This window comes from Pseudogulbenkiania sp. MAI-1 (assembly GCF_000527175.1).
Classification (GTDB): domain Bacteria; phylum Pseudomonadota; class Gammaproteobacteria; order Burkholderiales; family Chromobacteriaceae; genus Pseudogulbenkiania.
This window is the reverse complement of the sequence record NZ_AZUR01000001.1, coordinates 337,661-447,830: the sequence shown is the minus strand read 5'-3', so window position 1 is coordinate 447,830 and position 110,170 is coordinate 337,661. Positions and strand designations below refer to the sequence as shown.

115 protein-coding genes, 9 tRNA genes and 1 pseudogene (1 of these 125 only partly in view) are annotated in these 110,170 nt (G+C 64.1%); 33 read left to right on the top strand and 92 right to left on the bottom strand.

What is annotated here, in order from left to right; translation table 11 throughout:
• Positions 1-17 precede the first annotated feature (17 nt).
• Positions 18-212, bottom strand: coding sequence for an aldo/keto reductase (locus PSEMAI1_RS21065; protein WP_232219817.1), 195 nt, complete (start codon positions 210-212; stop codon positions 18-20).
• Between the two features lie 123 nt (positions 213-335).
• On the opposite strand from PSEMAI1_RS21065, the gene PSEMAI1_RS0102095 reads away from it, so the two are divergent.
• Positions 336-1,541 carry a diguanylate cyclase gene (locus tag PSEMAI1_RS0102095; RefSeq protein ID WP_024301272.1) on the top strand — a complete coding sequence of 402 codons (1,206 nt, stop codon included), beginning with the start codon at positions 336-338 and terminating at the stop codon, positions 1,539-1,541.
• Between the two features lie 86 nt (positions 1,542-1,627).
• Here the strand turns inward: PSEMAI1_RS0102095 and PSEMAI1_RS20410 are convergent, their stop codons facing one another.
• The 19 genes from PSEMAI1_RS20410 to PSEMAI1_RS0102000 form a co-directional block, all read right to left on the bottom strand.
• Complete coding sequence (locus PSEMAI1_RS20410) at positions 1,628-2,032, bottom strand: DUF1294 domain-containing protein (protein WP_024301271.1); 405 nt, start codon at positions 2,030-2,032, stop codon at positions 1,628-1,630.
• Complete coding sequence (locus PSEMAI1_RS0102085; RefSeq protein WP_024301270.1) at positions 2,022-3,926, bottom strand: nucleoside-diphosphate sugar epimerase/dehydratase; 1,905 nt, start codon at positions 3,924-3,926, stop codon at positions 2,022-2,024. The genes PSEMAI1_RS20410 and PSEMAI1_RS0102085 overlap by 11 nt, the downstream gene beginning before the upstream one ends.
• 2 nt (positions 3,927-3,928) lie before the next feature.
• Complete coding sequence (locus PSEMAI1_RS0102080; protein WP_036986166.1) at positions 3,929-4,567, bottom strand: sugar transferase; 639 nt, start codon at positions 4,565-4,567, stop codon at positions 3,929-3,931.
• The gene (locus tag PSEMAI1_RS0102075) at positions 4,564-5,724 is read right to left on the bottom strand and encodes a DegT/DnrJ/EryC1/StrS aminotransferase family protein (RefSeq protein ID WP_024301268.1); all 1,161 of its coding nucleotides are present in this window, start codon (positions 5,722-5,724) and stop codon (positions 4,564-4,566) included. The genes PSEMAI1_RS0102080 and PSEMAI1_RS0102075 overlap by 4 nt, the downstream gene beginning before the upstream one ends.
• A 75-nt stretch (positions 5,725-5,799) precedes the next feature.
• A complete protein-coding gene (locus tag PSEMAI1_RS0102070) occupies positions 5,800-6,444 on the bottom strand; it encodes an alanyl-tRNA editing protein (protein WP_024301267.1) in 645 nt (214 codons plus the stop codon).
• A gap of 150 nt (positions 6,445-6,594) precedes the next feature.
• Complete coding sequence (locus tag PSEMAI1_RS0102065; RefSeq protein WP_024301266.1) at positions 6,595-7,653, bottom strand: acyltransferase; 1,059 nt, start codon at positions 7,651-7,653, stop codon at positions 6,595-6,597.
• 8 nt (positions 7,654-7,661) lie between these two features.
• Positions 7,662-8,888 carry a glycosyltransferase family 4 protein gene (locus tag PSEMAI1_RS0102060; RefSeq protein ID WP_024301265.1) on the bottom strand — a complete coding sequence of 409 codons (1,227 nt, stop codon included), beginning with the start codon at positions 8,886-8,888 and terminating at the stop codon, positions 7,662-7,664.
• 8 nt (positions 8,889-8,896) lie between these two features.
• A complete protein-coding gene (locus PSEMAI1_RS0102055; protein ID WP_024301264.1) occupies positions 8,897-9,364 on the bottom strand; it encodes a hypothetical protein in 468 nt (155 codons plus the stop codon).
• Positions 9,361-10,470: a glycosyltransferase family 4 protein gene (locus PSEMAI1_RS0102050; protein ID WP_024301263.1), complete on the bottom strand. Its 1,110-nt coding sequence runs from the start codon at positions 10,468-10,470 to the stop codon at positions 9,361-9,363. The genes PSEMAI1_RS0102055 and PSEMAI1_RS0102050 overlap by 4 nt, the downstream gene beginning before the upstream one ends.
• A complete protein-coding gene (locus tag PSEMAI1_RS0102045) occupies positions 10,467-11,531 on the bottom strand; it encodes a glycosyltransferase (RefSeq protein WP_024301262.1) in 1,065 nt (354 codons plus the stop codon). Before PSEMAI1_RS0102045 ends, PSEMAI1_RS0102050 begins: the two co-directional genes overlap by 4 nt.
• Positions 11,528-12,733 (bottom strand): DegT/DnrJ/EryC1/StrS family aminotransferase, encoded by a 1,206-nt coding sequence (locus PSEMAI1_RS0102040; protein WP_232219816.1) that lies wholly within the window; start codon positions 12,731-12,733, stop codon positions 11,528-11,530. The genes PSEMAI1_RS0102045 and PSEMAI1_RS0102040 overlap by 4 nt, the downstream gene beginning before the upstream one ends.
• 23 nt (positions 12,734-12,756) lie before the next feature.
• The gene (locus PSEMAI1_RS0102035) at positions 12,757-13,284 is read right to left on the bottom strand and encodes a DapH/DapD/GlmU-related protein (RefSeq protein ID WP_024301260.1); all 528 of its coding nucleotides are present in this window, start codon (positions 13,282-13,284) and stop codon (positions 12,757-12,759) included.
• Positions 13,277-14,566 (bottom strand): lipopolysaccharide biosynthesis protein, encoded by a 1,290-nt coding sequence (locus PSEMAI1_RS0102030; RefSeq protein WP_024301259.1) that lies wholly within the window; start codon positions 14,564-14,566, stop codon positions 13,277-13,279. The genes PSEMAI1_RS0102035 and PSEMAI1_RS0102030 overlap by 8 nt, the downstream gene beginning before the upstream one ends.
• Positions 14,567-15,664, bottom strand: coding sequence for a DegT/DnrJ/EryC1/StrS aminotransferase family protein (locus tag PSEMAI1_RS0102025; protein ID WP_024301258.1), 1,098 nt, complete (start codon positions 15,662-15,664; stop codon positions 14,567-14,569).
• A 57-nt stretch (positions 15,665-15,721) separates the two neighbouring features.
• On the bottom strand, positions 15,722-16,288 hold the full coding sequence (locus tag PSEMAI1_RS0102020; protein ID WP_024301257.1) for an acyltransferase: 567 nt from the start codon (positions 16,286-16,288) through the stop codon (positions 15,722-15,724).
• 27 nt (positions 16,289-16,315) lie between these two features.
• Entirely contained in the window at positions 16,316-17,380 is a 1,065-nt protein-coding gene (locus PSEMAI1_RS0102015) for a Gfo/Idh/MocA family protein (RefSeq protein WP_024301256.1), read from the bottom strand.
• Positions 17,381-17,500: 120 nt separating this feature from the next.
• The gene (locus PSEMAI1_RS0102010) at positions 17,501-18,244 is read right to left on the bottom strand and encodes a polyamine aminopropyltransferase (RefSeq protein WP_051460253.1); all 744 of its coding nucleotides are present in this window, start codon (positions 18,242-18,244) and stop codon (positions 17,501-17,503) included.
• Between the two features lie 46 nt (positions 18,245-18,290).
• On the bottom strand, positions 18,291-19,253 hold the full coding sequence (gene ttcA, locus PSEMAI1_RS0102005; protein WP_024301254.1) for a tRNA 2-thiocytidine(32) synthetase TtcA: 963 nt from the start codon (positions 19,251-19,253) through the stop codon (positions 18,291-18,293).
• Positions 19,254-19,460: 207 nt separating this feature from the next.
• Positions 19,461-20,204, bottom strand: coding sequence for a pteridine reductase (locus PSEMAI1_RS0102000; protein WP_024301253.1), 744 nt, complete (start codon positions 20,202-20,204; stop codon positions 19,461-19,463).
• A 99-nt stretch (positions 20,205-20,303) separates the two neighbouring features.
• Here PSEMAI1_RS0102000 and PSEMAI1_RS0101995 point away from each other — a divergent pair, with 99 nt between their 5' ends.
• On the top strand, positions 20,304-21,455 hold the full coding sequence (locus PSEMAI1_RS0101995; protein WP_024301252.1) for a class I SAM-dependent methyltransferase: 1,152 nt from the start codon (positions 20,304-20,306) through the stop codon (positions 21,453-21,455).
• 95 nt (positions 21,456-21,550) lie between these two features.
• Positions 21,551-21,627 (top strand) — tRNA-Met (locus PSEMAI1_RS0101990).
• A gap of 160 nt (positions 21,628-21,787) precedes the next feature.
• Here PSEMAI1_RS0101990 and PSEMAI1_RS0101985 read toward each other — a convergent pair.
• Positions 21,788-24,451 (bottom strand): EAL domain-containing protein, encoded by a 2,664-nt coding sequence (locus PSEMAI1_RS0101985; protein ID WP_024301251.1) that lies wholly within the window; start codon positions 24,449-24,451, stop codon positions 21,788-21,790.
• Positions 24,452-24,747: 296 nt separating this feature from the next.
• On the opposite strand from PSEMAI1_RS0101985, the gene PSEMAI1_RS0101980 reads away from it, so the two are divergent.
• The 6 genes from PSEMAI1_RS0101980 (at position 24,748) to lnt (ending at position 30,362) form a co-directional block, all read left to right on the top strand.
• A complete protein-coding gene (locus tag PSEMAI1_RS0101980) occupies positions 24,748-25,113 on the top strand; it encodes a hypothetical protein (RefSeq protein WP_024301250.1) in 366 nt (121 codons plus the stop codon).
• Positions 25,114-25,136: 23 nt separating this feature from the next.
• A complete protein-coding gene (gene miaB / locus PSEMAI1_RS0101975) occupies positions 25,137-26,471 on the top strand; it encodes a tRNA (N6-isopentenyl adenosine(37)-C2)-methylthiotransferase MiaB (protein WP_024301249.1) in 1,335 nt (444 codons plus the stop codon).
• 72 nt (positions 26,472-26,543) lie between these two features.
• On the top strand, positions 26,544-27,515 hold the full coding sequence (locus tag PSEMAI1_RS0101970; RefSeq protein ID WP_024301248.1) for a PhoH family protein: 972 nt from the start codon (positions 26,544-26,546) through the stop codon (positions 27,513-27,515).
• Positions 27,502-28,008: an rRNA maturation RNase YbeY gene (gene ybeY, locus PSEMAI1_RS0101965; RefSeq protein ID WP_024301247.1), complete on the top strand. Its 507-nt coding sequence runs from the start codon at positions 27,502-27,504 to the stop codon at positions 28,006-28,008. Before PSEMAI1_RS0101970 ends, ybeY begins: the two co-directional genes overlap by 14 nt.
• Positions 28,009-28,012: 4 nt before the next feature.
• Entirely contained in the window at positions 28,013-28,864 is an 852-nt protein-coding gene (locus PSEMAI1_RS0101960; RefSeq protein WP_024301246.1) for an HlyC/CorC family transporter, read from the top strand.
• A gap of 4 nt (positions 28,865-28,868) precedes the next feature.
• On the top strand, positions 28,869-30,362 hold the full coding sequence (gene lnt / locus PSEMAI1_RS0101955; RefSeq protein WP_024301245.1) for an apolipoprotein N-acyltransferase: 1,494 nt from the start codon (positions 28,869-28,871) through the stop codon (positions 30,360-30,362).
• Between the two features lie 46 nt (positions 30,363-30,408).
• Here lnt and PSEMAI1_RS0101950 read toward each other — a convergent pair whose 3' ends face one another.
• Positions 30,409-32,052, bottom strand: a complete 1,644-nt coding sequence (locus tag PSEMAI1_RS0101950; RefSeq protein ID WP_024301244.1) for a methyl-accepting chemotaxis protein — start codon at positions 32,050-32,052, stop codon at positions 30,409-30,411.
• A gap of 337 nt (positions 32,053-32,389) precedes the next feature.
• Here PSEMAI1_RS0101950 and istA point away from each other — a divergent pair, with 337 nt between their 5' ends.
• The 4 genes and pseudogenes from istA (at position 32,390) to PSEMAI1_RS0101930 (ending at position 36,494) form a co-directional block, all read left to right on the top strand.
• Entirely contained in the window at positions 32,390-33,607 is a 1,218-nt protein-coding gene (istA, locus tag PSEMAI1_RS0101945; RefSeq protein ID WP_029770442.1) for an IS21 family transposase, read from the top strand.
• A pseudogene (gene istB / locus PSEMAI1_RS20405) lies at positions 33,607-34,392 on the top strand (IS21-like element helper ATPase IstB). The gene istA and the pseudogene istB overlap by 1 nt, the downstream one beginning before the upstream one ends.
• A 312-nt stretch (positions 34,393-34,704) precedes the next feature.
• Positions 34,705-35,502 carry an MOSC domain-containing protein gene (locus tag PSEMAI1_RS0101935; protein WP_024301242.1) on the top strand — a complete coding sequence of 266 codons (798 nt, stop codon included), beginning with the start codon at positions 34,705-34,707 and terminating at the stop codon, positions 35,500-35,502.
• 77 nt (positions 35,503-35,579) lie between these two features.
• On the top strand, positions 35,580-36,494 hold the full coding sequence (locus PSEMAI1_RS0101930) for a glutaminase (RefSeq protein WP_024301241.1): 915 nt from the start codon (positions 35,580-35,582) through the stop codon (positions 36,492-36,494).
• 64 nt (positions 36,495-36,558) lie between these two features.
• On the opposite strand, the gene rplQ is transcribed toward PSEMAI1_RS0101930, so the two are convergent.
• The 51 genes from rplQ to PSEMAI1_RS0101680 all read right to left on the bottom strand — a co-directional run bounded on the left by rplQ (position 36,559) and on the right by PSEMAI1_RS0101680 (position 72,609).
• Positions 36,559-36,951 (bottom strand): 50S ribosomal protein L17, encoded by a 393-nt coding sequence (rplQ, locus tag PSEMAI1_RS0101925; protein ID WP_024301240.1) that lies wholly within the window; start codon positions 36,949-36,951, stop codon positions 36,559-36,561.
• Between the two features lie 25 nt (positions 36,952-36,976).
• Positions 36,977-37,960, bottom strand: coding sequence for a DNA-directed RNA polymerase subunit alpha (gene rpoA / locus PSEMAI1_RS0101920; RefSeq protein ID WP_024301239.1), 984 nt, complete (start codon positions 37,958-37,960; stop codon positions 36,977-36,979).
• Between the two features lie 23 nt (positions 37,961-37,983).
• Entirely contained in the window at positions 37,984-38,604 is a 621-nt protein-coding gene (rpsD, locus tag PSEMAI1_RS0101915; RefSeq protein ID WP_024301238.1) for a 30S ribosomal protein S4, read from the bottom strand.
• Between the two features lie 18 nt (positions 38,605-38,622).
• Positions 38,623-39,018: a 30S ribosomal protein S11 gene (gene rpsK / locus PSEMAI1_RS0101910; RefSeq protein WP_008955659.1), complete on the bottom strand. Its 396-nt coding sequence runs from the start codon at positions 39,016-39,018 to the stop codon at positions 38,623-38,625.
• 18 nt (positions 39,019-39,036) lie between these two features.
• Positions 39,037-39,399 carry a 30S ribosomal protein S13 gene (gene rpsM / locus PSEMAI1_RS0101905; RefSeq protein WP_024301237.1) on the bottom strand — a complete coding sequence of 121 codons (363 nt, stop codon included), beginning with the start codon at positions 39,397-39,399 and terminating at the stop codon, positions 39,037-39,039.
• Positions 39,400-39,469: 70 nt separating this feature from the next.
• Positions 39,470-39,583, bottom strand: a complete 114-nt coding sequence (gene rpmJ / locus PSEMAI1_RS21060) for a 50S ribosomal protein L36 (protein ID WP_011137711.1) — start codon at positions 39,581-39,583, stop codon at positions 39,470-39,472.
• 36 nt (positions 39,584-39,619) lie between these two features.
• Complete coding sequence (gene infA / locus PSEMAI1_RS0101900; protein WP_024301236.1) at positions 39,620-39,838, bottom strand: translation initiation factor IF-1; 219 nt, start codon at positions 39,836-39,838, stop codon at positions 39,620-39,622.
• A 22-nt stretch (positions 39,839-39,860) separates the two neighbouring features.
• Positions 39,861-41,180: a preprotein translocase subunit SecY gene (gene secY / locus PSEMAI1_RS0101895; protein ID WP_024301235.1), complete on the bottom strand. Its 1,320-nt coding sequence runs from the start codon at positions 41,178-41,180 to the stop codon at positions 39,861-39,863.
• An 11-nt stretch (positions 41,181-41,191) separates the two neighbouring features.
• Positions 41,192-41,626, bottom strand: a complete 435-nt coding sequence (gene rplO, locus PSEMAI1_RS0101890) for a 50S ribosomal protein L15 (RefSeq protein ID WP_024301234.1) — start codon at positions 41,624-41,626, stop codon at positions 41,192-41,194.
• A 3-nt stretch (positions 41,627-41,629) separates the two neighbouring features.
• Entirely contained in the window at positions 41,630-41,815 is a 186-nt protein-coding gene (gene rpmD / locus PSEMAI1_RS0101885; protein WP_008955654.1) for a 50S ribosomal protein L30, read from the bottom strand.
• Complete coding sequence (gene rpsE / locus PSEMAI1_RS0101880) at positions 41,808-42,326, bottom strand: 30S ribosomal protein S5 (RefSeq protein ID WP_024301233.1); 519 nt, start codon at positions 42,324-42,326, stop codon at positions 41,808-41,810. Before rpsE ends, rpmD begins: the two co-directional genes overlap by 8 nt.
• Before the next feature lie 13 nt (positions 42,327-42,339).
• Positions 42,340-42,693, bottom strand: coding sequence for a 50S ribosomal protein L18 (rplR, locus tag PSEMAI1_RS0101875; RefSeq protein ID WP_024301232.1), 354 nt, complete (start codon positions 42,691-42,693; stop codon positions 42,340-42,342).
• Positions 42,694-42,706: 13 nt separating this feature from the next.
• Entirely contained in the window at positions 42,707-43,240 is a 534-nt protein-coding gene (gene rplF, locus PSEMAI1_RS0101870) for a 50S ribosomal protein L6 (protein ID WP_024301231.1), read from the bottom strand.
• Between the two features lie 12 nt (positions 43,241-43,252).
• Positions 43,253-43,648 (bottom strand): 30S ribosomal protein S8, encoded by a 396-nt coding sequence (gene rpsH / locus PSEMAI1_RS0101865; protein WP_008955650.1) that lies wholly within the window; start codon positions 43,646-43,648, stop codon positions 43,253-43,255.
• 13 nt (positions 43,649-43,661) lie between these two features.
• A complete protein-coding gene (rpsN, locus tag PSEMAI1_RS0101860; protein WP_008955649.1) occupies positions 43,662-43,967 on the bottom strand; it encodes a 30S ribosomal protein S14 in 306 nt (101 codons plus the stop codon).
• Positions 43,968-43,971: 4 nt separating this feature from the next.
• Positions 43,972-44,511 carry a 50S ribosomal protein L5 gene (gene rplE / locus PSEMAI1_RS0101855; RefSeq protein WP_024301230.1) on the bottom strand — a complete coding sequence of 180 codons (540 nt, stop codon included), beginning with the start codon at positions 44,509-44,511 and terminating at the stop codon, positions 43,972-43,974.
• Positions 44,512-44,520: 9 nt separating this feature from the next.
• On the bottom strand, positions 44,521-44,835 hold the full coding sequence (rplX, locus tag PSEMAI1_RS0101850) for a 50S ribosomal protein L24 (RefSeq protein WP_024301229.1): 315 nt from the start codon (positions 44,833-44,835) through the stop codon (positions 44,521-44,523).
• A gap of 9 nt (positions 44,836-44,844) precedes the next feature.
• A complete protein-coding gene (gene rplN, locus PSEMAI1_RS0101845; RefSeq protein ID WP_024301228.1) occupies positions 44,845-45,213 on the bottom strand; it encodes a 50S ribosomal protein L14 in 369 nt (122 codons plus the stop codon).
• A gap of 196 nt (positions 45,214-45,409) precedes the next feature.
• A complete protein-coding gene (rpsQ, locus tag PSEMAI1_RS0101840; protein WP_024301227.1) occupies positions 45,410-45,673 on the bottom strand; it encodes a 30S ribosomal protein S17 in 264 nt (87 codons plus the stop codon).
• Positions 45,674-45,675: 2 nt separating this feature from the next.
• Complete coding sequence (gene rpmC, locus PSEMAI1_RS0101835; RefSeq protein ID WP_024301226.1) at positions 45,676-45,864, bottom strand: 50S ribosomal protein L29; 189 nt, start codon at positions 45,862-45,864, stop codon at positions 45,676-45,678.
• Positions 45,864-46,280: a 50S ribosomal protein L16 gene (gene rplP / locus PSEMAI1_RS0101830; protein ID WP_024301225.1), complete on the bottom strand. Its 417-nt coding sequence runs from the start codon at positions 46,278-46,280 to the stop codon at positions 45,864-45,866. The genes rpmC and rplP overlap by 1 nt, the downstream gene beginning before the upstream one ends.
• Positions 46,264-46,965, bottom strand: coding sequence for a 30S ribosomal protein S3 (rpsC, locus tag PSEMAI1_RS0101825; RefSeq protein ID WP_024301224.1), 702 nt, complete (start codon positions 46,963-46,965; stop codon positions 46,264-46,266). The genes rplP and rpsC overlap by 17 nt, the downstream gene beginning before the upstream one ends.
• Positions 46,966-46,975: 10 nt before the next feature.
• Positions 46,976-47,305, bottom strand: coding sequence for a 50S ribosomal protein L22 (rplV, locus tag PSEMAI1_RS0101820; RefSeq protein ID WP_024301223.1), 330 nt, complete (start codon positions 47,303-47,305; stop codon positions 46,976-46,978).
• Positions 47,306-47,314: 9 nt separating this feature from the next.
• A complete protein-coding gene (gene rpsS, locus PSEMAI1_RS0101815; protein WP_024301222.1) occupies positions 47,315-47,593 on the bottom strand; it encodes a 30S ribosomal protein S19 in 279 nt (92 codons plus the stop codon).
• Positions 47,594-47,600: 7 nt separating this feature from the next.
• On the bottom strand, positions 47,601-48,434 hold the full coding sequence (rplB, locus tag PSEMAI1_RS0101810; RefSeq protein WP_024301221.1) for a 50S ribosomal protein L2: 834 nt from the start codon (positions 48,432-48,434) through the stop codon (positions 47,601-47,603).
• 11 nt (positions 48,435-48,445) lie between these two features.
• Positions 48,446-48,748 carry a 50S ribosomal protein L23 gene (rplW, locus tag PSEMAI1_RS0101805; protein ID WP_024301220.1) on the bottom strand — a complete coding sequence of 101 codons (303 nt, stop codon included), beginning with the start codon at positions 48,746-48,748 and terminating at the stop codon, positions 48,446-48,448.
• Positions 48,745-49,365, bottom strand: coding sequence for a 50S ribosomal protein L4 (gene rplD / locus PSEMAI1_RS0101800; RefSeq protein ID WP_024301219.1), 621 nt, complete (start codon positions 49,363-49,365; stop codon positions 48,745-48,747). The genes rplW and rplD overlap by 4 nt, the downstream gene beginning before the upstream one ends.
• Positions 49,365-50,009, bottom strand: coding sequence for a 50S ribosomal protein L3 (gene rplC, locus PSEMAI1_RS0101795; protein ID WP_029770440.1), 645 nt, complete (start codon positions 50,007-50,009; stop codon positions 49,365-49,367). The genes rplD and rplC overlap by 1 nt, the downstream gene beginning before the upstream one ends.
• Positions 50,010-50,153: 144 nt before the next feature.
• The gene (gene rpsJ, locus PSEMAI1_RS0101790) at positions 50,154-50,465 is read right to left on the bottom strand and encodes a 30S ribosomal protein S10 (protein ID WP_008955635.1); all 312 of its coding nucleotides are present in this window, start codon (positions 50,463-50,465) and stop codon (positions 50,154-50,156) included.
• Between the two features lie 14 nt (positions 50,466-50,479).
• On the bottom strand, positions 50,480-51,670 hold the full coding sequence (gene tuf, locus PSEMAI1_RS0101785) for an elongation factor Tu (RefSeq protein ID WP_024301207.1): 1,191 nt from the start codon (positions 51,668-51,670) through the stop codon (positions 50,480-50,482).
• A gap of 73 nt (positions 51,671-51,743) precedes the next feature.
• On the bottom strand, positions 51,744-53,843 hold the full coding sequence (gene fusA, locus PSEMAI1_RS0101780) for an elongation factor G (protein ID WP_024301218.1): 2,100 nt from the start codon (positions 53,841-53,843) through the stop codon (positions 51,744-51,746).
• Between the two features lie 27 nt (positions 53,844-53,870).
• Positions 53,871-54,341 carry a 30S ribosomal protein S7 gene (rpsG, locus tag PSEMAI1_RS0101775; RefSeq protein WP_024301217.1) on the bottom strand — a complete coding sequence of 157 codons (471 nt, stop codon included), beginning with the start codon at positions 54,339-54,341 and terminating at the stop codon, positions 53,871-53,873.
• A 107-nt stretch (positions 54,342-54,448) separates the two neighbouring features.
• A complete protein-coding gene (gene rpsL / locus PSEMAI1_RS0101770; protein ID WP_024301216.1) occupies positions 54,449-54,820 on the bottom strand; it encodes a 30S ribosomal protein S12 in 372 nt (123 codons plus the stop codon).
• A gap of 162 nt (positions 54,821-54,982) precedes the next feature.
• Positions 54,983-59,176 carry a DNA-directed RNA polymerase subunit beta' gene (gene rpoC, locus PSEMAI1_RS0101765; RefSeq protein ID WP_024301215.1) on the bottom strand — a complete coding sequence of 1,398 codons (4,194 nt, stop codon included), beginning with the start codon at positions 59,174-59,176 and terminating at the stop codon, positions 54,983-54,985.
• Between the two features lie 60 nt (positions 59,177-59,236).
• Complete coding sequence (gene rpoB / locus PSEMAI1_RS0101760) at positions 59,237-63,412, bottom strand: DNA-directed RNA polymerase subunit beta (protein ID WP_024301214.1); 4,176 nt, start codon at positions 63,410-63,412, stop codon at positions 59,237-59,239.
• A 157-nt stretch (positions 63,413-63,569) separates the two neighbouring features.
• Positions 63,570-63,941, bottom strand: coding sequence for a 50S ribosomal protein L7/L12 (gene rplL, locus PSEMAI1_RS0101755; RefSeq protein WP_024301213.1), 372 nt, complete (start codon positions 63,939-63,941; stop codon positions 63,570-63,572).
• A gap of 36 nt (positions 63,942-63,977) precedes the next feature.
• Positions 63,978-64,475, bottom strand: coding sequence for a 50S ribosomal protein L10 (gene rplJ, locus PSEMAI1_RS0101750; protein ID WP_024301212.1), 498 nt, complete (start codon positions 64,473-64,475; stop codon positions 63,978-63,980).
• 86 nt (positions 64,476-64,561) lie between these two features.
• Positions 64,562-64,636: transfer RNA gene (locus PSEMAI1_RS0101745), tRNA-Thr, on the bottom strand.
• Positions 64,637-64,797: 161 nt separating this feature from the next.
• Complete coding sequence (gene rplA, locus PSEMAI1_RS0101740) at positions 64,798-65,493, bottom strand: 50S ribosomal protein L1 (RefSeq protein WP_024301211.1); 696 nt, start codon at positions 65,491-65,493, stop codon at positions 64,798-64,800.
• Complete coding sequence (rplK, locus tag PSEMAI1_RS0101735; RefSeq protein WP_024301210.1) at positions 65,493-65,924, bottom strand: 50S ribosomal protein L11; 432 nt, start codon at positions 65,922-65,924, stop codon at positions 65,493-65,495. Before rplK ends, rplA begins: the two co-directional genes overlap by 1 nt.
• A gap of 100 nt (positions 65,925-66,024) precedes the next feature.
• Positions 66,025-66,558: a transcription termination/antitermination protein NusG gene (gene nusG / locus PSEMAI1_RS0101730; RefSeq protein WP_024301209.1), complete on the bottom strand. Its 534-nt coding sequence runs from the start codon at positions 66,556-66,558 to the stop codon at positions 66,025-66,027.
• Positions 66,559-66,560: 2 nt separating this feature from the next.
• Positions 66,561-66,914 (bottom strand): preprotein translocase subunit SecE, encoded by a 354-nt coding sequence (gene secE, locus PSEMAI1_RS0101725; RefSeq protein ID WP_084612606.1) that lies wholly within the window; start codon positions 66,912-66,914, stop codon positions 66,561-66,563.
• 68 nt (positions 66,915-66,982) lie between these two features.
• Positions 66,983-67,058 (bottom strand) — tRNA-Trp (locus PSEMAI1_RS0101720).
• Positions 67,059-67,072: 14 nt separating this feature from the next.
• The gene (gene tuf, locus PSEMAI1_RS0101715; RefSeq protein ID WP_024301207.1) at positions 67,073-68,263 is read right to left on the bottom strand and encodes an elongation factor Tu; all 1,191 of its coding nucleotides are present in this window, start codon (positions 68,261-68,263) and stop codon (positions 67,073-67,075) included.
• 34 nt (positions 68,264-68,297) lie between these two features.
• Positions 68,298-68,372 (bottom strand) — tRNA-Thr (locus tag PSEMAI1_RS0101710).
• A gap of 22 nt (positions 68,373-68,394) precedes the next feature.
• Positions 68,395-68,468 (bottom strand) — tRNA-Gly (locus tag PSEMAI1_RS0101705).
• 57 nt (positions 68,469-68,525) lie between these two features.
• Positions 68,526-68,610: transfer RNA gene (locus PSEMAI1_RS0101700), tRNA-Tyr, on the bottom strand.
• A gap of 153 nt (positions 68,611-68,763) precedes the next feature.
• Positions 68,764-69,015 (bottom strand): YfhL family 4Fe-4S dicluster ferredoxin, encoded by a 252-nt coding sequence (locus PSEMAI1_RS0101695; RefSeq protein WP_024301206.1) that lies wholly within the window; start codon positions 69,013-69,015, stop codon positions 68,764-68,766.
• Between the two features lie 103 nt (positions 69,016-69,118).
• Complete coding sequence (gene rsmD, locus PSEMAI1_RS0101690) at positions 69,119-69,679, bottom strand: 16S rRNA (guanine(966)-N(2))-methyltransferase RsmD (RefSeq protein ID WP_024301205.1); 561 nt, start codon at positions 69,677-69,679, stop codon at positions 69,119-69,121.
• A gap of 247 nt (positions 69,680-69,926) precedes the next feature.
• Positions 69,927-71,249, bottom strand: a complete 1,323-nt coding sequence (locus PSEMAI1_RS0101685) for a pitrilysin family protein (RefSeq protein WP_024301204.1) — start codon at positions 71,247-71,249, stop codon at positions 69,927-69,929.
• A complete protein-coding gene (locus PSEMAI1_RS0101680; protein WP_036986164.1) occupies positions 71,239-72,609 on the bottom strand; it encodes a pitrilysin family protein in 1,371 nt (456 codons plus the stop codon). The genes PSEMAI1_RS0101685 and PSEMAI1_RS0101680 overlap by 11 nt, the downstream gene beginning before the upstream one ends.
• Positions 72,610-72,681: 72 nt before the next feature.
• On the opposite strand from PSEMAI1_RS0101680, the gene ftsY reads away from it, so the two are divergent.
• The 4 genes from ftsY (at position 72,682) to rpoH (ending at position 76,339) form a co-directional block, all read left to right on the top strand.
• Positions 72,682-73,764: a signal recognition particle-docking protein FtsY gene (gene ftsY / locus PSEMAI1_RS0101675; RefSeq protein ID WP_024301202.1), complete on the top strand. Its 1,083-nt coding sequence runs from the start codon at positions 72,682-72,684 to the stop codon at positions 73,762-73,764.
• Positions 73,765-73,781: 17 nt separating this feature from the next.
• A complete protein-coding gene (gene ftsE / locus PSEMAI1_RS0101670; RefSeq protein ID WP_024301201.1) occupies positions 73,782-74,435 on the top strand; it encodes a cell division ATP-binding protein FtsE in 654 nt (217 codons plus the stop codon).
• The gene (gene ftsX, locus PSEMAI1_RS0101665; protein WP_024301200.1) at positions 74,432-75,340 is read left to right on the top strand and encodes a permease-like cell division protein FtsX; all 909 of its coding nucleotides are present in this window, start codon (positions 74,432-74,434) and stop codon (positions 75,338-75,340) included. The genes ftsE and ftsX overlap by 4 nt, the downstream gene beginning before the upstream one ends.
• 135 nt (positions 75,341-75,475) lie before the next feature.
• Positions 75,476-76,339 carry an RNA polymerase sigma factor RpoH gene (gene rpoH / locus PSEMAI1_RS0101660; RefSeq protein WP_024301199.1) on the top strand — a complete coding sequence of 288 codons (864 nt, stop codon included), beginning with the start codon at positions 75,476-75,478 and terminating at the stop codon, positions 76,337-76,339.
• 233 nt (positions 76,340-76,572) lie between these two features.
• Here the strand turns inward: rpoH and PSEMAI1_RS0101655 are convergent, their stop codons facing one another.
• The 3 genes from PSEMAI1_RS0101655 to PSEMAI1_RS22110 all read right to left on the bottom strand — a co-directional run bounded on the left by PSEMAI1_RS0101655 (position 76,573) and on the right by PSEMAI1_RS22110 (position 80,885).
• Positions 76,573-78,354 carry a PglL family O-oligosaccharyltransferase gene (locus PSEMAI1_RS0101655; protein ID WP_024301198.1) on the bottom strand — a complete coding sequence of 594 codons (1,782 nt, stop codon included), beginning with the start codon at positions 78,352-78,354 and terminating at the stop codon, positions 76,573-76,575.
• Positions 78,355-78,459: 105 nt separating this feature from the next.
• A complete protein-coding gene (locus PSEMAI1_RS0101650) occupies positions 78,460-80,307 on the bottom strand; it encodes a PglL family O-oligosaccharyltransferase (protein ID WP_156943072.1) in 1,848 nt (615 codons plus the stop codon).
• 152 nt (positions 80,308-80,459) lie between these two features.
• Complete coding sequence (locus PSEMAI1_RS22110) at positions 80,460-80,885, bottom strand: pilin (RefSeq protein ID WP_024301196.1); 426 nt, start codon at positions 80,883-80,885, stop codon at positions 80,460-80,462.
• A gap of 292 nt (positions 80,886-81,177) precedes the next feature.
• Between PSEMAI1_RS22110 and PSEMAI1_RS0101635 the strand changes: the two genes are divergently transcribed.
• From PSEMAI1_RS0101635 to proB, 3 genes are all read left to right on the top strand, one after another.
• Positions 81,178-82,527 carry an adenosylmethionine--8-amino-7-oxononanoate transaminase gene (locus PSEMAI1_RS0101635; protein WP_024301195.1) on the top strand — a complete coding sequence of 450 codons (1,350 nt, stop codon included), beginning with the start codon at positions 81,178-81,180 and terminating at the stop codon, positions 82,525-82,527.
• A gap of 73 nt (positions 82,528-82,600) precedes the next feature.
• Positions 82,601-84,130, top strand: a complete 1,530-nt coding sequence (locus PSEMAI1_RS0101630) for a hypothetical protein (RefSeq protein ID WP_024301194.1) — start codon at positions 82,601-82,603, stop codon at positions 84,128-84,130.
• 93 nt (positions 84,131-84,223) lie between these two features.
• Complete coding sequence (proB, locus tag PSEMAI1_RS0101625; RefSeq protein WP_024301193.1) at positions 84,224-85,342, top strand: glutamate 5-kinase; 1,119 nt, start codon at positions 84,224-84,226, stop codon at positions 85,340-85,342.
• A 318-nt stretch (positions 85,343-85,660) separates the two neighbouring features.
• Here proB and PSEMAI1_RS0101620 read toward each other — a convergent pair whose 3' ends face one another.
• The 7 genes from PSEMAI1_RS0101620 to amgK form a co-directional block, all read right to left on the bottom strand.
• Positions 85,661-86,053, bottom strand: coding sequence for a hypothetical protein (locus tag PSEMAI1_RS0101620; protein WP_024301192.1), 393 nt, complete (start codon positions 86,051-86,053; stop codon positions 85,661-85,663).
• A gap of 239 nt (positions 86,054-86,292) precedes the next feature.
• Positions 86,293-87,327: a Holliday junction branch migration DNA helicase RuvB gene (gene ruvB / locus PSEMAI1_RS0101615; RefSeq protein ID WP_024301191.1), complete on the bottom strand. Its 1,035-nt coding sequence runs from the start codon at positions 87,325-87,327 to the stop codon at positions 86,293-86,295.
• Positions 87,328-87,479: 152 nt separating this feature from the next.
• Positions 87,480-88,259, bottom strand: coding sequence for an NYN domain-containing protein (locus PSEMAI1_RS0101610; RefSeq protein ID WP_024301190.1), 780 nt, complete (start codon positions 88,257-88,259; stop codon positions 87,480-87,482).
• A gap of 3 nt (positions 88,260-88,262) precedes the next feature.
• A complete protein-coding gene (ruvA, locus tag PSEMAI1_RS0101605) occupies positions 88,263-88,856 on the bottom strand; it encodes a Holliday junction branch migration protein RuvA (RefSeq protein ID WP_024301189.1) in 594 nt (197 codons plus the stop codon).
• An 88-nt stretch (positions 88,857-88,944) separates the two neighbouring features.
• Complete coding sequence (ruvC, locus tag PSEMAI1_RS0101600) at positions 88,945-89,475, bottom strand: crossover junction endodeoxyribonuclease RuvC (protein ID WP_024301188.1); 531 nt, start codon at positions 89,473-89,475, stop codon at positions 88,945-88,947.
• Positions 89,472-90,173 (bottom strand): N-acetylmuramate alpha-1-phosphate uridylyltransferase MurU, encoded by a 702-nt coding sequence (gene murU, locus PSEMAI1_RS0101595; RefSeq protein WP_024301187.1) that lies wholly within the window; start codon positions 90,171-90,173, stop codon positions 89,472-89,474. Before murU ends, ruvC begins: the two co-directional genes overlap by 4 nt.
• On the bottom strand, positions 90,170-91,210 hold the full coding sequence (amgK, locus tag PSEMAI1_RS0101590) for an N-acetylmuramate/N-acetylglucosamine kinase AmgK (RefSeq protein WP_024301186.1): 1,041 nt from the start codon (positions 91,208-91,210) through the stop codon (positions 90,170-90,172). Before amgK ends, murU begins: the two co-directional genes overlap by 4 nt.
• 73 nt (positions 91,211-91,283) lie before the next feature.
• Here amgK and PSEMAI1_RS0101585 point away from each other — a divergent pair, with 73 nt between their 5' ends.
• The 8 genes from PSEMAI1_RS0101585 (at position 91,284) to PSEMAI1_RS0101550 (ending at position 103,561) form a co-directional block, all read left to right on the top strand.
• On the top strand, positions 91,284-93,488 hold the full coding sequence (locus PSEMAI1_RS0101585; RefSeq protein ID WP_024301185.1) for an LPS-assembly protein LptD: 2,205 nt from the start codon (positions 91,284-91,286) through the stop codon (positions 93,486-93,488).
• Positions 93,485-94,771: a peptidylprolyl isomerase gene (locus PSEMAI1_RS0101580; RefSeq protein WP_036986163.1), complete on the top strand. Its 1,287-nt coding sequence runs from the start codon at positions 93,485-93,487 to the stop codon at positions 94,769-94,771. Before PSEMAI1_RS0101585 ends, PSEMAI1_RS0101580 begins: the two co-directional genes overlap by 4 nt.
• Positions 94,768-95,751, top strand: coding sequence for a 4-hydroxythreonine-4-phosphate dehydrogenase PdxA (pdxA, locus tag PSEMAI1_RS0101575; RefSeq protein WP_024301183.1), 984 nt, complete (start codon positions 94,768-94,770; stop codon positions 95,749-95,751). The genes PSEMAI1_RS0101580 and pdxA overlap by 4 nt, the downstream gene beginning before the upstream one ends.
• 179 nt (positions 95,752-95,930) lie before the next feature.
• The gene (locus PSEMAI1_RS0101570) at positions 95,931-99,782 is read left to right on the top strand and encodes an FAD/FMN-binding oxidoreductase (protein WP_024301182.1); all 3,852 of its coding nucleotides are present in this window, start codon (positions 95,931-95,933) and stop codon (positions 99,780-99,782) included.
• A gap of 147 nt (positions 99,783-99,929) precedes the next feature.
• On the top strand, positions 99,930-100,292 hold the full coding sequence (locus PSEMAI1_RS0101565; protein WP_024301181.1) for a 5-carboxymethyl-2-hydroxymuconate Delta-isomerase: 363 nt from the start codon (positions 99,930-99,932) through the stop codon (positions 100,290-100,292).
• A 149-nt stretch (positions 100,293-100,441) separates the two neighbouring features.
• Positions 100,442-102,055, top strand: a complete 1,614-nt coding sequence (locus PSEMAI1_RS0101560; protein ID WP_024301180.1) for a methyl-accepting chemotaxis protein — start codon at positions 100,442-100,444, stop codon at positions 102,053-102,055.
• A 114-nt stretch (positions 102,056-102,169) separates the two neighbouring features.
• The gene (locus PSEMAI1_RS0101555; protein ID WP_024301179.1) at positions 102,170-102,574 is read left to right on the top strand and encodes an HIT family protein; all 405 of its coding nucleotides are present in this window, start codon (positions 102,170-102,172) and stop codon (positions 102,572-102,574) included.
• 147 nt (positions 102,575-102,721) lie between these two features.
• On the top strand, positions 102,722-103,561 hold the full coding sequence (locus PSEMAI1_RS0101550) for a sulfurtransferase (RefSeq protein WP_024301178.1): 840 nt from the start codon (positions 102,722-102,724) through the stop codon (positions 103,559-103,561).
• A 152-nt stretch (positions 103,562-103,713) separates the two neighbouring features.
• Here the strand turns inward: PSEMAI1_RS0101550 and PSEMAI1_RS0101545 are convergent, their stop codons facing one another.
• On the bottom strand, positions 103,714-104,310 hold the full coding sequence (locus tag PSEMAI1_RS0101545; RefSeq protein WP_024301177.1) for an alpha/beta hydrolase: 597 nt from the start codon (positions 104,308-104,310) through the stop codon (positions 103,714-103,716).
• Positions 104,311-105,087, bottom strand: a complete 777-nt coding sequence (locus PSEMAI1_RS0101540) for an exodeoxyribonuclease III (RefSeq protein WP_024301176.1) — start codon at positions 105,085-105,087, stop codon at positions 104,311-104,313.
• Positions 105,088-105,160: 73 nt separating this feature from the next.
• Between PSEMAI1_RS0101540 and pyrE the strand changes: the two genes are divergently transcribed.
• On the top strand, positions 105,161-105,805 hold the full coding sequence (gene pyrE, locus PSEMAI1_RS0101535; RefSeq protein ID WP_024301175.1) for an orotate phosphoribosyltransferase: 645 nt from the start codon (positions 105,161-105,163) through the stop codon (positions 105,803-105,805).
• A 2-nt stretch (positions 105,806-105,807) separates the two neighbouring features.
• Positions 105,808-106,401: a DUF4124 domain-containing protein gene (locus PSEMAI1_RS0101530; RefSeq protein WP_024301174.1), complete on the top strand. Its 594-nt coding sequence runs from the start codon at positions 105,808-105,810 to the stop codon at positions 106,399-106,401.
• A gap of 45 nt (positions 106,402-106,446) precedes the next feature.
• Here the strand turns inward: PSEMAI1_RS0101530 and PSEMAI1_RS0101525 are convergent, their stop codons facing one another.
• The 6 genes from PSEMAI1_RS0101525 to cutA all read right to left on the bottom strand — a co-directional run bounded on the left by PSEMAI1_RS0101525 (position 106,447) and on the right by cutA (position 108,368).
• A complete protein-coding gene (locus PSEMAI1_RS0101525; protein ID WP_024301173.1) occupies positions 106,447-106,770 on the bottom strand; it encodes a hypothetical protein in 324 nt (107 codons plus the stop codon).
• A 201-nt stretch (positions 106,771-106,971) separates the two neighbouring features.
• The gene (locus tag PSEMAI1_RS0101520) at positions 106,972-107,472 is read right to left on the bottom strand and encodes a DUF3016 domain-containing protein (protein WP_024301172.1); all 501 of its coding nucleotides are present in this window, start codon (positions 107,470-107,472) and stop codon (positions 106,972-106,974) included.
• A 170-nt stretch (positions 107,473-107,642) separates the two neighbouring features.
• Positions 107,643-107,718: transfer RNA gene (locus PSEMAI1_RS0101515), tRNA-Lys, on the bottom strand.
• 11 nt (positions 107,719-107,729) lie between these two features.
• Positions 107,730-107,805: transfer RNA gene (locus PSEMAI1_RS0101510), tRNA-Lys, on the bottom strand.
• Between the two features lie 12 nt (positions 107,806-107,817).
• Positions 107,818-107,893, bottom strand: a tRNA-Lys gene (locus PSEMAI1_RS0101505).
• 133 nt (positions 107,894-108,026) lie between these two features.
• Positions 108,027-108,368 (bottom strand): divalent-cation tolerance protein CutA, encoded by a 342-nt coding sequence (gene cutA, locus PSEMAI1_RS0101500; RefSeq protein WP_024301171.1) that lies wholly within the window; start codon positions 108,366-108,368, stop codon positions 108,027-108,029.
• A 12-nt stretch (positions 108,369-108,380) separates the two neighbouring features.
• On the opposite strand from cutA, the gene PSEMAI1_RS0101495 reads away from it, so the two are divergent.
• Positions 108,381-108,803: an FxsA family protein gene (locus PSEMAI1_RS0101495; protein ID WP_024301170.1), complete on the top strand. Its 423-nt coding sequence runs from the start codon at positions 108,381-108,383 to the stop codon at positions 108,801-108,803.
• Here the strand turns inward: PSEMAI1_RS0101495 and PSEMAI1_RS0101490 are convergent.
• Positions 108,800-109,093: a DUF167 domain-containing protein gene (locus PSEMAI1_RS0101490; RefSeq protein WP_024301169.1), complete on the bottom strand. Its 294-nt coding sequence runs from the start codon at positions 109,091-109,093 to the stop codon at positions 108,800-108,802. The two genes, PSEMAI1_RS0101495 and PSEMAI1_RS0101490, sit on opposite strands and share 4 nt — an antisense overlap.
• Before the next feature lie 47 nt (positions 109,094-109,140).
• Here PSEMAI1_RS0101490 and PSEMAI1_RS0101485 point away from each other — a divergent pair, with 47 nt between their 5' ends.
• Together PSEMAI1_RS0101485 and PSEMAI1_RS0101480 are read left to right on the top strand one after the other, a co-directional pair.
• Complete coding sequence (locus tag PSEMAI1_RS0101485) at positions 109,141-109,605, top strand: Dps family protein (RefSeq protein ID WP_024301168.1); 465 nt, start codon at positions 109,141-109,143, stop codon at positions 109,603-109,605.
• 92 nt (positions 109,606-109,697) lie between these two features.
• Positions 109,698-110,170: the 5' portion of an energy transducer TonB gene (locus PSEMAI1_RS0101480; protein WP_024301167.1), read on the top strand. Its footprint extends 412 nt past the window's final position; the window shows 473 of its 885 coding nt (coding positions 1-473); its start codon is at positions 109,698-109,700; the stop codon falls past the right edge of the window.

Below are 110,170 nucleotides of genomic sequence, written 5' to 3'. Positions count from 1 at the left end.
TTGTTTTTGCGTCACCGTTACGGCGCCGGGTTGGGGTAGCGCTCGTGGATCGCCTCGATGCCGGCCAGCACCTCGTCGGCCAGGGTCAGCGTCACGCTGGCGACGTTCTCTTCCAGCTGCGCCAGCGCGGTGGTGGCGATCAGGTTGCTGGCGACGAAGGGGCGCGAGTTGACGTAGGCCAGCGCCATCTGGGCCGGGGACAGGGACGTCACCGGAGGCGAAACGCCAGCCGGACACCGAAACGGACACCCATCGCCTATCGCTTGACCTATGACAAACAGCAATCCGGCCAACGCGCCCTAGAATGGCCGATCCCCACCCTTGGGCCCTCGACCATGAAGCTCACCCTCACCTTGTGGCAGCGTCTGTTGGGGCTGCTCCCCGGCGAACTGACCGCCCATGAAACGGCATGGCTGATCAGCCCGCAGCAGCACATGCCGCTGATGGCGCAACGCCGCGCCGTGATCATCATCAATCGGGCACGTCTGTTCGCCATGCTGTTCGCCCTACTGACACCGCTGTGGATCGCGATCGACGTGGTCGCGCTGCCCATGGAGCTGGCGGCCCAGCTGGCCGGGATGCGCCTGATGGCCACCGCCGCCTTCGCCTGGCTGGTCTTCGGCCACCACAGCGACGGCACGCTGCGCCACGCCTACCGTGCGATGGCGACGTTGTTCGCCATCCCGACGCTGTTCTACATCGCCTCGCACCTGCTGCTGACGCGCTACCAACTGCAGGGGCTGTCGGCGGCGATCGGCACCGGCTACGCCTTCCTGCCGTTCGTGCTGCTGGCCGGCTTCGCCATCTTTCCGCTGACGCTGCTGGAAAGCGCCACCTTCGCCTCGCCGATCCTGATCGCCGACGGTCTGGCCTGGCTGCTGCGCTGGCAGGTGATCGACTGGCCGTCGTTCAGCGGCGCCTTCTGGCTGCTGACGCTGATCACCGGGGTGGCGACGCTGGCCTCGATGAGCCAGCTCGCCTTCATGATCGCGCTGGTCAACCAGGCGGTACGCGACCCGCTGACCGGCTGTTTCTCGCGCCGCAGCGCCGAGGAGATGCTCGACCTGCAGTTCACCCTGGCACGCCGTGCGCGCCGGCCCTTGTCGGTGGCCTTCATCGACCTCGACCACTTCAAGAGCATCAACGACCAGTACGGCCACGAGGCCGGCGACCACGCCTTGCAGCATCTGACGCGGGCTATCAACGACACGCTGCGCCACGGCGACATCCTGACGCGCTGGGGAGGCGAGGAGTTCCTGCTGCTGATGCCGGAAACCGACCGGTCACAGGCGTTGCAAGCGCTGGCGCGGCTGCGCCGGCATGGCCTGGGACTGCGCCCGGACGGCTCGCCGCTGACCGCCAGCATCGGGCTGGCCGAGAACCAGGCGGACCTGGCGGCGAGCTGGCAGCGCCTGGTGGAGATCGCCGACGCGCGCATGTACCGCGCCAAGCAGGAGGGGCGGGACCGTGTCGTCGCCGACGATGCCTGCGTGCCGGAGCCGGCCGAGGTGGCCGCGCGGATGGCGGCGCAACCGGCGTAGCAGACCGCCCGGGCCGAGGACGAGAAAGCTTGGCCGAAGCCGGTCAATGCCAGGCTTCGGTCATTGTCGTTATCCTGAAACGGGTCTCAACCCGGTAGCAGCGTCGCCAGCGTCGGCCCTTTCGCCAGCCACCAGCCCAGACCGGCCAGGTTGAGCCCCACCGTGAGCCAGTACACGCGGCGGAACGATGCCTTGCTGGACTTGTGACGGAAGGCACGCTGGGCGACCAGCGCGCCGGGCCAGCCGCCGAGCAGGGCCAGCCAGTGCAGCTGGATTTCCGGAGTACGCCACTGCCCACGCTGCGCCGCCGTCTTGTCGTGCCAGTACAGCAGGAAGCTCGCCAGACTGGCGCCGGCATACAGCGCCACTAGCCAGAACGGCAGCCGCCCGGCCAGAAGCGCCAGCCACAGCCCAAGGAAAAACAACAGCACCGCGGCCGTGGCGATGCCATCGGTGCGCCGCGCTGGCCGTCGACGGGCGTCATTGCCCATAGGCGTCGCCGGCGGAAGCGTACTCCACCAGCCAGTCTCGCGTGCGCGCGGCAGCCTGGAACTCGTGCACCGCTTGTTGCAGCAGCAGGAAGGCGGCGTCGGCGTCGTGGCGCGTGCAGGCGTCGCGCAGGCGCTGCAGCAGGCTGGCCAGCACCTCCTCGCCGAGGTGGTATTCCTGCGCGCGCAGGATGCGCGGGTGGTCGGTCGGCAGCACGTTGTCGCCGATCAGCAGCTCCTCGTACAGCTTCTCGCCGGGGCGCAGCCCGCTGAAGCGGATTTCGATATCGCCGCCGGGGTGGGCTTCGTCCTTCACTTCCAGCCCGGAGAGGTGGATCATACGCCGCGCTAGGTCGGCGATCTTGACCGGTTCGCCCATGTCGAGCACGAACACGTCGCCGCCTTCGCCCATGGCGCCGGCCTGGATCACCAGCTGCGCCGCCTCGGGGATGGTCATGAAGTAGCGCGTGATCTCGGGATGGGTAACGGTGACCGGGCCGCCATCGGCGATCTGCTTCTTGAACAGCGGCACCACCGAACCCGAGCTGCCCAGCACGTTGCCGAAGCGCACCATGACGAAGCGCGTGCCGCTGCCGCGCGCGTGGCGCGTCTGCAGGCAGAGTTCGGCCAGGCGCTTGGTGGCGCCCATGACGTTGGTCGGGCGCACCGCCTTGTCGGTGGAAATCAGCACGAAGGTGTCGACGCCGCCGTCCTCGGCCGCCTGGGCGCAGACGTCGGTGCCGAAGGCATTGTTGCGGATGCCGGCGAGCGGGTTGTGCTCGACCAGCGGCACGTGCTTGTAGGCGGCGGCGTGGAACACCGTCTGCACGCCGAAGCTGTCGATGATGCGGCGCAGCCGCTCGTAGTCGGTGACCGAGCCCAGCAGCGGCACGCATTCCAGCTGCGGCGCCAGGGTTTTGAGCTCTTGATCGATGGCGTAGAGCGCGTATTCGGACAGCTCGAACAGGACCAGCCGCGCCGGGTTCTGGCGTGCGATCTGGCGGCACAGCTCGGAGCCGATTGAGCCGCCGGCGCCGGTGACCATCACCACGCGGCCGTCGATGTTGCGCGCCAGGAGTTCGGGGCGCGGCGGCACCGGGTCGCGCCCGAGCAGGTCCTCGATGTCGACCCGCTTCAGTTCTTCCACCCGCACCTCGCCCGACACCAGCTCGGCCAGACCCGGCAGGCGCTTGATCGGCACGTGCAGCGATTCCAGCTTTTCCAGGATTTCGCGCTGGCGCGCGCGGCTGACCGAGGGCAGCGCGAGCAGGATGGCCTTGGCCTCGGTGTCGGCGAGCAGGGACGGCAGTTCGGCTGGAGCGTGTACCGCCAGACCGCGGAAGGTGTGGCGCCATAGCTGCGGGTTGTCGTCGACGAAGGCCATCGGCCGGTATTCGCGCCCGGCCTGAAGGGCCAGCATCAACTGGATGCCGGCACGGCCGGCGCCGTAGATGACGACGTGCTCGCGCGGGCTGTCCACCGCGTCGATGCGCCGCACCAGGCCGCGCAGCAGGAAGCGGCTGCCGCCGATGTAGGCCATGGCGAACACCCAGAAGATGATGACAGAAGAGCGCGGAAACGGCCCGATGCGCGCCATCACGATCACCGCCGCCAGCACCAGCACCGCCAGGCTGACGCCGTAGAACACGGTGTAGACGATCTTGTCGTCGAGGTACTTCAGGACGGCGCGGTAGAGCCCGAGCTTGATGAAGATCGGGATCACCCACAGCGGCGGCACCACGAAGATCCACAGATAGGGGGTGAGCTTGGGGTCCCACACCCCGCCCAGGCGCAGTACCACCGCGCTGTAGAGCGCCAGGGGCAGCAGCAGCGCGTCCATCAGCATCAGGAGCGCCATCTTGTGGTGGCGCGAGAAGGAAAGCAGCTTGTCGATCATGGTCAGCGCAGGACGATCTTCTTCAGGGTGGCGAGGATGATGCACACGTCGCCGGCCAGCGTGTGGCTTTGCGCGTAGCGCACGTAGTAATCGAGCTTCTGCGGCAGCACCTCGTCAAGGTAGGCCCGTTCCGGGTCGGCGGCGGCGCCGAGGATGTCGTTTTCGTCGATCATGCGGATCGACGCCCAGTCGGTGATGCCGGGGCGCACCGACAGCACCAGCGCCTTGATCTCGCGCGGATAGTGCGCGACGTAGCGCGGTACTTCGGGGCGCGGGCCGACCAGGCTCATGTCGCCCAGCAGCACGTCGATCAGTTGCGGCAGCTCGTCGAGCTTGGATTTGCGCAGAAAGGCGCCGGCGCGCGTGACGCGGTGATCCCTACCCACCGTGAGCTGGCCGTGGCGCTCGGCATCGACGCGCATGGTGCGGAACTTGTGGATGCGGAAAGGCTGGCCGAAGCGCCCCACCCGCTCCTGGCGGAAGAACACCGGGCCCTTGGAATCGAGCTTGATCCACAGCGCGATCGCCAGCAATAGCGGCGACAGCAATAACAAGCCGACGCCGGCGGCAATCAGATCGAACAGCCGCTTGGCCCCCATCGAACCGGGGCGGCCGGCGGCCGGCAGGACAGATCCGCTCATGCGCCGAGAATCTCCCTGACCGCCGCAATCACGCGCGTCTGGTCGGCATCTGTCATGCGGGTATAGAGCGGCAGCGTCACCTCGGCCTCGAAGGCGGCGTCGGCCACCGGGAAGTCGGCGTTCTTGAGCTGGTAGCCGTCGCGCCACACCGGCTGGCGGTGCAGCGGGATGAAGTGCACCGAGCAGCCGATGCCCTTCTCCGCCATGCGCACGATGAAGTCGTCGCGGTTCACGCCAGCATCAGGTTTGATCCGCACCGGGTAGAGGTGCCAGGCGTGCTGATCGGACGCCTGCGCCGGTCGCGACGGCAGGATCAGCGGCAAGCCGGCCAGTTCGGCATCGTAGCGCGCCGCCATCGCCTCGCGCTGCTGATGGAAACGGCCGATTTTCTTCAACTGGTGGATGCCGAGCGCGGCGGCGATGTCCGGCATGTTGTACTTGAAGCCGGGCGCGATCACCTCGTAGTACCAGGCCGGGGTCTTGGACACGTAGCGGTCGAAGGCATCGCGGCTGATGCCGTGCAGGCGCATCACCTTGCAGCGTGCGATCAGGTCCTTGTCCTTCGACACCACCATGCCGCCCTCGCCGGTGGTCATGGTCTTGTTGGCGTAGAAGCTGAACACCGTGGCGTCGGAGCCCAGCGTGCCGATCAACTGGCCCTTGTACGTCGTCGGCAGCGCGTGCGCGGCGTCCTCGATCACCTTGAGCTTGTGCTCGCGCGCGATGGCGAGGATGGCGTCCATGTCGCAGGCCAGCCCGGCGAAGTGCACCGGCATGATCGCCTTGGTCTTGGCGGTGATGGCGGTACGGATGGCGTCCGGGCGGATATTGAAGGTGACCGGGTCGACATCGACTACCACCGGGTGCGCGCCGAGGTAGCGCACCACCTCGGCGGTGGCGGTGAAGGTGTAGCTGGGCACGATCACTTCGTCGCCGGGACCGATGCCGACCGCCTCCAGCGCCAGGTGCAGGCCGGCAGTGGCGGAATTGACCGCGATCGCTTCGACCTCGCCGCCGAGGAATTGCGCGAAGTCGGCCTCGAACTGCTTGGTCTTGGGGCCGGTGGTGACCCAGCCGGAACGCAGCGCGTCGACCACTTCGTTGATTTCTTCTTCGCCGATGTCGGGCAGGGCGAAGGGGAGGAATTTTTCCGTCATGTCTCTAGCCTTGTTTCTCTCCGGCGGCCCGCCCCTCGCGGAGGCCGCCTGCTGTCATGTCTTGCGTCGGCGCCGTCACCGCGGCGTCGCGTAAATGTCGATCCGTTCCTTGCCGCGGCCGATGTTCTTGCGCGCGAGGCGCAGCACACCGACCTCGCCGGTACGCTTCAGATGGGTGCCGCCACACGGCACGCGGCCGAAGCCTTCGACCTCCCAGTAGCGGCGCTCGGCCACCTCGTCGGAAAACGCGCTGACGATGGGCGCATCGGCGTCGATCAGGGCCTGCGCCTCGCGCGTGAGCTCGGGCAACAGCGGCGTCAGCGGCTCGTGCCAGGCGAAATCGATGCGCGCCTTGTGTTCGCTGATGCGCGCACCGATCTTGCCGATGGCGGGCAGGTGCCGCTTCACCAGTTCCAGCACGATCTCGGCGGCGAAGTGCAGCCGCATCAGGGCGTAACGACGCGGCCAGTCGATCTCCACCGTTACCGTATCGCCCTCTTCCAGCACGTGTGCCGGCGGCAGGGTATAGACCAGGTCCCGGCCCTGCCAGCGCGCCGCCAGCACCCGATAGCCGCCGATGGTGCCGGTGTCGCTCTCCTGGCCGCCCGAATCGGCGAAGTACAGCGTCGACTCAAGCACCACGTCGAGCCCCTCGACGCGCGAGACGCGGGTGATCAGCGTCGTGCGGTAGGGATCCCGCCAGAACACCTTGTCAGTCATCGTCGCCTCCTTCCCGGCCGTGGTCCGGGCTGCTCGCGCCCGGCTCAGGCCGCCGCACGGGTGCGCGCGTTTCCGCCATGACCCGGCCATGCCGTCGAGCAAGCAGGGCGATGGGTTACGCTACGCGTCACCCATCCTACCCGACTACCGCTACCAACGTTCCGCCAGCCGCTTGCCCCAGCGCTGCGTCGGCAGCTCGACCCAGCGGTTGATCGCCACCGCCAGCCACCAGGTGGCGAACAGCGCCACCAGCACCAGCAGCCACCACGGCAAGCCCAACCGCGCCAGCGCCGTCATCAACACGTAGCCGGCGATCGAGTGGCACACGTACCAGGCATAGCTGACCGCGCCGACGCGCGCCAGCAGCCGGCTCCGCCACCATGCCGGCCACAACACTCCGAGCGCGAACAGGACGACGCCGACGCCGTAGCTCAGGTAGAGCGCGAGCGAGGGCCAGCCGGTGAACCAGACGAACAGCGCCAGCATCACGCCGACGGCAAGCACGGTCTCGCGGCGCGTGGCCTGCCCGGTGAGCCAGAAATAGCACCAGCTGCCCGCGAACATCAGCGGAAAGTAGCACACCACCGGAGCCAGATAATACTGCGCGGCGGGCCATGCCGTCCCCCATGCCGGCCCCCGGCACAGCAGCGCCACCACAAGCAGCAGCAGCCCGATCGCCGCCTTGAGGCGGCGGCGCGTCAGCGCGAACGCCGCGCCCAGGAGCGCGTAGAACCACAGCTCGACCTTGAGCGTCCACATCACCGGGTCGATGTTGCGCCCGCCCAGCATGTCCTGGAAGGCGATGCTGAGGTGGCCCGCCACGTCGCGCACGCTCACCGCGAATGGCGTGCCGCCCAGCCGGCTCGCCAGCCACAGCGCCAGCACGGTGACGGCGAGCCCGGCCCAGTAGGTCGGGTAGATGCGCGTCAGCCGTGTCACGGCGAAGCGCATCGCGCCCTGCCGGCCCAGCGACAACGGGATCAGCAACCCCGAGATCAACAGGAACAGCCCGACGCCGACCGCACCCAGGTTGACCGGCAGCGCCAGCGAGGCGCCGGGATAGCCTCCGAGCGGCGCGAGGTAGAGGATCTGGCCGACGCGCTCGCGGCTGAACCAGAAGATCTGGGTGTAATGGAACAGCACCACGCACAGCATCGCCAGCCCTCTCAGGCCGTCGGCGAAATCGAAGCGGATGTGCGGCTGGCTCATGGCGGACCTCAGCGGCAGGCGGCGAGGAAACGCCGCGCCAGCACGGCGTAATCGTGATGGGCCAGCACGTGCGCCCGGCCCGCCTCGCCCATGCGCTCGCGCTCGGCCGACGGCAGCGTCATCATGCGCCGCACCGCTTCGGCGATGGCCGCCGGGTCTTCGGCGCCGACGCTGAGCCCGGCACCGGCCTCACGCACCAGATCGTTGCCGGCCTCGACCGAGTGGATCACCGGCTTGCCGGCCATCAGGTAGTCGAACAGCTTGTTGGGGTTGATGCCGAAGCGGTAGATCGGCAGCTTGCGCCAGCCGATGAACAGCGCATCGCAATGGGCCAAAAAGGCCGGCACTGCGCGCTTCGGAATCGCCGGCAGGAAGCTGACGTTGGCCAGCCCCAACTCGGCCGCCCGGGCCTGCAGAGCCGCCTTGTCCGGGCCGTCGCCGACCAGCACGAAGCTGACCTTGTCCTGTTGCAGCAATGACGCCGCCTCGAGCAGGAAATCGAGCGCGTTGGCCAGGCCGTGGCCGCCGGCGTAGCCGACCACGAAGCGGTCTTGGGCTTTGAGATCGGCCAGCGCCTGGACATGCTCGGCCGGCAGCGGGGCGGCCTCACCCTGCCACTCGGCGACATCGACACCGTTGGGCACCACCGCGTACTTGGCCGGGTCCATGCCATGCTCGACCATGTACTCCCTGGCGCACGGCAGCATCGAGACCACGGTGTCGGCCTTCTGGTAGCCGAAGTCCTCGGCCCATTGCAGCAGGCGGATGAAGGGATGCTTGGGCGACATGCCGCCGACCTCGACCGGGGTCAGCGGCCACAGATCGTGCACCTCGTACGCCAGGCGCGCGCCGGTCTTGTGGGCGATCCACGCTGCCGGCACGGTGTCGAGCGGGTAGGTCGACGAGGCGATGACGATGTCCGGCTTCCAGTCCTTCAGATAACGCTTGCTCAGGCCCATCAACCGGCCCAGGAAACGGAAGATGTTGATCACGCGCTTGAGGCTGTTGCCCTGGTAAGGCGGGGTCTTGCACCAGGTGTAGCGGATGCCGTCGATATCCTCGTCGCGGTAGTTCTCGGCCAGGGTCGGATTGTGCTGGCGCAAGTGCGAATAATCCGCCGCGACCAGGTTGACCTCGTGCCCGGCGCGGACCCATTCGCGCGCCAGATAGTAGGGGCGGAATTCCATGCCGTGCTTCGGGCTGCCGGCGTAGTGGTTGATGTAGAGAATGCGCACGGTCGGTTTCAGTCAGTTGGATGTTGGCGACGGAAGGCACGCTCCATGGCGTTCCAGTCCATGCTGGTGAACACCACGCCGGCCACACCCCAACTCACCAGGTTGAACAGCACGTCGGCCGGCGTCGGCAGCGTGCCGTGGCCCAGCATCAGCATGGTCAGGCTGAACAGGGCCAGCGGCAGGCCGCGCCAGACCAGGCCCTGACGGATGGCGAAGCCCCACTTGCCACGGACACGTTCGTGCCGCCAGCCGGCGAAATCGTCAGCCATCCAGGCGGCGAGCTTGTGGCGGAACAGCCACATCGGCGCAATCAGCATCAGCATCGCCGCCAGACAGTAGGCCACCCACAGCAGCGGGCGGAAGGCGTGCTGCTGCAATCCGTAGAGCAGGCTGCCCAAGGGCAGGCCGAACAGCAGCAGGGTCGGCACTAGGCCCAGGGCGTGCAGCCGGTCCAGCAACTGGCGATAGCGCTTCATGCCCGCCCCCCAGCCAGTTCGCGATAGAGCGCCACCAGCTTGTCGCCCTCCGCCGCCCAGCTGTAGCGCGCCAGCACCGCCGCCTTGCCGGCCTCGCCCATGGCGCGGGCGCGCTCGTCGTTGGACAGCAGCGCGGTGATGGCCGTGGCGATGGCGGCCGGGTCGGCCGGATCGACCAGCAGGCCGCAGCCGGCGCCGTCGACGATGTCGCGCCAGAGCGGGAAGTCGCTGGCGATCACCGGCAGGCCGGCAGCCATGTACTCGAACAGCTTGATCGGCAACGACTCGACGTAGCTCGGCGTCGGCAACAGCGTCACCAGGCCGATCTTGCTCGCCGCCAGCACCTCGGCCACGCCGGCGCGGTCGAGCACGCCCAGGTCGTTGACCCGTGCCCAGCCCGGCTGCTGTTGCAATTCGGCCTTGAGCTCGGGTTCGCTCCACAGCCCGGCCAGGTTGAGGCGGGTGGCGGTGGAGGGCAGCGCGGCGACGATAGGCGCGATGCCGCGCGTGCGGCTGATGCCGCCCAGGTAGCACACCTCGTTGCGGCGCGCCTCCCACGGGGTGTTGCGCACCAGCTCTTCCAGGATCGGGTAGTTGCAGACGTCGATGGCGCGCGCGCCGAGCGCGGCGAAGCGGCGGCGGATCACCGGCGTGGCGGCGACGATGGCGTCGAAGCGGCGCGCGGCGTAGTGCTCCAGCACCTCCACTCCCTTCGACACCAAGGGCCGCGCCGCGCCGGGAATCCAGTGCTTGGCCAGCACCTGGCGCGGCACGTCCTCGTGCACGTCGTACACCACCTTGATGCCGGCGCGGTGCAGCTTGAGCGCGGCCGGGATCAGTTCGGGGTCGTGGAAGTGCGCCACCTCGGGCCGGAGCGCCAGCGCGGCGCGGTAGATGCGCTCGACGGTGCCGGTCATGCGCGAGAGGCGCCCGCCGGTTTTCGGGCCGACGTCGTGGATGCGCACGCCGTCGCGGATTTCCTCGCCCTGGCCGTCGGCCACGATCAGCGTGACGTCGTGGCCGGCGCGCGCCAGCGTGGCGCACTCCTTGACGAAGATGCGGATGTCGTAGCGCGGGTGGGCGCTGGTGAGATGGCAGACTCTCATCGGGTTCCCAGCAAATCGTGATAGATCGCCGCAAAGCGGCGCATGTTTTCCTGATGCAGGCCCTTGGCGGCGATCAGGCGACGGTTGAGCACGGCCGCCTCCGCCAGCGCGGCGTCGTCGCCGGCGCGGCGCAGCGTGGCCTTCAGGGCGTCGCCCAGGCGCGCGATATCCTCGGCGATGACGCCGTTGACGCCGTCGAGCACCCATTCCAGGTTGGCCGGCAGGTTGGAGAGCAGCGGCAGGCAGCCGTGGCCCATCGCCTCGAGCAGGCTGATGCTGGTGGCGTCCGATTCCGGCACGCTGACGAACACGCGTGCCTCGCGGTAGAGCCCGGCCAGCACCGGCGCCGGCACGAAGCCGGTGAAGCGGACGCGGCGCAGGCCGAGGCGGTCGGCCAAGGCTTTCAGGCCGTCGCTCTCCTCGCCGCTGGCGGCGACGGTCAGCGTCCAGTCGGCGAACACCGGGTCGGCCTCGACCTCGGCCCAGCCCTGGAGGATGGCGTCCACGCGATAGAGCTTCTTGTGCAGCCGGCACGACAACACGTTTTTCGGCTTCGCTGCCAGATCGGGCGCCTCCGGCAGCGCGTCCATGCCGAAGTTCAGCACGTCGAGCCGCTTGACCCGCGCCAGCGTGCGGATCACCGCCGCCATGTGCAGCGAGTCGGAGGTCACCGCATCCGCCGCCGCCAGGTTGGCCGCCACCATCTGCCGCATCAGCCGGTTCTGGCGCGGCAACAACAGCACGTCCGAGCCCCAGGTGGTCAGCACCGAGGGAATGTCTTTGCCGGCCAGCGCGCGGCGCGCGTGCCAGGCCACGCTGTTGGCCTGATGCACGTGCACGAGGTCGGGCCGCAGCTCGTCGATCAGCGCGGCGATACGCCGCGCGGTGGCCAGCGCCTTGAGGCTGAAGTCCACACTCAGCACCCGGCCCAGGTTGGCCGGGCGGTAGCACTCCGGCAGCTCTCCGCTGGTGACGAGGTGTACCTCGCTCACGTGCGGGGCGATGCCGGCCAGGTAGCGGAAGGTGTGCACCGAGGCCGAGCCGATCAAGAGCAGCTTCATGCGGCGGTTTCCTTCAAGTAAGCAGTGAGCGCCGCCGTCAACCGTGCCAAGCGGGCGTCGAGCCGGGCATCGCAGGCGACGGCGACGTTCATCGGCAGGTTCAGCACCGTGGCGGCCAGACGCTCGCCCTCGGGCGCGCTGCCTATGACGTAGCCGTGGCGGAACGAACCAGCCGGATGGATCACGTCGTCGAACCACACGCCGACGGCGAGACCCGAGGCCGCACTCAGCCGCCGCGCCAGCGCCGCCTTGTCGGCCACCGGCTGCGGCAAGGCGAACGGATAGCGCACCCAGTGCGTGCCGGCCGCCCCCGGCCACTGCCGGATGCCCGGCACGGCGGACAGCGCGGCGCGGTAGCGTTCCGCCAGGCGCTGCTTGTGGCGCAGCACGGCCGGCAGCGCCGCCAACTGCGGCAGCAGCAAGGCCGCGGCCAGCGTGGGCAGCGCGCGCGGCGGGTGCGCCACGCCGCCGGCCACCTCGGCGTCGGACGAGCGGTAGATCAGCCCGACCCGGCGCGCCAGCGCCAGCCAGACGCGCCCGGCCTGGGCGCAGCGCGCTGCCAAGAGGTGGCCGGTGAGCGTCGCCAGCAGGCGCAGTTGGTCGAGCACGCCGACCTCGGCCGACGGTTCGTCCACCGCCAGCCCCTCCGGCAACAGTACGAAGCCGCCGATGCCGCCGCTCAGGTTCTTGGAGTATTCGAAGCTGAAGAAGGCGCCGTCGTGGTAGGTGCCGAGCCATTGCCCGTCGTGTTGCGAGGCGAAACCGTGCGCGGCGTCGTCGAGAAAGACCACCTGCGGGTGGCGCGCACGCAAGGCATCCGGCACGCGGCAGGCTGGGCCGAAATTGTGCGGAATGATCACCGCACGCGTGGCCGGCACCGCGCGCGTGGCCGGGCCGATGGCGGCGTCGAGCAGGTTCCAGTCGAAGCCCAGCGTGTCGGCCGACACATCGAGCCAGCGCACCGAGGCGCCCAGCGCCGGAATCTGGTTCGGCACCACCACGCAGGTATAGGCCGGCACGATCACCTCGTCGCCCGCTCCGACGCCGTGCGCGCGCAGCAGCAGCGTCAGCGCGGTGCGGCCGGTGTCGGTCAGCACGATGCGCCGCGCATCGACGCCGAACAGCCGCGCCAGCGCGTCGCGCAAACGCCGGCGCAGCGCGGCGCGGCCGGCAACCAGACGCGGCAAGGCAGATAACAGCATGGGAAAAGTCAGGGAATTGGCGGTCAGCACAACTGGCGCACCTTCCTCGCCGGCGACCCGGCGTAGAGCCAACCGGACTCGAGCCGGCCCTTGGCCACCGAGCCCGCCGCCAGCACCACGTTGTCGCCGATCTCGCAGCCGGGCAGCACGATGCAGCCGGCGCCGATGAACACGTTGTCGCCGACGCGGATGTCGCCGTCGACGTGGCACTCGGTGAACGGCGTGACCGGGACGTCGGCCGGAATGCCGTTGGAGTGGCAGAAGAACAGGCTGCGCGGCCCGACCGCGACGTTGTGGCCGAAGCTCAGCTGGCGGTCGCCGACCAGCAGGTAGAAGTACGGCGCCAGGTGGCTGTCCGCCCCCAGCGTCAAACGGCCGCGCGAGCCGATCAGCGCATCGCCGCGCCAGTACAGCAAGGCGTTCTCGCCCAGCGTCAGCGCCTGCCAGCGCGTCACCCGCGTGCTCGGATGCACGCGCGCACGCGGCCCCAGCCGTGCCCCGCGCAGCAGCGGCCACAGTCGGTACAGACGCAACACGAGTCGTTCAAGCACCTTGAGTCTCCAGACGGCGCAACAGCTGGAAAATCCACGCCACGTAGGCCGCGAAATACAGCGTCATCACGCCGGACATCACCTTGAACGCCAGCAGGGCATCGCGGCTGGTGACGAACACCGCGGCGAACACCGCCATGTTCACCGCCACGCCAACCAGCACGAACAGGAACGAGGCGCGCTGGCGGCCGATCACCATCGGCACCATGAAGCACGGCCCGGCCACGAAAGCCGCCGCGAGATAAGGCACCAGCGTGGCGGCGATCACCCCGGCCTCGCGCCAGCCCGCCCCGAACACCCAGCCGAACAAGGGCTCGCCGGCCACCAGCAACAGGCCGAACGGCAGCAGCGCGGCGGCGGCCAACACCGCCAGCGCGCGCGCCAGCAGCGGCATCATGGCGCGGCCGTGGGCGTGCGCCTCGGCCAGGTCGCGGAAGATCACCTGCGACACAGCCTGTCCCAGCAGCGCCGCCGGCAGCTTCAGCACGCGCAGCACCAGGGCGTACTGGCCGACCACGGCGTGTCCGGCCAGCGACGCCAGCAAGGCCAGCATCAGCGAATCCTGGAACGCCACCACGAAGGCATGCGGCGTGTTGACCTTGGGGAATTCGGCGTAACAGCGCGCCACCGTGGCGAGCTCGGCGCGGCGGTGGCCGCGCAGCCACGCCAGCCGCGCAGCGAGATCGGCACGCGCCTGGGCCCACAGCGCCAGCGCCTGGCCGGCCAGCGAACCGGCGATCAGCCCGGCGAAGCCCCAGCCGGCCCAGCCGGTCCCGACTTGCGCCAGCGTCACGCCGAGCGATTGCGCCACCCGCCCTTGGGCGTTGGCGGCGTAGCGGCGCTGGCGGTTGTTCCAGCTGGTCCAGGCCTGCAGGCTGCCCGCCAGCCACACCCCGGCCGGCAACACCAACAGCCACGGCGCCAGCGCCGGCGCGCCGAGCGTGGCGGCGATCCAACCGTACGCCGGCAGCAGCAGCGCGGTGAGCACGGTGAACAGCGCCAGGTTGATCGCCAGTGCCAGCGTCATCAGCCGCTCGGCGTCGCGCTCCTCCTTGGGCAGCACGATGGCCATGTCGTAGCGCGCGGTGGCGATCACCGCCAGGTTGGACAGCCAGGCGGAAAACACCGCCAGCAGGCCAAAGTCGTCCGGGGAGTAAAGCCGCGTCAACAGCGGCGCGAACAGCAGCGGCAGCAGCTGCGCCAGCGCCGCGCCGCCGGTCAGCGTCGCCACGTTGCGGGCAAAACCGCCCGCTGCCAGCCGTTGCACGGCGGTTTTCAGCACTTAGCCCAGCGCCTTCCTGACGGCGGCGACGACGGCGTCCTGCGTGGCTTCGTCGAGGAACGGATGCATCGGCAGGCTCAGCACGCGCTGCCCGGCCGCTTCGGCCAACGGAAAGCTGCCCACGCCCTGACCGAGCTGGGCGAACGCCGGCTGCAGGTGCAGCGGAATCGGGTAATGCACCGCGGTCGGCACGCCCAGCTCCTTGAGCCGCGCCGCCACGGCGTCGCGTTCGTCCACCTCGATGGTGTACTGGGCGTGCACACTGCTGCAGCCCTCGGCCAGGCGCGGCACGCGCGCCACGTCGGCGAGCAGCGCCGAATAGCGCGCGCCAATGCGTTCGCGCGCGGCGACCTCGTCGGCGAAGCTCGGCAGCTTGGCCAGCAGCACCGCGGCCTGGATCGTATCGAGCCGGCCATTGAGGCCGATGACGGGATGGTGATAGCGGCGGTCCTGGCCGTGCACGCGAATCTCGCGCATTGCCTTGGCCAGCGCGTCGTCGTCGGTGAAGCAGGCGCCGCCGTCGCCGTAGCAGCCCAAGGGCTTGGACGGGAAGAAGCTGGTGCAGCCGATGGTCGACAAGGCACCCGACTTCTTGCCCTTGTAGCTCGCGCCGAAGCTCTGCGCGCCGTCCTCGATCACCGGGAGATTATGTTTGGCGGCGATGGCATTGATGGCGTCGAAGTCGGCGCACTGGCCGTACAGGCTCACCGGCATGATGGCGCGCGTCTTCGGCGTGATCGCCGCCTCGATCCTGGCCGGATCGAGGTTGTAGCTGTCCGGGTCGATGTCGACGAACACCGGCTTGGCGCCCAACAGCGCGATCATCTCGCCGGTGGCGATGAAGGTGAACGGCGTGGTGATCACCTCGTCGCCGGGCTGAATGCCCAGCGCCATCAGCGCGATCAAGAGCGCGGTGGTGCCGTCGGCTACGCCGACGCAATGCTTGACACCGACGTAGGCCGCGAGCTCGCGCTCCAGCTCGGCCACCTCCGGCCCCATGATGTACTGGCCGTGGTCGAGCACGGCGTGGATGCGCGCGTCGATGTCGGCCTTGAGGTGCTGGTATTGCGCTTTCAGGTCAATGAACGGAATGCTCATGCGGAATCGTTCCTGCCGCCCCGGCCAAGCATGGCCGAGGCAGGCGATGGGAGAAGGTCAGAGCGGCGTGCAGTGGTTGCCGCCGATGTCGTACAGGGTGCCGCAGGCCGGGCAGGCGTGCTCGCCGATCATGTCGGACAGCCGCTCGCCGCAGGCGCACATCCAGCCCATGCGATGCGCCGGGGAACCGACCATCAGCGCATAGGGCGGCACGTCGCGCGTCACCACCGCGCCCGCGCCGATGAAGGCGTATTCGCCGATGGTGTGGCCGCAGACGACGGTCGCATTGGCGCCAATGGTGGCCCCCTTCTTCACCAGGGTACGGCGGTATTCGTGCTTGCGGCTGACGTGGCTGCGCGGGTTGTTGACGTTGGTGAACACCATCGAAGGACCGCAGAACACGTCGTCCTCCAGCGTCACCGCGTCGTAGATCGACACGTTGTTCTGCACCTTGACGTTGTCGCCGATGATCACGTCGTTGCCGACGTAGACGTTCTGGCCGAACGAGCAGCGCTCGCCGATCACTGCGCCGGCGCAGATGTGGGCCCAGTGCCAGATACGGGTGCCGGCGCCGATCTTGGCGCCGTCGTCGACGATGGACGTGGGATGAACGAGATAGGTCATATGCGCCTCCCTAAGGCGTGATCCGGTTCAGTAATCCAGCGGCAGGCTGACGCGGCGGCCATCGCGCGCCGACAGATACATCGCGATCAACAGCTCCAGCGACTTCAGCCCCTCGCGGCCGTCGGTCTCCGGCTGGGCCTTGCCCTGCATCACGTTGATCACGTTGTCGTAGTAGAGCGGGTGGCCGAAGCCGTACACGCTGGTGGTGGCGTAGCTGGCATGGCGGATGTCGTCGTCCATGGCGTGCGGCTCGGCGAACTCCCAGTGCTGGATCTCGTTCACCGCCACGCCGCCGACGCGCACCGTGCCCTTCTCGCCGATGATGGTGATCGAGCCCTCCAGGTTCTTGGGGTAGGTCAGCATGGTCACGTTCATGCTGCCCAGCGCGCCGGAGCGCCACTTGACGCTGACGGTGCCGGTGTCTTCCACCTCGATGTTGCGCGCCAGCGTCGCGGTGTAGGCCTGCACGCTCTCCACCGGGCCGATCAGCCAGTCCAGCAGGTCGACGTAGTGGCTGGCCTGGTTCATGAAGGCGCCGCCATCGAACTCCCAGGTACCGCGCCAGGCGGCCGAATCGTAATACTCCTGCGGACGGGTCCAGAACACGTTGACGTTGACCATGTAGAGGCGGCCGAAGCGCTTCTCTTCCATCGCCTGTTTCAGCAGTTGCAAGGTCGCGTTGCGGCGGTTCTGCTTCACCACGAACAGGCGGCGTCCGGCGCGGTCAGCCGCCTTCACCATCGCCAGGCCGTCCTCCCAGCGCGTCGCCATCGGCTTCTCGGTCATCACGTGGAAGCCGGCCTCGGAGCACTCGATGCTCTGTGCCGGATGCAGGCCAGACGGACTGGTCAGGATCACGATATCGGCCTGGGTCTCGGCCAGCATCGCGGTCAGGCTGGCATGGCCGCGCGCGCCGGTGCGCGCCACCGCGGCCGCGAGCGCTACCGGGTCGATGTCGCAGACGTCGGTCAACTCGGCGCGCTCGGCGTGCTTCTCCAGCGCGGCGAAGTGGTTCTGGGCGATACGGCCGCAGCCGACCAGCGCGAAGCGGATCTTGCGGTCGGTAATCGGGGCCTGATGGGCAGCTTGCATGGTGTTCTGGTCTTTCTCAAACGGCAAAGGGCGGCCGTGTCAGCCGCCCGCTTCTATCCGGGATTGCCGGGCCGGGAACGCTCGCCCCGCCACGCCGGCGTCATTATACGCCAGCCGGCGTCATATCAGCAGGCGGTTGTCGCTATGCTGATTGGTCGACCTGAGCCGGCTGACGAACTCGGGAAATTCCAGCCCGAAGCGTGTCTCCAGTTCCTCGGCTCGCTTCTTCAGGCCATCGAAACGGGTCAGCGCCGGCGAGCCGGCGAACGCCATCACCGCCACGTTGCCGTGGCTGGCCGACGGCAGCTCCAGCACCCGCCCCTCGAACACCCCGAGCAATCGTTCGATGAACTGGTGGTAGCGCTTGTCGCCGCTCCACCAGTTGGTGACGAACACGCCGTCCGGCGCCAGCGCGCGCTTGCAGTCCGCGAAGAAATCCTCGGTGGTCAGCGCATCGACGATCTGCAGGCCGTCGAAGCCGTCCACCAGGATGGCGTCGGTCGAGCCGCGGAAGATCTTGACGTAGTCGGCACCATCGGCCTCGACGATCTCGAAGCGCTCGCCCTCCTCCGGCAACTCGAAGAAGGCGCGCGCCACGTTGATCACCTGCGGGTTGATGTCCACCGCCACGCTCTTGGTGTCGCGCAGGTAGAAGTCGATGTAGCGCGCGAACGAACCGCCGCCGAGGCCGATCTGCAGGATGTGGCGCGGCTCCGGATTGAATAGCAGGAAGCCCATCATGGCGCGGCTGTACGACAGTACCAGCCGCACCGGATCGTCCACGTCCATCGAACTTTGCACCGTCTCCGAGCCCAGGTGCAGCGAACGGATGCCGTCCACCTCGGAGATCTCCACCTCTGGCATGGCGTCCACGCCGTCACGCACGCGGCGGCGGAACGGATGACGTGCCCTACCCGCCACAGGACGTCTCCTTCGGACGGGAATCGAGAATGCTGATGGTGCGGCGCGGCGCTTCGGCCTGCTCGTCGTCCACCGGCGGCAGCGGGTCGCGGAACTCCTCCTTGTCGAAGGCGGTGTCGCCGTCGGCGAACGGCGCGTCACCGGTCTTGAGCCCGGCGAAGTCGAACAGCCCGGTGTCGGCCAGATGCGACGGCACCACGTTCTGCAGCGCGCGGAACATGGTCTCCAGCCGGCCAGGGAAGCGCTTGTCCCAGTCGTTGACCATCTCCTTCACCACCTGGCGCTGCAGGTTCGGCTGCGAGCCGCACAGATTGCACGGGATGATCGGAAATTCACGCAGCTTGGCGTAACGCTCCAGATCCTTCTCGCGGCAGTAAGCCAGCGGGCGGATCACCATGTGTTTGCCGTCGTCGCTCACCAGCTTGGGCGGCATCGACTTCAGCTTGCCGCCGTAGAACATGTTGAGGAACAAGGTATGCAGCATGTCGTCGCGGTGGTGGCCCAGCGCGATCTTGGTCGCCCCCAGCTCGTCGGCCACGCGGTACAGGATGCCGCGGCGCAGGCGCGAGCACAGGCTGCAGGTGGTCTTGCCCTCGGGAATCACGCGCTTGACGATGGAGTAGGTATCCTCCTCGACGATGCGGTACTCGACGCCGATCGACGACAGGTACTCCGGCAACACGTGCTCGGGAAAGCCCGGCTGCTTCTGGTCGAGGTTGACGGCGACGATGGAGAAGTCGATCGGCGCCGACTTCTGCAGGCCGAGCAGGATGTCCAAGAGGCCGAAACTGTCCTTGCCGCCGGACAGGCAGACCATGACGCGGTCGCCCTGTTCGATCATGTTGAAATCGTTGATGGCGTCGCCGACGTGGTGGCGCAACCGCTTGGCCAGCTTGTTGGCCTCGAACAGCGCCTTCTGCGCCTTGGCGTCGAGGGTTTGGGTATCGGACATGGGGAACAGCTAAGAAATTGAAAAACAGGCGATTTTAGCGCGAATCGGGACGGCCTGTCATGGTCGTCTCGTACCCCGGAGTATTCCACAAAGCATTTAGAAGTGAGAACGCGAAGGCAAGCGAGCAGGGCCGCAGACAGTACAAGCAGTACGGCAAGGCCCGCACAGCGCCGCCGACAAAGTTATCGCTTCTAAGGCGCAGTGGAATTACAACACCACGCTCCGGCCGCCATCCACCGCCAACACCTGCCCGGTGATGTAACTGGCATCGAACAGCAGGAATTTCACCGCGCGCGCAATATCCTCCGGCGTGCCGATGCGTGCCAGCGGAATGCTGGCCTCGATGCGGCGCTTGTACTCCTCGTCGAAGAACGACTCGCCCTCCGGCCACACGTTGCTGCCCGGCGCCACGCCGTTGACGCGCACCTCGGGCGCCAGCTCGATCGCCAGGCTGCGGATCAGCTGGGCATGGCCGGCCTTGGCCAGGTTGTACACCACGTGCGACTTCATCGGCCGCTCGGCATGGATGTCGACGATGCCGACCACGGCGCCACCGCTCTGCTTCAGATACGGTGCGGCGGCCTGCGCCAGGAACAGCGGCGCCTTCAGATTGCTGCCCATCAGATCGTGCCAGACCGCCTCGTCGATATGGCCGATGCCGGAAGGAAAGAAGCTGGAAGCGTTGTTGACCAGCCCGTCGAGCCGGCCGAACGCATCGAGCGCGGTCTCGACGAGGCGCGGCAGGCCGTCGATATCGTGCAGATCGGCCTGCACCAGCACCACCGACCCGCGCCGCACGCCGTTCAGCTCCAGGGCCAGGCTCTCCGCCTCGGCGCGCGAACCGCGATAATGCAACACCAGCCGCATGCCGCAAGCGTGCAGATGACGGGCGATGCCCGCCCCCACCCGGCGCGCGGCGCCGGTAATCAGCACGACCTTGCCCTCGCTCATGCTTTCTCCTCGTCTGTGGTGGCGACAGCGGCCGTTCCGCCCCTTTCCGGCACGGCGGAATTGGCCGACAATTCCCCCCATTCTACCGCAAGCCATGCCATGACCCAGTTACCCGCACCCGACGCCGCCGCGCTGGCCGTCAGCCAAGAACTCTCCCGCCACATCGCCGCCGAGATTGCCGCCCACGACGGCTGGATTCCCTTCTCGCGCTACATGGAACTGGCGCTGTACGCCCCCGGCCTCGGCTACTACAGTGCCGGCAGCCGCAAGTTCGGCGCCGCCGGCGACTTCGTCACCGCCCCCGAACTCTCGCCCTATTTCGGCCGCACGCTGGCACGCCAACTGGCCGAACTGCTACCGCAGACCGGCGGCACCATCTACGAATTCGGCGCCGGCACCGGCCGCCTCGCCGTCGACATCCTCGGCGAACTGGAAACCCTTGGCCAACTGCCCGAGCGCTACGCCATCATCGACCTCTCCGCCGACCTGATCGAACGCCAGCGTCAGACCATCGCCGACGCCCTGCCGCACTTGGCCGCCCGTGTCGAATGGCTGAGCGAACTGCCGGAACAGTTCGACGGCATCATCATCGGCAACGAAGTGCTCGACGCCATGCCCTGCGAGCTGGTGCACTGGACCCCCGCCCCGCTGCAGCGCGGCGTCACCGTGCGCGACGGCGCCTTCGCCTGGGAAGACCGACCGATCGCTGATCCCCAACTCGCCAGCGTTGCCGCGATGCTGCCGCCCGAAGCCGCCGGCTACCTATCGGAAATCAGCCTGGCCAACCGCGCCTTCATCGCCACGCTGGCGTCCCGCCTCGTATGCGGCGCCATCCTGCTGATCGACTACGGCTTCCCCGAACGCGAGTACTACCACCCGCAGCGCCACATGGGCACGCTGATCGGCCACTACCGCCACCACACCGTGGACGACCCGTTCTACCTACCGGGCCTGATGGATATCACCACCCACGTCGACTTCACCGCCGTGGCGCTGGCCGGCACCGAAGCCGGGCTCGACCTGATCGGCTACACCACCCAGGCTCAGTTCCTGGTCAATGCCGGCATCACCACGCTGCTGCAACAGCTCGATCCGGACGACGTCGCCCACTACGCCCCGCGCGTCGCCGCCGTGCAAAAGCTGCTCTCCCCCAACGAAATGGGCGAGCTGTTCAAGGTAATCGGCTTCGGCAAGGGAGTGAGCATCGACTGGATCGGCCTCACCGAGGGCGACCGCTGCCACACTCTGTAAGGATTTCGACAAGAAACCGGCCCAAGGTGTTGACAGCCCCAAATAGCCCAGGTATAGTTCGCCCCACTTCGACGCAACAAGCAACGAAGCAGCGTGGCGAATTAGCTCAGTCGGTTAGAGCGACGGAATCATAATCCGCAGGTCCGGGGTTCGAGTCCCTGATTCGCCACCACCCCGATACCGAAAAACCCAGATGCTACGGCAGCTGGGTTTTTTGCATTTTCCCCTGGAAAATCAAGCCCTTGGCGAAGACAAAAACCCGACGGCTACCCTCCAGACTGCTACAAACCCGCGCGTAGCCGGCCAGAACGTTCCGGAGACCAGGTCGCCGCTCACGCCAACGTCGCTACGAGCCCCCGCCGCTCCCTCAGCCAGCCCTCGAACTCCGCCACCGCCAACGGCCGGCTGAACAGATAGCCCTGGCAGCTGTCGCAGCCCTGTTGCTGCAGGAAGGCCAGCTGCTGGCGCGTTTCCACCCCTTCGGCCAACACTTCCAGCTTCAGGTTGCGCACCATGGCGATGATGGTGGTGACAATCTCGACGTCGCTGCTGTCGTCCGGCAGGTCGCGCACGAAGCTGCGGTCGATCTTGAGCTTGTCCAGTGGGAAGCGCTTGAGGTAGGCGAGCGAGGAATAACCGGTACCGAAATCGTCGATGGCGAGGCGCACACCGAGCCGCTTGAGCGCGGTCAGCGTCTGCACCGCCTGCTCGGCCTGTTCCATCAGCGCGCCCTCGGTCAGCTCCAGCTCGAGATGGTGCGGCGGCAGCCCGGTCGTTTCCAGCACCCTCCGCACCTGGCTGACGATGTCATGGCGCAGGAACTGCCGCGGCGAGAGGTTGACGGCCATCACCAGCGGCAGGCCGGCATCCAGCCACGCCTTGCCCTGGCGGCAGGCGGCATGCAGCACCCATTCCCCCAGCGGCACGATCAGGCCGGTCTCCTCCGCCAGGGTGATGAAGCGGGACGGCGCCACCAGGGCCTCGCCCGGCGGTTGCCAGCGCACCAGCGCTTCGACCCCGGTTACGAGCCCGCTCGCCAGGTCGATCAGCGGCTGGTAGTGCAGGATGAACTCTTCCCGCTTCAGTGCCTGGCGCAGACTGGTTTCCATGCTGAGGCGCTCGTTGGCGGCATGGGTCAGCGATTCGGTATAGAAACGGAAGGTATTCCTGCCCTGCGACTTGGCCAGGTACATGGCGGCATCGGCGTTGCGGATCAGCTCGGTGGTGCTAACCCCGTCGCCGGGATACAGGCTGATGCCGATGCTGGCGCCGACGTAGGCCTCGCGCCCGTCGGCGAGTATGAAGGGGTGATCGATCAGGCTCAGCAGCGAGCGGGCGATCACGGCCACCTTGTCCTCGGACTCCATCGCCTCGATCGCGACCAGGAACTCGTCGCCCCCCAACCTTGCCAGCGTGTCCTCCTGTCTCAGCCGTTGCCGCAGGCGCTGGGCGATCGACACCAGCAACTCGTCTCCGACCTGATGCCCCAGGCTGTCGTTGATGGTCTTGAAGCGATCGAGATCGATGAACATCACCGCCAGCTGCGTGCCGTGCCGCTTGGCCAGCTCCAGCGCATGCTCCAGCCGCGCCAGGGCCAGATGGCGGTTGGGCAGCTCGGTCAGCGGGTCGTAGTGCGCCAGACGCTCGAGCTGCTCCTGGCTTTGCTTGAGCTGGCTGATGTCGTTGAACACGAACACATACTGGCGCGGCCTGCCGCGCGCGTCGCGCACACAGCTGATCGACAACCACAGCGGAAACACCGTCCCGTCCTTCTTGCGGTACCACAGCTCGCCTTCCCACCGTCCGCTCTTCTGCAGCAGGCGCCAGAGTCGCAGGTAGAACGCCGTGTCCTGCGCCGCCGTGTACCATAGCGGCGGCGGCTGGCCGATCACTTCGTTGGCCGGGTACAGGCTGATGTCGCTGAACGCCGGGTTGACGGCCAGGATGCGCCGCCGGCGGTCGGCGATCATCACCCCTTCGTGCGAGCTGTCGAACACCGTCGCCGCTAGTTGCAGGGCGTCTTCGGACTGTTTGCGCGCGGAAATGTCTTCCACCACCGAAATGAAGTATTCGGGCTGCTCATGGCGATCCCGCATCAGGGCCGCGGTCAGGTTGGTCCACACCAGGTGCCCGGCCTTGTGCAGATAGCGCTTCTCGATGGTGAAACTGGGAATCTCGCCCTTGACCAGGCGCTCGGTCAGTTCCAGGTCGGCATCCAGGTCGGCGGGAAAGGTGATGTCCTGAAAAGTGAGCTGCAACAGCTCCTCGCGCGGGTAACCGAGAATGTCGCACAGCCTCTGGTTGACGCGAATCCAGTGGCCGTCCAGATCGAGGTGGGCGATGCCGACCGCGGCCTGTTCGAAGGTGGCGCGGAACAGCAGCTCGCGCTCGCGCAAGGCGGCATCTTGCGCCTTCTGCGCGCTGATGTCCTGCAGGGCCCCGATCACCAGTCCCGGAACCTCGTCATCATGATGCGCCTTGTAATGCAGCCGCAGCCAGACCGGCGTGCCGGCCTGATTCCGGCGGAACTCGATGCAGCCATCCGCTTCGGCCTGCATGCGGTCGAGCACCTGGATCAGGGGCTCGCGGTCGTCCATGGCGACGCCCTCCAGCAGCGCCTCACGCGTGGTCTGCGCTTCGTCGGCATCGAGCCCGAGCAACTGCTGCGCCGCCCCGCTCCAACTGAACAACCCCGTTCCGACGTCATACTCCCAGCTGCCCAGATGCGCGCTCATTTGTGCCTCCTGGAGCAGCGCCTCGTTACGCCGCAACTGGCTCAGCAAGCGGGATTGCGACTTCAGGGCCTGGCTGACCAGGTAATAGAGCAACAGCGTCGTACAGGAGATGAAACCCAGCCCCTTGTAGGTCTGCAGCGTCGTCAGTGTTTGCGTGGTCAGTGGCAGCGAGACTAGAAAACGGTCGCTGAGAAAGATCCATAGGGCGCTGAAGAGGCCAAAAACCCCCACTACTCGCAGCGACTGGCGCTTGTAAGTCATGTTCCTCCGATCCCACCGGCGTGTTCGTGCGGCGGCATGCCACCCACCGGATTTGGCGTGGCTTTACCCCTTGCCCTCGGCGGGCAGGCCGATAACCCAATGCCATTCAACTAAAATTATAATACTGACGACGACAACATGATGCCGGCGGCGTCCGGGCTCTGTCTCAAATCATTCGTGCCGTTCAACCGCCACCGGGCAGCTCCGGGAGGACACGGAAAAGCCTTGCCTAACGGCGGACCAGCGCCTACCTCTAGAAAGTCTATGGTAGACTCACGCAACATGTTCATTTGCCTATGAAAACACGACTCTTCGTCCTCCTCGTCCTCCTGATCTGCACCCGGACTGCCTTGGCCGGCCGTGTGCTGCCCGCCTCCCTGCAGATTGGCGAAATCAGCGCCGCCGACAGCTCGCAGATCAGTTTCGCGGCCGCCGACCGCTCCTGGCTGCAGGCGCTGGCCGGACTGTTCATTCCGTCCGGCACCGCCTACCGGCTGGCGCCCGGCGTGCGCATCCTCGACGAGAACAACCGCTTCCTGCTGACCGGCCAGTTGCCGGGCCTGGTGGGCAAGCCGGTGGGCGTGACGGTCGACGTTTCAGGTGCCATCAACCGGATCTGGGTGCTGACGGATGACGATCTGCGCGCCCTGGGCCGGCAATAACCCTAGCAGGAATCGCTGTTGTCATGAAGAAGGTATATATCAAGACCTTCGGCTGCCAGATGAACGAGTACGACTCCGACAAGATGGTCGACGTGCTCGGCGACGCCGAAGGCATGGTCAAGACGGACAACCCCGAAGAGGCCGACGTCATCCTGTTCAACACCTGTAGCGTGCGCGAGAAAGCGCAGGAAAAGGTGTTCTCCGATCTCGGCCGCATCCGCCCGCTGAAGGAGGCCAACCCGAACCTGGTGATCGGCGTCGGCGGCTGCGTGGCGTCGCAGGAAGGCGAGACCATCGTCAAGCGCGCGCCCTATGTCGACGTCGTCTTCGGCCCGCAGACCTTACACCGCCTGCCGGAGCTGATCCGCGCCAAGCAGGACAGCGGCACCGCCCAGGTCGACATCTCCTTCCCCGAGATCGAGAAATTCGACCACATCCCGCCCGCCAAGGTCGACGGCGGCGCCGCCTTCGTCTCGATCATGGAAGGCTGCTCCAAGTACTGCTCGTTCTGCGTGGTGCCGTACACCCGCGGCGAGGAAGTCTCGCGTCCGTTCGAGGACGTGCTGGTCGAGATCGCCGGCCTGGCCGCCCAGGGCGTCAAGGAAGTCACCCTGCTGGGCCAGAACGTCAACGCCTACCGTGGGCTGATGGCCGACGGCGAGATCGCGGACTTCGCCCTGCTGCTGGAATACGTACACGAAATCCCCGGCATCGAGCGCATCCGCTTCACCACCAGCCACCCGCGCGAATTCAGCCAGCGCATCATCGACTGCTACGGCAAGCTGCCCAAGCTCGTGTCGCACCTGCACTTGCCGGTGCAGTCCGGCTCCGACCGCGTGCTGATGGCGATGAAGCGCGGCTACACCGGGCTGGAATACAAGTCGATCATCCGCAAGCTGCGCGCGCTGCGCCCCGACCTGTGCCTGTCGTCGGACTTCATCGTCGGCTTCCCCGGCGAGACCGAGGCCGACTTCGAAGCCACGCTCAAGTTGGTGAAGGACTGCGAATTCGACTTCAGCTTCGTGTTCATCTACAGCCCGCGCCCCGGCACCCCGGCCGCCAACCTGCCGGACGACACCCCGCACGCCGAGAAAGTGCGCCGCCTCGAAGCCTTGAATGAAGTGATCGAAGCCAAGGGCTTCGCCATCAACCAGGGCATGGTCGGCACCGTGCAGCGCGTGCTGGTCGAGGGTGTCTCGAAGAAGGACCCGTCCATGCTCGCCGCGCGCACCATGAACAACCGCGTGGTCAACTTCGTCGGTCAACCGCGCCTGATCAAGCAGATGATCGACGTCGTCATCACCGAGGCCTACCCGCACTCGCTGGCGGGCGAAATCGTCACCGCCGAGACCGTCTGAGGAGTTTCGCCCGGCCCGCGCCGGGCGTATCCTTGGCATGTCACCCACGCAACGCCGCGGAGCCGATCCCCCTTGCAAACCGAACAGCTCAGCTTCAACCCCATCGACAACGAACGGCTGGCCCGCCTGTGCGGCCCGCTCGACGAAAACCTCAAGCAGATCGAAACCGGGCTGGACGTGATCATCCAGCGCCGCGGCGAGGGCTTCCGCATCCGCGGGGCGCGCGCCGCCGACGCCGCCAGCGCGCTGACCCGCTTCTACCTGCTGGCCGAGAAGCAGGACCTGTCGATCGACGACATCCAGCTCGGCCTGGTCGAGGTGCGCCAGCACGCCACCACGCCAGACGACGAAGCGCCGATACTGGCCACGCGCCGTGGCGACCTCAGGGGCCGCACCCCGCGCCAGAACGGCTACATCAAGGCCATCCAGCAGCACGACATCACCTTCGGCATCGGCCCGGCCGGCACCGGCAAGACCTATCTCGCCGTCGCCTGCGCGGTGGATGCCATGGAACGCGACGCGATCAAGCGCATCGTGCTGGTGCGCCCGGCGGTCGAGGCTGGCGAGAAGCTGGGCTTCCTGCCCGGCGACCTGGCGCAGAAGGTCGACCCCTACCTGCGCCCGCTCTACGACGCGCTCTACGACCTGATGGGCTTCGACAAGGTCACCCGGCTGTTCGAGAAAAACCTGATCGAGATCGCCCCGCTCGCCTACATGCGCGGCCGCACGCTCAACAGCGCCTTCATCATCCTCGACGAGGCGCAGAACACCACCCCGGAACAGATGAAGATGTTCCTGACCCGCATCGGCTTCGGCTCCAAGGCGGTGATCACCGGCGACATCACCCAGATCGACCTGGCGCGCCACCAGAAAAGCGGCCTGGTCGAGGTCGAACGCATCCTCGAGCACGTGCGCGGCATCCATTTCCACCACTTCCAGAGCGACGACGTGGTACGCCATCCACTGGTGCAGAAGATCGTCGACGCCTACGACGCCCATCAACTGAAAGAACTGACGCAAAACAAGTCCGATGAAAAGAGCTAAGCGCACCCCGCTACGACAACGATTGGCCGACAGGCTGGAACTGACGCTCGACCTACGCAGCGACGCGGCCAACCTGCCCAGCGCCGCCCAACTGCAACGCTGGGCGCGCGCCGCCCTGCAAGCCGACGTCCGCTCGGCCCAGGTCAGCCTGCTGCTGGTCGAAGACGAGGAAGGCCGCGCCCTGAACCGCGACTACCGCGGCAAGGACTACGCCACCAACGTGCTGAGCTTCGCCCTCAACGAAGGCGAAACGGTGGAAGGCATGCCGCTGTTCGGCGACCTGGTGCTGTGCGTGCCGGTGGTGGAGCGGGAAGCCGCCGAACAGGGCACGCCGCTCTTGGCCCACTATGCCCACCTCACCGTGCACGGCATGCTGCACCTGCAAGGCTACGACCACGAAGAAGACGACGAGGCCGAGGTCATGGAGGCGCTTGAAACGGCCATTCTGGCCAAGCTAGGATATCCAGACCCGTACGCGGCGGAGAAAACCTGACACCATGGACGATTCCAGTAAGAACAGGCACGGTTGGTTGGAACGCCTGTCGGCCCTGCTGTTACGCGAGCCGGAAGACCGCAAGGAACTGGTCGAACTGCTGCACTCCGCCTTCGAGCGCGACCTGCTCGACGCCGAAGCGCTCGGCATGATCGAAGGCGTGCTGTCGGTCAGCGAGCTGACGGTACGCGACGTGATGGTGTCGCGCAGCCTGATGGACGTCATCAAGGTTGACGAACCGGTCGAAAACCTGCTGCCCTTCGTTGTCGAGACCGCCCACTCGCGCTTCCCGGTGATCGGTGACGACAAGGACGACGTGGTCGGCATCTTCCTCGCCAAGGACCTGCTGCGCTACTTCCACCAGCCCGCCACCTTCAACCTGCGCGACACCCTGCGCCCGGCCGTGTTCGTACCGGAATCCAAACCCCTCAACGTGCTGCTGCGCGACTTCCGCACCACCCGCAACCACATGGCCATCGTGGTCGACGAATACGGCGGCGTCTGCGGCCTCGTCACCATCGAAGATGTCATCGAACAGATCGTCGGCGACATCGAAGACGAGTACGACAACGACGACAGCGCCGACAACATCATCCCGGTGCGCGGCCAGCGCTACCGCGTCAAGGCGCTGACCGAGATCGCCGACTTCAACCATTACTTCGACACCGGCTTCTCCGACAACGACGTCGACACCATCGGCGGCCTGGTCATCTCGCTGTTCGGTCACCTGCCCAAGCGCGGCGAAACGGTGGAAAGCAGCGACCTGCGCTTCACCGTGATCCGCACCGACAGCCGCCGCCTGCACACCCTGCTGGTCGAACGCCTGCAACCACAGGACCAGCCGCTCCCCCACTGACCCCATGCGCACCTTCCTGTTCCTGCTGCTGGCGGCCCTCGCCGGCACCGCCACGCTGTTCGCCTTCGCCCCCTACCGCCTGTTCTGGCTGATGCCGCTCGCCCTCGCGGCACTGGCCGAACTGGCCCAGCGCCAGCCCCATCGCGCCTTCTGGCTCGGCTACGCCTGGGGCATTGCCGCCTACACCGCCAACTTCCACTGGATCTACAACAGCCTGCACGACATCGCCGGCATGCCGTTCTGGCTCGCCGCCCCGATGACCGCGCTGCTGCCGGCCTACCTCGCGCTCTACCCCGGCCTCGCGCTGTGGCTCTCCACGCGCATCGACCGCCGTCCGGCCATGCGCTGGCTGGTGCTGTTCCCGGCGCTGTGGACGCTGGGGGAATGGCTGCGCGGCTGGATGCTCACCGGCTTTCCGTGGGGCGCCGCCGGCTACTCGCAGATCACCGAAAGCCCACTGGCCGGCTACGCTGCGGTGTCCGGCATCTACGGCGTCACCCTGCTGGTTGCCGTCAGCGCCGGTTCCCTGGTCGTGCTGCCGCGGCTCGCCAACCGCTGGCGAGTGCTGCTGCTGGCGGCGCTGGCCGCCCTGTGGGCCGGCGGCGAACAGCTCAAGGCCATCCCGTGGACCGAACCCGCCGGCAAGCCGGTACGCGTGGCACTAGCGCAGGGCAACATCCCGCAAAGCCTCAAGTGGGAGCCGACGCTCTACGAATACACGCTGGCCAGCTATTACCGCCAGGTCGCCACCACCCGTGCCGACCTGATGATCCTGCCGGAAACCGCGTTGCCGGCCTTCCTCGACGAACTGCCGCCCGGCTTCGTCGGTCTCCTGGCCGCCACCGCCGAGCGCAACCGGATGGCGCTGGCCTTCGGCGTGCCGCGCCGCACCGACGACGGCCGCGGCTACCTCAACGCCGTGATCGCACCGACCACACCCGGCCAGCCGTTCTACGCCAAGGACCATCTGGTGCCATTCGGCGAGTTCATCCCGCTCCCCGGCGTCACCAGCTGGATCTACCGCTTCATGAACATGCCGCTGTCCGGCTTCAGCCGCGGCGGTGCCAATCAGGCCCCTATCGCCATGGCCGGCCAGCAAGTGGCATTCAACGTCTGCTATGAAGACAGCTTCGGCGAGGAACTGATCGGCCCGGCCGCCAGGGCCACGCTGCTGGCCAACGTCAGCAACCTGGCCTGGTTCGGCCAGAGCGACGCCGCCAGCCAGCACCTGCAACTGTCACAAGCGCGCGCGCTGGAAACCGGCCGCCCGATGCTGCGCTCCACCAACACCGGCATGACCGCCATCATCCGTGCCGACGGCGAGATCGCCGCCGTGGCGGCACCGTTCACCCGCCAGGTGTTGTCCGGCATGGTACAAGGCCGGCAAGGCCTGACCCCCTACATGCAGTACGGCAACCGGCCGGTGCTGCTGCTCTCCGCCATGCTGCTGGGGCTCGCCGCCCTGCTCGGGCGCCGGCATCGGCCGCAGCGGGCGTGAAAAAGGCCCGGGGAGCCCCGGGCCTCGTGCTGGCTACACGCGATCGCTAACAGCGGAAACGGGCTACCTGCCCACGCAAGGTATCGGCCAGCACGTGCAGTTCCTCGATCGCACGTGACGCTGCCAGCGAAGCATCGGCGTTGACCGCCGCACTCTGCGCGATATCGTCGACATGGCGGGCAATGCCCTGGCTCGCCTCGCTCTGCTCACGCAGCGAGTGCGAGATGTCGTTGACCACCTGCACCACCTGCTGGGCGCTGGTGCTGATGCGCGCGATCGCCCCCCCGCCCTGCTCCGCCAGTTGCAAACCGTTCTTCACCCGCTGTACCGCTTCCGCCATCGTGCTGTGCGAGGCGTCCGAAGTCAGGCGGATCTCCTCGATCATGCCGGCGATCTCCTGGGTAGCCAGCGCGGTGCGCTCAGACAACTTCCTCACCTCGTCGGCGACCACGGCAAAACCGCGCCCGCTCTCCCCGGCACGCGCGGCCTCGATCGCGGCGTTGAGCGCCAAGAGATTGGTCTGGTCGGCAATATCCTTGATCACCTGCATGATGCTGGAAATGGCCTGCGTCTTCTGCGCCAGCTCGCCGATGCTCGACGCCGCCTGATCCACCGACTCGTTGATCCGGTGCATTTCGCCGACCGCACTGGCGATCACCTCGCCTCCTTCGCGCGACAACTCGCCGGAAGCTTGCGAAAGCTGGCGCGCGTCCTGGGCATGCTCGGCGATCTGGTTGATGCTGACCGTCATCTGCTGTACCGAGGCCGCCATCGACGTGGCCGCGCCGCTCTGCTGACCGGAAGACTGCGCCACCGCCTCGGCGTTGCCGGCAATCTGCGAACTCATCCCGGACATGGCGTTGGCCCCCTCCGCAATGCGCTGCACCAGCTGGCGCAACTGCGACTGCATGTCGGCCACCGCCGCCATCAGGCTATCGCTGTCCCCCTCCCGCACCGGAACGGCCACGTCGAGCTGGCCGTCCGCAATGCGGCGCACGATGGCGGCGGTCGCCGCCGGCTCGCCCCCCAGTTGCCGCAGCACGCCACGCACCAGCAGGTAGCCGACCGCGAGCAATAGGGCCAGCAGCAGGCCGCCTCGCAGCAACAAGGCCAGCAGCGCATGGCGGAACGCCGCGTCGACATCGTCCAGATAGATCCCGGTACCGATCACCCAATGCCAGCCCGGCGTGGTAGCCAGGTACGACAGCTTGGGCTGCGGCTGATCGAACCCCGGCTTGTCCCAGACGTAGGACGCGAAACCCTTGCCCTGACCGTCGGCCAGCGTCTTGTCGAACTGAGCACCCAGATCGACCCCCTCCGGCGTCTTGATGCCATGCAGGTTCTTGCCGATCAGCGCCGGCTTGACACCGTGCCCGACGTAAACCAGGTTCTGGTCGAAAGCGAAAAAGTACTCCTTGCCGTCGTAACGGATCGCACTGACCGCCGCCGCCGCCAAGGCCTTGGCCTCTGCCTCGCTCATCGCCCCACTCGCCGCCTTGTGCTCGTAATCGGTCACGATCGCCGCCACCGTCTCGACCAGGTTGCGGATCTTGTCCTGGCGATCCCGCAGCATGCTGTCCCGCTCGCTGAACAACCCCAGCCCACCTTCCACACAGATCAGCACCACCACCACGGCCAGCAATCCCAGCAACCGTGCCCGGATACCCCACCCCTGATTTGGCTGCTTCATCAGCTCTCCCCCCTTTTGTTATATCGACGAGACATGCAGACGCCATGCACCTCGCAAATTGTCGCGCTCGCCTAGCATAAACCATCACCCGTCAGAATAACCCTAGACCTTAGTCACAGGCGCTCAGGAAAAACCCTAGTAGCCGGATCGGCCGTGCACAGACAGAAAATGGCGGGCACCGCGGCCGGCCAGGAACCAACGGGGTGTCAGGCGACATCGTAAATTGACCCCCTAGCGACACGAAGAACTGACCCCCTTGTTTGCAAGGAGGCAGTCGTTGGAAACGCAGTATTCAGCGAGTCATCCTGTACCCCGTGAGGTTTGTGGAGTACGGGAGATGTTGGAGCCGGAAGCAGTAACGGCAATCGTTCGACTGGGGCAATCCGGCTGGGGGGCGAAGCGGATTGCCAAGACGCTGGGAATCGCCCGAAATACCGTGCGGCACTATTTGCGTGCCGGCGGCCCGGTGCCATACCAGCAGCCGCAACGCAGCGGCGTGCTCACCGGGCACGAGGCCTGGCTACGTGAGCAGTTTCTAACGCACAAGGGCAACTGCGACGTGGTGCGTCAGCTGCTGGCTAAGGAACACGGTATTGCCACCAGCCTGCGCACCGTTGAACGCGCCTGCCGGCCATATCGGCAGGAGCTTGAAGCCAGCCGGCGAGCGACGATCCGGTTCGAGACTGCTCCTGGCGAGCAGATGCAGATCGACTTCGGCCAAGTGCGCATCCAGATCGGTGGCGAACTGGTGCGTGTGTACCTGTTCGTGGCGACGCTTGGCTACTCGCGCCGTGGCTTTGTTTGCCCATTCCGTCACGAACGGCAGAGTGCTTGGTTTGGCGGTATCGAAGCGGCGTTCGAGCACTTCGGTGGACGGGTGCAGACTCTGCTGATCGATAACGCCAAGGCCCTCGTGGTCGAGCACGACATGCAGACCCGGCAGGTCCGCTTCAATAGCCGCTTCGAGGCGTTCTGCCGGCATTGGGATGTGCGCGTGAAGGCCTGCGCGCCGTTCCGTGCGCGCACCAAGGGCAAGACCGAGAACGGCGTTGGCTATGTGAAGAAGAATGCTATCGCCGGTTACACATTCGAGAGCTGGGCCGCATTGGAGGCTCACTTGACCCGCTGGCAGCGGGAGGTGGCCGATACCCGCATCCACGGGACGACCGGCATGGCGCCCAAGGAGCGGTTCGACGGCGAACGTCCGCATCTGCGTCCTGTTGCCGGCATCGTGCCGTTCCTGCAAGTGCGGGAGCTGATCCGTCGCGTCAATGCCGAAGGCTGTGTCGAGCTCGATACTAATGCCTACAGCGTGCCCTGGCGGCTGATCGGCGAGATGGTCACGGTCGTTGTACGAGCAGGCACGGTGACGGTCCATTACGCCGGCCAGGAAGTAGCGCATCACGCCGAGTTGGCCGGCAGTCGCGGACGGCAAATTGACCGCGCCCATCTGCTTGGGGTCGTGCCGCCGCTATCCGAGCCGGTCCCGCCACACGGCGGCGCTTTGCTGCGCCCGCTGGCAGAGTATGAGGAATTGGTCGGAGGGGGCTGGTGATGATCGAACCCGACCGACTGGAAGAACTGTTGACCCGGCTGCACTTGACGGCGATCCGGGATCAGCTGGATAGCCTGCTGGACGAAGCGAGCCGTGCCCAAATGACACTTCGCGAAGCGCTGCTGTTCCTGGCCGAGCGAGAGGTGGCCCGGCGCGATACGCGACGCATCCAGATGGGGATGAAGCTGGCTCGATTCCCCTGTGTACGCACGCTGGAGGGCTTCGACTTCGATGCGCAGCCGTCGATTGATCCCGGCCAGGTCCGGGATTTGGCCACCGGGCGCTGGATTGGCCACGGTCAAGCGTTGTTGCTGCTGGGACCGCCCGGAGTCGGCAAGACGCATTTGGCGGTAGCACTCGGGCGTGAGGCGGTAGAGCGGGGTTACACGGTGCTGTTCAGTTCTGCTGCGTCGCTGATGACTGGACTGACGAAGGCGCATGCCGATGGGCGCTTGTAGGAGAAGCTGTTGCAGCTATCGAAACCCAAGCTGCTGATCGTCGATGAATTGGGCTACCTGCCGCTGGAGCCGGCGGCAGCGCACCTGTTCTTCCAACTGGTCTCGCGGCGCTATGAGCGGGCAAGCCTACTGATCACCAGCAACCGCCCGGTGGGGGAATGGGGCCAAGTGTTTGGTGACGCAGTGGCGGCAACGGCCATCCTGGATCGGCTGCTGCATCACAGCCAGGTGGTCACGATCCGGGGAGATAGTTACCGGCTACGCGACAAACGACGGAGCGGCCTGCTGCAGAAGGCGGCGGCCGAACCGATTACATCAACTAGTTGATTAACCCTGGGGGTCAATTCCAGATGTCGCCAGGGGGTCAAATCCTCGTGTCGCTTGACACGGGGATACACCGGGGAGGGTAAAATCGGACAAGGCGCACCAGCCCATGCCGAGAATGCGCACCTGAAAGCGCATTACCGTAGTTCAGAACACTTCACTGCGGAGGACTTTTCTCGCCACCGGCAACGCCCCCGCTACCCCATTCGAGCACGGCCTGCTAACCTCCCAGGTCATCCCGGACAAACCATCGCGCCGCCATCGCGAAGACGAATCGACGATATTCCGGACAACCCCAACCCAAGGAGCAGATCCGTGCAATTGGCCAGCATGTTCGTCCATCCCCTCAAATCCGCCCGCGGCATCGCTTACGAGCGGGCATACGCCTCGTGGCAGGGCCTGCTGCACGATCGAGAATGGCTGCTGACCGATGAAAGCGGGGGGTTCATCACGGCACGCGACTATCCTCAGCTCGTCAATGTCCGGTGTTCACTGATCCCGGGAGGCATCCTGTTTCAGGCTCCCGGCCACCCCCTCGTGACCGCACTGGCGACCGAGTTCGACTCCCCGACCCCTGCCAGCGTCTGGAAGGACCACTTCACCGCCTACCACGGCTCTGCCAGGGCCGACGACTGGTTCAGCCGCTATCTGGGTATTCCCTGCCGCCTGCTCTGGCTGGGGCGGCACTCCCAGCGCCAGCAGAAAACCAACGATCAGGCGCTATCCTTCGCCGACGGCTACCCGTATCTGCTGGTCAACGAGGGTTCGCTGAACGAACTCAACGGCCAACTGACACAACCGGTCACGACGCGCCACTTCCGACCCAATCTCGTCGTCAGCGGCCCCTTGCCCTACGAAGAAGATGACTGGCAGGTGGTTCGCATTGGATCGGTCGTCTTCGATGTGGCCAAGCCGTGCACCCGCTGCACGCTGACCACGGTCAACCCGGACACCGGCACCCCGTCGGCCGACGGAGAGCCCATGGCCACCCTGATCAAGACGCGCCAGTTGCCGGAAGGCATCTGCTTCGGCGTCAACCTCGTGCCACGCAACGAAGGCATCCTGCAGCTCGGGGATTCGCTCGAGGTCCTGGAGCTCCGCTATACTTTCTGAGGCGCCAGCCAACCCGACAAAACTCAGAGCCCGTTACAGGGCCGATCACGACAACACACCCTTACCACACCACAGACATGGACTATCAAGCTCTCCTCGATGAAATAGCCCAGGACATCGTTCCCTATTTCGGACTGGGCAAGGTGGCGAACTACATCCCCGCCCTGGCCAAGATCAACCCGCAACAATTCGCCATCAGCGTCGCCACGCTCGACGGCCGGCAATACGCCACCGGTGGTGCCGATACCCGCTTCTCCATCCAGAGCCTGTCCAAGGTCTTCATGCTCTCGCTGGTGCTCGGCCGTCTGGGCGACAACCTGTGGACCCGCGTCGGCAAGGAACCGTCGGGCAACCCGTTCAACTCGCTGGTACAGCTGGAGAACGAGAACGGCATCCCGCGCAACCCCTTCATCAACGCCGGCGCGCTGGTCGTAACCGACCTCGCCAATTCGCTGTATGGGGATGCCAAGGCCGTGCTGCTCGATTTGCTGCGTCAGGAAAGCGGCACCGACGACCTGACATTCGACCTCGAGGTCGCTCAGTCAGAAAAGCAGCACGGTGATCGCAACGCCGCGCTGGCGCACTTCATGAAAAGCTACGGCAACATGGTCAACCCGGTAGAGCAAACGCTGGAGAGCTATTTCCACAGCTGCAGCATCACCATGAGCTGCGCCGAGCTGGCGCGCGCCGGCCTCTACCTGGCCAACCATGGACTCTCGCCGGTCAGCGGCGAGCCGCGGCTGACCCGGAGCCAGGCCAAGCAGGTCAATGCCATCATGCTGACTTGCGGCACCTACGATGCCGCCGGCGAATTCGCCTACCGGGTGGGCCTGCCCTGCAAGAGTGGGGTGGGGGGAGGGATTCTGGCCATCATCCCGGGCAAGATGAGCATCGCCGTCTGGAGCCCGGCGCTCGACAGCCAGGGCAACTCGCTGATCGGGCTGGAGGCGCTGGACCGCTTCACGACCCGGACCGGCCTGTCGATTTTCTAAGCGACAGCATCGGAAAATAAAAAAGCCAGCGTACGCTGGCTTTTTTATTCAGAGCACCCGAAGGTTACTCGGCTTCTTCTTCCACTGCTACCGCATCTTCCGGACGGTCCAGCAGCTCGACCAGAGCCATCGGAGCGTTGTCGCCGTTGCGGAAGCCGTACTTCAGGATACGAACATAGCCGCCGTTGCGAGCGGTGTAGCGCGGGCCCAGTACGTCGAAGAGTTTAACCACGATCTCGCGATCACGGGTGCGGTCGAAAGCCAGGCGGCGATTAGCCAGCGACGGCTTCTTACCCAGCGTGATCAGCGGCTCGGCCACACGGCGCAGTTCCTTGGCCTTCGGCAGCGTGGTCACGATCACTTCGTGGCGCAGCAGCGAGTTAGCCATGTTGCGCAGCATAGCCAGACGGTGGCTAGTCGTGCGGTTCAGTTTACGATTGCTATAACGATGACGCATTGTTAATGTCCTTTAATCTCAAACCTTACGGTTTTTCCAGCCCTGCCGGCGGCCAGTTTTCCAGCTTCATGCCGAGAGTCAGGCCTTTGGACGCGAGAACTTCCTTGATCTCATTCAGGGACTTGCGACCGAGGTTCGGAGTCTTCAGAAGCTCGGTCTCGGTACGCTGAATCAGGTCACCGATGTAATAAATGTTCTCGGCCTTCAGGCAGTTAGCCGAACGAACCGTCAGTTCAAGATCGTCGACCGGACGCAGCAGGATCGGATCGATCGGCGGCGCCTTTTCAACGACTTCTTCAACCGCAGTGCCTTGCAGATCAGCAAAGATCGACAGCTGATCCATCAGGATGCGCGCGGCGTTACGCACGGCTTGCTCAGGTTCGATCACCCCATTGGTCTCGATATCGAGCACCAGGCGATCCAGGTCGGTACGCTGCTCGACGCGGGCGCTTTCCACGCCAAAGCTCACCCGGCGGACCGGAGAGAACGAAGCATCCAGCTGAATAGTACCGATGGCACGGTTTTCGTCCTGATTGGCGCGAACGCTAACCGGCTGATAGCCGCGACCTTTTTCGACCTTCACTTCCAGATCGATCTTGCCGCCTGCGGCCAGATGGCAGATGACGTGATCCGGATTGATCACCTCAACATCATGCGGCAACTCGATATCGCCAGCCAGAACAGCGCCCTCGCCCTCTTTCTTGAGGGTGAGTACGACGCTGTCACGACCATGCAGCTTAAGCACCACGCCCTTGAGGTTCAGGAGGATGTCGACGACATCCTCGCGAACGCCATCAAGAGCGGAATACTCATGCAAAACGCCAGCGATAGTGACTTCGGTCGGAGCAAAACCCGGCATCGAGGACAGCAGAATGCGACGCAGTGCGTTACCCAGGGTATGGGCATAACCACGTTCAAACGGCTCCATCGATACGCGCGCGTGAGTAGCCGAAACCGGCTGCACGTCAATGAGTCGCGGTTTAAGAAATTCCGAAGCGCTGTTTTGCATAGTCAGTCCCTAAGAGCTAGCGATTACTTGGAGTAGAATTCCACAACGAGCTGTTCGTTGATATCGCCAGCCAGTTCGGAACGCTCCGGAGCCGACTTGAAAACACCTTCCATCTTCTTGGAGTCAACCGACACCCAGGAAGGGAAACCACCCTGTTCGGCCAGAGCCAGACCTTCGACGATACGGGCCTGCTTCTTGGCTTTTTCGCGGATGGCGACGACATCGCCGGCCTTCACCTGGAAGGACGGGATGTTCACGACTTGACCGTTCACCACGATAGCCTTGTGGCTCACCAGCTGGCGCGCTTCGGCGCGGGTGGAGCCAAAGCCCATGCGGTATACGACGTTGTCGAGGCGGGATTCCAGCAGCTTCAGCAGGTTTTCGCCGGTCGAGCCCTTCAGGCGCGAGGCTTCGGCGAAGTAGTTGCGGAACTGGCGCTCGAGCACGCCGTAGATGCGGCGGATCTTCTGCTTTTCACGCAGTTGGACGCCGTAGTCAGACAGACGGCTCTTGCGAGCGCCATGCTGACCGGGAATGCTGTCCAGTTTGCACTTGGAATCCAGTGCACGACGCGCGCTCTTCAGGAACAGGTCGGTACCTTCGCGACGCGCGAGTTTACATTTCGGGCCAATATAACGTGCCATGTTCTCACACTCTCCGAATTAAATACGACGTTTCTTGGGCGGACGGCAGCCGTTGTGCGGCACCGGCGTCACGTCGGAGATGCTGGTGATCTTGAAACCCAGCGCGTTGAGAGCGCGAACGGCAGATTCACGACCCGGACCCGGGCCTTTGATACGAACTTCGAGGTTCTTCACACCGTATTCTTGGGCAACTTTACCAGCATGCTCTGCCGCTACCTGAGCAGCAAAGGGTGTACTCTTGCGCGAGCCCTTAAAACCAGCGCCGCCAGAGGTAGCCCAAGACAAAGCATTGCCTTGACGGTCGGTGATAGTGATGATGGTGTTGTTGAACGAAGCGTGCACGTGCACGATACCTTCGCTAACAGACTTGCGCACTTTTTTGCGTACACGGACAGCTGTGTTTGCTTTAGCCATTATCTGTGTTCCTTAAGATTACTTCTTGCCGGCGATCGCCTTGCGCGGACCCTTGCGAGTGCGAGCATTGGTGCGAGTACGCTGGCCGCGGCACGGCAGGCCGCGACGATGGCGCATGCCACGGTAAGAGCCCATGTCCATCAGACGCTTGATGCTCATGGTAATTTCGCGGCGCAGGTCACCTTCTACGGTGAATTTGCCTACTTCTTCACGCAGTTTGTCCATTTCGGCGTCGGTCAGATCCTTCACTTTCGTGGAAGGAACAACACCTGCTGCAGCGCAGATCTGCTGAGCACGAGTTTGACCGATGCCGTAAATAGCCTGCAGGCCGATAACGGCATGCGCATGGTTGGGGATGTTTACCCCTGCAATACGGGCCATACTCTTTCCTTAAGCCTTAAGACCATGAAAAGCTTGCGATTGTATCACGCAAGATCAGGGCTAACAAATATTAGCCTTGCTTTTGCTTGTGACGGGGATCCGTGCAGATCACGCGAACAACACGGTTGCGACGGATAATTTTGCAGTTACGGCAAATTTTCTTTACCGAAGGCTGAACTCGCATGTCAGTTCCTTTCAATCTCTAAAAAGAGCGAGTGCATTATTTTGCACGGAACACGATTCGGGCACGGGACAAGTCATAGGGAGTCATCTCCACCGTGACCTTATCGCCGGGAAGAATGCGGATGTAATGCATCCGCATCTTTCCGGAAATATGCCCGAGCACTACGTGTCCATTCTCAAGCTGGACCCTGAAGGTTGCGTTCGGCAACGTCTCCAGGACCTCGCCCTGCATCTGAATGGTATCTTCCTTAGCCATATAACCCAGTGTGAACTCGTAATCAGCGGGTAAGAGCGTTGCCTTTGAAGTTGGCCTTCTTCAGCAAGCTCTCATACTGGTGCGACAAAATGTACGACTGCACCTGCGCCATGAAGTCCATCGTCACCACGACGATGATCAACAGCGAGGTCCCGCCAAAGTAGAACGGCACGTTCCACTTCAGGATCAGGAACTCCGGCAACAGGCAAACCAGCGTGATGTAAATCGCACCGATCAGCGTCAGCCGCAGAATGATCTTCTCGATATAACGCGAAGTCTGCTCACCTGGACGAATCCCCGGGATGAAGGCACCACTCTTCTTCAGGTTATCCGCGGTCTCCTTCGGGTTGAACACCAGGGCCGTGTAGAAATAACAGAAGAAAATGATCGCCGTTGCATACAGCAGGACATAGATCGGCTGACCCGGATGCAGTTTGTCTGCAACCGCTTTCAGCCAGCCCATGCCTTCCGTGTTGCCGAACCAGCCGAGAACGGTGGCCGGAAACAGGATGATGCTGGAAGCAAAGATCGGCGGAATCACCCCCGCCATGTTGAGCTTGAGCGGCATATGCGTGCTCTGGCCCTGCATGACGCGATTGCCAACCTGGCGCTTGGCATAGTTCACCAGCACCTTGCGCTGACCGCGTTCGGCGAACACGACCAGATAGGTAACCAGGATCACCGATGCAAACAGCACGATGGCAAACAGGATAGGCAACGAACCCTGACTAGTCAGGGTCAGCGTTTTACCGATCGCGGAGGGTACGCCGGCGGCGATACCGGCACAGATAATCAGGGAAATACCGTTGCCGATACCCCGTTCGGTTATCTGTTCACCAAGCCACATCAGGAACATGGTGCCGGTCACCAGCGTAACCACAGTCGTCAGGTAAAACTCCCACTGAGGAGTCACCACCAGGTTAGGCTGCTTATAAAGCATCACTGCAATGCCGAAACTCTGGAAAGTCGCCAGCAAAACAGTCGCGTAACGTGTGTACTGGGTTATCTTACGACGTCCAGCGTCGCCCTCTTTCTTCAGCTCCTTGAGCGTCGGGATGATTTCCGAGCCCAACTGCAGAATGATGGAGGCCGAGATGTACGGCATGATGCCGATGGCAAATACCGTAAATCTGGAAAGGGCCCCGCCCGAGAACATGTTGAACATGTCGAGGAGGCCCGTCTGCGACGAGTGGAACAACTTCGCTAGTTCGGCAGGGTTGATACCGGGTACAGGTATATGCGCACCAATGCGGTAAACGATCAGTGCACCGATCAGGAACAGCACACGCCGCTTCAGATCGGCAAACTTGTTGCCATTAGAGACTAGAGAAGTATTCGCCACGTACGTGCGCCTTATTCAACGATACTGCCGCCAGCGGCTTCGATAGCAGCGCGGGCACCGGCCGTAACGGCCACGCCACGCAGCTTCAGAGCACGCTCAACCTTGCCAGACAGCACCACCTTGGCCACCAGGGCCTGGGCGGCAACGATGCCGGCTTGCTTGAGGGCGAGCAAATCAATTTCATCAACCGGCAGCTGATTCAGTTCGGACAGGCGAACTTCGGCAGTCTTGCCAGCGGACAGGGACTTGAAGCCACGCTTCGGCAGGCGGCGCTGCAGCGGCATCTGACCGCCTTCGAAACCGACCTTGTGGAAGCCACCGGCACGGCTCTTCTGGCCCTTGTGACCACGGCCAGCAGTCTTGCCCAGACCGCTGCCGATGCCACGGCCAACGCGACGCTTGGCGTGCTTGGCGCCAGCGCCCGGCTTAATGGTATTCAGCAACATCGCTTAGCCCTCGCTTTTCAACAAGTAGCTGATCTTGTTGATCATGCCACGGTTTTCAGGCGTATCGAGCACTTCGACGGTCTGGTTGATCTTTTTCAGACCGAGACCGCGAGCGCAGGCCTTATGGGATTCCAGGCGACCGATCAGGCTCTTCACCAGAGTCACCTTGACAGTCTTGGCGTTACTCATGCTCCACCCCCAGGATTTCCTCGACAGTCAGGCCACGCTTGGCGGCGATCTGCGAAGGAACGAAGATCTTGTTCAGACCGTCCAGGGTTGCACGCACGACGTTGTACGGGTTGGTCGAACCGTGCACCTTGGCGGACACGTTGCGAACACCCATTGCGTCAAAGATGGCGCGCATCGGGCCACCGGCCTTCACACCGGTACCTTCTTTGGCGGGCTGCATGAACACGGTGGTAGCACCGTGCTTGCCGATCACGGTGTGATGCAGGGTACCGTTTTTCAGCGGGATCTTGACCATGTTGCGGCGTGCCGATTCCATTGCCTTCTGCACAGCAACCGGCACTTCCTTGGAACGGCCCTTACCCATGCCGATACCGCCGTCGCCATCACCTACTACGGTGAGAGCGGAGAAAGCCATGATACGGCCACCCTTCACCACTTTGGTGACGCGGTTGACACCGATCATTTTCTCGATCAGACCGTCGCCACGATCTTCGATTTCGTGCTTAGCCATTCTTCACTCCGAATTAGAATACGAGGCCGCTTTCGCGAGCCGCATCGGCCAGCGCCTTGATACGGCCGTGGTATTGGAAACCCGAACGATCAAAAGCGACTTTTTCGATGCCAGCTGCCTTGGCTTTCTCGGCAATCCGCTTGCCGACTACGGCTGCAGCGGCCTGGTTGCCACCATTGGCAAGATCAGAGCGCACTTCGGCTTCCAGGGAGGAAGCGCTGGCCAGCACACGACTACCAGTCTCATCAATGATCTGAGCGTAAATGTGGCAGTTGGTGCGGTGTACGGAAAGGCGCACCATCTTGAGCTCCGCAATCCGAGCACGGGTTTTGCGTGCACGGCGGAGTCGAGCTTGTTTCTTGTCCATGTCAGGGCCTCAATTACTTCTTCTTGGTCTCTTTCAGAACCACGACCTCGTCGGCATAGCGTACGCCCTTGCCCTTGTACGGCTCCGGGGAGCGGTAGGCACGGATTTCGGCAGCGACTTGACCAACGAGCTGCTTGTCAGCGCCCTTGATCAGGATCTCGGTCTGAGTCGGGGTTTCCACTTTCACGCCGGCCGGCATCTTGTGCGAAACCGGGTGGGAGAAACCAAGAGACAGGTTCACGGCATCGCCCTGGGCCTGGGCACGATAGCCCACGCCGACCAGGGTCAGCTTCTTCTCGAAGCCTTTGCTGACGCCAGTAACCATGTTGTTGAGCAGGGCACGCAGCGTACCGGACATGGCACGAGCGAACTTGCTGTCGTTCTTGGCGGCGAAGGTCAGCTGGTTGTCGTCCAGTTTCACTTCAACCTCATCGCACAGAGCGGTGGTGAGGGTGCCAAGAGCGCCCTTGACGCTCACCTCGGTAGCGTTGAACTTGACTTCAACGCCGGCCGGGATCGCTACGGGATTCTTTGCTACGCGAGACATTCAACCCTCTCCTTATGCCACGATGCAGAGAAGCTCGCCGCCGATACCGGCTGCGCGGGCCTTGCGATCAGTCATCAGACCTTTGGAGGTGGATACAATTGCCACACCCAGACCGTTCATTACTTTCGGGATCTCGGTGGAGCCTTTGTAAACACGCAGGCCGGGACGGGATACGCGCTCAATGCGATCGATGACCGGACGACCGGCATAGTACTTGAGCTGGATATCCAGGACGGGCTTCTTCTCTTCGCCGGCTACGGCAAAGTCTTCGATATAACCTTCATCCTTCAGCACCTGGGCCAGTGCAACCTTCAGCTTGGAGCAAGGCATGGATACGGCAGCCTTGGAAGCACGCTGAGCGTTGCGGATGCGGGTCAACATATCGGAAATAGGATCATGCATGCTCATTCTGTATCTCCTATTACCAGCTGGCCTTCACAACGCCCGGGATCTCGCCTTTCATGGCGATTTCACGAAGTTTGTTGCGACCCAGACCGAATTTACGGAACACGCCACGCGGACGACCGGTCACGGCGCAGCGACGACGCTGGCGCACCGGGCTGGCATTGCGCGGCAGTTGCTGAAGTTTCAGGCGTGCGGCGAAACGCTCTTCTTCCGAGAGGCTCTGGTTATTGATGATTTCGAGGAGCTGTTCACGCTTGCTGGCGAATTTGGCGACCAGCTTCGCGCGCTTCTCTTCACGGTTAATCAGTGCAAGTGTTGCCATGTGCTTAACCCTTGAACGGGAACTTGAACGCAGCCAGCAGTGCGCGGGCTTCTTCGTCAGTCTTCGCCGTGGTGGTAATGGTGATGTTCATCCCACGCAGCGCATCGATCTTGTCGTACTCGATTTCCGGGAAGATGATCTGTTCGCGAACACCCATGTTGTAGTTGCCGCGGCCATCGAAGGACTTGGCGGACACGCCACGGAAGTCACGCACGCGCGGCAGCGCGATGGTCACCAGGCGATCAAGGAATTCGTACATGCGCTCGCGGCGCAGCGTGACCTTGCAGCCGATCGGGTATTGATCACGAATCTTGAAGCCGGCGATCGACTTGCGTGCCGTGGTCACTACAGGCTTCTGACCAGCGATTTTCTCGAGGTCGCCTACAGCGTGTTCCATTACCTTCTTGTCGGCCACCGCTTCGCCCACACCCATGTTCAGGGTGATTTTCTCGATGCGGGGAACCTCCATGATCGACTTGTAGCCGAACTGTTTTACCAGCTCCGGCACTACGCTTTCTTTGTAAAAATCGTAGAAACGTGCCATGTTGACTCCTTAGGCCCCGATAACTTCGCCATTGGACTTGAATACGCGCACCTTGCGGCCGTCTTCAAGAGTCTTGAAGCCTACGCGATCAGCCTTCTGGCTAGCCGGGTTAAAGATGGCCACATTGGACACATCGACCGGCATGGTCTTTTCAACGATGCCACCAGCAACACCACGAACCGGATTCGGCTTCTGGTGCTTCTTAGCAACATTCACACCTTCGACAACGACCTTGTCGTCCAGAACACGGAGAACGGTGCCGCGCTTACCCTTGTCCTTGCCGGTGATTACTACGACTTCATCACCCTTACGAATTTTGCGCATGCGTCCCCCTTACAGCACTTCTGGAGCGAGCGAAACGATCTTCATGAAGCGCTCGGTACGCAGTTCACGCGTTACCGGCCCGAAGATACGAGTGCCGATCGGCTCGAGTTTGTTGTTCAGCAGTACGGCGGCGTTGCCATCGAACTTGATCAGCGAGCCGTCCGGACGGCGTACACCCTTTGCCGTGCGAACCACGACAGCGTTGTACACATCGCCTTTCTTGACGCGACCACGCGGAGCAGCATCCTTGATGCTCACCTTGATGATATCGCCAACACTTGCATAGCGACGCTTGGAACCGCCCAGCACCTTGATGCACATAACCGAACGCGCACCGGTGTTGTCTGCGACCTCAAGCATGGTCTGCATTTGGATCATTTGATTACCTTTCTATCCAACTTAACCCGTCACTTTCGTCCACCTTCCGCCAGTTTCAGGCATTCAGTTAGACGAAACGCCACAGAGAATTCTGCGGCGTATCAAACGGCCAGTTTTGGACCCCGCAAAGGGCGAACCCTGCCCGAATGGACAGGGAAGTGGCCATTATACAGAGGGGCGAGCCCCTCTGCAAGTTTTACACTTGACGAGCTTTCTCGACCAGTGCAGTCACAACCCACGACTTGGTCTTCGAGAGCGGGCGGGATTCGCTGATGACAACGGTATCGCCAGCACGGAACTCGTTGTTCTCGTCGTGTGCGTGGAACTTCTTGGAACGACGGATAATCTTGCCGTAGATCGGGTGCTTAACTTTGCGCTCGACCAGCACGGTAACAGTCTTATCCATCTTGTCGCTGACCACCTTGCCGGTCAGCGTACGTACGACTTTGGTTTCGCTCATAATCAAGCCACCTTTTCTTTCAGAACGGTGCGCACGCGAGCGATGTCGCGACGCACTTTCTTCAGCTCACTGGTCTTGGCGAGCTGCTGGGTGGCATGCTGCATGCGCAGCGCGAACTGTGCCTTCAGCAGGCTCAGCAGTTCCACCTTCAGCTCGGCATCAGTCTTTGCTCTCAGTTCGGACGCTTTCATTACTGACCTACCTGTCTAGTCACAAACACAGTCGGGATCGGCAACTTGGCTGCGGCCAAACGGAAGGCTTCGCGAGCAAGCTCCTCAGCCACACCATCCATTTCGTACAGCATTTTGCCGGGCTGGATTTCCGCCACGTAGTATTCCGGGCTACCTTTACCGTTACCCATACGCACTTCAGCAGGCTTCGAGCTGATCGGCTTGTCCGGGAAAATACGGATCCAGATGCGGCCACCACGCTTGATGTGGCGGGTCATCGCACGACGAGCCGCCTCGATCTGGCGCGCGGTCAGGCGGCCACGGCCTACGGCCTTGAGGCCGAAATCGCCGAAGCTGACCTTGTTGCCACGGGTAGCGATACCGGTGTTACGGCCTTTCTGCTGTTTGCGGTACTTGAGTCTAGTTGGCTGCAGCATTGCGCGGACCCTTTCTCGTTTTCTTCTCGGTGGCAACCGGAGCGGCCTGAACCTGACCCGGCTTCAGCTCACCTTTGTATACCCATACCTTGATACCGATCACACCGTAGGTGGTGTTGGCTTCGGAAGTCGCGTAGTCGACGTCGGCACGCAGGGTATGCAGCGGCACGCGGCCTTCGCGATACCATTCGGTACGGGCGATTTCGATGCCGTTCAGACGGCCCGAGCTCATGATTTTGATGCCCTGGGCGCCCATGCGCATGGCGTTCTGCATGGCGCGCTTCATGGCACGGCGGAACATCACGCGCTTTTCCAGCTGCGATGCAATACCGTCGGCGATGATCTGAGCGTCGATTTCCGGCTTGCGAACTTCTTCGATGTTCACATGAACCGGCACGCCCAGGCGCTTCTGCAGTTCTTTCTTCAGAACTTCGATGTCCTCGCCCTTCTTGCCGATCACGACGCCAGGACGGGCGCTGTGAATGGTGATGCGGGCGGACTTGGCCGGGCGCTCGATGGTGACACGACCCACGGATGCGTTAGCAAGACGCTTCTTCAGGAATTCGCGAACGTCGATATCCTGCTTGAGCATACCGGCGAAGTCATGCGAGTTCGCGAACCACTTGGAAGACCAGTTCTTGTTAACGGCAAGACGGAAACCCGTCGGATGAATCTTCTGACCCATTGCTTACCCCTTAGTTGCCCACGGTCAACGTGATATGGCAAGTCTGCTTTTCGATACGGTTGCCACGACCCTTCGCACGGGCAGTGAAACGCTTCAGACTCGGACCTTTGTCAACGAAGATGGCAGCCACCTTCAGGGTGTCGATGTCGGCACCCTCGTTGTGCTCGGCGTTGGCGATAGCCGACTCCAGCACTTTCTTGACAATCACGGCGCCTTTTTTCGGGCTGAACGCCAGGATGTTCAGGGCCTGATCGACGGACTTGCCGCGGATCAGATCGGCCACCAGGCGGCACTTCTGTGCCGACAGGCGGACGGTGTTCAAATGTGCAGATACTCTCATCGCTTCACCTTACCTCTTCTTCGCCTTCTTGTCGGCAGCGTGGCCCTTGAAGGTACGAGTCAGGGAGAATTCGCCCAGTTTATGACCGACCATGTTTTCGGAAACATAAACCGGCACATGGGTGCGACCGTTGTGTACAGCGATAGTCAGGCCAATGAAGTCCGGCAGGACGGTCGAACGACGCGACCAGGTCTTGATCGGACGCTTGTCATTGGTCGCACGCGCCGCGTCCACCTTCTTCAGAAGGTGCAGATCAACAAACGGGCCTTTTTTCTGCGAACGTGCCATATGTCAATTACCCTTTAGTGGAATAGCGACGGCGTACGATCATGTTGTCGGTACGCTTGTTGCGACGGGTACGGAAGCCCTTGGTCGGCGTGCCCCACGGGCTAACCGGCACACGGCCTTCACCCGTACGACCTTCACCACCACCATGCGGGTGATCGATCGGGTTCATGGCAGTACCACGAACGGTCGGACGAATACCACGCCAACGGGTCGCACCGGCCTTGCCGAGCTTGCGCAGGCTGTGCTCTTCGTTACCCACTTCACCCACGGTGGCACGGCAATCGACATGCACCTTGCGGATTTCGCCGGAGCGCAGACGCAGCTGGGCGTAAACGCCCTCGCGCGCCAGCAGCATGGCGGAAGCGCCAGCGGAACGCACCATCTGGGCACCCTTACCCGGCTGCAGTTCTACGCAGTGGATGGTGGTACCAACCGGAATGTTGCGAATCGGCAGGCAGTTACCGGCCTTGATCGGGGCTTCGGCACCGGACAGCAGAACGGCACCGGCCTTCACACCGCGCGGGGCGATGATGTAGCGGCGCTCGCCGTCGGCGTAGCACAACAGGGCGATGTGAGCGGTACGGTTCGGGTCGTATTCGATACGCTCGACCTTGGCCGGAATGCCGTCCTTGTTGCGACGGAAGTCGACGATACGGTAGTGCTGCTTGTGGCCACCGCCGCGATGACGCACGGTGATGTGGCCGTTGTTGTTGCGGCCGGAGGTCGAGTTCTTCTTCTCGACCAGAGCGGCGTGCGGAGCACCTTTGTGCAGGTCAGGGTGAACCACCTTGACTACGGCACGGCGACCCGCGGAAGTCGGTTTTACTTTAACGATAGGCATGCTCTATCTCCTCACTCAGCTGCAGTCGCGGTCAGGTCGATTTCCTGACCAGCCGCCAGGCTGACGTAAGCCTTTTTCCAGTCCTTGCGACGGCCGAAAGTACGGCCAAAGCGCTTAACCTTGCCCTTGACGTTCACGGTGGAAACGCCGTCAACCTTCACGTTGAACAGCATCTCGACAGCCGCCTTGATCTCCGGCTTGGTAGCATCGCTAGCGACGCGGAACACGACTTGCTGGTTTTTCTCGGAGACGAGAGTGCTCTTCTCGGAAACAACCGGAGCAAGGATTACTTGCAACAAACGTTCCTGATTCATGCCCACTGCTCCTCGAGTTGCTTCACGGCGTCGCGAGTGATCACGATTTTCTTGAAACGCAGCAGGCTGTACGGATCCACTTGCTGAGTCTCGATCACCAGCACATTCGGCAGGTTGCGCGACGACAGATAGAGGTTTTCGTCCATTTCGTTGGTGATGAACAGACCCTGTTCGATCCCCATGGACTTGACCAGGCCGACGAATTCCTTCGTTTTCGGCGTTTCAACCGCGAGGTTGTCGACAACGACCAGACGCTCGTCACGCACCAGTTGCGACAGGATCGCAGCCATGCCGGCGCGGAACATCTTGCGGTTGACCTTGTGCGAGAAGTTTTCGTCCGGGCTGTTCGGGAAGGCGCGACCACCACCACGCCACAGCGGCGAGGAAGTCATACCGGCACGGGCACGGCCGGTGCCCTTTTGGCGGAACGGCTTCTTGGTGGAGTGCTTCACTTCGGCACGGGTCTTCTGGGCACGGTTGGCGCTACGGGCGTTAGCCAGGAACGCGGTGACCACCTGATGGACCAGAGCTTCATTGTATTCGCGACCGAACAGCACTTCGGAAGCCTGCAGGCCTTCTACGGCCTGACCTTGTACATTGATAACCTTCAATTCCATCACGCACCCGCCTTCACACTAGGACGAACGACGACATCACCGTTCTTGGCACCCGGAACTGCACCCTTGACCAGAATCAGTTGACGTTCGGTATCGATGCGGACGATTTCCAGGCACTGCACGGTGCTCTGTACGTTACCGTACTGACCGGCCATGCGCTTACCCGGCAGCACGCGACCCGGATCCTGGGCTTGACCGATGGAACCCGGAGTATTGTGCGAACGGGAGTTACCGTGGGAAGCACGGTTGGAAGAGAAGTTGTGACGCTTGATCACACCGGAGAAACCCTTACCCTTGGAGGTACCGGTAACGTCAACGAGTTGACCTACCTGGAAGATTTCGACGGTGATGGAGTCACCCGGCTTGAACTGAGACAACTGCTCAGCGCTCAGAGTGAATTCACCCAGACCGCGGCCGGCTTCAACGCCCGCCTTGGCGAAATGACCAGCTTCAGCCTTGTTGACGCGGTTGGCTTTGCAGGAACCGTAGGCAACCTGAACAGCTTCGTAGCCATCAACTTCGGCAGTTTTGATTTGCGTGACGCGATTGGCAGCCATGTCCAGCACAGTTACCGGGATGGAAGCACCATCTTCGGCAAAAATGCGGGTCATGCCGACTTTGCGACCGACAAGACCTAAACTCATGTTTATTTCCTTTTGCAGGGCCGATTACGATTGACCGGCTCATAAAAACAAAAGCGGACCCGCCAAAATGGCGAGTCCGCTAATGTATCACAGAAAATTCAACTATCGCAAGCACTTAGGCCTGCGCAGCAGAATTCCTCGTGCTTACTGCAGCTTGATTTCCACATCGACACCGGCCGGCAGATCGAGCTTCATCAGCGCGTCCACGGTTTTGTCGGTCGGATCGACGATGTCCATCAGGCGCAGGTGAGTGCGGATTTCCAGCTGGTCGCGGGAAGTCTTGTTCACGTGCGGCGAGCGCAGGATGTTGAAACGCTCGATCTTGGTCGGCAGCGGAACCGGACCCTTGACCACGGCGCCGGTGCGCTTGGCGGTTTCAACGATTTCCTGCGCGGAGCGGTCGATCAGGTTGTAATCGAAAGCTTTCAGGCGAATGCGGATTTTTTGGCTTTGCATCTTCAGCTTTCCGATTAGGCGATGATCTTGGAAACAACGCCGGCGCCGACGGTACGGCCACCTTCGCGGATGGCGAAGCGCAGACCTTCTTCCATGGCGATCGGAGCGATCAGTTCCACGGAGAACTCCACGTTGTCACCCGGCATAACCATTTCCACACCCTCTTTCAGGGTGATGGCACCGGTCACGTCGGTGGTACGGAAGTAGAACTGCGGGCGGTAGTTGGCGAAGAACGGGGTGTGACGGCCACCTTCGTCTTTCGACAGCACGTACACCGAAGCTTCGAACTTGGTGTGCGGGGTGATCGAGCCCGGCTTGGCCAGCACCTGACCACGCTCCACTTCTTCACGCTTGGTGCCGCGCAGCAGCACGCCAACGTTGTCGCCAGCCTGACCCTGGTCCAGCAGCTTGCGGAACATTTCCACGCCGGTGCAGGTAGTCTTGGCGGTCGGCTTCAGGCCCACGATTTCGATTTCTTCGCCAACCTTGACGATGCCGCGCTCAACGCGACCGGTCACCACGGTGCCACGGCCCGAGATCGAGAACACGTCTTCGATCGGCAGCAGGAACGGCTTGTCGATGGCGCGTTCCGGAGTCGGGATGTAGCTGTCCAGCGCGTCGGCCAGACGGAAGATCGACGGCTCGCCGTATTCGGACTGGTCGCCTTCCAGCGCCAGACGGGCAGAACCGATGATGATCGGGGTGTCGTCGCCCGGGAAGTCGTAGGACGACAGCAGGTCGCGCACTTCCATTTCCACCAGTTCCAGCAGTTCGGCGTCGTCCACCAGGTCGGCCTTGTTCAGGTAGACGATGATGTACGGAACGCCAACCTGACGGGACAGCAGGATGTGTTCGCGGGTTTGCGGCATCGGACCGTCAGCGGCCGAGCACACCAGGATCGCGCCGTCCATCTGGGCGGCGCCGGTGATCATGTTCTTCACGTAGTCGGCGTGACCCGGGCAGTCTACGTGAGCGTAGTGACGGGTAGCGGTTTCGTATTCTACGTGAGCGGTATTAATGGTAATACCGCGAGCCTTTTCTTCCGGCGCGCTGTCGATCTGGGAGTAGTCTTTGGCTTCGCCACCGTATTTCTTCGACAGAATGGTGGTGATAGCGGCGGTCAGCGTGGTTTTACCATGGTCAACGTGACCGATGGTGCCGACGTTTACGTGCGGTTTAGTCCGCTCAAACTTTTCTTTTGCCATTTTGCAAAATTCCTTGATTAAAGAACATACAGATCAGGTTGGCCGAAGTAGCTTCGGCCAACCTCAGCGCGCATTACTTCTTGGCGTTCATCACGGCGTCAGCGACGTGCTTCGGCGCCTCGGAGTAGTGCTTGAACTCCATGGAGTAGGTCGCACGACCCTGGGTTGCCGAACGCAGGTCGGTGGAGTAGCCGAACATCTCGGCCAGCGGTACTTCGGCCTTGATCTTCTTGCCACCCAGACCGTCGTCGTCCATGCCCTGCACGATGCCACGGCGACGGTTCAGGTCGCCCATCACATCGCCCATGTACTCTTCCGGCGTTTCCACTTCCACGGCCATCATCGGCTCGAGGATGCACGGACCCGCACGACGCATGGCTTCCTTGAAGGCCAGCGAGCCGGCCAGTTCGAAGGCGATCTGCGAGGAGTCGACGTCGTGGTAGGAACCGAAGGTCAGACGCACGGTCACGTCCACCACCGGGAAGCCGGCGAGAATACCGTTGGCCAGGGTGTTCTGGATACCCTTGTCCACGGACGGGATGAATTCACGCGGAATCACGCCACCCTTGATCTCGTCGAAGAACTTGTAGCCGTTGCCTTCGCCGGACGGTTCCAGCGTGATCACGGCGTGACCGTACTGACCCTTACCGCCGGACTGCTTGACGTGCTTGCCTTCCACGTCGGTCACGGTCTTGGTGATGGTCTCGCGGTAAGCCACTTGCGGAGCGCCGACGTTGGCTTCCACGCCGAATTCGCGCTTCATGCGGTCGACCAGAATTTCCAGGTGCAGTTCGCCCATACCGGAAATGATGGTCTGGCCGGATTCTTCGTCGGTGCGTACACGGAACGACGGGTCTTCCTTGGCCAGGCGGTTCAGGGCGACGCCCATCTTTTCCTGGTCGGCCTTGGTCTTCGGCTCGACGGCAACGTGAATCACCGGCTCCGGGAATTCCATGCGCTCGAGGATCAGCGGCGCATCGGTGGAACACAGGGTTTCACCGGTGGTCACTTCCTTCAGACCGATGGCGGCGGCGATGTCGCCGGCGCGCACTTCTTCGATCTCTTTACGGTCGTTGGCGTGCATCTGCACGATACGGCCGATACGCTCTTTCTTGCCCTTGACGGTGTTCAGTACGGTGTCGCCCGACTTCACCACGCCGGAGTAGACGCGGAAGAAGGTCAGCTGACCCACGTACGGGTCGTTCATCAGCTTGAACGCCAGAGCGGAGAAGTGCTCGTCGTCGGAAGCCTGACGGGTGGTCGGGGTACCATCGTCCAGTTCGCCCGGCACCGGCGGCACGTCCAGCGGGCTCGGCAGCAGTTCGACGACGGCGTCCAGCATGCGCTGCACACCCTTGTTCTTGAAGGCGGAACCGCACAGCATCGGCTGGATTTCGCACTTCAGGGTACGGTCGCGCAGGCCCTTGATGATTTCCTCTTCGGAGAGCTCGCCCTCTTCGAGGTATTTGTTCATCATCTCTTCGCTGGATTCAGCGGCCGCTTCGACCATCTTTTCGCGCCATTCTTCGGCAACGGAAACCAGGTCGGCCGGGATGTCGCCGTACTCGAACTTCATGCCCTGGGAGGCTTCATCCCAGATGATGGCCTTCATCTTCAAGAGGTCAACCACGCCGGTGAAGCCGTCTTCGGCACCGATAGGCACCACGATGGGCACCGGGTTGCCACGCAGACGAGTCTTTACCTGGTCCACGGCACGGAAGAAGTTGGCACCCTGACGGTCCATCTTGTTCACGAAGGCGATACGCGGAACCTGGTACTTGTTGGCCTGACGCCATACGGTTTCCGACTGCGGCTGCACGCCACCCACGGCGCAGTACACCATCACGGCACCGTCCAGCACGCGCATGGAACGCTCCACCTCGATGGTGAAGTCCACGTGCCCCGGGGTATCGATGATGTTGAAACGGTGCTCGGGGAACTGCATCCCCATGCCTTTCCAGAACGTGGTGGTGGCAGCGGAGGTAATGGTGATACCACGCTCCTGCTCTTGCTCCATCCAGTCCATGGTGGCGGCGCCGTCGTGAACTTCACCAATCTTGTGGTTCACCCCGGTGTAAAACAGAATACGCTCGGTAGTAGTGGTCTTACCGGCGTCGATGTGAGCGCTGATACCGATGTTGCGGTAGCGCTCGATAGGAGTTTTCCTAGCCACGGCCAAAACCTTCTCGGTGGGTTTAACTTAGAAACGGAAGTGCGAGAACGCCTTGTTGGCTTCGGCCATGCGGTGAACTTCTTCACGCTTCTTCATGGCGCCGCCACGGCCTTCGGCCGCGTCGATCAGTTCCCCGGCCAGACGCAGGTCCATGGATTTTTCACCGCGCTTGCGGGCTGCATCGCGCAGCCAACGCATAGCGAGCGCCATACGGCGTGCCGGACGCACCTCAACTGGAACCTGATAGTTTGCACCACCTACACGGCGGCTCTTCACTTCGACAACCGGCTTGGCGTTGGCGAGGGCAGTGTTGAACACTTCCAGCGCGTTCTTGCCGGTTTTCTTTTCAATTTGGTCCAGCGCGCCGTAGATAATGCGCTCTGCAACGGATTTCTTGCCGTCGATCATCACGACGTTCATGAATTTGGAGAGATCCTGGCTACCGAACTTCGGATCCGGCAGGATTTCGCGCTTGGGGACTTCTCTGCGTCTTGGCATGGTAATTCCTTAATTCAATTCAGTTGAGCTTGCCGCTCATGGCCGCCCAGTGGAGCAACCACTTACTCGACGGTGCAGCACCGCCGTTTACGTTCCGGGCGGGCGTCTTACTTAGGACGCTTGGCGCCGTACTTGGAACGAGCCTGCTTACGGTCTTTCACGCCAGCGGTATCCAGCGAGCCGCGCACGGTGTGGTAACGCACACCCGGCAAGTCCTTCACACGACCACCACGGATCAGCACCACGGAGTGTTCCTGCAGGTTGTGGCCTTCACCGCCGATGTACGAAATCACTTCGAAACCGTTGGTCAGACGAACCTTGCACACTTTACGCAGGGCGGAGTTCGGCTTTTTCGGGGTCGTGGTGTAAACGCGGGTGCACACGCCACGCTTCTGCGGGCAGGCCTCCAGCGCCGGCACCTTGCTCTTCGTCTGCTCGGCCAGGCGGCCTTTGCGCACGAGTTGGTTGATGGTTGGCATTACTATCAGTTCCTAGTTGAGTCGTGGACGGCAACATGCCGCCCAGAAGGACGGAGGATTATATTTTAGGCAACTACGGAGCGTCAATGAAAAAGACGCTGCCTCCCAACGTTAACCGTTGAAAGGACAGCGTTTTTTCAACACTTCAGCAACAGCAGGCGCTTATTCGTTGCCTTCGAAGCTCTCCATCTGCGGTTCCAGCAGCTGCTGTTCCGGTCCGCCCTCGCCGCCCGGCGCCTGGCGGCGACGGTTGCGGTGGTAAGCGAGGCCGGTACCGGCCGGAATCAGGCGGCCGACGATGACGTTTTCCTTCAGGCCGCGCAGGTCGTCCTTCTTGCCCATGATCGCGGCTTCGGTCAGCACGCGCGTGGTTTCCTGGAACGAGGCCGCGGAGATGAAGGAGTCGGTCGACAGCGAGGCCTTGGTGATACCCAGGAGCACGTTGTCGTAGTGCGCCGGCTCCTTGCCTTCGGCCAGCATCTCGTCGTTCTTCGCCAGTACTTCGGCGCGCTCGACCTGTTCACCCTGGATGAAGTCGGTATCGCCGGCATCGGTGATGACCACGCGCCGCAGCATCTGGCGGATGATCACCTCGATGTGCTTGTCGTTAATCTTCACGCCCTGCAGACGGTACACTTCCTGCACTTCCTGGACGATGTAGCGCGCCAGTGCCTCGATACCCTGCAGGCGCAGGATGTCGTGCGGGTCGACGGCGCCGTCGACGATCAGTTCGCCGCGGTTCACCACCTGACCGTCGTGCACCAGCACGTGCTTGTCCTTCGGAATCAGGCTTTCATAGCCGTTGCCGTCCAGATCGGTGATGATCAGACGCTGCTTGCCCTTGGTGTCCTTGCCGAACGACACGGTACCGGTGACTTCGGCCAGCATGCCGGCGTCTTTCGGCGAACGCGCTTCGAACAGTTCGGCCACGCGCGGCAGACCACCGGTAATGTCGCGGGTCTTGGTCGATTCCTGCGGGATACGGGCCAGCACTTCACCCTTGCCCACTTCCTGTCCGTCGCGCACGGTGATGATGGCGCCGACCTGGAAGGTGATCGACACCGAGGACTCGGAACCGGCCAGCTTCACTTCGTTGCCGAACTCGTCGAGCAGCTTCACCAGAGGACGCAGCATCTTGGACTGCGAACCGGCGCGGCGCTTCGGATCGATCACCACCAGGGTGGACAGACCGGTCACTTCGTCGGTCTGCTTGGCCACGGTGTTGCCTTCTTCCACGTTCTCGAACTTCACGCGGCCGGCGTACTCGGTGATGATCGGACGGGTGTGCGGGTCCCACGTGGCCAGCACGGCGCCAGCCTTGATCTGCATACCGTCGTTGACCAGCAGCGTGGCGCCGTACGGCACCTTGTGACGCTCGCGCTCGCGGCCGATGTCGTCGTGGATCACCACTTCGCCGGAGCGGGTGATGACGATCAGCTCGCCCTTGTTGTTGGCCACGTAGCGCATCTGGCTGGAGAAACGCACGGTACCGTTGGACTTACCTTCCACCTGGCTGGCGGCAGCCGAACGGGAGGCGGCACCACCGATGTGGAAGGTACGCATGGTCAGCTGGGTACCCGGTTCACCGATCGACTGGGCGGCGATCACGCCCACGGCTTCGCCGGCGTTGACGCGCTTGCCGCGAGCCAGGTCACGGCCGTAGCACTTGGCGCACAGGCCGTAGCGGGTTTCGCAGGTGATGGCAGTACGCACCTTCACTTCGTCGATACCCAGGTTGTCGATCATGTCGACCAGATGCTCGTCCAGCAGCGTGCCGGCTTCGATCACGGTTTCGCTGGTGGACGGGTCCACCACGTCGGTCGCGGTCACACGGCCGAGGATACGGTCGCGCAGCGGTTCGATCACGTCACCGCCTTGCAGCACGGCCTTCATCACGAAGCCATTGCTGGTACCGCAATCGTCCTCGATCACCACCAGATCCTGGGTCACGTCGACCAGACGACGGGTCAGGTAACCGGAGTTGGCGGTCTTCAGGGCGGTATCCGCCAGACCCTTACGGGCACCGTGGGTCGAGATGAAGTACTGCAGTACCGTCAGACCTTCGCGGAAGTTCGAGGTAATCGGCGTCTCGATAATCGAGCCGTCCGGCTTGGCCATCAGGCCCCGCATACCGGCCAACTGCTTGATCTGGGCGACGGAACCCCGGGCGCCGGAGTCGGCCATCATGTAAATCGAGTTGAACGACTCCTGGTCGACTTCCTTGCCTTCGCGATCCAGCACCTTCTGCTTGGACAGTTCGTCCATCATCGCCTTGGCGACCTTGTCGCCGGTGCGGCCCCAGATGTCCACCACCTTGTTGTAGCGTTCGCCCTGAGTCACCAGACCTTGACGGTACTGTTCCTCGATCTCCTTGACTTCCTTGTTGGCCTCGGCCAGCAGTTCGATCTTCTTGGTCGGAACCAGCATGTCGTCGACGCAGATCGAGATGCCGCCGCGGGTGGAGAAGGCGAAACCGGTGTACATCAGTTGGTCGGCGAAGATCACCGTGTCGCGGATGCCGCAACGGCGGAACGAGGCGTTGATCAGCTTGGAGATTTCCTTCTTCTTCAGCGCCTTGTTGATGTGCTCGAACGGCAGGCCCTTCGGCAGGATGTCCGACAGCAGCGCGCGGCCGACGGTGGTGTCGTAGCGCTTCATCACCGGCTGGAACTCGCCCTGCTCGTCCTTTTCCCACTCTTTCAGACGTACGGTGATGCGCGTGGCCAGTTCGACCTGACGGGTTTCGTAGGCACGATGCACTTCCTTGGTGTCGGCGAACACCATGCCTTCGCCCTTGCCATTCACCTTGTCGCGGGTCATGTAGTACAGACCCAGCACGATATCCTGCGACGGCACGATGATCGGCTCGCCGTTGGCGGGCGACAGCACGTTGTTGGTGGCCAGCATCAGGGTGCGGGCTTCCATCTGCGCTTCCAGCGACAGCGGCACGTGGACGGCCATCTGGTCACCGTCGAAGTCGGCGTTGAACGCCGCGCAGACCAGCGGGTGCAGCTGGATCGCCTTGCCTTCGATCAGCACCGGCTCGAACGCCTGGATGCCCAGACGGTGCAGGGTCGGCGCACGGTTCAGCAGTACCGGATGCTCGCGGATGACGTCTTCCAGGATGTCCCATACTTCCGGCACTTCCTGCTCGACCAGCTTCTTGGCGGCCTTGATGGTGGAGGCCAGGCCCAGCACTTCCAGCTTGTGGAAGATGAACGGCTTGAACAGTTCCAGTGCCATCTTCTTCGGCAGGCCGCACTGATGCAGGCGCAGGGTCGGGCCCACGGTGATCACGGAACGGCCGGAGTAGTCGACGCGCTTACCCAGCAGGTTCTGACGGAAGCGGCCGCCCTTACCCTTGATCATGTCGGCCAGCGACTTGAGCGGGCGCTTGTTGGCGCCGGTCATGGCCTTGCCGCGGCGGCCGTTGTCGAGCAGCGAGTCGACCGATTCCTGCAGCATGCGCTTTTCGTTGCGCACGATGATGTCCGGCGCACGCAGCTCCAAAAGCCGTTTGAGGCGGTTGTTGCGGTTGATGACGCGGCGGTACAGGTCGTTCAGGTCGGAGGTGGCGAAGCGGCCGCCGTCCAGCGGCACCAGCGGGCGCAGTTCCGGCGGCAGCACCGGCAGCACTTCCAGGATCATCCATTCCGGCTTCATGCCCGAGCGCAGGAAGGCTTCCAGCACCTTCAGGCGCTTGGCGATCTTCTTGATCTTGGTGTCGGAATTGGTGGACTCGAGTTCGCGACGCAGGGTCTCGATCTCGTTGTTCAGGTCCAGGCTGCGCAGCAGTTCGCGCACGGCCTCGGCACCCATCATGGCCTTGAAGTCGTCGCCGTACTGGTCTTCCTTGTCGAGGAAGTCTTCTTCGGTCAGCAACTGGCCGCGCTGCAGCGGGGTCATGCCCGGATCGGTCACGACGTAGCCTTCGAAGTACAGCACCCGTTCGATGTCGCGCAGGGTCATGTCGAGCACCATGCCCAGACGGGACGGCAGGCTCTTCAGGAACCAGATGTGCGCGGTCGGGCTGGCCAGTTCGATGTGGCCCATGCGCTCGCGGCGCACCTTGGACAGGGTGACTTCGACGCCGCACTTCTCGCAGATCACGCCGCGATGCTTGAGGCGCTTGTACTTGCCGCACAGGCACTCGTAGTCCTTCACCGGCCCGAAGATGCGGGCGCAGAACAGGCCGTCGCGTTCCGGCTTGAAGGTACGATAGTTGATGGTTTCGGGCTTCTTGACCTCACCGTAGGACCAGGAACGGATCTTGTCCGGTGAAGCGATGCCGATCTTAATCGCATCAAACTCTTCTTCTTGCGTAACTTGCTTAAAGAGGTCGAGCAGAGCTTTCATTGCGTCTCCAGTCAGGAGACCGCGCCTCGGCCAAGATTGGCCGAGGCGCGGCATTCCTAATTAATAACGTTCCAGGTCGATGTCGAGGCCGAGGGAGCGGATTTCCTTCACCAGCACGTTGAAGGACTCCGGCATGCCGGCGTCGATCTTGTGCTCGCCCTTGACGATGTTTTCGTACACCTTGGTACGACCGGTCACGTCGTCGGACTTCACGGTCAGCATTTCCTGCAGGGTGTAGGCGGCACCGTAGGCTTCCAGCGCCCATACTTCCATCTCACCGAAACGCTGGCCACCGAACTGCGCCTTACCACCCAGCGGCTGCTGCGTCACCAAGCTGTACGGACCGGTGGAACGGGCGTGCATCTTGTCGTCGACCAGGTGGTGCAGCTTCAGGTAGTGCATCACGCCGACCGTGACCTTGCGGTCGAAGGCTTCGCCGGAGCGGCCGTCGTACAGCGTCATCTGGGTCTTCGAGTCGTTGAAGTCGAGCAGCCCGGTGTGCGGATCCTCGTCCGGGTAGGCCAGGTCCAGCATCATCTTGATCTCGGACTCCTTGGCACCGTCGAACACCGGGGTGGCGAACGGCATGCCCTTGGCCAGGTTGCCGGCCAGGTCGAGGATCTCCTCGTCGCTCATCGCAGCGATCTCTTCCGGCTTGCCGGTCTGGTTGTAGACACGCTCCAGGTAGCTGCGGATGTCGGCCACGGCACGCTGCGACTGCAGCATGCGGTTGACCTGCTCGCCGATACCCTTGCCGGCCCAACCCAGGTGCACCTCGAGAATCTGACCGATGTTCATACGCGACGGTACGCCCAGCGGGTTCAGCACGATGTCGACCGGACGGCCGTCGCCCATGTACGGCATGTCTTCCACCGGCAGGATGCGCGATACCACGCCCTTGTTACCGTGACGGCCGGCCATCTTGTCGCCGGCCTGCAGGCGGCGCTTCACCGCCAGGTACACCTTGACCATCTTCTGCACGCCCGGCGGCAGCTCGTCGCCCTGGGTCAGCTTGCGCTTCTTGTCCTCGAACTTGAGGTCGAACTCCTCACGCTTTTGAGCCAGGCTTTCCTTGATCAGTTCGAGCTGCTTGGCGATATCTTCGTCGGCCATGCGGATGTCGAACCAATCGTGCTTGGACGGCAGGCTTTCCAAGTATTCGCGGTCGATCGCGGTACCCTTGGCCAGGCGCTTCGGGCCGCCGTTGGCGACCTTGCCCATGATCAGGCGTTCGATACGGCTGAAGGCGTCGTTGTCGAAGATACGCAGCTGGTCGTTCAGGTCGAGGCGGTAGCGCTTCAGTTCGGCGTCGATGATCGACTGGGCACGCTTGTCGCGCTCGATGCCTTCGCGGGTGAACACCTGCACGTCGATCACGGTGCCGGTCATGCCGGTCGGCACGCGCAGCGAGGTGTCCTTCACGTCGGACGCCTTCTCGCCGAAGATCGCGCGCAGCAGCTTCTCTTCCGGCGTCAGCTGGGTTTCGCCCTTCGGCGTCACCTTGCCCACCAGCACGTCGCCGGCTTCCACTTCGGCGCCGATGTAGACGATGCCGGAGTCGTCGAGACGGCCGGCCATGCGCTCGGACAGGTTGGGGATGTCGCGGGTGATTTCTTCCGGCCCCAGCTTGGTGTCGCGCGCCACCACCGACAGTTCTTCGATGTGGATCGAGGTGTAGCGGTCTTCGGCCACCACCTTCTCCGAGATCAGGATCGAGTCCTCGAAGTTATAGCCGTTCCACGGCATGAAGGCGATGGTCATGTTCTGACCCAGCGCCAGTTCGCCCAGGTCGGTCGAAGCGCCGTCCGCCACCACGTCGCCGCGGGCGATCTTGTCGCCCATCTTCACCACCGGACGCTGGTTGATGTTGGTGTTCTGGTTGGAGCGGGTGAACTTGGTCAGGTTGTAGATATCCACACCGACTTCGCCGGCCAGCGCCTCTTCGTCGTTGACGCGCACCACGATACGGTTGGCATCGACGTAGTCGACCACGCCGCCGCGACGCGCCACCACGGTGGTGCCGGAGTCGACGGCTACCGAACGCTCGATGCCGGTACCGACGAACGGCTTTTCCGGACGCAGGCACGGTACGGCCTGACGCTGCATGTTGGCGCCCATCAGCGCACGGTTGGCGTCATCGTGTTCGAGGAACGGAATCAGCGAGGCGGCGACGGACACCACCTGGCCGGTGGCCACGTCCATGTACTGCACGCGATCCGGCGTCGCCAGGATGGTTTCGCCCTTCTCGCGGCAGGTCACCAGCTCGTCGATCAGCGTGCCGTCGGCATCCAGCTCGGCGTTGGCCTGGGCGATGACGTAACGGCCTTCCTCGATCGCGGACAGGTAATCGATCTCCATCGTCACCTTGCCGTCGATCACCTTGCGGTACGGCGTCTCCAGGAAGCCGAACTCGTTGGTGCGGGCATACACCGACAGCGAGTTGATCAGACCGATGTTCGGACCTTCCGGCGTTTCGATCGGGCACACGCGGCCGTAATGGGTCGGGTGCACGTCGCGCACTTCGAAGCCGGCGCGCTCGCGCGTCAGACCGCCCGGACCCAGGGCCGAGACACGGCGCTTGTGGGTGATTTCCGACAGCGGGTTGGTCTGGTCCATGAACTGCGACAGCTGGCTGGAGCCGAAGAATTCCTTGATGGCGGCGCTGACCGGCTTGGCGTTGATCAGGTCGTGCGGCATCAGGTTGTCGGACTCGGCCTGGTTCAGGCGCTCCTTGACCGCGCGCTCGACACGCACCAGGCCGGCGCGGAACTGGTTCTCGGCCAGTTCGCCCACCGAACGCACGCGGCGGTTGCCGAGGTGGTCGATATCGTCCACTTCGCCACGGCCGTTCTTCAGTTCGCACAGGATGGCGATCACGGAGACGATGTCTTCGGTGCTCAGCGTGCCGTCGGTGATGTCGCGACGCTCGGCGAACTTCTCGCCGATCAGGGTCTTGAACCACTCCGGGGTCTTGTCGTCGAACTTGTACTGGTAGGTGCGGGTGTTGAACTTCATGCGGCCTACGCGCGACAGATCGTAGGTATCCGCGCTGAAGAACAGGCGCTGGAACAGCTGCTCGACGGCTTCTTCGGTCGGCGGCTCACCCGGGCGCATCATGCGGTAGATCGCCACGCGCGCCTGCAGCTGGTCCTGGATGTCGTCCACGCGCAGTGTCTGGGCGATGTAGGAACCCTGATCCAGATCGTTGGTGAACAGCACGTCGATCTGCGGAATCTCGGCCAGCGCCAGCTTGGCCAGGATTTCCTCGCTGATTTCCTCGTTGGCACGGGCGATCACTTCGCCGCTGTCGGTATTCACCACGGCGCGCGCCAGCACCTTGCCCAGCAGCGCGTCGGACGGCACCTCGATGCGGTCGAGATTGGCCGCCACGATGTCGCGGATGTGCTTGGCGGTGATGCGCTTGTCCTTGGCGACGATCAGCTTGCCGTCCGGAGCGACGATATCGAACTTGGCCACCTCGCCCTTCAGGCGCTCGGCCACCACCTTCATGTGGACGCCGTCGTTACCCAGGTAGAAGGTATCGGTGTTGTAGAACTCGGACAGGATCTGTTCTTCGTTGTAACCCAGCGCCTTGAGCAGGATGGTAACCGGCATCTTGCGGCGACGGTCGATACGGAAGTACAGGTGGTCCTTCGGATCGAATTCGAAGTCGAGCCAGGAGCCGCGGTAGGGGATCACGCGCGCCGAGAACAGCAGCTTGCCCGAGGAATGGGTCTTGCCGCGGTCGTGCTCGAAGAACACGCCCGGGGAACGGTGCAGCTGGGACACGATGACCCGCTCGGTACCGTTGATGATGAAAGAACCGTTGGTGGTCATGAGCGGGATTTCGCCCATGTAGACTTCATTCTCGCGCACCTCCTTGACCACCGGTTTGGAGGACTCCTTGTCCAGGATGGTCAGGCGGATACGCGCACGCAGCGGCGAGGCGTAGGTAATACCGCGCAGCTGGCACTCCTGAACATCGAACGGGGGCTCACCAAGAATATAGTGTGCAAAATCCAGGCGAGCATAGCCGTTGTGGCTTATGATCGGGAAAATCGAATTGAATGCCGCCTGCAACCCAACATCCTTGCGCTGGTCGATCGGTACGCCCAGCTGGAGGAATTCGGTATACGAATCGATCTGGGTCGCCAACAGGAATGGGACATCGAGAACACTGTCGCGTTTCGCAAAGCTCTTACGAATACGCTTTTTCTCAGTAAACGAATAACTCATAGAGTCTCCATCGAGGTGGGGTGGCGCAAGAAACCAAAAGTCAGCAGCCACGCACGCATTGATTGCTGGCTTTTACTTTCTTCGTGTCGGCCAATCACAAGCGCAATAAGGCTGGCGGATTTCTCCGCCAGCCTCACTCATCTTCCGGTCCGGAAGATTACTTCACTTCAGCCTTAGCACCGGCTTCGGTCAGCTGCTTCAGGATGTCGTCGGCTTCAGCCTTGGACACGCCTTCCTTCACGGCCTTCGGAGCGCCGTCTACCAGGTCCTTGGCTTCTTTCAGGCCCAGACCGGTGATAGCACGTACGACCTTGATCACGTTGACCTTGTTGTCGCCAGCGGCGGACAGGATCACGTCGAACTCGGTCTTCTCTTCAACGGCAGCAGCGCCACCAGCGGCCGGGCCGGCAACGGCAACGGCAGCAGCGGATACGCCGAACTTCTCTTCGAACGCCTTAACCAGGTCGTTCAGTTCCATAACGGTCAGGGCACCAACTGCCTCGAGGATGTCTTCTTTGGTAATTGCCATGTGAAATTCTCCTGAATTCGGAATAAGTCAGATTGATTAAGCCGCCTCGGCTTGCTTCTTCTCGGCAAGGGCTGCCAGGCCGCGGGCGAAGCCGGCCATCGGAGCTTGCATAACGTAGAGAAGCTTGCTGAGCAGTTCTTCGCGGCTCGGGATCGAGGCCAGCTCAGCAACCTGAGCGGCATCCAGCACTTTGCCGTCGTAAGAACCTGCTTTGATGACGATCTTGTCATCTTGCTTGGCGAACTGTTGCAGCACTTTGGCAGCAGCAACCGGGTCAGCCGAAATGCCGTATACGAGCGGACCGACCATCTGGTCAGCCAGGCCCGCAAAGGCGGTGTCGGCCACGGCGCGGCGCACCAGCGTGTTCTTCAGAACGCGCAGGTACACGCCGTTCTCACGTGCTTTTGCACGGAGTTGGGTCATGCTGCCAACCTCGATGCCGCGATATTCGGCGATAACGAGGGTCTGAGCGCCTGCCAGTTGAGCAGACACTTCGGCCACTACCGCCTTTTTATCTTCAAGATTGAGACTCAAGGTCTAGCTCCTAGTCTGAAATGAAGCGGCGAACCGCTCCGCTTTGCAGCGGCGACCTGTTCAGGAGACATAGCAGAACCATCTGATGGTGCCCATGGGCGGAATTGAACCGCCGACCTCTCCCTTACCAAGGGAGTGCTCTACCCCTGAGCTACATGGGCCCGTAAGACGTTTTGACAGCCTTCTATTCGGGCACACCGTCTGCGTAGGATATCTGACGACGATTAAGCCTTGCGGCTCCTACGGTCTTTGACAATCCGGCGAGCGAAACGCTCGCCGGCCCAAAGTCATGACAAGCCCAAGGGCTTGCCGCACTATCAACTTAGGCGTTGACGGTGCTGGTATCTACGCGCACACCGATACCCATGGTGCTGGATACGGCGATCTTCCGCAGGTACAGACCCTTGGAAGCAGCCGGCTTGGCCTTCACCAGAGCGTCAACCAGCGCGGACAGGTTCTCACGCAGGGCTTCGGCTTCGAAGGAGGCACGGCCAATGGTGGCGTGAATGATACCGGCCTTGTCGGTACGATACTGAACCTGACCGGCCTTGGCGTTCTTCACGGCGTCGGCCACGTTCGGGGTCACGGTACCCACTTTCGGGTTCGGCATCAGACCGCGCGGACCGAGGATCTGGCCCAGCTGACCCACCACGCGCATGGCGTCCGGGGAAGCGATCACGATGTCGAAGTCCAGCTGACCAGCCTTGACCTGCTCGGCCAGATCGTCGAAACCGACGATGTCGGCACCGGCGGCCTTGGCGGCTTCAGCAGCGGCGCCCTGGGCGAACACGGCAACGCGGACGGTCTTGCCGGTGCCGCGCGGCAGCACGACGGAGCCACGTACGACCTGATCGGATTTACGCGGGTCCACACCCAGGTTCACGGCGATGTCGATCGACTCGTCGAACTTGGCGGTAGCCGCTTCTTTCACGAGCGCCAGCGCTTCGTCAACGGCGTACAGCTTGTTGGCGTCGACCTTGGCATTCAGAGCCTTCAGGCGCTTGGAAACCTTAGCCATTACACACCCTCCACTTTCAGACCCATGGAACGAGCGGAACCGGCGATGGTACGCACGGCTGCGTCCAGATCGGCGGCGGTCAAGTCCGGGGACTTGGTCTTGGCGATCTCTTCCAGCTGAGCGCGGGTAACGGTACCCACCTTGTCGGTATGCGGCTTCGAGCTACCCTTCTGGATACCAGCAGCCTTCTTCAGCAGGATGGTAGCCGGCGGGGTCTTCATCACGAAGGTGAAGGACTTGTCCGCATAGGCGGTGATCACCACCGGAATCGGCAGACCCGGCTCGACGCCCTGGGTCTGGGCGTTGAACGCCTTGCAGAATTCCATGATGTTCAGACCGCGCTGACCCAGCGCCGGGCCGATCGGCGGCGACGGGTTGGCTTTACCAGCGGGCACTTGCAGCTTGATGTAGCCGACAATCTTCTTTGCCACGATTTAGCTCCTAAAACGGGTAGTAACGCAGGCGAGACGCCCGCTTCCCAGACGAAAGGGCATGATTATACATGCCCCACAAACAACTGCCAAGCAGAAGTTACAGCTTTTCTACCTGGTTGAAATCAAGCTCGACCGGCGTTTCGCGACCGAAGATCTGCACCGAGACGCGAATCTTGTTGCGCTCGTAATTGACCTCATCCACCGAACCGTTGAAGTCGTTGAACGGACCATCGATCACGCGCACCTTCTCGCCCACCTCGAACAGCACCTTCGGCTTCGGCTTCTCGACGCCCTCCTGCATCTGCTGCATGATGGATTCGACTTCCTTCTTGGAAATCGGCGCGGGCCGGTTGGCCGTGCCGCCGACGAAGCCGGTCACTTTCGGCGTGCTCTTCACCAGGTGCCAGGTCTCGTCGGTCATTTCCATTTCGACCAGCACGTAGCCCGGGAAGAATTTGCGCTCGGAAATCGACTTGCGGCCGTTCTTCACGTCAACCACTTCCTCGACCGGCACCAGCACCTGACCGAACAGGTCCGCCACTTCGGAACGCTCGATGCGCTCGCGCAAGGCTTTCTGCACGCTCTTTTCAAAACCGGAATAGGCATGCACCACATACCAACGTTTAGCCATCATTAACCTCGACCGAGAAGCACGTCATAGAACAGCCAGGACAACCCCGAGTCGACCAGCCACATGAACAACGCCAGAATCATTACGAACAGGAATACCAGACCCGTCATCTGCAGCGCTTCCTTGCGCGTGGGCCATACCACTTTGCGACCTTCGGCCACCGACTCTTGCGCATAGCTAACGAAGGACTTGCCCGTCGCCGAAGTCCACACCACAGCAGCCGCGGCCGCCAGACTGACCACGAAGGCCAGCACACGCAACACGCCCTGGGTTTCGGGAATCATGTAAAAGCCAGCGATGCCGACAGCGACGATCAGCCCTGCCAGCGCCAGCTTGATTTTGTCTTGCATTTCCATGTGCGGGATTTTCTCTGCGTGAATGCGACAAAAGACCAACCGGCGCGCAAGCGCCGGCTGGTCTTAATTGGCAGGCCAGGAGGGTCTCGAACCCCCAACCCTCGGTTTTGGAGACCGATACTCTACCAATTGAGCTACTGGCCTAAAACCTTTTCAGATCAAGCGATGATCTTGGAAACAACGCCGGCGCCGACGGTACGACCACCTTCGCGGATGGCGAAGCGCAGACCTTCTTCCATGGCGATCGGAGCGATCAGTTCCACGGAGAACTCCACGTTGTCACCCGGCATAACCATTTCCACACCCTCTTTCAGGGTGATGGCACCGGTCACGTCGGTGGTACGGAAGTAGAACTGCGGGCGGTAGTTGGCGAAGAACGGGGTGTGACGGCCACCTTCGTCTTTCGACAGCACGTACACCGAAGCTTCGAACTTGGTGTGCGGGGTGATCGAGCCCGGCTTGGCCAGCACCTGACCACGCTCCACTTCTTCACGCTTGGTGCCGCGCAGCAGCACGCCAACGTTGTCGCCAGCCTGACCCTGGTCCAGCAGCTTGCGGAACATTTCCACGCCGGTGCAGGTAGTCTTGGCGGTCGGCTTCAGGCCCACGATTTCGATTTCTTCGCCAACCTTGACGATGCCGCGCTCAACGCGACCGGTCACCACGGTGCCACGGCCCGAGATCGAGAACACGTCTTCGATCGGCAGCAGGAACGGCTTGTCGATGGCGCGTTCCGGAGTCGGGATGTAGCTGTCCAGCGCGTCGGCCAGACGGAAGATCGACGGCTCGCCGTATTCGGACTGGTCGCCTTCCAGCGCCAGACGGGCGGAACCGATGATGATCGGGGTGTCGTCGCCCGGGAAGTCGTAGGACGACAACAGGTCGCGCACTTCCATTTCCACCAGTTCCAGCAGTTCGGCGTCGTCCACCAGGTCGGCCTTGTTCAGGTAGACGATGATGTACGGAACGCCAACCTGACGGGACAGCAGGATGTGTTCGCGGGTTTGCGGCATCGGACCGTCAGCGGCCGAGCACACCAGGATCGCGCCGTCCATCTGGGCGGCGCCGGTGATCATGTTCTTCACGTAGTCGGCGTGACCCGGGCAGTCTACGTGAGCGTAGTGACGGGTAGCGGTTTCGTATTCTACGTGAGCGGTATTAATGGTAATACCGCGAGCCTTTTCTTCCGGCGCGCTGTCGATCTGGGAGTAGTCTTTGGCTTCGCCACCGTATTTCTTCGACAGAATGGTGGTGATAGCGGCGGTCAGCGTGGTTTTACCATGGTCAACGTGACCGATGGTGCCGACGTTTACGTGCGGTTTTGTCCGCTCGAACTTTTCCTTAGCCATGGCAAAATTTCCTGAATCCGAATAAATTAAGTGATGGTGCCCATGGGCAGAATTGAACTGCCGACCTCTCCCTTACCAAGGGAGTGCTCTACCCCTGAGCTACATGGGCCCTAAAACTGGCACTTAACGCCTGGAGCGGGTGAAGGGAATCGAACCCTCGTCGTAAGCTTGGAAGGCTTCTGCTCTACCATTGAGCTACACCCGCCCGTCACGATCACGGACGACCTTACTACACGCCGCCAAGACGTTTATAAAAGTATTCTGGTGGAGGGAGAAGGATTCGAACCTTCGAAGGCAGAGCCGTCAGATTTACAGTCTGATCCCTTTGACCGCTCGGGAATCCCTCCTGAAAGAGACCCGAATATTATAGACAGCCCCGAAGGTCGTCAACATCTTTTTTGAAAAAAACCGCATTTTCTTGGAAAGAAAAAGCGGAAGGGCCAGGCTGCACCATGGACAGCCGGGCCCTTCTCCTTTTGCATCAACCGCTTAGTGCCGCCTCAGGCCTTGCCGCTGATGGCCAGGTATTTCTGGTACAGCTCTTCCTGGGTCTCCTGATGGTTCGGGTCCAGCGGGATACAGTCGACCGGACAGACTTGCTGGCATTGCGGTTCGTCGTAGTGGCCGACGCACTGGGTGCACAGGTTAGGGTCGATCTCGTAGATTTCTTCGCCCTGCGAGATGGCGTTGTTCGGGCACTCCGGTTCACAGACGTCGCAGTTGATGCACTCGTCAGTAATCATCAAAGACATAGTATTTTCCTCAAGTATTTCATGTTTGAATTCTGTCACCCGTCTTGCCGGCCCGCAAGTCCACCCCGTTATATGGTTATAGCGGGGCCCGGCAGACAGCAGGCTACAGGCTTGCGTCTGGCCGGCCCTGGCCGAGCAGTCCGTAATGGACCAGGCCGGCGCGGCCTTCCTTGATCCGCTGCCAGCCCTCGAGGTCGGGCCAACTGGCGGCCTCGACGTAGACGCGGGCGTCGTCGGCCAGCACTGCCGGCAGCAGCGGCAGGATTTGCTCGAGCAGCGTGGAGCGGTAGGGCGGATCGAGGAACACCAGGTCGAAGCGTTCGCGACAGCTTTTCAGGTAGTGCACGGCGTCCATGACCACCACCTCGACGGCCTGGGCTGCGAGCAGCTGGCGGTTGGCCTTGAGGCCCTCGGCCACCTTGCGCGACTTTTCCACCATCACCACACGCCGCGCCCGGCGCGACGCGGCCTCGAAGCCCAGCGCGCCGCTGCCGGCGAACAGATCGAGGCACACGAGTCCGTCCAGATCCTGCCCCAGCCAGTTGAACACCGTCTCGCGCACGCGGTCGGGAGTGGGCCGCAGGCCCTCGGCATCGGGGAAGGGTAATTGCCGGCGGCGATAGTCGCCACCGATGATCCGGACGTGGTTTCTGGCTTGACTCATGGTAAAGCGGCAAAAAAATCAAGGCGCAGAGTTTACCGTGATCCGCTGCTCGGCGCCTTAATTTTAATCAGTTCGCTCTCGAGACTTACGCGAAATCGCGCTCTTCGTCCATGAATGGGACGCATTTGCAGCCCGGCACGCCCAAAGCCTTACGGCGATCCGCCAGCCAAGCCACCTTACACAAACGCATTGGGCATCGCGAGGCTCATCGCCCTGCCGAGGAGCTCTCGCGACAGGACACGATGTCTCAGGAACGGGGCCCGACGATGACCGTCGCCATCTGCTGCGGCCGGACCCGGCGCCGCCAGGCGTCTCGCACCTGGGCCGGCGTGACCGCGGCGACATGCTTGGTGTAGTCGTCGAGGAAGGTCAGGGGCAGGCGGTACAGTCCGATCACGCCGAGATAGCCGAGCAGTTTGCGGTTGCTGTCGAAGCGCAACGGAAAGCCGCCGATGATATTGGCCTTGGCCTGCTCCAGTTCGGCGTCGGTCGGTCCGCGCTCGATGAACTCCCTCAGCGTATCGCGGGTCACCTTGAGCGCGGTGGCGGCCTGGTCGTTGCGTGTCGATAGCCCGATGCTGAATTCGCCGGCGCGCTGGTAGGGGCTGAAGGCGCTGCTGACGCCATAGGTCAGGCCGCGCTTGTCGCGCACTTCCTTCATCAGCCGGGCGTCGAAGCCGCCACCGCCCAGCACGTAGTTGCCGACCAGCAGCGGGAAGTAGTCCGGATCGTCGCGGGTAATGACCGGCATGCCGAGCGCCAGGTGGGTCTGCGTACCGGGGTGCGGCAGCGTGACCGTCTGCCCCTCTTTTCCCACCGGCACCGGCGGAATCGCCGGCAAGGCTCCCGCCTGGTTTTTCAGGCCGGCAAGCAGGTCTTCGGCCAGCTTTTCCGCCTGCGCTCGGGTCAGGTCGCCGACGATGGAGACGACGGCGTAGCGCGGCTGGTAATGCTTGCGCCAGAATGCCAGCAGATCGGCGCGGGTGATTTTCTTCAACGACTCGGCCGACACCCGTGCGTTGATGCCGTAAGGATGGCTGGGATACATCAGCCGGGTCAGCTCGCGCTGGGCCAGGAATCCGGCGTCGTTCTCTTCCTGGCGCAGGTTTTCGATGCTGCGGGCCTTTTCCCGCTCGAGGATGGCCGGCGGAAAGGCGGGGCGGGCCAGCACGTCCGCCGCCAGCGCCACGGCCTGCTCACGCACCGCGGGGCGGGCCAGCGTACGCAGTGAGATGCCGGCGCTTTCCAGCTCGGCGAATGACGACAGCGACGAGGCCGTGTCGGCCAGCGCTTCGCGCAGCTGCTCTTCGTTACGGCTGGCGGTGCCGGCGTCGAGCAGGCTGGCGGTCATGTCGCTGACGCCGGGCTTGGCCGGGTCTTCGCGACGGTTACCGGCATCGAACTCGACGCGCACGTCGACGATGGGGTTGGCATGCGCCTCGACGAAATAGACGCGGGCGCCGTTGGCGCCGCTCCAGTGCTGGATGGTCACGGCCTGCACCATACCGCTCAGCAGCAGCGCGACGCCCCCCAGCCAGCTGATCGCTCGCTTGAACTGTTTAACGGACATGGCTCTGATCTCCCTGCGGCATGGCCGGCATGCGCGGCTTGGCACCCTGCTGGGGCAGCAGAGTGACCACGGTCAGCCGGTCGTCGACCAGCGTACGCGCCGCCTGCTGCACCTGCTTTGCGTTGACTTTGGCGAGGTTGGCGTCGATGGCGTCGTCGTCGCGCCAGGAGAAACCGATGCTTTCCAGATTGCCGATGCGCATGGCCTGGGCGAACATCGAGTCCTTCTCGTAGATGCGTCCGGCCTGCAGTTGCAGCCGCACGCGCTCGAGCTCGCGCTCGCTGACGCCGTCGCGGGCGATGCGAGCGATCTCCTGGCGCAGGGCCTGTTCCAGTTGCGCCAGCGTCTTGCCCTGCGCCGGCACGCCGGTGAGGCTGAACAGCGCCCCGCCGCGTCCGAGCATGTCGTAGCTAGCCGAGACGTCGGTGGCGACGCGCTGCTCGCGCACCAATCGGCGCGGCAACCGCGAGGCGGCCTGACCGTCGAGAATGGCCGACAACATATATAAGGCGTACGGCGGCTGCTCGTCGACCTTCTCCAGCCGCGGCACCTTCCACGCCAGCGTCAGGTAAGGCAGCGGCGAGACCGCCTTGACGCTGACCCGGCGGATGCCCTTCTGTTCCGGCTCGAGCTGCGGCCGACGCTCGGGCAGGGCAACCGGCTTGAGCGGGCCGAACTGGCGGCGCGCCTCGGCGATCACCGCCTGCGGGTCGACGTCGCCGACCACCACCAGCGTGGCGTTGTTCGGGCCGTACCAGTGGCGATACCACTGGCGCAGATCGTCCGGCTGCATGTGGTCGAGGTCGTCCATCCAGCCGATGATCGGGTAGCGCACCGGGTTGGCGACGAAGGCATTGGCGAACAGCGTTTCGGCCATGATGCCGGCAGGCTGGTCGTCGGTGCGCATGCGCCGTTCCTCCTTGACGACCTGCAGTTCGCTAGCGAAATCGCTGTCCTTGAACGACAGATTGGCCATGCGGTCGGCCTCCAGCTTCAGCGCCAGCGGCAGCTTGTCGGCCGCCAGCTGCTGGAAATAGACGGTGTAGTCGCGCGAGGTGAAGGCGTTGTCCTTGCCTCCGGCCTGGGCGATCAGCCGGCTGAATTCGCCGGCCGGCACCGTCGGCGTGCCCTTGAACATCATGTGCTCCAGCAGGTGCGACAGGCCGGTGCGGCCGTTAACCTCGTCCACGCTGCCGACGCGGTACCACAGCTGCGACACCGCCACCGGCGCGCGTTCGTCGCGCTGCACCACGATTTTCATGCCGTTATCGAGCACGGCCTCGACCGGTGCGGCCGAAACCGCGCCGCACACCCCAAGAAACACCACACCCGCAACAGTCGAGAGGGTCCTGGAAATCACGGAGTCTGCCCTATGGTTGATTTGAGGATACAATTTGGCCATCTAATGCCCATAAGTTGACTACAGCCCAGCATGTTTAGTTTCTTCAAGAAGAAGTCTGCGCCGCCGGCCACCCCGGCCAGCAGCGAAACGTCCGCCCCCGACACCGTCAGCGCCACCGAGCTTATCCCCGATGCCTCCCTGCCCCCGGAGATTCCGTCCGCCCCGGCCATCGCCCCGGTTCCGGCCGAGCCCGCCCCGCCCAAGAAGCTGAGCTGGACCGAACGGCTCAAGGCCGGCCTGTCGAAGACCCGCGACAAGCTCGGCAAGTCGCTGGCCGGCCTGTTCGGCGGTGGCAAGATCGACGAGGACCTGTACGACGAACTGGAGACGGTGCTGTTGACCGCCGACATGGGGGTCGACGCCACCCTGCACCTGCTCAAGGACGTGCGCGAGCGCGTGTCGCTCAAGGGCCTGAAAGACGCCGCCGAGCTGAAGGGGGCGCTGAAGGATTCGCTGAACGACCTGATCGGCCCATTGGAGCAGCCGCTCGACACCGCCGGACGCAAACCCTATGTCATCATGATGGCCGGCGTCAACGGCGCCGGCAAGACCACCAGCATCGGCAAGCTGGCCAAGTATTTCCAGTCACAGGGCAAGTCGGTGCTGCTGGCCGCCGGCGACACCTTCCGCGCCGCCGCACGCGAACAGTTGATCGCCTGGGGCGAGCGCAACAACGTCACCGTCATCGCCCAGCAGAGCGGCGATTCGGCAGCGGTCTGCTTCGATGCCATCAAGGCCGCCCAGGCGCGCGGCATCGACATCGTGCTGGCCGATACCGCCGGACGCCTGCCGACCCAGTTGCACCTGATGGAAGAGATCAAGAAGGTGAAGCGGGTGATCCAGAAGGCGCTGCCGGAGGCGCCGCATGAGGTGATGCTGGTACTGGACGCCAACATCGGCCAGAACGCCATCAACCAGGTCAAGGTGTTCGACGAGGCGCTGGGGCTGACCGGCCTGATCCTGACCAAGCTCGACGGCACCGCCAAGGGCGGGGTGATCGCCGCCATCGCCAAGCAGAACCCGGTGCCGCTGCGTTTCGTCGGCGTCGGCGAAGGCATCGACGACCTGCGTCCGTTCAATGCGAGAGACTACGTCGACGCGCTGTTCGACTGAGAAGGGGACCCATCCGCATGATCCAGTTCGACCAGGTGACCAAGCGCTACCCCGGGGGTAACGAGGCCCTGAAGAATCTCTCGTTTGCCATCGACAGCGGCGAAATGGTGTTCCTGGCCGGCCATTCCGGCGCCGGCAAGTCGACGCTGCTCAAGCTGATCGCCGGCATCGAGCGCGCCACCAGCGGCGGCGTGCTGGTCAACGGCCAGAACCTCTCCAAGCTGCGTCCGGGCCAGCTGCCCTACGTGCGCCAGCACATCGGCCTGGTGTTCCAGGATCACAAGATCCTGTTCGACCGCCCGGTGTTCGACAACGTCATGCTGCCGCTCAACATCATCGGCTTCGAGCGGCGCGACGCCGCCCGCCGCGTGCGCGCCGCGCTCGACAAGGTCGGCCTGCTCGGCAAGGAGAAGGCCATGCCGATCCACCTCTCCGGCGGCGAACAGCAGCGGCTGTGCATCGCCCGCGCCGTGGTGCACCGGCCGGCCATCCTGCTCGCCGACGAACCGTCGGCCAACCTCGATCGCGCCTACGCGCTGGACATCATGGAGCTGTTCAAGTCGTTCCACCAGGTCGGGGTCACGGTGGTGATCTCGGCGCACGACGAGACGCTGATGGAAGACTACGGCCGCCGCATCATCCGCCTGAGGGAAGGACAGTTCGCCGCATGAAGCACTTTCTCTACCTGCACGCGCTGAGTGCCCGCCAGGCGCTGGTCAAGATCCTGCGCCAGCCGTTCGGCAGCCTGCTCAGCCTGTTGATGCTGTCGGTGGCGCTGGCGCTGCCGATCGCGCTCTACCTGGCCGTCGAGAGTACCCAGGCCTGGGTCGGCAAGCTCACTGCGACGCCGCAGATCTCGCTGTTCATGGAGCTGTCGGCCGAAGACGCCGACCTCGCGGCGGTGAAGAGCTCGCTGGCCAGCCATCCCAAGGTGAAGTTGTTCACCTTCGTCGACAAGGCCGAGGCCCTGGCCGGACTGGAAAAGCGCAACGGCCTCGACGGCCTGGCCGAGGGACTGGACAGCAATCCGCTGCCGGACGCTTTCGTGATCACCCCGAAGACGCTCGAGCCTGGCGAACTGGAGATGCTGCAGAAGGAGCTGTCCGGCCTGCCAATGGTCGAATCCGCCCAGTTCGACGCCAACTGGGCCAAGCGCCTGTTCGGCATGGTCGAGCTGACGCGCCACCTGACGCTGTTCCTCGGCGCGGCACTCGGCCTCGCGCTGGTGCTGGTGACGCACAACACCATCCGCATGCAGATCCTGGCGCATCGCGACGAGATCGAGGTGTCCAAGCTGATCGGCGCCACCGACAATTTCATCCGCCGCCCCTTCCTCTACCACGCGCTGTGGCAAGGGGTGCTGGCCGGGCTGATCGCCTGGGGATTGACCGGCTGGCTGGTGGCGTCGGCCAACCCGGCAGTACGCGAATTCGCCCGGCTCTACAACGAGCAGTTGGAGCTGCGCACGCTGGCCCCGCTGGAACTGCTGGCGATGCTCGCTGCTACCGGCGCGCTGGCCATGCTCGGCGCGCGGCTGGCGGCGAATCACCACTTACGCCAGATCGAGCCGCGCTGAGCCTGGGCTTCCGTATTTGAAGAAACCGGCTATCGGGCCGATTGAAAAATACATCTGAATCGGAACTTTTTCTGGCTAGCACTCGACCAATCCGAGTGCTAGCATTGCACTACCCATCAAGGAGGTAGTTAATCCATGACCGCAACGTTTGCCTTGCCCGTCCCCTCATCCAGCGGCAGTCTGGAGCAGTACATCCAGATCGTGAACAGCGTGCCACTGCTGAGCGCAGAAGAAGAGAACGAGCTGGCCAACCGCCTGCATGCCCAGAACGACCTGGAGGCGGCCAAGAAACTGGTGCTGTCGCATCTGCGCGTGGTGGTATCGATTGCCCGCGGCTATGCCGGTTACGGCCTGCCGCAAGCCGACCTGATCCAGGAAGGCAATATCGGCCTGATGAAGGCGGTGAAGCGCTTCGAGCCGAACCGCGGCGTACGCCTGTTCTCCTTCGCCGTGCACTGGATCAAGGCGGAGATTCACGAATTCATCCTGCGCAACTGGCGCCTGGTGCGTGTCGCCACCACCAAGCCGCAGCGCAAGCTGTTCTTCAACCTGCGCAGCATGAAGAAGAGCTTTGCCGCGCTGACCGACAGCGAGGCGCGCGTCATCGCCGACGACCTGGGTGTCAAGCCGGAAGAAGTGCTGGAAATGGAAACCCGCATGAGCGGCCAGGACGTGGCGCTGCTGGCCGACGACAGCGATGAGGAGGGCTTCGCCCCGATCGACTGGCTGGCCGACTCCGACCACGAGCCGACGCGCCAGCTGGAGAAGAAGGCCTTCGATCACCTGCAGACCGCCGGCCTGGAGCAGGCGCTGGCGTCGCTCGACGCGCGCAGCCGCCGCATCATCGAAGCGCGCTGGCTGGCCGACGACAGCGGTTCCACGCTGCACGAACTGGCGGCCGAGTTCGGCGTGTCGGCCGAGCGCATCCGCCAGATCGAGGCCAAGGCGCTGACTAAGATGAAAACCGCACTGAGCGAACGGGACGTGATCGACGCCTGATCGCGCCACACGCCTCATCCCGTACAGGACAACGCCCCGCTCTCGAATGCGGGGCGTTGTCCTTTTGAGCCCTGTCAGGATGGGGGAAGGCGTTTATGCCGTAACCCATCAAACCATGCCAAACCATGCGATGAGGTGATGGGTTACGCTACGCTCCACCCATCCTACGCCTGACCTGGCACAACCAGGGGGGACATGGCCAACGCTCTTGATGCCCCCGCAAAATCCCCGGCTCAACGGTACTGCGGCGGCAGCTTTTGACGGGCATCCTCCGCCACGCGGCGCAAGCCCTCCCAGGCAGGCTCACGCTGCCCCAACTCGCTCAGGAATGACGGCGCGTAGGTCGGGAACGACGCCAGCGCCGTGCCGAGCGTCGCTTCGGCCGCGGCCTCGTCCCCCGCTAGCGCCTCGAGCTGGGCCTTTTTCAGCAATACGTCGGGATAAGGACGGAACGCCGCCAGCCGCGCCAGCCAGCGCCGCTTTTCCGGCAGCTGCTCGCGCGTCGGCTGCAGGTAGTTGTCCAGCGTATTGAGCGCGTGGAAGGCGAACAGCGGTTCGGTCTCGACGATCTCGGCCAGCCGCGCCACACGCACTTCATTGGCCTTGGCATTGCCCTGTGGCGTATACAACCCGAGCAGCTCGTTATAGCGCGGAAGCGCCGCCAGCGACAGCCAGCCCAACGCCGCCACGCCCAGCCACAAGGGCAGCCGCGCCGGCCGCGCCAGCCGCACGCCCTGCCCCGGCACCAGCGCCATGAACATCACCAGCACGGCGAGGAAGTACAGGTACCACAACGGGTATTCCAGCAGGCTGTGGATCAGCGTCACCGCCAGGCCACCGAGCGGCAGCACGTGCTCCAGTTCGGCACGCTGACGGAAATACGGCCACACCGCCCAGGCGAAGCCGCCCAACACCAGCAGCGTCACCACGCCCCCCATCTCCGCCAGCAGTTGCAGCACTAGGTTGTGGGCGTTGGTGAACAGGCCGCTGTTGAAGCCGGCGGCGGCAAACTGCGGCAGCGTCTGCAGCCGCACGCTCTCGGCCGCGAACTGCGACCAGCCCACGCCCCATAGCGGATGCGCCCGGAACACCAGCCAGGCCTTGTGCATCTCGGCAAAACGGCGCGAGCCCATGCCGTCGCCGTTGGCGGCCAGCCGCTCCAGCCCGGAGGCGCCGCCGACGCTCGTATGGCTCAGCAGCGACACCAGCTGATTCGCCCACGGCAACAGGAACTGCGCCGCCAGGATCAGCGCACAGCTGCCCCACAGCACGTTGCGCAGGCGGCGCGAGGCATCCTCCCCGATACGCCAGTGCCACACCAAGGCCAGCACCGACAAGGCCAGCAGGTAGAGCAGGATGGTGCGCGAACCGGCCCAGGCCAGCAGCAGCGCCAGCCACGCCATCAGCCCCCACAGCCAGCGCGCCGGCAAACGATCGGCAGCGTGGAGATAACAGCCGGCCACCACGCCCCACATCAGATAATGAGCAAATTGGTTGCGCTGGCCGATGTGGCCGAAGATATTGGTGGTCGGGTGCGCCCGGTCGTAGAACAGCAGCCCGCCCATGGCCTCGGCCAGGCCGGTCAGCTGGGCCGCCCCGATCAGCGACTGGATCAGCGCCCCGGTCAGCAGGGCCCACGCCAGCCACGTCGTCAGCTCACGCAGACCGAAGCGCTCGCGCAGCGTTACCGTGACGCAAGCCAACAAGGCCATGCTCGTCCAGGCCAACGCCGTCGCCCAGCTCATGCCGGGAAACAGTGTCGGCACCAGCAGCGGCTGCAACGCCCAACACGATGCCGCCAACAAGGCCCACAGCGCCGCACGCGGCAGTCGCTCGAACAGCCCAGCCTGCCCGACCAGCAATAGCACCGCGGCCAGCACGGTCAGCCACACCACGTTGATCTCCCCCCACCACTGTGGCAAGGGCACATAGTGGAAGCGTGAGGCGAACGGAACGACGGTGATCAGGCCGAGGCTCAGGAGGGCGAGACGAGGAAACAGTCGGGAGGGAGACATGGGTTATGGGTCAGTAAACACAAGCGCGCAGCATAGCGCAAAGCGGCGGGGAAGGAAAAAGCCGGGAGGGTTCCCGGCTTTCATCCGATCATTCACGACAATGGCTCAAAACAGCACCTTGTGCGTTTCAGGCTGGGAGGCAGTACGCGCCGCCGCTTCCGCACCTCCTTGCTGGTAGGCTTTGAAGGCGCGTTCGGCCATTTCGCGGAGCGGTTGCATTTCCGGTTCGGAGCGTGTCTGCAAGTATGCCTGGATACTTCCCACACTATCCGGATACGCAGCAATGCGCATGGCCATCGCTTCACGGGCGCCGGCGGGGTCATGATCCAGTGCACGAAGAATAGCTAATTGGGATAGTTGATAGTGGAAAGGACGATACGCGACCAACCGCTCAAATAGCTCTCTCTTAAGCGCCAGCTGATGACGATCCGAGGGTAGATAGGTCGATAGCTGCTGTTCCGCTTCGTAAGTCCACAAGGGATTGCGTGCCAACGCCACTAAAGCGGCAACACGCTGCTCATTCACCTGTGGCTCCGGGCTTCGTATTTTCCACTGGGCCAAGTCAAAAAACACCGAGGCCCCTGTCACCAGATACCACGCTGCCAACAGGCAAACTGCACCTGAGGCCACACGTTGCAGCAGTGGGCGCACACTCAACGTCACTCCACTGATTGGCGACAAGGACAGCACGATCATCAATCCGCACAAGAATGGCAGATACCACAAAGGATACTCAAACATAGAGTGTCCCAGCGTCACCATCGCCAGGCTGATCAACAACAGGTTCTCGGCTGTTACCTGGTTTTTGCGAAAATACGGCAACAGACACCAGAGCAAGGCGGTAACGACAATGCCGGTACCGATCAGGCCGGTCTCGGCCAGCAACTGAGCAAACAGATTATGGCTGTGGGTAAACAGCACGCTCTCGACAAACCGTGTTTGGCGACCAAATGCCTCCAGCCAGACACTTTGATAGGCAAAACCACCCCAGCCAATACCAAACAATGGGTGAGCCAAAAACATCTGCCAGGCTTTACTCCATTCAACACGGCGCCGTGCACCAAAACCAGCCTCCAATAGTCGTCCGGCACCGCTGGTTCCGTTGACTTGCCAGCCCAAGGCGTGCAGCAAATAGCTGAGCGGTTCCAGCAGCAACTGGGTTAACACGATATAAGCACAAGCGAATAACAAAGCCTTGGCTAGCTGTCTGGTACGTTGCCCGGCCTCGGTCAGAGCATCCGCCCGGAAACGCCAGAGCAACGCCAGCAGGATAAAACCACCGCCGTAGGCCAACACCAACCGCGACCCACTCCACGCCATCAGCAAGGCCAGTAATAGTGCCGATAGATGGAATATCCAGTTGCGCAACTTACCGACCGAGAATAGATAACAAGTCGCCGCCATGCCCCAGCCCAGATAGTGAGCGTACTGGTTACGCTGACCGATATTGCCCATGATGTTGCCGGTCGGGCTGGCTCGATCAACAAGCACGCCCGGCACCTGGAGCGCCATCCCGCTTACCTGCAGTAGTCCGATCACAGCCTGCAACAGTGCACCGATCCACAGCACCCGAGCCAGCAATACCACCACGTTCTGGCGTCCCTGGTATTGGGCTTCGACAAAAAACACATAGCCCGCCAGCGAAGCGATGACCAAGAACACAAGCGGCGACAACGATCGAACCACATAGGAGTCGTGTACCAGCTGCGCGAAGCTCAGCACCATAAACAATGCAAAGCCCCAACTACACAGCAGCGCCAGTGGCACGGTTGGCGACTCCCTGTTACCCACCCTGCCCAGCAGGCGCAGCAGCACGGCCAGCGCGATCAGCCCGGTGGCCAGATGATCCTTCCACCAGTCGGTTAGCGGGTAAATCTGCAATGGAGACAAAAAGGGCAGTAGTAAAGCCAGTGCGACCAGCAACATGGGAAAACGATGAAAAGCGCTGGACAAGATTTTCTCCAAAGAGCAGCGGCAAGAAGTACCTTAGTCGCCGTGCTGGTAGCGGATTATCACGATGCGATGGCCGACCATGCCACCAAACAACAATATGAAAAAGCCCTGCGCCAAAAGGCCGCAGGGCTTGAGATCAAATACCATGCCGATTATTGGCAAGTTTTCGGTATATATTTATCAGGGATAGCCGAAGAACAAGTCCAATTCAGCGACTCACCGGCCGGAGACGAGGTCAATACGATGGTGCCGCTATCAATGGTGGATACCCCGGTGCTAGCCATAGTCATGGTAATGGTGCAGGCCGAGGTGCTGGCGGTGCCACCAAACGCGATGGCACTCACATACTTGCCGGTGGTGCTGGCCGCAGAGCCACCAGGATCGCAGGTACCGGATTCGCCCAGAGCCAGCGCCACCTTGGTCTTGAAGCCATCACCCAGCGTCAACGCCTCACTCACCTTCGACTTGGCGGTGTAGTCGGAATACGCCGGAATCGCCAGCGCGGCGAGGATACCGATGATCGCGACCACGATCATCAGTTCGATCAGGGTAAAGCCCTGTTGCATGGATTTGTTCATGGTTGAACCCCCAGATGGTTGAATATCAAGGCCGACGGCGGCCGGACTGCACTGAATGGAGTCGTCGGCCGATTTCTGGTCCGTGTCACTCCGTTTCGAGGCCCATTCTTGCAATACGCATGCCAGGTGAGCCAAACCCTTGAATTCTGACTACTCCAATGCCATACCCGCCGTCAAGAAGGGACGGCACACGACAGAAAGTGACGCTTTTCGTCACCCCGCCACCAGCGCTCCTCTAGTCGGAGGCTGTGCTAGCATCCGGTTCATCGAACCTTTCGCAGAGCCTCTCCCCATGAGCAACCAAGACTGGCTGGCCCGCAGCCGACATGCCGTCTGGCATCCCTGTACCCAGATGAAGCGCCATGAAACGCTGCCCATCGTGCCGATCGCCCGCGCCGAGGGGGTGTGGCTGACCGATTTCGACGGCAAGCGTTATCTCGATGCGGTCAGTTCGTGGTGGGTCAACCTGTTCGGCCACGGCCACCCGGCGATCAAGGCCGCCATCAAGGATCAGCTCAACACGCTGGAGCACGTGATGCTGGCGGGCTTCACGCATCGTCCGGTGATCGAACTGTCGGAGCGGCTGGCCGGGCTTACTGGTCTTGGCCACGCCTTCTACGGCTCGGACGGTGCCAGCGCGACGGAAATCGCATTGAAGATGAGCTTCCACTACTGGCAGAACTGCGGGCAGAGCGGCAAGACGCGCTTCCTCAGCCTGGAAAACAGCTACCACGGCGAGACCATCGGCGCGCTGGTGGTCACCGACGTGCCGCTGTTCTCATCGACCTACGCACCGCTATTGAAGACCGGCATCCGCGTGCCGACGCCGGACGCCCGCCAGGCCCAGGACGGCGAGACGGCGGAGGACGTAGCACGACGCGCCGCGCGGGCGCTGGAGAACGTGCTGGCCAAGCAGGCCGACAGCATCGCGGCGCTGATCGTCGAGCCGCTGGTGCAGGGCGCGGCCGGCATGGCGATGTACCACCCCGCCTACCTGGAGGAAGCACGGCGCCTGTGCGACCGCTACCAGGTGCACCTGATCGCCGACGAGATCGCGGTCGGCTTCGGCCGCACCGGCACCTTGTTCGCCTGCGAGCAGGCCGGCATCCGCCCCGATTTCCTGTGCCTGTCCAAGGGCATCACCGGCGGCTTCCTGCCGCTGTCGTGCGTGCTGACCACCGACAGCGTCTATAAGGCGTTCTACGACGACGACGTGACGCGCGGCTTCCTGCACTCGCACAGCTACACCGGCAACGCGCTGGCCTGCCGCGCCGCGCTGGCGGTGCTGGACCTGTTCGAGCAGGAGGACGTGCTGGCGCAGAACCGCGCCAGGGCTGCTCGCTTCAATGAGCTGCTAGCACCGCTGCGGGTGCATCCCCAGGTACGTCAGTTCCGCCAGCAGGGCATGATCTGGGCGTTCGAGGTCGAAACAGGCCGCCGCGACTTTGCCGTGGCGTTTTTCTCGGCCATGCTGCAGCGGGGCTGCCTGGTACGACCGATCGGCAACACGGTGTACTTCATGCCGCCCTACGTGATTGAGGACACCGAAATGGCGCTACTGTGCCGGGCCACGCTCGACACCCTGGACGAACTGCAACAGGCACAGCCGGAGGAAGCACGGCCCGCCCCGCCCTTGCCGTAGCAATTGCCAAGGCCGGCCGATACCAATAGCATTGCAGGATCACTCCCTTGTTGCCATGAGACTGGGGTTCCCCATGCAACTGCGCCTACCGGACAATCTGATGGACCCCAAGCTGGTCGACCTGCAGCCTGACAGCGTGGCCGACTGGCTGGAGCGCCTCCCCTACACCCGTATCGACGAGTGTGGCCAGTTGCTGCTCACTGCCCTGCAGAGCCTGAGCCGCACCCCGGTAGCGGTTGGCACCCGGCACAAGCTGCTGAAGCTCTACCTGGCGGCACTCGACCGCTTCTTTCCGGTGCTGGAAACCCAGATCGTCAGCGACGAGGTCGTCAGCTCGGGCAAGGCCCGTCAGGCCGCCCGTCTGGGCATGGCGCTGTTCGATGCCTTGTTCGCCGGCTTCAAGCGCACGCTGGTGGAACGGCTGGAAAAACGCTCGCTGCTGGAACGGGAGCAACCCAAGGTGGAACTGCTCTGCCTGGCTTTGCTGACCGCGCGCCTGCAGGTCAAGCTGGCCATGGAATGCTACACCGATCTGCCCATGCACTTCTGGCACGACTGTCATCAGCTCTACCAGCTGGCCGTGGAATCCGGCTGGCAGGAGCGCCGCCACGCACCGGCCGAGACCATCGCCGTGGTGTACCGGCAGATTCTGCTGATGGGCCTGACCGACGGCAAGCACCTGGCCGATAGCGAAATGATGGCGGCCATGGCGTTGATCTTCCGGCTGGCACCCCGCATCGAGCTGATCCCCCTGGCCGGGCTGACCAAGGCGCAAGGCTTCGGCTATCAGGTCGACCCGGCGCGCGACGCCCCGCCGCACTTTTTGCCGCTCAAACCGCAGGTGGCGGCCAGCGGCGAGTTCTGGGTCTATCTGGGCGATGTCATCGAAACGCTGCAACAGCAGGCCGAGCCGTTGGCGCGCCAGCTGGCGAACGGCACGGCCATCCCCGCCGACCTGGCCGTGGAAGTGGCGCGCAAGCTGGCCGAAGAGTGGACGCAACCGAAGCGGCGACGCCAGCCGCGGCAGCCGGCCCAGCAGTGGTTGACCCTCACCGCCCAGTTGCTGCCGATCTGGCTGACGCTGCGCCCGGCGCCGGCCGAGACGCCGGAGGACAGTCCCATCCCGGTGCTGGGCCGACCCGCCCGCCCCGCCTTGTTCCAGGCCGTTAACCAGAGCCAGCTCGGCTTCCTGCTGCGCGGCAACCCGGATGGACAGCCGCTGCGTACCGGCGAACTACTGCTGCTGTCACCCCAGCTACAGCCGGACCACCGCCAGTTGTGCGCGGTACGCTGGGCCTCGGCCGCGGCAGGCGGCAACGAGGTGGAATGCGGCGTCGAATTGCTTGGCCCGGCCCCGGAGGCGGTCGAGGTGCTGCCCACCATCACCCACCAGGACGCCACGTTCCAGCCGGCGCTGCACCTGCCTGCCCAGCCCCGGCTCGGCCGCCCGGCCTTGCTGGTGCTGCCGGGACGGCCGTTCTCGCGGCTGCGCGAATTCCTGCTGCGCGATGCCCAGGGCGAAACGCGCATCCGCGTCACCCGGGTCGAGCTGCAGACGCCGCTGTACCAGGCGATGGAGTACCGCCGCAGCGAGGATTTCTGAGCGCGTCCGGCCGCCGCCGTGGGCGTGCTTCAGGTCGGGGGCGATTTGCGGCATACTGGCGGGTCCGTATTCTTTCCTTGCGAGTGGGGTTTCATGCAATCGGTCATTCATGCGGGCAGTCGCCTGGTGGTCAAGGTGGGATCGAGCCTGGTCACCAACGACGGTAAGGGACTGGATCTGGCGGCGCTGGCGCGCTGGGCGGCGGAGATCGCCGACCTCAAGCGGCGCGGCAAGCAGGTGGTGCTGGTCTCCAGCGGCGCCATCGCCGAAGGCTGCCAGCGCCTGGGCTGGGGCAGCCGGCCCAAGGCCGTGCACGAGCTGCAGGCCGCCGCCGCGGTCGGCCAGATGGGGCTGTGCCAGGCCTACGAGAGCGCCTTCCGCGAATTCGGCCTGCAGACCGCGCAGGTGCTGCTCACCCACGAGGACTTGACCGACCGCACCCGCTACCTCAACGCCCGCTCCACGCTGACCACGCTGCTCAACCTCAACGTGGTGCCGATCATCAACGAGAACGACACGGTGGTGACCGACGAGATCCGTTTCGGCGACAACGACACGCTGGGCGCGCTGGTGACCAACCTGATCGAGGCCGATGCGCTGGTGATCCTGACCGACCAGCAGGGCCTCTACACCGCCGATCCGCGCAAGCATCCGGATGCCGAGTTCGTGCACGAGGCGGTGGCCGGCACGCCGGAGCTGGAGGCGATGGCCGGCGGCGCCGGCAGCAGCGTCGGCACCGGCGGCATGCTGACCAAGATCCTCGCCGCCAAGCGCGCGGCGCGCAGCGGGGCCGCCACGGTGATCGCCTGCGGCCGCGAGCTGAACGTGCTGTCGCGGCTCGCCGACGGCGAAGCCATCGGCACCCAGCTGTTGGCGCCGACCAGCCGCATGACGGCGCGCAAGCAGTGGCTGGCCGACCACCTGATCCTGACCGGCCGGCTGGTGCTCGACAGCGGCGCCGCGCTGGCGGTGCGGCAGAAACGCAGCAGCCTGCTGCCGATCGGCGTGCTGCGCGTGGAGGGGGATTTCCTGCGCGGCGAGGCGGTGGCCTGCGTCGACGAGAGCGGCGTGGAGGTGGCGCGCGGGCTGGTCAACTACAGCTCGGACGAGGCGCGGCTGATCATGCAGAAGCCGACGCGCGCGATCGAGGGCATCCTGGGCTACCTGGTCGAACCGGAGCTGATCCACCGCGACAACATGGTGGCGCTGTAACGACCTCATCGCTGGAAATGGCACAAGGCCCCTGCTCCTCCACGGACAGGGGCCTTGTCGTATTCATCGCCAGGAACCCTTGGGACAGCGTAGGCCGGATTGAGCTCGCCCGGACTTCAGATGGAGGGAGGCACCAACGCGCCCCGGCCGTCGACATCACCGATGGGTTACGCTTCGCTTCACCCATCCTACGTTCCTACGTCCCCGATGATGACAAAACGCCGCGTTCCCGGTCGGGAAGGCGGCGTTTTTCTGTTCAGGCCGGCACAGCAGCCACCTGCGGCGGGTTGTGGCTGCGAGCCGAACCCGCCCTACCTGCTACTCCTGAGCGCCGTGCTTGAGTTCGATGGCACGCACGATGACGTAGGCGATCATCGAACACAGGAAGAACAGCAGCATCATCCACGCCACCGACTGCAACGTCTCGATCAACGTGCGGTAGATTTCCAGCGTCCAGCGCATGCCGTTGAGTTCCAGCGCCGACGATTCGCGCGTGGCGGTGACGTATTTTTCCAGTTCCCACAGCCTTACTCCGCCGGAGACCCCGACCACCACGATGGCGAAGCGCAGGTACTTGCGCCAGGCGTCAGCCATTTCGTCGCCGACGATGCGGCTGAGGATGCGGTTGACCGCGCCGTCGAAAAACTTCGCGGTGAGCAACGAGGCGGCCAGCGCCACCAGGAACGTCGCCGCAAGCAATGCAAAGAACATGCAAATTCCCCTTGTTGTCAGTCATCATGACTGGCACGCATTGTACGTGCTCAGCCGGGCGGATTCGATGGCGTCTTTCAACGCCGAGGCCAATCGGCGACAGATTGTCGTGCCCCTGCCACGCCCTGCCGCCCCTCATACCACCGACAGCAGCGCGGCAAAGCGCGCCAGCAGGCGGCTTCCGGCGAAGGTGTGCCGGCCTTGATGATCAGTATGAGCTTCATGCCGTTTCCCGTGAATCAGTCCTTCAGCGGCAGGCCGAAGTGCTGGTAGGCCTGCGCCGTGGCCATGCGCCCGCGCGGGGTACGCTGCAGATAGCCCTGCTGGATCAGATAGGGCTCGATCACGTCCTCGATGGTGTCGGTGCTCTCGCCGATCGCTGCCGCCACGTTGTCGAGGCCCACCGGTCCGCCGGCGAATTTCTCCAGGATGGCGGCAAGCAATTTGCGGTCCATCACGTCGAGCCCGGCCGGGTCGACGTCGAGCATCGCCAGGGCGGCATCGGCCACGGCGGCGGTCACCACGCCGTCAGCCTTGACCTCGGCATAGTCGCGCACGCGGCGCAGCAGGCGGTTGGCGATGCGCGGCGTGCCGCGCGAGCGGCGAGCCACCTCGAACGCGCCGTCCTCGCCCAGCTGCACGTTCAGCAAGCCGGCCGAGCGGCTGACGATGCGCGTCAGTTCTTCCGGGGTGTAGAACTCCAGCCGCGCGACGATGCCGAAGCGGTCGCGCAGCGGGTTGGTCAGCATGCCGGCACGGGTGGTGGCGCCGACCAGGGTGAACGGTGGCAGGTCGATCTTGACCGAGCGCGCCGCCGGCCCTTCGCCGATCATGATGTCGATCTGGTAATCCTCCAGCGCCGGGTAGAGGATTTCCTCGACCACCGGGGAGAGGCGGTGGATTTCGTCGATGAACAGCACGTCGTGCGGCTCGAGGTTGGTCAGCAGCGCGGCCAGGTCGCCGGCGCGCTCCAGCACCGGCCCCGAGGTCTGGCGCAGGTTGACGCCCATCTCGCGCGCCACGATGTGCGCCAAGGTGGTCTTGCCGAGACCGGGTGGGCCGAACAGCAGCACGTGGTCGAGCGCCTCGCCGCGCTTCTTCGCCGCCTCGATGAAGATTTCCAGTTGCTCGCGCGCCTTCTTCTGGCCGACGTAGTCGTCGAGCGCCTTGGGGCGCAGCGCGCGTTCCAGCGCCTCTTCCTGCGCGGACAGCGACTGCTGGGTGACGAGGCGGCGCTCGGGCGCGCCGCCGATCAGGTTGTCGGTTTCGATCATGGCATGGTCTTGAACATCAATCCGGTGATGTTACCACTGCTCCATAGGTGGGAGCGTCACGACGGCGGAGGCCGCCATTCTGGCCGCGAGGGATTGGCCGCAAAAAACAAAGCCGCTCAGGAGAGCGGCGTGGTCGAACGAACATGGCACGGCTACTTGCCGGCTTTCTTCACGCCGTTGCCCTGTTTCAGCCGGATGGAGACCCCGCCACGACCGCTGCTGGCCTTGCGCACCTCGAACCAGCCCGACTTCACCACCAGCTCGGACAGCTTGGCGAAGCCGTAATTGCGCGGATCGAAATCCGGCATCCACTGCCCCAACAGGCTGCCCACCCCGCCCAGATCGGCCCAGCCTTCGTCGTCGTCCATGCTCTCGATGCCTTTCTGGAACTGTGCACGCAGCTTCTTGTCCAGCGGGCGCAGCACACGGGCAGGCAGAGGGGGTTTGGCGGCGCTGCGACTGGCTTCGTCGCCCTTGCCCACTACCTCGTCCACCTTGGCCTCGTCGACCATGCCCAGCACTTCGACGTAGACGAACTTGCTGCAGGCATTGACGAAAGCCGATGGCGTCTTCTCCTCGCCGAAGCCCCACACTTCCAGCCCGTCTTCGCGCAGGCGGGTGGCCAGCCGCGAAAAGTCGCTGTCGCTGGAGACCAGACAAAAGCTCTGATAGCGGCCCGAGTGCAGCATGTCCATGGCGTCGATCACCAGCGTGATGTCAGAGGCGTTCTTGCCCTTGGTATTGGGAAATTGCTGGACGGGATGGATGGCGAAGCGCGCGCACAGCTCGCGCCAGGCCTTGTCGTGGCGGCTGAAGTCGCCATAGACGCGCTTCAAAGCCAGCACGCCGAGCTTGCCGGCCTCTTCCAGCACGTCCTCGATCCAGCCCGGCGAGACGTTGTCGGCATCGATCAGTACCGCGACGTTGGCCATGTCTTATCCTTTCATCAGGCTCTTGAGCGCGAGACGCACGCCATCGCTCACGGTGACGTCGGGCGGCAGGCCCTTAGTGGCGGCGGCGGCTTCCTTGTCGTTGTAGCCCAGTGCCAGCAGGGCATTGACGATATCGCTCTTGTCGTCCGGGGTAGCGGCGAACGCCAGCCCGCCCGGGGTGGTGACAGCGCCGCCGGTGGCGAGCTTGCCGCGCAGTTCCAGCACCAGCCGCTCGGCGGTCTTCTTGCCGATGCCCGGCACACTGGAGAGACGCTTGAGGTCCTCGCTCGCTACCGCCAGCGCCAGTTCGTCGGCACTCAGGCCAGACAGCACGGCTAGCGCGATCTTGGCGCCGATACCGCTGACCTTGATCAATTGGCGGAAGGTCTCGCGCTCGCCCTTGCTGGCGAAGCCGAACAATAGATGAGCATCCTCACGCACCACCAGGTGGGTGTAGAGCGTGGTTTTCTCGCCCAGCGCAGGCAGTTGATAGAAGGTGCTCATCGGAACGTCGACTTCGTAGCCGACCCCGCCGACGTCTACCACGATCTGCGGCGGGAGTTTTTCGATGAGCTGGCCGGTAAGGCGTCCGATCATGGGATATCCAGATAATAGAAGGTTGGCCGAAGGCCGGCATCAGGCCGTCATGCTGCCACAGTCGGCGCGGCTTGTTGAGCCGGTCATGTCAGGCTAGCCGACCGCCCTTCACCCTCAGCCCCTGGCGGGTGAAGGCGGCGACGGCGGCGTGGCTGTGGTTGGCGTGCGCCAGCGCCACTGCCAGCGCGTCGGCGGCGTCAGCCTGCGGCGTGCCGGACAGGTGCAGCAGTCGCACGATCATCGCCTGCACCTGCTCCTTGGGCGCCTTGCCGTGGCCGACCACCGACTGCTTGACCTGCAGCGCGGTGTATTCGGCCACCGTCAGCTGCTTCAACACCAGCGCGGCCAGCACCGCGCCGCGCGCCTGACCCAGCATCAGCGTGGCGGCCGGGTTGACGTTGACGAACACCTGCTCGACCGCGGCCTCGCCCGGCCGGTAGGTGTCGACCACGCCGAACAGGCCGTCGACGATAACCTTGATGCGCTCGGCCAGCGGCGCGCCTTGCGGCGTGCGAATACAGCCGGAGGCGACGTAGTGGCGCTGCTGGCCGATGACGTCGATGACGCCGAAGCCGGTGATGCGGCTGCCGGGGTCGATGCCGAGGATGCGCCGGCTCACCGCCCGGCCCAGCCGCGGGCGATGGCGTCGGCTTCGGCCAGGCGCTCGGCGGTGCCGACGTCGAGCCACAGCCCATCGTGGCGCACACCGCTGATCCGGCCCTCCGCCATCGCCGCGCGCAGCAGCGGCGCCAGCTTGGCCGGCTGGTGCGGCAGTGTGGCGGCGAACAGTGCCGGATGATAGGCACCGATGCCGGAGAAGGTCAGCGCCACGCCGTCGGCCGGGCTGGCCGACAGCCGGCCGTCGCCCAGCAGGCCGAAGTCGCCGCCGGGATGGTGCGGTGGGTTGGGCACCAGCAGCAGATGCGCCAGCCTCTGCTTGCCGTCGAGCCGTGCCGCCTCGGCAGCGAGCGCGGCCAGGTCGATATCGGTCAACACGTCGCCGTTGATCACGACGAACGGCTCCTCGCCCAGCAAGGGCAAGGCAGTGGCGATGCCGCCGGCAGTCTCCAGCGCGGTGCCCTCACGCGAGTAAGCGATATGCACGCCGTAGGCCGCGCCGTCGCCCAGCGCCGTCTCGATACGCTCGCCGAGCCAGGCGTGGTTGATGACGATCTCGTCGATGCCGGCCTCGCGCAGGCGCTTGATGTGCCAGCCGATCAGCGGTTCGCCGCCGACCGGCAGCAACGGCTTGGGCGTGTGGTCGGTGAGCGGGCGCATGCGTTCGCCGCGCCCGGCGGCGAGAATCATCGCCCTCATTCGTCGTCCGCCACGATACGGGTGGCGCTGAACACCGAACCGAGGCTGTCGTCGTCCTCGTCCTTGCCCACCAGCTGCACCAGCAACTGGTAGAGCGGCGAGAGCTCCTGATAGCGACGCGTGGTCTTCTTCAGGTACTTGAGGAAGCGCGGAATCTCGCCGCGGTACTTGTCCTTGCCGTCGCGGTGGTAGAGGCGGGCGAAGATGCCGGCCACCTTGAGGTGGCGCTGCACCCCCATCCACTCGACATCGCGCCAGAATACGTCGATATCGGCCGGGACCGGCAGCCCGGCGGCGCGCGCGCGCTCCCAGTAGCGCACCACTAGGTCCAGCACGAAAGCCTCGTCCCATTCGATGAAGGCGTCGCGCAGCAGCGACACCAGGTCGTAGCTGATCGGGCCGTACACCGCATCCTGGAAGTCCAGCACGCCGGGCTTGCCCGGGGTCAGCATCAGGTTGCGCACGATGAAGTCGCGATGCACGAACACCTTGGGCTGCGCCAGCAAGGGCGGCAGCAGCGCCTTGACGCCGGCGTCCCACAACTGGCGCTGGGCGTAGTTGAGCGGACGGCCCAGCTCCTTGGCGCAGAACCATTCCGGGAACAAGTTGAGCTCGCGCGTCAGCAGCGCCTCGTCGTACTCGGGCAGTTCACCCGCACGGCTCGCCTTCTGGATCTCGATCAGCGTGTCGATGGCCTCCAGCAGCAGATGCTGGTGCACCACCGGGCGCTCGTCGTGCAGCAGGGCGGAGAGATAGGTTACGCGTCCCAGGTCTTCGAGCAGCATGAAACCCTGCTCGCGGTCGCGCACCAGGATTTCCGGCACGTTCACCATCGAAAACAGCTCGCGCACGCGCACGTAGGCATCGGTATTCATCTTGTCCGGCGGCGCATCCATCACGATGCGGGTGGTACCGTCCGGCAGGGTGACGCGGAAGTAGCGGCGGAAATCGGCGTCGGCGGCGGCGAACTCCACCGCCAGCTCAGTGTCGGGAAAGAGGCCGGCGAGCCAGCCCTTGAGCAGTTCCAATCGTTGCATGTCGGTTCGTTGCGGTGCTGATAGAATTGTGCGATTTTATACCGCTGATTGCCCCCGAGATATGGCTTTGTGCATGGCACGTTTACAACCCACCCCGCTGGCGCTGGCGCTGGCCGCCGCGTTCTCCCTGTCGTCGGTCCAGGCCGAAGAGCTGAACACCCCTCCCGCCCCCGGACAGACTCAGCTCAGCGCCGACGAGCTCAGCGGCCAGATGGAAGTGGAAATCAAGGCCCGCGGCAACGTGGTGGTGCGCCGTGACGACCAGACGCTCAAGGCCGACTGGCTGGAGTACTACCAGGCCAAGAACCGCGCCCGCGCCGGCGATCACTTCACGCTGACCCAGGCCGGCAGCCGCGTCTCCGGCACGCTGATCGATTACGACCTGGCCAACCGCACCGGCACCGCAGAGCAGCCGGACTTCGCCGCCGCCGAGGGCCTGCGCTCCTTCCGCGGCGACGGCACACGCGCCGAATTCCTCGGCAAGGGCAAGTACCGTCTGCTGCAGGCACGCGCCAATACCTGCAGTCCTGACGATGACTCCTGGTACCTCAAGGCCTCCAGCATCGACCTCGACTACGGCAAGAACGTCGGCGTGGCGCGCAATGCCCGGCTCGAGTTCCAGGGCGTGCCGATCCTGTACACGCCGTGGATCGACTTCCCGCTCGACGGGGGCCGCAAATCGGGCATCCTCGCCCCCATCGCCAAGACCGGCAGCAACGGAACCGAACTGAGCGTTCCCTACTACTGGAACATCGCCCCCAATTACGACGCCACGATCACGCCGGGCTACAACGAGAAACGCGGCGCCATGCTCGGTGCCGAGTTCCGCTACCTGCAGCCGGATTACCAGGGTGAGATCGCCACGGCCCAGGTACCCGACGACAAGGAGGCCGGGCGCAGCCGCTACGCCTGGCGCGCCAAGCACACGCAGAACCTCGGCGCCGGCTTCGGCGCCGGCTACAACGCCAACTACGTCTCCGACGACGACTACTTCGACGACTTCGGCAACCGCCAGGACATCGCCTCCAGCACCAACCTGGTTCGCGAAGCCTGGCTCGGCTACGGCAAGGAGTGGGACAGCGGCACCTTCAACGCCCAGCTCAAGGCGCAACGCTACCAGACGCTGCAGGATCCGGACGCGCTGGTCGAGGAGCCCTACGCCCGCCTGCCGCAGCTCAGCGCCAGCGCCAACCAGGACCTGGGCGCGGGGCTGTCGGCCAATCTGCAGGCCGAGCTGACCCGCTTCACCCACCCCACCAAGCAGGAAGGCAGCCGCCTGGTCAGCTACCCCAGCGTGACCTGGTCGCTGGACCAGAGCTGGGGCTACATCCGCCCCAAGGCCGGCGTGCACTATACCCGCTACAGCCTGGATGCCCTCGGGAGCACCGAATCGCGCGAGGTGACGCGCACCCTGCCGATCTTCAGCACCGACGCCGGCCTCTACTTCGACCGGCCCACCACCCTGTTCGGCAGCAGCTACACCCAGACGCTGGAACCCCGGCTCTACTATCTGAACATTCCGAGCAAGCAGCAGAACGACCTGCCCAACTTCGACACCTCGGAAAACGACATCAACTTCGCCCAGCTGTTCAGCGAGAACCGCTTCTCCGGCTCCGACCGCATCAACGGCGCCGACCAGCTGACCGCCGCGCTGTCCACCCGCTACCTCGACGCCCAGAGCGGCATCGAGCAGCTGAGGCTGTCGGCGGGGCAGGTGTTCTATTTCAGCAAGGACGACCTGACGCTGAACGGCACCACCACCCAACGCAGCAGCCAGCGCTCCGACCTGCTGTTAAGCGCCGGCGGCCAGATCACCCCGAGCTGGCGCTTCGACAGCCTGTACCAGCACAACCAGGATCTGTCCAAGACCGAGCAGTACAACCTGCAGCTGTTCTACACCCCCGAGCCCGGCAAGACCGCCAGCATCCGCTACCGCTACGACCGCCTGACCGATGTCGGCGGCACGCTCGGCCCGTTGCGCCAGGTCGACGTCGCCGGCCAGTGGCCGCTGGCGAAGAAGTGGTACGCCGTGGCGCGTTACAACTACTCGCTGCAGGACAAGAAAGCGCTGGAGCAACTGGCCGGCGTCGAGTACAACGACGGCTGCTGGACCGCCCGCCTGGTCGGCCAGCGCTACGTGTCCGACAGCAACACCACCAAGAATGCCGTCTACCTGCAACTGGAGCTGAAAGACCTCGGCGGTATCGGCAGCAACCCGGTCGACACCCTGCGGCTGGCCATTCCCGGCTACAGCAAAATCAACGACATACGCCAATGACCATGAAGAAAACCCTGCTTGCCCTGTTGATTGCCACCACCCTCGGCGCGGCCAACGCGGCCCCGGTGCGTCCGGTGGACCGCATCGTCGCCGTCGTCAACAAGAGCGCCATCACCGAGAGCGACCTGCAAAAGCGCATCAAGGAAACTGTCATGGAACTGGAGGCGCGCAAGGTGACGCCGCCGGCGCCCGACGTGCTGTCGCGCCAGGTGCTGGAACAGATGATCACCGAAGAGGTCCAGGTGCAGTACGCCGCCAGCAACGGCCTGCGCGTCAGCGACGGCGATCTGCAGCAGACGCTGGAGCGGCTGGCCGGCCAGAACAAGCTGACGCTCGACGCGATGAAGGAGCAACTGGCCAAGGAAGGCGTGGCGTTCGACAGCTTCCGCGAGCAGATCCGCCGCCAGATCCTGCTGGCCCGCCTCAAGGAACGCGAGATCGAGTCGCGCGTCACCGTCACCGACACCGAGGTCGAGCAGGTGCTGAAAAGCGAGCAGACCGCCAACCGCTCCGAGTATCGCCTCGCCAACATCCTGGTGAGCGTGCCGGAACGCGCCGACGCCAAGCAGATCGACGCGCTGGCACAAAAGGCACAGAAGGCGCTGGCGGAGCTGGATGCCGGCCAGCCCTTCGCCAAGGTGGCGGCGGCCTACTCCGACGCCCCCAACGGCCTCAAGGGCGGCGATCTGGGCTGGCGCCCGGCGTCCAGCCTGCCACTCGAGTTCACCAAGCTGCTGGAAACGATGAAAGCCGGCGCCCATACCGGGGTGATCCGCAGCCAACAGGGCTTCTTCATCTTCCAGCTGCAGGAAAAGCGCAGCGGCGACGCCCCGCTGATGGTGGAGCAATACCATGCGCGCCACATCCTGGTGCGCACCAACGAAGCGGTGTCCGAAGCCGACGCCAAGACCCGCATCCTGCAGATCCGCGACCGCATCGAACGCGGCGCCAGCTTCGAGGAAATGGCCAAGCTCTACTCCGAGGACGCCAGCAATACCCGCGGCGGCGACCTGGGCTGGGTCAACCTCGGCGACACCGTGCCGGCCTTCGAACAGGCCATGACCTCGCTGCCGCTGAATACCCTGTCCGAGCCGGTGCGCTCGCCGTTCGGCTGGCACCTGATCAAGGTCGAGGGCAAACGCACCCAGGACGTGGCGCAGGACCGCGAGAAGCTGCTGGTCAAGCAGCAGATCCGCGCGCGCAAGATCGACGAGGCCTACCTCGACTGGGTGCGCCAGTTGCGCGACTCGGCCTTCGTCGACGAGCGCCTGGAAGAAAAGTGAGCCGCGTCCCCGTCATCGCCGTCACCGCCGGCGAACCGGCCGGCATCGGCCCCGAACTGGTCCTGAAGCTGGCCGATGTTCCCGCCGCGGCCCGGCGCGTGGTGATCGCCGACCGCGACCTGCTGGCCGAGCGCGCGCGCCTGCTCGGCCTGCCGCTCACGCTGGCCGACTACCGGCGCGAGGCCGAGCCGGCCCCCGGCACGCTGGAAGTGCTGCACGTGCCGCTCGCCGCGCCCAGCCGCCCCGGCGTGCTCGACGCCGCCAACGGCCGCTACGTGCTGGCCACGCTAGACGCCGCCATCGCCGGCTGCGTCGCGGGCGAATTCGCCGCCATGGTCACCGCGCCGGTGCACAAGGGCGTGATCAACGATGCCGGCGTGCCCTTCTCCGGCCACACCGAATACCTCGCCGAGCAGACCGGCACCCCGCGCGTGGTGATGATGCTGGTCGGCGGCGGCATGCGCGTGGCGCTCGCCACCACCCACCTGCCGCTGCGCGCGGTGCCCGACGCCCTCACCCCGGCGCTCTTGACCGAGGTGTTGCAAATCCTGCATGCCGACCTCGTCGGCAAGTTCGGCATCGCCGCGCCGCGCATCCTGGTGGCCGGGCTCAACCCGCACGCCGGCGAAGGCGGCCACCTGGGGCGCGAGGAAATCGACGTGATCGAACCGGTGCTGGCCGGCCTGCGCGCCGCCGGCATGGATCTGACCGGCCCGCTGCCGGCCGACACCCTGTTCAACCCCGACAAGCTAGCGCAGGCCGACGCGGTGCTGGCGATGTACCACGACCAGGGCCTGCCGGTGCTCAAGCACGCCAGCTTCGGCCAAGGCGTCAACGTCACGCTGGGCCTGCCCATCATCCGCACCTCGGTCGACCACGGCACCGCGCTGGATCTCGCCGGCAGCGGCCGTGCCGACCCCGGCAGCCTGTTCGAGGCGCTGGCCCTGGCCGAAACGCTGGCCGCGCATCAGTCGCACTGACCAATCCGCCGGCACGCGTCGGCGGATGAAACAGGTCCCGATCCTGTCCGACAATCTCCAATTCCCTCGCCATATAGCCCGCAACGCTATAACCATGACGTGAGCGGCATTTTTCGCGACGCAGCAATTGCGGTAAAATTTGTCGTTATTATCCAAAACCTTGTCGAGTCCAGAGCACGATGAACGCCACCGCCCACCAGCGCGTACGTGAGATCCCCTACAACTACACCTCGTTTTCCGACCGAGAAATCATGATCCGCCTGCTGGGCGAGGACATGTGGCAACTGCTGGAATCGCTGCGCGGCGAGCGCAAGACCGGCCGCTCCGCGCGCATGCTGTTCGAGGTGCTGGGCGACATCTGGGTGGTGGACCGCAACCCCTACCTGGTCGACGACCTGCTCGACAACCCCAAGCGCCTGGCGGCGCTGACCGAGGCGATGCGTCACCGCCTGCGTGAAGTGGAAAAACGCCGCGTCGGCAACGACAAGGTGGGCCAGCTGCTGGCCGCCGCCGGCAACGCCGTCACCCGCTTCGAACGCCAGTTCAGCGACACCCGCGAGCTGCGGGCGCGCATTCTCAAGCGCCTGACGCGCCACACCCGCAAGGACAACATCCTGTTCGACGGCCTGGCGCGCGTGTCGCACGTCACCGACGCCACCGACTGGCGCGTCGAGTACCCCTTCGTGGTGCTGTGCCCCGACACCGAGGCCGAGATCGCCCCGCTGGTGAAGGCCTGTATCGAACTGGGCCTCACCATCATCCCGCGTGGCGGCGGCACCGGCTACACCGGTGGTGCCGTGCCGCTCGACCGCATGTCGGCGGTCATCAACTCCGAGAAGCTCGACCGCCACAACGGCGTCGAGTACATCGCCCTGCCCGGCCTCACCGGCCGCCACCCGACCATCCAGTGCGGCGCCGGCGTGGTGACGCGCCGCGTCGAGGAAGCCGCCCACGCCGCCGGCGTGGTGTTCGCGGTCGACCCGACCTCGGCCGACGCCTCCTGTATCGGCGGCAACGTGGCGATGAACGCCGGCGGCAAGAAGGCGCTGCTGTGGGGCACCGCGCTCGACAACCTGGCCTCGTGGAAGATGGTCGACCCGGACGGCAACTGGCTGTTCATCGAGCGCCTCAACCACAACTTCGGCAAGATCCACGACGTCGACACCGCCACCTTCCGCATCAGCAAGCTGGCCGACGACGGTGAAACGGTGCTGGAAAGCCGCGAGCTCGCCATCCCCGGCCGCACCTTCCGCAAGGTCGGCCTCGGCAAGGACGTCACCGACAAGTTCCTCGCCGGCCTGCCCGGCGTGCAGAAGGAAGGCACCGACGGCATCATCACCTCGGCGCGCTTCGTGCTGCACCGCATGCCCAAGCACGCCCGCACCGTGTGCCTGGAATTCTTCGGCACCGTGGCGCAGGCCACGCCGGCCATCGTCGAGATCACCGACTACTTCAAGCCGGGCGGCGCCGGTCTGACCGCCGGCGTGCAGCTGGCCGGCCTCGAACACCTCGACTGGCGCTACGTGCGCGCCGTCGGCTACGCCACCAAGGCCAAGTCCAAGGGCCGGCCGAAGATGGTGCTGATCGCCGACATCGTGTCCGACGACGAGAACGCCGTGGCGGAAGCCGCCAGCCACGTCGTGAAGCTCGCCAACGCCCGTTCCGGCGAAGGCTTCATCGCCGTCACCGCCGAGGCGCGCAAGAAGTTCTGGCTCGACCGCGCGCGCACCGCCGCCATCGCCAAGCACACCAACGCCTTCAAGATCAACGAAGACGTGGTGATCCCGCTGCCGCGCCTGGGCGACTACTCCGACGGCATCGAGCGCATCAACATCGAGCTGTCGATCGCCAACAAGGTGCGCCTGCTCGACCGCCTCACCGACTACTTCCATGGCCGCCTGCCGGTGGACGCCGAGAACGGCGCGGTGTCGGCCGACGAACTGATCGGCGAGCGCCGTGAGAACGCACTGGAGCTGATCGGCGCGGTGCGCACGCGCTGGCAGTGGCTGCTCGACCACCTCGACGCACTTCTCGCCGACTACCGCGCCCAGTGGCCCGACGCCCCGCTGGAGGGCGCGGCGGCCAGCACCGAGTCGGTGTTCATCGCCATGCGCGACTTCCAGCTGCGCGTGAGCTGGAAGCAGGAACTCTTGGCCGACCTCGAGACGCTGTTCTCCGGCAAGACCGACGCGCCGATCCTCGCCGCGGTCAAGGCCATCCACCAGAAGGTGCTGCGCGGCCGCGTGTTCGTGGCGCTGCACATGCACGCCGGCGACGGCAACGTGCACACCAACCTGCCGGTCAACTCCGACGACTACGACATGCTGCAGACCGCGCACCACGCCGTGGCGCGCATCATGGCGCTGGCGCGCAGCCTCGACGGCGTGATCTCCGGCGAACACGGCATCGGCATCACCAAGCTGGAATTCCTCACCGCCGAGGAAATGGCGCCGTTCGCCGCCTACAAGCAGCAGGTCGACCCCAACGGCCACTTCAACCGCGGCAAGCTGTTGCCGGGTGCCGACCTGTCCAACGCCTACACCCCGTCATTCGAGCTCCTGGGCGCCGAATCGCTGATCCTGGAACAGTCGGACATCGGCCAGATCTCCGACATGGTCAAGGACTGCCTGCGCTGCGGCAAGTGCAAGCCGGTGTGTTCCACCCACGTGCCGCGCGCCAACCTGCTCTACAGCCCGCGCAACAAGATCCTCGGCACCGGCTTGCTGACCGAGGCCTTCCTCTATGAGGAACAGACCCGGCGCGGCGTCAGCTTCAAGCACTTCGACGAGCTGTCCGACGTGGCCGACCACTGCACCGTGTGCCATCGCTGCGTCAAGCCGTGCCCGGTGAAGATCGATTTCGGCGACGTGTCGGTGGCGATGCGCAACTTCCTCAGGAAGACCGGCAACAAGAAGTTCAACCCCGGCACCGCGCTCGGCATGGCCTTCCTCACCGCCAAGGACCCGGCCACCATCAAGGCGATGCGCGTCGGCATGGTCGACATCGGCTACAAGGCGCAGCGCCTCGGCCATGACCTGGCCAAGAAGTTCGGCCTGATCGGCAAGCAGAAGGAACAGCCGCCCGCCACGCTCGGCAAGCCGCCGGTCAAGGCCCAGGTGATCCACTTCATCAACCGCCCGATGCCAGGCGGCCTGCCGAAGAAGACCGCGCGCGCCCTGCTCGACGTCGAGGATCCGAACATCGTGCCGGTGATCCGCCGCCCCGACGTGGCCGACGACGCCGAAGCGGTGTTCTACTTCCCCGGCTGCGGCTCGGAGCGCCTGTTCAGCCAGGTCGGCCTCGCCACCCAGGCCATGCTGTGGCACGTCGGCACCCAGACCGTGCTGCCGCCGGGTTACCTGTGCTGCGGCTACCCGCAGACCAGTGCCGGCTACGCCGACAAGGGCGAGCAGATCACCACCGAGAACCGCGTGCTGTTCCACCGTCTGGCCAACACGCTGAACTACCTCGACATCAAGACCGTGGTGGTCAGCTGCGGCACCTGCTACGACCAGCTCACGCAGTACCGCTTCGAGGACATTTTCCCGGGCTGCCGCATCCTCGACATCCACGAGTACCTGATGGAGAAGGGCGTCAAGCTCGACGGCGTGGCCGGTCAGAAGTACATGTACCACGACCCCTGCCACACCCCGATCAAGGCCTACCAGCCGCTCGACGTGGCCAACAACCTGCTGGGCGGCGGCGTCAAGCTCAATGACCGCTGCTGCGGCGAGTCGGGCACCTTCGCGGTGAGCCGCCCGGACATCTCGAGCCAGGTGAAATTCCGCAAGCAGGAAGAGATCGAGAAGGACCTGGCGATCCTGACCGAAGGCCAGCCGCAGGAAAAACCGGTGAAGATCCTCACCTCCTGCCCGTCCTGCCTGCAGGGCCTGTCGCGCTACGGCGAGGACACCGGCACCGAGGCCGACTACATCGTGGTCGAGATCGCCAAGCATATGCTGGGCGAGAACTGGATGCCGGAGTACGTCGAGAAAGCGCGCAACGGCGGCATCGAGCGGGTGCTGCTGTAAGGACGCAGCGGTTGCAAGGCAAAGGGCGGAGCGATCCGCCCTTTTTTGTTGCCCTGTGCCCGACCGTCGGCAGCCTGTACATTCACTTACCCACCCCATCCCGCCGCTCGGCTATCATGACATCCCCATCCCACCCGGAGCCGCCCCATGCCCCACCTCACCCTGGAATACAGCCGCAACCTGACCTCGCTCGACGCCGACCGCATGCTGTTGGCGCTGAACCGCCAGTTGGCCGAGTCGGGACACTTCGCCGAGAACGACATCAAGAGCCGGGCCATCGCACTGGACCATTACCGCACCGGCATCGAGCCGGTCGCCCGCGCCTTCGTCCACGTCACGCTGGCGATCCTGTCCGGCCGCACGCCGGAGGCCAAACAGGCGCTGTCGGCCGGCCTGCTGGCGGTGCTGCAGCAAGCCGGCCTGGGGCTGCCCGGCGCCGAGGTACAGCTGAGTGTGGAGATCCGCGACCTCGATCGCGCCTCCTACAGCAAGGCCGTGCTTGTCGGCTGAATCCCTCCCTGCCTCGCTTAAGGCGCCCGGTGGCGCCGTGCCGGGCACCATTCCCGTGCATCGGGTAATCCCTTCATTACACCATGCAGATGGCCTATACTGGCCCGCGGGCGGTCCACCGCGCCGTCATGACAACAAGGGGGAAAAGAATGAAAATCGCACACAGACTAATAATCCTCATCACCGCTGCCATCGTCGGCAGCATCTTCATCGGGGGCATGGCGCTGCAGCAATTGGGCACGGTCCACCAGAACCTGAAAACCATCAATGAAGACACCATCCCCAGCCTGCGCAAGCTCGACAACGTCATCATCGAACTGCTGGCGATGCGCACCAGCATCCTCAACCACATCCTGACCACCGACGCCACCGTCATCCAGCAACTCGACGGCGTGATCAAGCAGCAACGCCAGGGGCTGGAAAAGGCCCTCAAGGACTACGAGACGCAGATCGGCGACGATGCGCGCGACCAGGCCCTGTTCAAGGCCTCCTCCGGCACGCTGCAAAGCTATTTGAACGAGGCCGACAAGGCGGTGCAGCTGTCCGGCCTGTACCGCAAGGACGAAGCCTATGCCAAGCTCAGCCAGCTCAAGACGCTGGGTGACCAGACCGTGGCGGCCCTCAATCAGGAGCTCGAGTACAACGTGCAGCAGGCCCAGCAGCGCTCGGACAGCGCCGACAGCACCGTGCAGCAAGCCAAACTCATCGTCGGCGGCGCCGTGCTGGCGATTCTGTTGCTGACCGGCGCACTGGGGTGGCTGATCTACCGCCAGATCAGCGGCGGACTCGCCAACGCCCAGCGCACCATCGGCGCCATCGGCGCCTCGCTCGACTTCACCCACCGCGCCGAGGTCAAGGGCCATGACGAGGTCAGCCAGACGCTGACCGCCTTCAACCAGCTGATCGCCCGCCTGCAGGACAGCCTCAAGAGCCTGCAGAGCGGCGTGCAGGAAGTGAGCCAGACCTCGGCCGAACTGCTCGGCGCCTCGCAGCAGGTGGCCCGGAGCTCCGGCGTGCAGAGCGAATCGTCCTCGCACATGGCCGCCTCGGTCGAGCAGATGACGGTCAGCATCAACCACGTCGCCGAGCGGGCCGGCGAGGCGCGCCAGCTCTCCAGCGAGGCCGGCGACAAGGCCGAGAGCGGCCGCCAGGTGATCGGCCAGACCGTCAGCGACATCCATTCCATCGCCGCCGCGGTCGACACCGCCGCCGCGGACATTCGCCAGCTCGACGCCAAGAGCAAGGAAATCGCCTCGGTGATCAATGTCATCCGCGACGTCGCCGACCAGACCAACCTGCTGGCGCTGAACGCCGCCATCGAGGCGGCGCGCGCCGGCGAGTCGGGCCGCGGCTTCGCCGTCGTAGCCGACGAGGTGCGCAAACTGGCCGAACGCACCGCCGCCTCGACCCAGGAGATCGGCACCATCATCGGCGCCATCCAGAGCGTGTCGGGCAGCGCGGTCGAGCGCATGCAGCACGCCGTGGCGCGGGTGGAACAGGGCGTGGCCGGCGCCAATTCGGCACAGCAGTCGATGAGCAGCATCTCCGACTCGTCCGGCCACAGCGTGCGGCTGGTATCCGAAATCACCGAGGCGATCCGCGAGCAGGGCGAGGCGACCACCACCATCGCCCAGCAGGTGGAACAGGTGGCACGGATGGCCGGGGAGAACAGCAGCGCGGCGACCCAGGCGGCGACGCTGGCCGAGCGGCTGGAAGAGGTCTCCGGCCGCATGCGCCAGGTGGTCAGCGCCTACCGGCTGTGACCCGTTTACCCGTCGCGAGTGCCCGCCCGCCAAGCGCCGGGCGGAGCACTGCATCGCAGCGCTCGGCTAGAATGAAGCATTCTCTTTTTCCATGTTCATCGCGGACTCCCCGACATGTATTGTGAACTCTGCTCTTCGCCGGCTGGCAACGTGCTGTTCGAAGACGACCGGCTGCGGGTGGTGCTGGTCGACGAACCCGGCTACCCCGGCTTCTGCCGCGTCATCTGGAAGGCCCACGTCAAGGAAATGACCGATCTCGCGCCGGCCGACCGCCAGCACCTGTTCGACTGGCTGCTGCGCACCGAAGCCGCCGTGCGCCAGGTGATGAAACCCGACAAGATCAACCTGGCGAGCCTCGGTAACATGGTGCCGCACCTGCACTGGCACGTGATCCCGCGCTTCCAGAACGACGCCCATTTCCCCAGCCCGATCTGGGCCGGCCCGCGCCGCAGCGGCGCCGACCATGGCCAGCCGGACCTGGCGCACAAGCTGGCCGCCGCGCTGGCCCCAACTCCCTGAGGCAGGCGGCCGGTATCATCGGCATGAAGGCGGGCTTGCCGCCTGCCAAACGCTCTGTGCAGGCTAGTCGTCATCCCTGTGGAACCGCTTGCAAGCCGGCCCACCGGCCAGCTTTTAAGCGGCTCCCTCGCTTAATGGAGAGCCACCATGTTTACCACGCTGATTTCCCTCGGCGAACTCGCCGCCCTGCCGGAAACCGAGCGCGTCGTGCTGGACTGCCGCTTCCAGCTCAATGACCCCGACCATGGCCACCACGCCTACAACAAGGGGCACATTCCCGGTGCCCACTACCTCAACCTCGATTACAACCTGTCCGGCGTGAAAACCGGCCGCAACGGCCGCCACCCCCTACCGGAAGGCCAGCGCCTGGCGGCCGATCTGGGCGCCTGCGGCGTCACGCCGGGCAAGCAGGTGGTGGTGTACGACGACGCCGGCGGCATGTTCGCCGCGCGCGCCTGGTGGCTGCTGCGCTGGCTGGGGCACGAAGCGGTCGCCGTGCTCGACGGCGGCCTGCCGGCCTGGCTGGCAAACGGCGGTGCCCTGACGCGGGACGTCCCGCGCCGTCACACGCAACGCTACGGCAGCCGCCCGGCACTGGCGCAGGCGGTGAAGGTCGACGCCGTCGTCGCCAACCTGCGCGAGCCGGCCTTCGTGCTGGTGGACGCGCGCTCGCCGGAACGTTTCCGCGGCGAGGGCGAAACGCTGGACCCGGTCGGCGGCCACATCCCCGGTGCGCTGAACCGCTTCTTCATGCGCAACCTGGACGAGAACGGCCGCTTCAAGGACAAGAACAGGCTGAAGCAGGAATGGATCGCGCTGCTGGGCGCGCGCGACGACTGGTCGGAAGTGGTGCACCAGTGCGGCTCCGGCGTGACCGCCTGCGTCAACCTGCTGGCGATGGAACACGCCGGGCTCGCCGGCAGCCGGCTCTACCCCGGCTCGTGGAGCGAATGGTGCAGCGACCCCGCCCGGCCGGTGGAACGCTGAACCTTTCCCCGACAAAAAAGCCATCTGGCGATAAATCCGGATGGTTTTTTGCGGGTAGAACCTCGACCTTGGGCATCAGCTAGGTAGCAGCGTGACCCATCGCAACGCGGGTGAAGCACGACGGGTTCCGGCACCCAGTGCCGCCCCCCGTCCTACGACAGCATCAAACGCTGCAGCAGGCGCTGCCCTTCTGGCCAGTTCCCCAGCCCCGCGGTGCTGCCCATATGGCCTGCATTGCCGGCATCCACCAGCTTCGCCCCCCAGTCCTGCGCCATGCGCTCGGCCTCGGCGAACGGACAGAACAGGTCGTCCCGGCTCGCCACCACGATGGCCGGCAGCGGCAGGCGCCGGGCGCAGGCCTCCCCGAAACCGGTGAACGCCGGCAGCGGCGCACCCTCCGGCAGCTCGCCGCTGGCCAGCGCCCGCTCGGCGGTGATCGGCAGTGCCGGCGGCGCCACCAGCAACAGCCCCTTGACCTTGCGCTGCTCCGGCAGCGACGCCGACAGCAACCAGGCCACGGCGGTGTGGCAGCCCAGGCTGTGCGCCGCGATCACCACCTTGCCGTCGATCTCGTCCAGCGTACGGGCGAGCGCCGCCACCCAGGCGTCGCGCTCCGGATACAGCCAGTCCTCCTGCTCCACCCGGCGCACCAGCGGGTAGCTGCGCTCCCACAGGGTCTGCCAGTGCTGCGGGCCGGAATTGCCCCAGCCCGGCACCGTCAGCAGAAAGATATCGTCCTCGTCGAGCATTCACAGGCTCCTGTCGTAGTCCACGATCAACGGGGCGTGATCGGAGAATTTCTCGTCCTTGTACACCGAGGCGGTGCGCGCCAGCTCCATCATCGACGGCGTGACGATGTGGTAGTCGATGCGCCAGCCCACGTCCTTGGCGTAGGCTTGGCCACGGTTGCTCCACCAAGTGTAGCCCGGCACCTCGGGATAGAGCCGGCGCCACACGTCTTGCCAGCCCCCGTTGCCGAGCAGGTCGCTCATCCAGGCGCGCTCCTCGGGCAAAAAGCCCGAGTTCTTCATGTTGCCCTTCCAGTTTTTCAGGTCGATCTCGTTGTGGGCGATGTTCCAGTCGCCGCAGATCACGATGTCGCGGCCGGCGGCGCGCAGCTCGTTGAGGTGCGGCATGAACACGTCGAGGAAATCGAACTTGACCTGCTGGCGCTCGTCCGAGCTGGAACCGGACGGCAGGTACAGCGACACCACCGACAACTGGCCGAAATCGAGCTGCAGATAGCGCCCTTCGGCATCGATCCAGTCGATGCCCAGCCCCTCGACCACCGCGTCGGGCTGGTGCCGGGAATAGATGCCGACACCGCTGTAGCCCTTCTTCTCGGCACAGTGGAAATAGCCGGTGAGGCCGTCCGGCGCGCACATCCGCGGCGACAGATCCGCCGGCTGCGCCTTCAGTTCCTGCACGCACACCAGATCGGCCTGGCTGCCGGCCAGCCAGTCGAAAAAGCCCTTCTTGTCCGCCGAGCGGACGCCGTTGAGGTTGGCCGAAACGATTCGAAGCAAGACAGTCTCCCGTGTTATCCTTGCCGCCAAAGGCAGGCTTTTCAAATGGTTAATGTTTCAAAAAGAGGTTGATATGAGCGATTTCCGCCAGGATTTTATTCGTTTTGCGCTGGACAAGCAGGTGCTGAAGTTCGGCGAGTTCATCACCAAGGCGGGTCGGAAATCTCCCTATTTCTTCAACGCCGGCCTGTTCAACGACGGCCTCTCCACGCTGCACTTGTCGCGCTTTTATGCGAAAGCGATAATGAGCGACAAGATCGAATTCGACATGCTGTTCGGCCCGGCCTACAAGGGCATCATCCTGGCCGCCGCCACCTCGATGGCGCTGGCCGAGGCCGGCCGTAACGTGCCGTTCGCCTACAACCGCAAGGAAGCCAAGGACCACGGCGAAGGCGGCGTGCTGGTCGGCGCCCCGCTCAAGGGCCGCGTGCTGATCATCGACGACGTCATCTCCGCCGGCACCTCGGTGCGCGAATCGGTCCAGCTGATCCGTGCTGCCGGCGCCGAACCGGCCGGTGTGGCCATCGCGCTCGACCGCATGGAACGCGGCACCGGCGCGCTGTCCGCCGTGCAGGAAGTCGAACAGGCCTACGGGCTGCCGGTGGTGGCTATCGCCACCCTGAAAGACCTGCTCACCTTCCTCGAAGGCAATCCCGAACTGGCGGCCAACCTGGACGCCGTACGCGCCTACCGCGCCCAATATGGAGTGAACGACTGATCATGCCTCGCCTCGCCGGACTACTGCTCGCCCTGCTCCCGCTGACGGTCCTGGCCGGGGGGACGCTATACAAATGGGTCGACGAGTCCGGCAAGGTCCATTACAGCGACGCCCCACCGCTGCAGGCCCCCAACAACCTGGTCGAGCTGGACCGCCGGGGCAGCGTCACCCGCTCGGTGGAAACGCCCAAGGAGCGCGCCGCGCGCGAGGCGCGCGAAGCCGCCGCCCAGTCTGATGCCGCGCGCCAGCGCTACCAGGCCCGCTACGACAAGGGCCTGCTGGAAAGCTACCAGTCACCCGACGAACTGCGCGCCGAACGCGAGAAACAGCTCGCCGTCCAACAGAGCATACTCGACGCCCTGCAGAACGACCGGAAGACGCTGCAGCAGAACATCGTCCAGCAGACGCGCCAGATCGAGGCGCTGCAGAAGAGCGGCAAGCCAGTCCCCCCCGCCCTGAGTACCAATCTCGGCATCCTCCGCCAACAAGCCGCCCATACCGAGGCGGCCATCATCAGCAGACAGGCCGAGATCGCCAACCAGACCAGGAAAATGCGGTACGACCTGGAACGCTACCACCAGCTCACCCGGCGCTGATCTCCCGGGTTCACGCCGCAGGCAGCCACGCCGGCTGTTTCCCGCCTAGCGCGCCACCCCCTCCTTGCGCCGCCAAGCCTCGCGGAGCCTTTGTTCGACCGCCTGCAGCTGACGCGTGGCCCTCTCGGCGCTGGCGGCCGCCTCGCCCAGTTCCTTTTCTTGCCGCCGCAATTCGGTTTGGGCATCGGCCAGCCGCGCCTCGGCCAGGCTCTTGGCCTGGCGGACCTCCTCCAGACGCGCCTGCGCCGCATCGGCGCTGCGGCTCGCCTGCTGGTAAGCCATCTGGGCCGCCAGCACCTCCTCTTCCGGCATCTGGGCCCACACCGGCCCGGACAACAACGGCAGGAGCAGGGCAATGCGCTTCAGCATGACAATTCTCACGGCAATGGGATATGACTGAATTATGCGACAGCAGCCGAAGGCATAACAATGGCAAGGGGCAGCCCCGCCCCCTGCCCTCAGCAGGGAAGACGGAATGGAATAAGGCGTCCATGCCTCCTTTCTCGTGACAGCCACGCGGCGGCATGGCCGACACCACCCGCCCCGCGGAAAAGGGCGGGCGGTGCCCGCTCAACCCCGCCCGCGGCAGAAACGGCGCTCGAACCAGTCGCGCAGCATGGCCTTTTCATAGGGCAGCGGCTCGGAATCGTAGCGCACATAGGGACTGCGCCACAGATAATTCATGTCCGACACCCGCTCGCGCGCCTGCCCCAGCAGCTGGCCGTCCCGATCGCGCCAGACGTATTCCAGCTCGATGCGCGGCCACGTGATGTCGCGCATCACGCGGATATCGTAACCGCCCGACCGCCACCATTCGTGATGCCCGGCCAGATCCACGTCGAGGATGCGCAATTCGAGCGTCTCGCCCTGCGGCAGGCAACGCGCGCCGAGCGCCTTGAGATGGCGCTCCAGGTTGCGCAAGGTGCCACGCTCGGCACCATAGCCCCCATCTCCGCCATCGGTATAGCGCTGCGGTTCCACGAACTGCAGCGTTACCTCGGAGCGTGCGCCCCAAACTGGCACCAGCAGCATGAGCAGGCCCAGGCCTGCGACAAGAGATCGTGTGCCCATCACGGACCTCCTCTCATCCCATCATGGTGATTGGACAGGCAAGAAGCAGGAAAGCTGCGGGCCGGCAGGGTGCCGACGCGAAAAATCGGCAGGGGATGCGACAACTAGGAAAAGAGACAGTCAGAAAACAAAAAGCCCGGTCTTCGCGACCGGGCTTTTTGCTTGAAACTTGGTGGGTCGTGCAAGATTCGAACTTGCGACCAACGGATTAAAAGTCCGCTGCTCTACCAGCTGAGCTAACGACCCTTCGGCCTCGATGGTGGGTCGTGCAAGATTCGAACTTGCGACCAACGGATTAAAAGTCCGCTGCTCTACCAGCTGAGCTAACGACCCATCGAGCCTCGGTGGTGGGTCGTGCAAGATTCGAACTTGCGACCAACGGATTAAAAGTCCGCTGCTCTACCAGCTGAGCTAACGACCCCCGAGAGACCGACACTATAAATATCCCGCCGCCCACTGTCAACGGTTTTGTCCGGTTTGTCGGGCCGATGCCGCAGTTTCATCCCAATGGAAAACCCAGGGGGCGGCTAGATCGCAACGGGTTTTCTTGCCGCTCAAGACCCGTCCGGACTTGAAAGGGTCTCCCCCGCCACCCATGTAAGATAGGCGGGCAGGCCGGCGGCGATATCGCACGCCACGATTTCCGGCACCTCGTAAGGATGAAGCTCCGAGAGGCGGCGTTCGAGCCGGGCGTAGGCCTGCCGCGTCGTCTTCACCAGCAGCGGCACCTCGGCGGCTTCTTCCATCTTGCCCTGCCAGCGGTAGACCGAACGCACCGCAGGCAGGATATTGACGCAGGCGGCCAGCCGCTCCTCCACCAGTTGCCGGGCGATGCGGCTGGCGGTTTCAGGGTCGGGTGTGTTACATAACACCAGCAGGCATTTATTTTCAGACATAAGTTGGACTCGATGCGCGGACTCTTACTGTTAATACTGTTATACCCCTTCGCGGAAATCGCCACCCTGGTGGCCATGGCCGATGCCTGGGGCGGCGGCGTGACCATGTTGTGGGTCGTCATGTCCGCGATCATCGGCATCGCCATGCTGCGCAACCAGCAATTGGGCGCCCTGCTGACGCTGGGCTCGCTGATGCGCCAGGGCGACCGGGTCTCGCTCTACAGCCTGCTGTGGCCGCTGCGCTACCTGCTGGCCGGCGTGCTGTTCCTGATTCCCGGGGTGATCAGCGACGTGCTGGCGCTGTTGCTGCTGCTGCCGCTGCAGGGCCCGACGATCAAGCGGCCGGCCACGCCGCCGCAGGCTGCCGACAACGTGATCGATGGCGAGTACACTCGGGTGGATGAGCCGGTGGACCGCTCGCGCCACCTCGACTAAAGCCCGAGCCGCGCCAACACGGCCGCCTCGTCCAGCGCCAGCGCGATCTCGACGATCTTGTGGCGGCTCTTGTCGCCGCTCACCAGCACGACATGGCGCTTGGGGACATCGAAGCGCTCGGCCAGCCAGGCCAGCAGCACGGCATTGGCCTTGCCCTCGACCGGCGGGGCGGCCAGCCGCAGTTTCAGCGCCCCGCCGTGCTCGCCGGCCAGCTCGGTCTTTTTCGCGCCCGGTTGCACGTGCAGGGTCAGTCGGATCACACTGTCGTTACAGCTCAGCCAGGTTTTCATGGCGTCTTTCATGACATGACGACCGGGCATCATACAGGAGGATCAGCATGGATATCGGCATCAACGAACAAGACCGCCAGGACATCGCCCAGGGACTCTCCCGCCTGTTGGCCGACACCTACACGCTCTACCTGAAGACGCACAATTTCCACTGGAACGTGACCGGCCCAATGTTCCAGACCCTGCACCTGATGTTCGAGCAGCACTACAACGAGCTGGCGCTGGCCGTCGACATGATCGCCGAGCGGATCCGCGCGCTCGGCCACTACGCGCCGGGCAGCTACAGCGAATACGCCCGGCTGACCTCGATCGCCGAAGCCAGCGGCGTGCCGCGCGCCCAGGACATGATCAGCCAGCTGGTCGACGGCCACGAAACCGTCTGCCGCACCGCGCGCAGCATTTTCGCCGTGGTGGAGAAGGCCAGCGACGAGCCGACGGCCGATCTGCTGACCCAGCGCCTGCAGGTGCACGAGAAAACCGCCTGGATGCTGCGCAGCCTGCTGGAAGGCTGAAAACTGTCGGCCGCATGCGACAACGCCACGCCGCCGCCCGCGTGGCGTTGTGCCGGCGTGCTACACTCAGCCGCAGTGAGACACTAGCCGCCATGCCCCATAATCTGCGCCATCCCCCCAGCCCCCCGGCCACAACCTGGCTGTTCACCGTCACCCTGGCCGTGTCGGTGCTGGTGCATGCGCTGCTGTTCAGCCTCGGCAGTCTCTCCTGGATACACCCCCTTCCCCTGCCGGAAGCCAACACCATCAGCGTGCGGCTGGCCGAAACCCCGCAAAAGACCCCGCCGCCCACCCAGCGCCTGGCCGAACAGAGCAGCGCCGGCGCCGGCAACACCCCGGAGCCCGGCAAACTCGCCACTCATATCCCCGAGCGGATCGTCCCCGGCAGCGACGGGCCGGCGCCTCATGAGCAGCAGGCCGTTGCCGCCGCGAAACTGCCGCCGCCGGTCAACGAACGCCTCACCGCCCCACGCGTCGACCGGCAGGCTCCCGCCATGGCCCCGCCCCAGCCGTCCCAGCCGGCGGTCCCGATCACCGCCCAGACCCTGCTGGCGCAGGCCAGCCT

What these genes read in the sequence shown, in the direction of transcription:
- PSEMAI1_RS20410 (WP_024301271.1), bottom strand. Translation starts at nt 2,032, where the DNA reads ATGGGCAATGACGCCCGTCGACGGCCAGCGCGGCGCACCGATGGCATC.
- PSEMAI1_RS0101995 (WP_024301252.1), top strand. Translation starts at nt 20,304, where the DNA reads ATGACCCAGTTACCCGCACCCGACGCCGCCGCGCTGGCCGTCAGCCAA.
- rplQ (WP_024301240.1), bottom strand. Translation starts at nt 36,951, where the DNA reads ATGCGTCATCGTTATAGCAATCGTAAACTGAACCGCACGACTAGCCAC.
- PSEMAI1_RS0101985 (WP_024301251.1), bottom strand. Translation starts at nt 24,451, where the DNA reads ATGACTTACAAGCGCCAGTCGCTGCGAGTAGTGGGGGTTTTTGGCCTC.
- PSEMAI1_RS0102095 (WP_024301272.1), top strand. Translation starts at nt 336, where the DNA reads ATGAAGCTCACCCTCACCTTGTGGCAGCGTCTGTTGGGGCTGCTCCCC.
- istA (WP_029770442.1), top strand. Translation starts at nt 32,390, where the DNA reads ATGTTGGAGCCGGAAGCAGTAACGGCAATCGTTCGACTGGGGCAATCC.
- PSEMAI1_RS0102055 (WP_024301264.1), bottom strand. Translation starts at nt 9,364, where the DNA reads ATGAAGCGCTATCGCCAGTTGCTGGACCGGCTGCACGCCCTGGGCCTA.
- rpsJ (WP_008955635.1), bottom strand. Translation starts at nt 50,465, where the DNA reads ATGCAAAGCCAAAAAATCCGCATTCGCCTGAAAGCTTTCGATTACAAC.
- rpoA (WP_024301239.1), bottom strand. Translation starts at nt 37,960, where the DNA reads ATGCAAAACAGCGCTTCGGAATTTCTTAAACCGCGACTCATTGACGTG.
- PSEMAI1_RS0102050 (WP_024301263.1), bottom strand. Translation starts at nt 10,470, where the DNA reads ATGAGAGTCTGCCATCTCACCAGCGCCCACCCGCGCTACGACATCCGC.
- rplV (WP_024301223.1), bottom strand. Translation starts at nt 47,305, where the DNA reads ATGAGAGTATCTGCACATTTGAACACCGTCCGCCTGTCGGCACAGAAG.
- murU (WP_024301187.1), bottom strand. Translation starts at nt 90,173, where the DNA reads ATGAGGGCGATGATTCTCGCCGCCGGGCGCGGCGAACGCATGCGCCCG.
- ruvB (WP_024301191.1), bottom strand. Translation starts at nt 87,327, where the DNA reads ATGATCGAAACCGACAACCTGATCGGCGGCGCGCCCGAGCGCCGCCTC.
- PSEMAI1_RS0102040 (WP_232219816.1), bottom strand. Translation starts at nt 12,733, where the DNA reads ATGCTGTTATCTGCCTTGCCGCGTCTGGTTGCCGGCCGCGCCGCGCTG.
- lnt (WP_024301245.1), top strand. Translation starts at nt 28,869, where the DNA reads ATGCGCACCTTCCTGTTCCTGCTGCTGGCGGCCCTCGCCGGCACCGCC.
- PSEMAI1_RS0101565 (WP_024301181.1), top strand. Translation starts at nt 99,930, where the DNA reads ATGCCCCACCTCACCCTGGAATACAGCCGCAACCTGACCTCGCTCGAC.
- rpsC (WP_024301224.1), bottom strand. Translation starts at nt 46,965, where the DNA reads ATGGGTCAGAAGATTCATCCGACGGGTTTCCGTCTTGCCGTTAACAAG.
- rpsQ (WP_024301227.1), bottom strand. Translation starts at nt 45,673, where the DNA reads ATGAGCGAAACCAAAGTCGTACGTACGCTGACCGGCAAGGTGGTCAGC.
- PSEMAI1_RS0101620 (WP_024301192.1), bottom strand. Translation starts at nt 86,053, where the DNA reads ATGTTCTTTGCATTGCTTGCGGCGACGTTCCTGGTGGCGCTGGCCGCC.
- PSEMAI1_RS0102045 (WP_024301262.1), bottom strand. Translation starts at nt 11,531, where the DNA reads ATGAAGCTGCTCTTGATCGGCTCGGCCTCGGTGCACACCTTCCGCTAC.
- rpsS (WP_024301222.1), bottom strand. Translation starts at nt 47,593, where the DNA reads ATGGCACGTTCGCAGAAAAAAGGCCCGTTTGTTGATCTGCACCTTCTG.
- PSEMAI1_RS0101525 (WP_024301173.1), bottom strand. Translation starts at nt 106,770, where the DNA reads ATGCTGAAGCGCATTGCCCTGCTCCTGCCGTTGTTGTCCGGGCCGGTG.
- rpsD (WP_024301238.1), bottom strand. Translation starts at nt 38,604, where the DNA reads ATGGCACGTTATATTGGCCCGAAATGTAAACTCGCGCGTCGCGAAGGT.
- rpmD (WP_008955654.1), bottom strand. Translation starts at nt 41,815, where the DNA reads ATGAGTAACGCCAAGACTGTCAAGGTGACTCTGGTGAAGAGCCTGATC.
- amgK (WP_024301186.1), bottom strand. Translation starts at nt 91,210, where the DNA reads ATGCAACGATTGGAACTGCTCAAGGGCTGGCTCGCCGGCCTCTTTCCC.
- ftsY (WP_024301202.1), top strand. Translation starts at nt 72,682, where the DNA reads ATGTTTAGTTTCTTCAAGAAGAAGTCTGCGCCGCCGGCCACCCCGGCC.
- PSEMAI1_RS0101630 (WP_024301194.1), top strand. Translation starts at nt 82,601, where the DNA reads ATGCAACTGCGCCTACCGGACAATCTGATGGACCCCAAGCTGGTCGAC.
- PSEMAI1_RS0102015 (WP_024301256.1), bottom strand. Translation starts at nt 17,380, where the DNA reads ATGCAAGCTGCCCATCAGGCCCCGATTACCGACCGCAAGATCCGCTTC.
- rplB (WP_024301221.1), bottom strand. Translation starts at nt 48,434, where the DNA reads ATGCCTATCGTTAAAGTAAAACCGACTTCCGCGGGTCGCCGTGCCGTA.
- PSEMAI1_RS0102075 (WP_024301268.1), bottom strand. Translation starts at nt 5,724, where the DNA reads ATGACGGAAAAATTCCTCCCCTTCGCCCTGCCCGACATCGGCGAAGAA.
- rpsG (WP_024301217.1), bottom strand. Translation starts at nt 54,341, where the DNA reads ATGCCAAGACGCAGAGAAGTCCCCAAGCGCGAAATCCTGCCGGATCCG.
- rpoH (WP_024301199.1), top strand. Translation starts at nt 75,476, where the DNA reads ATGACCGCAACGTTTGCCTTGCCCGTCCCCTCATCCAGCGGCAGTCTG.
- PSEMAI1_RS22110 (WP_024301196.1), bottom strand. Translation starts at nt 80,885, where the DNA reads ATGAACAAATCCATGCAACAGGGCTTTACCCTGATCGAACTGATGATC.
- rpsL (WP_024301216.1), bottom strand. Translation starts at nt 54,820, where the DNA reads ATGCCAACCATCAACCAACTCGTGCGCAAAGGCCGCCTGGCCGAGCAG.
- rplE (WP_024301230.1), bottom strand. Translation starts at nt 44,511, where the DNA reads ATGGCACGTTTCTACGATTTTTACAAAGAAAGCGTAGTGCCGGAGCTG.
- PSEMAI1_RS0101560 (WP_024301180.1), top strand. Translation starts at nt 100,442, where the DNA reads ATGAAAATCGCACACAGACTAATAATCCTCATCACCGCTGCCATCGTC.
- PSEMAI1_RS0101635 (WP_024301195.1), top strand. Translation starts at nt 81,178, where the DNA reads ATGAGCAACCAAGACTGGCTGGCCCGCAGCCGACATGCCGTCTGGCAT.
- rpsN (WP_008955649.1), bottom strand. Translation starts at nt 43,967, where the DNA reads ATGGCAACACTTGCACTGATTAACCGTGAAGAGAAGCGCGCGAAGCTG.
- PSEMAI1_RS0101495 (WP_024301170.1), top strand. Translation starts at nt 108,381, where the DNA reads ATGCGCGGACTCTTACTGTTAATACTGTTATACCCCTTCGCGGAAATC.
- rplW (WP_024301220.1), bottom strand. Translation starts at nt 48,748, where the DNA reads ATGAATCAGGAACGTTTGTTGCAAGTAATCCTTGCTCCGGTTGTTTCC.
- proB (WP_024301193.1), top strand. Translation starts at nt 84,224, where the DNA reads ATGCAATCGGTCATTCATGCGGGCAGTCGCCTGGTGGTCAAGGTGGGA.
- PSEMAI1_RS0102025 (WP_024301258.1), bottom strand. Translation starts at nt 15,664, where the DNA reads ATGAGCATTCCGTTCATTGACCTGAAAGCGCAATACCAGCACCTCAAG.
- PSEMAI1_RS0102000 (WP_024301253.1), bottom strand. Translation starts at nt 20,204, where the DNA reads ATGAGCGAGGGCAAGGTCGTGCTGATTACCGGCGCCGCGCGCCGGGTG.
- secE (WP_084612606.1), bottom strand. Translation starts at nt 66,914, where the DNA reads ATGGAAATGCAAGACAAAATCAAGCTGGCGCTGGCAGGGCTGATCGTC.
- rplA (WP_024301211.1), bottom strand. Translation starts at nt 65,493, where the DNA reads ATGGCTAAGGTTTCCAAGCGCCTGAAGGCTCTGAATGCCAAGGTCGAC.
- pyrE (WP_024301175.1), top strand. Translation starts at nt 105,161, where the DNA reads ATGAGCGATTTCCGCCAGGATTTTATTCGTTTTGCGCTGGACAAGCAG.
- tuf (WP_024301207.1), bottom strand. Translation starts at nt 51,670, where the DNA reads ATGGCAAAAGAAAAGTTTGAGCGGACTAAACCGCACGTAAACGTCGGC.
- cutA (WP_024301171.1), bottom strand. Translation starts at nt 108,368, where the DNA reads ATGTCTGAAAATAAATGCCTGCTGGTGTTATGTAACACACCCGACCCT.
- miaB (WP_024301249.1), top strand. Translation starts at nt 25,137, where the DNA reads ATGAAGAAGGTATATATCAAGACCTTCGGCTGCCAGATGAACGAGTAC.
- PSEMAI1_RS0101980 (WP_024301250.1), top strand. Translation starts at nt 24,748, where the DNA reads ATGAAAACACGACTCTTCGTCCTCCTCGTCCTCCTGATCTGCACCCGG.
- ybeY (WP_024301247.1), top strand. Translation starts at nt 27,502, where the DNA reads ATGAAAAGAGCTAAGCGCACCCCGCTACGACAACGATTGGCCGACAGG.
- PSEMAI1_RS0101960 (WP_024301246.1), top strand. Translation starts at nt 28,013, where the DNA reads ATGGACGATTCCAGTAAGAACAGGCACGGTTGGTTGGAACGCCTGTCG.
- rplX (WP_024301229.1), bottom strand. Translation starts at nt 44,835, where the DNA reads ATGCGCAAAATTCGTAAGGGTGATGAAGTCGTAGTAATCACCGGCAAG.
- rplD (WP_024301219.1), bottom strand. Translation starts at nt 49,365, where the DNA reads ATGGAATTGAAGGTTATCAATGTACAAGGTCAGGCCGTAGAAGGCCTG.
- PSEMAI1_RS0101580 (WP_036986163.1), top strand. Translation starts at nt 93,485, where the DNA reads ATGACCATGAAGAAAACCCTGCTTGCCCTGTTGATTGCCACCACCCTC.
- rplP (WP_024301225.1), bottom strand. Translation starts at nt 46,280, where the DNA reads ATGCTGCAGCCAACTAGACTCAAGTACCGCAAACAGCAGAAAGGCCGT.
- PSEMAI1_RS0101570 (WP_024301182.1), top strand. Translation starts at nt 95,931, where the DNA reads ATGAACGCCACCGCCCACCAGCGCGTACGTGAGATCCCCTACAACTAC.
- PSEMAI1_RS0101930 (WP_024301241.1), top strand. Translation starts at nt 35,580, where the DNA reads ATGGACTATCAAGCTCTCCTCGATGAAATAGCCCAGGACATCGTTCCC.
- tuf (WP_024301207.1), bottom strand. Translation starts at nt 68,263, where the DNA reads ATGGCTAAGGAAAAGTTCGAGCGGACAAAACCGCACGTAAACGTCGGC.
- rpsM (WP_024301237.1), bottom strand. Translation starts at nt 39,399, where the DNA reads ATGGCCCGTATTGCAGGGGTAAACATCCCCAACCATGCGCATGCCGTT.
- rpoC (WP_024301215.1), bottom strand. Translation starts at nt 59,176, where the DNA reads ATGAAAGCTCTGCTCGACCTCTTTAAGCAAGTTACGCAAGAAGAAGAG.
- PSEMAI1_RS0101555 (WP_024301179.1), top strand. Translation starts at nt 102,170, where the DNA reads ATGTATTGTGAACTCTGCTCTTCGCCGGCTGGCAACGTGCTGTTCGAA.
- ttcA (WP_024301254.1), bottom strand. Translation starts at nt 19,253, where the DNA reads ATGTCCGATACCCAAACCCTCGACGCCAAGGCGCAGAAGGCGCTGTTC.
- PSEMAI1_RS0101490 (WP_024301169.1), bottom strand. Translation starts at nt 109,093, where the DNA reads ATGAAAACCTGGCTGAGCTGTAACGACAGTGTGATCCGACTGACCCTG.
- rplN (WP_024301228.1), bottom strand. Translation starts at nt 45,213, where the DNA reads ATGATCCAAATGCAGACCATGCTTGAGGTCGCAGACAACACCGGTGCG.
- ruvA (WP_024301189.1), bottom strand. Translation starts at nt 88,856, where the DNA reads ATGATCGGACGCCTTACCGGCCAGCTCATCGAAAAACTCCCGCCGCAG.
- ftsE (WP_024301201.1), top strand. Translation starts at nt 73,782, where the DNA reads ATGATCCAGTTCGACCAGGTGACCAAGCGCTACCCCGGGGGTAACGAG.
- nusG (WP_024301209.1), bottom strand. Translation starts at nt 66,558, where the DNA reads ATGGCTAAACGTTGGTATGTGGTGCATGCCTATTCCGGTTTTGAAAAG.
- PSEMAI1_RS0101520 (WP_024301172.1), bottom strand. Translation starts at nt 107,472, where the DNA reads ATGGGCACACGATCTCTTGTCGCAGGCCTGGGCCTGCTCATGCTGCTG.
- PSEMAI1_RS0101610 (WP_024301190.1), bottom strand. Translation starts at nt 88,259, where the DNA reads ATGGCCAACGTCGCGGTACTGATCGATGCCGACAACGTCTCGCCGGGC.
- rsmD (WP_024301205.1), bottom strand. Translation starts at nt 69,679, where the DNA reads ATGAGTCAAGCCAGAAACCACGTCCGGATCATCGGTGGCGACTATCGC.
- PSEMAI1_RS0101685 (WP_024301204.1), bottom strand. Translation starts at nt 71,249, where the DNA reads ATGTCCGTTAAACAGTTCAAGCGAGCGATCAGCTGGCTGGGGGGCGTC.
- PSEMAI1_RS0102070 (WP_024301267.1), bottom strand. Translation starts at nt 6,444, where the DNA reads ATGACTGACAAGGTGTTCTGGCGGGATCCCTACCGCACGACGCTGATC.
- rpsK (WP_008955659.1), bottom strand. Translation starts at nt 39,018, where the DNA reads ATGGCTAAAGCAAACACAGCTGTCCGTGTACGCAAAAAAGTGCGCAAG.
- rplR (WP_024301232.1), bottom strand. Translation starts at nt 42,693, where the DNA reads ATGGACAAGAAACAAGCTCGACTCCGCCGTGCACGCAAAACCCGTGCT.
- rpsE (WP_024301233.1), bottom strand. Translation starts at nt 42,326, where the DNA reads ATGGCTAAGCACGAAATCGAAGATCGTGGCGACGGTCTGATCGAGAAA.
- PSEMAI1_RS0102020 (WP_024301257.1), bottom strand. Translation starts at nt 16,288, where the DNA reads ATGACCTATCTCGTTCATCCCACGTCCATCGTCGACGACGGCGCCAAG.
- PSEMAI1_RS0101950 (WP_024301244.1), bottom strand. Translation starts at nt 32,052, where the DNA reads ATGAAGCAGCCAAATCAGGGGTGGGGTATCCGGGCACGGTTGCTGGGA.
- ftsX (WP_024301200.1), top strand. Translation starts at nt 74,432, where the DNA reads ATGAAGCACTTTCTCTACCTGCACGCGCTGAGTGCCCGCCAGGCGCTG.
- PSEMAI1_RS0101545 (WP_024301177.1), bottom strand. Translation starts at nt 104,310, where the DNA reads ATGCTCGACGAGGACGATATCTTTCTGCTGACGGTGCCGGGCTGGGGC.
- PSEMAI1_RS0101585 (WP_024301185.1), top strand. Translation starts at nt 91,284, where the DNA reads ATGGCACGTTTACAACCCACCCCGCTGGCGCTGGCGCTGGCCGCCGCG.
- PSEMAI1_RS0101655 (WP_024301198.1), bottom strand. Translation starts at nt 78,354, where the DNA reads ATGTCTCCCTCCCGACTGTTTCCTCGTCTCGCCCTCCTGAGCCTCGGC.
- PSEMAI1_RS0101485 (WP_024301168.1), top strand. Translation starts at nt 109,141, where the DNA reads ATGGATATCGGCATCAACGAACAAGACCGCCAGGACATCGCCCAGGGA.
- rplO (WP_024301234.1), bottom strand. Translation starts at nt 41,626, where the DNA reads ATGTTGCTGAATACCATTAAGCCGGGCGCTGGCGCCAAGCACGCCAAG.
- PSEMAI1_RS0102010 (WP_051460253.1), bottom strand. Translation starts at nt 18,244, where the DNA reads ATGCCAGAGGTGGAGATCTCCGAGGTGGACGGCATCCGTTCGCTGCAC.
- PSEMAI1_RS0102065 (WP_024301266.1), bottom strand. Translation starts at nt 7,653, where the DNA reads ATGAGCCAGCCGCACATCCGCTTCGATTTCGCCGACGGCCTGAGAGGG.
- rplC (WP_029770440.1), bottom strand. Translation starts at nt 50,009, where the DNA reads ATGAGTTTAGGTCTTGTCGGTCGCAAAGTCGGCATGACCCGCATTTTT.
- rpsH (WP_008955650.1), bottom strand. Translation starts at nt 43,648, where the DNA reads ATGAGCATGCATGATCCTATTTCCGATATGTTGACCCGCATCCGCAAC.
- rplF (WP_024301231.1), bottom strand. Translation starts at nt 43,240, where the DNA reads ATGTCTCGCGTAGCAAAGAATCCCGTAGCGATCCCGGCCGGCGTTGAA.
- rpmC (WP_024301226.1), bottom strand. Translation starts at nt 45,864, where the DNA reads ATGAAAGCGTCCGAACTGAGAGCAAAGACTGATGCCGAGCTGAAGGTG.
- PSEMAI1_RS0101550 (WP_024301178.1), top strand. Translation starts at nt 102,722, where the DNA reads ATGTTTACCACGCTGATTTCCCTCGGCGAACTCGCCGCCCTGCCGGAA.
- PSEMAI1_RS0101530 (WP_024301174.1), top strand. Translation starts at nt 105,808, where the DNA reads ATGCCTCGCCTCGCCGGACTACTGCTCGCCCTGCTCCCGCTGACGGTC.
- rpmJ (WP_011137711.1), bottom strand. Translation starts at nt 39,583, where the DNA reads ATGCGAGTTCAGCCTTCGGTAAAGAAAATTTGCCGTAACTGCAAAATT.
- rplL (WP_024301213.1), bottom strand. Translation starts at nt 63,941, where the DNA reads ATGGCAATTACCAAAGAAGACATCCTCGAGGCAGTTGGTGCCCTGACC.
- PSEMAI1_RS0102085 (WP_024301270.1), bottom strand. Translation starts at nt 3,926, where the DNA reads ATGATCGACAAGCTGCTTTCCTTCTCGCGCCACCACAAGATGGCGCTC.
- infA (WP_024301236.1), bottom strand. Translation starts at nt 39,838, where the DNA reads ATGGCTAAGGAAGATACCATTCAGATGCAGGGCGAGGTCCTGGAGACG.
- rpoB (WP_024301214.1), bottom strand. Translation starts at nt 63,412, where the DNA reads ATGAGTTATTCGTTTACTGAGAAAAAGCGTATTCGTAAGAGCTTTGCG.
- PSEMAI1_RS0101695 (WP_024301206.1), bottom strand. Translation starts at nt 69,015, where the DNA reads ATGTCTTTGATGATTACTGACGAGTGCATCAACTGCGACGTCTGTGAA.
- PSEMAI1_RS0102080 (WP_036986166.1), bottom strand. Translation starts at nt 4,567, where the DNA reads ATGAGCGGATCTGTCCTGCCGGCCGCCGGCCGCCCCGGTTCGATGGGG.